This is a genomic window from Nocardia sp. FBN12 (assembly GCF_054031145.1).
Window position 1 is genome coordinate 3,878,788 of record NZ_CM132926.1, and the last position, 115,343, is coordinate 3,994,130.

General features: G+C 68.6%; 89 protein-coding genes (2 of these 89 only partly in view). 32 read left to right on the forward strand and 57 right to left on the reverse strand.

Annotated elements, in window-relative coordinates:
* Positions 1-530: the 5' portion of a 4-hydroxy-tetrahydrodipicolinate synthase gene (dapA, locus tag ACWZHB_RS18660; protein ID WP_427903147.1), read on the reverse strand. The gene continues 379 nt to the left of window position 1, outside the view; only the first 530 of its 909 coding nucleotides appear in the window; it begins with the start codon at positions 528-530; its stop codon lies beyond the left edge, outside the window.
* A gap of 114 nt (positions 531-644) precedes the next feature.
* Here dapA and ACWZHB_RS18665 point away from each other — a divergent pair, with 114 nt between their 5' ends.
* A complete protein-coding gene (locus ACWZHB_RS18665) occupies positions 645-1,091 on the forward strand; it encodes a hypothetical protein (RefSeq protein WP_427903148.1) in 447 nt (148 codons plus the stop codon).
* Between the two features lies 1 nt (position 1,092).
* Here the strand turns inward: ACWZHB_RS18665 and ACWZHB_RS18670 are convergent, their stop codons facing one another.
* The 8 genes from ACWZHB_RS18670 to ACWZHB_RS18705 all read right to left on the reverse strand — a co-directional run bounded on the left by ACWZHB_RS18670 (position 1,093) and on the right by ACWZHB_RS18705 (position 7,941).
* On the reverse strand, positions 1,093-2,292 hold the full coding sequence (locus ACWZHB_RS18670) for a winged helix-turn-helix domain-containing protein (protein WP_427903149.1): 1,200 nt from the start codon (positions 2,290-2,292) through the stop codon (positions 1,093-1,095).
* A 39-nt stretch (positions 2,293-2,331) separates the two neighbouring features.
* Positions 2,332-3,357, reverse strand: a complete 1,026-nt coding sequence (locus tag ACWZHB_RS18675; RefSeq protein WP_427903150.1) for a hypothetical protein — start codon at positions 3,355-3,357, stop codon at positions 2,332-2,334.
* Positions 3,357-4,571 (reverse strand): sensor histidine kinase, encoded by a 1,215-nt coding sequence (locus tag ACWZHB_RS18680; protein ID WP_427903151.1) that lies wholly within the window; start codon positions 4,569-4,571, stop codon positions 3,357-3,359. Before ACWZHB_RS18680 ends, ACWZHB_RS18675 begins: the two co-directional genes overlap by 1 nt.
* Positions 4,568-5,242, reverse strand: coding sequence for a response regulator (locus ACWZHB_RS18685; protein ID WP_427903152.1), 675 nt, complete (start codon positions 5,240-5,242; stop codon positions 4,568-4,570). The genes ACWZHB_RS18680 and ACWZHB_RS18685 overlap by 4 nt, the downstream gene beginning before the upstream one ends.
* Positions 5,243-5,357: 115 nt before the next feature.
* Positions 5,358-5,810: a flavodoxin family protein gene (locus ACWZHB_RS18690; protein WP_427903153.1), complete on the reverse strand. Its 453-nt coding sequence runs from the start codon at positions 5,808-5,810 to the stop codon at positions 5,358-5,360.
* A gap of 5 nt (positions 5,811-5,815) precedes the next feature.
* Positions 5,816-6,274, reverse strand: a complete 459-nt coding sequence (locus ACWZHB_RS18695) for a hypothetical protein (protein WP_427909215.1) — start codon at positions 6,272-6,274, stop codon at positions 5,816-5,818.
* Between the two features lie 35 nt (positions 6,275-6,309).
* Positions 6,310-7,056 (reverse strand): 4-hydroxy-tetrahydrodipicolinate reductase, encoded by a 747-nt coding sequence (gene dapB / locus ACWZHB_RS18700; protein ID WP_427903154.1) that lies wholly within the window; start codon positions 7,054-7,056, stop codon positions 6,310-6,312.
* 141 nt (positions 7,057-7,197) lie between these two features.
* Complete coding sequence (locus ACWZHB_RS18705; RefSeq protein WP_427903155.1) at positions 7,198-7,941, reverse strand: helix-turn-helix transcriptional regulator; 744 nt, start codon at positions 7,939-7,941, stop codon at positions 7,198-7,200.
* Positions 7,942-7,996: 55 nt separating this feature from the next.
* Between ACWZHB_RS18705 and ACWZHB_RS18710 the strand changes: the two genes are divergently transcribed.
* Positions 7,997-9,211, forward strand: coding sequence for an MFS transporter (locus ACWZHB_RS18710; RefSeq protein ID WP_427903156.1), 1,215 nt, complete (start codon positions 7,997-7,999; stop codon positions 9,209-9,211).
* A 29-nt stretch (positions 9,212-9,240) separates the two neighbouring features.
* On the opposite strand, the gene ACWZHB_RS18715 is transcribed toward ACWZHB_RS18710, so the two are convergent.
* The gene (locus ACWZHB_RS18715) at positions 9,241-10,347 is read right to left on the reverse strand and encodes an alcohol dehydrogenase catalytic domain-containing protein (RefSeq protein ID WP_427903157.1); all 1,107 of its coding nucleotides are present in this window, start codon (positions 10,345-10,347) and stop codon (positions 9,241-9,243) included.
* Between the two features lie 134 nt (positions 10,348-10,481).
* Between ACWZHB_RS18715 and ACWZHB_RS18720 the strand changes: the two genes are divergently transcribed.
* The gene (locus ACWZHB_RS18720) at positions 10,482-10,877 is read left to right on the forward strand and encodes a VOC family protein (RefSeq protein WP_427909216.1); all 396 of its coding nucleotides are present in this window, start codon (positions 10,482-10,484) and stop codon (positions 10,875-10,877) included.
* Between the two features lie 40 nt (positions 10,878-10,917).
* Here the strand turns inward: ACWZHB_RS18720 and ACWZHB_RS18725 are convergent, their stop codons facing one another.
* Entirely contained in the window at positions 10,918-12,111 is a 1,194-nt protein-coding gene (locus ACWZHB_RS18725; protein WP_427909217.1) for an MFS transporter, read from the reverse strand.
* Positions 12,112-12,218: 107 nt separating this feature from the next.
* Between ACWZHB_RS18725 and ACWZHB_RS18730 the strand changes: the two genes are divergently transcribed.
* Positions 12,219-12,605: an ArsR/SmtB family transcription factor gene (locus tag ACWZHB_RS18730; RefSeq protein ID WP_427903158.1), complete on the forward strand. Its 387-nt coding sequence runs from the start codon at positions 12,219-12,221 to the stop codon at positions 12,603-12,605.
* Positions 12,606-12,633: 28 nt separating this feature from the next.
* Here ACWZHB_RS18730 and ACWZHB_RS18735 read toward each other — a convergent pair whose 3' ends face one another.
* From ACWZHB_RS18735 to ACWZHB_RS18755, 5 genes are all read right to left on the reverse strand, one after another.
* Entirely contained in the window at positions 12,634-13,965 is a 1,332-nt protein-coding gene (locus tag ACWZHB_RS18735; protein ID WP_427909218.1) for a M16 family metallopeptidase, read from the reverse strand.
* A 199-nt stretch (positions 13,966-14,164) separates the two neighbouring features.
* Positions 14,165-37,174, reverse strand: coding sequence for a non-ribosomal peptide synthase/polyketide synthase (locus ACWZHB_RS18740; protein ID WP_427903159.1), 23,010 nt, complete (start codon positions 37,172-37,174; stop codon positions 14,165-14,167).
* A 480-nt stretch (positions 37,175-37,654) separates the two neighbouring features.
* Positions 37,655-39,928: a polyribonucleotide nucleotidyltransferase gene (locus ACWZHB_RS18745; RefSeq protein WP_427903160.1), complete on the reverse strand. Its 2,274-nt coding sequence runs from the start codon at positions 39,926-39,928 to the stop codon at positions 37,655-37,657.
* A 429-nt stretch (positions 39,929-40,357) separates the two neighbouring features.
* Positions 40,358-40,627 carry a 30S ribosomal protein S15 gene (rpsO, locus tag ACWZHB_RS18750; protein ID WP_056811493.1) on the reverse strand — a complete coding sequence of 90 codons (270 nt, stop codon included), beginning with the start codon at positions 40,625-40,627 and terminating at the stop codon, positions 40,358-40,360.
* Positions 40,628-40,754: 127 nt separating this feature from the next.
* On the reverse strand, positions 40,755-41,723 hold the full coding sequence (locus tag ACWZHB_RS18755; protein ID WP_427903161.1) for a bifunctional riboflavin kinase/FAD synthetase: 969 nt from the start codon (positions 41,721-41,723) through the stop codon (positions 40,755-40,757).
* Positions 41,724-41,817: 94 nt separating this feature from the next.
* Here ACWZHB_RS18755 and ACWZHB_RS18760 point away from each other — a divergent pair, with 94 nt between their 5' ends.
* Entirely contained in the window at positions 41,818-42,579 is a 762-nt protein-coding gene (locus tag ACWZHB_RS18760) for a metal-dependent transcriptional regulator (protein WP_427903162.1), read from the forward strand.
* Between the two features lie 21 nt (positions 42,580-42,600).
* Here ACWZHB_RS18760 and ACWZHB_RS18765 read toward each other — a convergent pair whose 3' ends face one another.
* Together ACWZHB_RS18765 and ACWZHB_RS18770 are read right to left on the reverse strand one after the other, a co-directional pair.
* Entirely contained in the window at positions 42,601-43,443 is an 843-nt protein-coding gene (locus ACWZHB_RS18765) for a hypothetical protein (RefSeq protein ID WP_427903163.1), read from the reverse strand.
* Between the two features lie 198 nt (positions 43,444-43,641).
* On the reverse strand, positions 43,642-44,757 hold the full coding sequence (locus ACWZHB_RS18770; protein ID WP_427903164.1) for a LuxR C-terminal-related transcriptional regulator: 1,116 nt from the start codon (positions 44,755-44,757) through the stop codon (positions 43,642-43,644).
* 237 nt (positions 44,758-44,994) lie between these two features.
* Here ACWZHB_RS18770 and ACWZHB_RS18775 point away from each other — a divergent pair, with 237 nt between their 5' ends.
* Positions 44,995-46,452 (forward strand): FAD/NAD(P)-binding protein, encoded by a 1,458-nt coding sequence (locus ACWZHB_RS18775; protein ID WP_427903165.1) that lies wholly within the window; start codon positions 44,995-44,997, stop codon positions 46,450-46,452.
* Between the two features lie 41 nt (positions 46,453-46,493).
* Here ACWZHB_RS18775 and truB read toward each other — a convergent pair whose 3' ends face one another.
* From truB to ACWZHB_RS18790, 3 genes are all read right to left on the reverse strand, one after another.
* Positions 46,494-47,408, reverse strand: coding sequence for a tRNA pseudouridine(55) synthase TruB (gene truB, locus ACWZHB_RS18780; RefSeq protein ID WP_427903166.1), 915 nt, complete (start codon positions 47,406-47,408; stop codon positions 46,494-46,496).
* Positions 47,409-47,419: 11 nt separating this feature from the next.
* Complete coding sequence (gene npt / locus ACWZHB_RS18785) at positions 47,420-48,091, reverse strand: 4'-phosphopantetheinyl transferase Npt (protein WP_427903167.1); 672 nt, start codon at positions 48,089-48,091, stop codon at positions 47,420-47,422.
* A gap of 158 nt (positions 48,092-48,249) precedes the next feature.
* Positions 48,250-49,191, reverse strand: coding sequence for a metallophosphoesterase family protein (locus ACWZHB_RS18790; RefSeq protein WP_427909219.1), 942 nt, complete (start codon positions 49,189-49,191; stop codon positions 48,250-48,252).
* A 167-nt stretch (positions 49,192-49,358) separates the two neighbouring features.
* On the opposite strand from ACWZHB_RS18790, the gene ACWZHB_RS18795 reads away from it, so the two are divergent.
* Positions 49,359-50,210, forward strand: coding sequence for a TerD family protein (locus ACWZHB_RS18795; protein WP_427903168.1), 852 nt, complete (start codon positions 49,359-49,361; stop codon positions 50,208-50,210).
* Between the two features lie 57 nt (positions 50,211-50,267).
* Here ACWZHB_RS18795 and ACWZHB_RS18800 read toward each other — a convergent pair whose 3' ends face one another.
* Positions 50,268-51,479, reverse strand: coding sequence for an alpha/beta hydrolase family protein (locus tag ACWZHB_RS18800; protein WP_427903169.1), 1,212 nt, complete (start codon positions 51,477-51,479; stop codon positions 50,268-50,270).
* A 46-nt stretch (positions 51,480-51,525) separates the two neighbouring features.
* A complete protein-coding gene (locus ACWZHB_RS18805) occupies positions 51,526-52,878 on the reverse strand; it encodes an MATE family efflux transporter (RefSeq protein ID WP_427903170.1) in 1,353 nt (450 codons plus the stop codon).
* A gap of 46 nt (positions 52,879-52,924) precedes the next feature.
* On the opposite strand from ACWZHB_RS18805, the gene ACWZHB_RS18810 reads away from it, so the two are divergent.
* Both ACWZHB_RS18810 and ACWZHB_RS18815 read left to right on the forward strand, forming a co-directional pair.
* A complete protein-coding gene (locus ACWZHB_RS18810; RefSeq protein ID WP_427903171.1) occupies positions 52,925-53,200 on the forward strand; it encodes a hypothetical protein in 276 nt (91 codons plus the stop codon).
* Positions 53,197-53,406, forward strand: a complete 210-nt coding sequence (locus ACWZHB_RS18815) for a hypothetical protein (protein ID WP_427903172.1) — start codon at positions 53,197-53,199, stop codon at positions 53,404-53,406. Before ACWZHB_RS18810 ends, ACWZHB_RS18815 begins: the two co-directional genes overlap by 4 nt.
* A gap of 41 nt (positions 53,407-53,447) precedes the next feature.
* Here the strand turns inward: ACWZHB_RS18815 and ACWZHB_RS18820 are convergent, their stop codons facing one another.
* From ACWZHB_RS18820 to rimP, 7 genes are all read right to left on the reverse strand, one after another.
* Positions 53,448-54,446, reverse strand: a complete 999-nt coding sequence (locus tag ACWZHB_RS18820) for a DHH family phosphoesterase (protein ID WP_427903173.1) — start codon at positions 54,444-54,446, stop codon at positions 53,448-53,450.
* A gap of 101 nt (positions 54,447-54,547) precedes the next feature.
* On the reverse strand, positions 54,548-54,994 hold the full coding sequence (gene rbfA / locus ACWZHB_RS18825; protein ID WP_427903174.1) for a 30S ribosome-binding factor RbfA: 447 nt from the start codon (positions 54,992-54,994) through the stop codon (positions 54,548-54,550).
* A 62-nt stretch (positions 54,995-55,056) separates the two neighbouring features.
* Positions 55,057-55,350: a DUF503 domain-containing protein gene (locus ACWZHB_RS18830; protein WP_378628258.1), complete on the reverse strand. Its 294-nt coding sequence runs from the start codon at positions 55,348-55,350 to the stop codon at positions 55,057-55,059.
* Between the two features lie 95 nt (positions 55,351-55,445).
* On the reverse strand, positions 55,446-58,466 hold the full coding sequence (gene infB, locus ACWZHB_RS18835) for a translation initiation factor IF-2 (RefSeq protein WP_427903175.1): 3,021 nt from the start codon (positions 58,464-58,466) through the stop codon (positions 55,446-55,448).
* A 108-nt stretch (positions 58,467-58,574) separates the two neighbouring features.
* A complete protein-coding gene (locus ACWZHB_RS18840; protein ID WP_427903176.1) occupies positions 58,575-58,886 on the reverse strand; it encodes a YlxR family protein in 312 nt (103 codons plus the stop codon).
* Positions 58,887-58,971: 85 nt separating this feature from the next.
* Positions 58,972-59,985 (reverse strand): transcription termination factor NusA, encoded by a 1,014-nt coding sequence (gene nusA, locus ACWZHB_RS18845; RefSeq protein WP_427903177.1) that lies wholly within the window; start codon positions 59,983-59,985, stop codon positions 58,972-58,974.
* The gene (rimP, locus tag ACWZHB_RS18850; RefSeq protein ID WP_427903178.1) at positions 59,982-60,626 is read right to left on the reverse strand and encodes a ribosome maturation factor RimP; all 645 of its coding nucleotides are present in this window, start codon (positions 60,624-60,626) and stop codon (positions 59,982-59,984) included. Before rimP ends, nusA begins: the two co-directional genes overlap by 4 nt.
* Positions 60,627-60,809: 183 nt before the next feature.
* Between rimP and ACWZHB_RS18855 the strand changes: the two genes are divergently transcribed.
* Entirely contained in the window at positions 60,810-61,451 is a 642-nt protein-coding gene (locus ACWZHB_RS18855) for a hypothetical protein (RefSeq protein ID WP_427903179.1), read from the forward strand.
* On the forward strand, positions 61,448-61,879 hold the full coding sequence (locus tag ACWZHB_RS18860; RefSeq protein ID WP_427903180.1) for a ferritin-like domain-containing protein: 432 nt from the start codon (positions 61,448-61,450) through the stop codon (positions 61,877-61,879). Before ACWZHB_RS18855 ends, ACWZHB_RS18860 begins: the two co-directional genes overlap by 4 nt.
* 111 nt (positions 61,880-61,990) lie before the next feature.
* Here ACWZHB_RS18860 and ACWZHB_RS18865 read toward each other — a convergent pair whose 3' ends face one another.
* A complete protein-coding gene (locus tag ACWZHB_RS18865) occupies positions 61,991-63,742 on the reverse strand; it encodes an acyl-CoA dehydrogenase family protein (protein ID WP_427903181.1) in 1,752 nt (583 codons plus the stop codon).
* 177 nt (positions 63,743-63,919) lie between these two features.
* Positions 63,920-65,668 (reverse strand): proline--tRNA ligase, encoded by a 1,749-nt coding sequence (locus ACWZHB_RS18870; protein ID WP_427903182.1) that lies wholly within the window; start codon positions 65,666-65,668, stop codon positions 63,920-63,922.
* 257 nt (positions 65,669-65,925) lie between these two features.
* Here ACWZHB_RS18870 and ehuB point away from each other — a divergent pair, with 257 nt between their 5' ends.
* From ehuB to yaaA, 5 genes are all read left to right on the forward strand, one after another.
* Entirely contained in the window at positions 65,926-66,813 is an 888-nt protein-coding gene (ehuB, locus tag ACWZHB_RS18875; RefSeq protein WP_427903183.1) for an ectoine/hydroxyectoine ABC transporter substrate-binding protein EhuB, read from the forward strand.
* A 7-nt stretch (positions 66,814-66,820) separates the two neighbouring features.
* The gene (gene ehuC, locus ACWZHB_RS18880; RefSeq protein ID WP_427903184.1) at positions 66,821-67,537 is read left to right on the forward strand and encodes an ectoine/hydroxyectoine ABC transporter permease subunit EhuC; all 717 of its coding nucleotides are present in this window, start codon (positions 66,821-66,823) and stop codon (positions 67,535-67,537) included.
* The gene (ehuD, locus tag ACWZHB_RS18885; RefSeq protein ID WP_427903185.1) at positions 67,534-68,181 is read left to right on the forward strand and encodes an ectoine/hydroxyectoine ABC transporter permease subunit EhuD; all 648 of its coding nucleotides are present in this window, start codon (positions 67,534-67,536) and stop codon (positions 68,179-68,181) included. Before ehuC ends, ehuD begins: the two co-directional genes overlap by 4 nt.
* Positions 68,182-68,185: 4 nt before the next feature.
* Positions 68,186-68,941 (forward strand): ectoine/hydroxyectoine ABC transporter ATP-binding protein EhuA, encoded by a 756-nt coding sequence (ehuA, locus tag ACWZHB_RS18890; protein ID WP_427903186.1) that lies wholly within the window; start codon positions 68,186-68,188, stop codon positions 68,939-68,941.
* Between the two features lie 131 nt (positions 68,942-69,072).
* Entirely contained in the window at positions 69,073-69,819 is a 747-nt protein-coding gene (yaaA, locus tag ACWZHB_RS18895; RefSeq protein WP_427909220.1) for a peroxide stress protein YaaA, read from the forward strand.
* Here yaaA and ACWZHB_RS18900 read toward each other — a convergent pair.
* The 3 genes from ACWZHB_RS18900 to ACWZHB_RS18910 all read right to left on the reverse strand — a co-directional run bounded on the left by ACWZHB_RS18900 (position 69,809) and on the right by ACWZHB_RS18910 (position 71,505).
* Positions 69,809-70,201 (reverse strand): VOC family protein, encoded by a 393-nt coding sequence (locus ACWZHB_RS18900; protein WP_427909221.1) that lies wholly within the window; start codon positions 70,199-70,201, stop codon positions 69,809-69,811. The two genes, yaaA and ACWZHB_RS18900, sit on opposite strands and share 11 nt — an antisense overlap.
* Positions 70,201-70,482: an ArsR/SmtB family transcription factor gene (locus ACWZHB_RS18905; RefSeq protein WP_427903187.1), complete on the reverse strand. Its 282-nt coding sequence runs from the start codon at positions 70,480-70,482 to the stop codon at positions 70,201-70,203. The genes ACWZHB_RS18900 and ACWZHB_RS18905 overlap by 1 nt, the downstream gene beginning before the upstream one ends.
* A 78-nt stretch (positions 70,483-70,560) precedes the next feature.
* Positions 70,561-71,505, reverse strand: a complete 945-nt coding sequence (locus ACWZHB_RS18910) for a LysR family transcriptional regulator (protein WP_427903188.1) — start codon at positions 71,503-71,505, stop codon at positions 70,561-70,563.
* 104 nt (positions 71,506-71,609) lie between these two features.
* Between ACWZHB_RS18910 and ACWZHB_RS18915 the strand changes: the two genes are divergently transcribed.
* The gene (locus tag ACWZHB_RS18915) at positions 71,610-72,299 is read left to right on the forward strand and encodes a type 1 glutamine amidotransferase domain-containing protein (protein ID WP_427903189.1); all 690 of its coding nucleotides are present in this window, start codon (positions 71,610-71,612) and stop codon (positions 72,297-72,299) included.
* Between the two features lie 47 nt (positions 72,300-72,346).
* Here ACWZHB_RS18915 and ACWZHB_RS18920 read toward each other — a convergent pair whose 3' ends face one another.
* Together ACWZHB_RS18920 and ACWZHB_RS18925 are read right to left on the reverse strand one after the other, a co-directional pair.
* Positions 72,347-72,976 carry an HD domain-containing protein gene (locus tag ACWZHB_RS18920; protein WP_427903190.1) on the reverse strand — a complete coding sequence of 210 codons (630 nt, stop codon included), beginning with the start codon at positions 72,974-72,976 and terminating at the stop codon, positions 72,347-72,349.
* Between the two features lie 70 nt (positions 72,977-73,046).
* Positions 73,047-73,883: a CPBP family intramembrane glutamic endopeptidase gene (locus tag ACWZHB_RS18925; protein ID WP_427903191.1), complete on the reverse strand. Its 837-nt coding sequence runs from the start codon at positions 73,881-73,883 to the stop codon at positions 73,047-73,049.
* Between the two features lie 175 nt (positions 73,884-74,058).
* On the opposite strand from ACWZHB_RS18925, the gene ACWZHB_RS18930 reads away from it, so the two are divergent.
* Positions 74,059-74,703 (forward strand): LysE family translocator, encoded by a 645-nt coding sequence (locus ACWZHB_RS18930; protein WP_427903192.1) that lies wholly within the window; start codon positions 74,059-74,061, stop codon positions 74,701-74,703.
* 22 nt (positions 74,704-74,725) lie between these two features.
* A complete protein-coding gene (locus ACWZHB_RS18935) occupies positions 74,726-75,568 on the forward strand; it encodes an SGNH/GDSL hydrolase family protein (protein ID WP_427903193.1) in 843 nt (280 codons plus the stop codon).
* Positions 75,569-75,650: 82 nt separating this feature from the next.
* Here the strand turns inward: ACWZHB_RS18935 and ACWZHB_RS18940 are convergent, their stop codons facing one another.
* Positions 75,651-77,468 carry a PucR family transcriptional regulator gene (locus ACWZHB_RS18940; RefSeq protein ID WP_427903194.1) on the reverse strand — a complete coding sequence of 606 codons (1,818 nt, stop codon included), beginning with the start codon at positions 77,466-77,468 and terminating at the stop codon, positions 75,651-75,653.
* Positions 77,469-77,575: 107 nt separating this feature from the next.
* Here ACWZHB_RS18940 and ACWZHB_RS18945 point away from each other — a divergent pair, with 107 nt between their 5' ends.
* Genes ACWZHB_RS18945 through ACWZHB_RS18955 form a run of 3 tightly spaced genes read left to right on the forward strand, consistent with a single transcriptional unit; the run spans position 77,576 to position 80,888 of the window.
* Positions 77,576-79,066, forward strand: a complete 1,491-nt coding sequence (locus tag ACWZHB_RS18945; RefSeq protein ID WP_427903195.1) for a CoA-acylating methylmalonate-semialdehyde dehydrogenase — start codon at positions 77,576-77,578, stop codon at positions 79,064-79,066.
* A gap of 17 nt (positions 79,067-79,083) precedes the next feature.
* Entirely contained in the window at positions 79,084-80,421 is a 1,338-nt protein-coding gene (locus ACWZHB_RS18950; RefSeq protein WP_427903196.1) for an aspartate aminotransferase family protein, read from the forward strand.
* 53 nt (positions 80,422-80,474) lie between these two features.
* A complete protein-coding gene (locus tag ACWZHB_RS18955) occupies positions 80,475-80,888 on the forward strand; it encodes a PPOX class F420-dependent oxidoreductase (RefSeq protein WP_427903197.1) in 414 nt (137 codons plus the stop codon).
* A gap of 20 nt (positions 80,889-80,908) precedes the next feature.
* On the opposite strand, the gene ACWZHB_RS18960 is transcribed toward ACWZHB_RS18955, so the two are convergent.
* A complete protein-coding gene (locus ACWZHB_RS18960) occupies positions 80,909-82,369 on the reverse strand; it encodes an MFS transporter (protein WP_427909222.1) in 1,461 nt (486 codons plus the stop codon).
* 78 nt (positions 82,370-82,447) lie between these two features.
* Complete coding sequence (cobA, locus tag ACWZHB_RS18965; RefSeq protein ID WP_427903198.1) at positions 82,448-83,689, reverse strand: uroporphyrinogen-III C-methyltransferase; 1,242 nt, start codon at positions 83,687-83,689, stop codon at positions 82,448-82,450.
* Positions 83,690-83,808: 119 nt separating this feature from the next.
* Here cobA and ACWZHB_RS18970 point away from each other — a divergent pair, with 119 nt between their 5' ends.
* On the forward strand, positions 83,809-84,270 hold the full coding sequence (locus tag ACWZHB_RS18970) for a nucleoside deaminase (RefSeq protein WP_427903199.1): 462 nt from the start codon (positions 83,809-83,811) through the stop codon (positions 84,268-84,270).
* Here the strand turns inward: ACWZHB_RS18970 and ACWZHB_RS18975 are convergent.
* Positions 84,263-85,618: a DoxX family protein gene (locus ACWZHB_RS18975; protein ID WP_427903200.1), complete on the reverse strand. Its 1,356-nt coding sequence runs from the start codon at positions 85,616-85,618 to the stop codon at positions 84,263-84,265. The two genes, ACWZHB_RS18970 and ACWZHB_RS18975, sit on opposite strands and share 8 nt — an antisense overlap.
* Positions 85,619-85,813: 195 nt before the next feature.
* On the opposite strand from ACWZHB_RS18975, the gene ACWZHB_RS18980 reads away from it, so the two are divergent.
* Both ACWZHB_RS18980 and ACWZHB_RS18985 read left to right on the forward strand, forming a co-directional pair.
* Positions 85,814-86,938, forward strand: coding sequence for a phosphotransferase family protein (locus ACWZHB_RS18980; RefSeq protein WP_427903201.1), 1,125 nt, complete (start codon positions 85,814-85,816; stop codon positions 86,936-86,938).
* Between the two features lie 14 nt (positions 86,939-86,952).
* A complete protein-coding gene (locus ACWZHB_RS18985) occupies positions 86,953-88,044 on the forward strand; it encodes a hypothetical protein (protein WP_427903202.1) in 1,092 nt (363 codons plus the stop codon).
* A gap of 71 nt (positions 88,045-88,115) precedes the next feature.
* Here ACWZHB_RS18985 and ACWZHB_RS18990 read toward each other — a convergent pair whose 3' ends face one another.
* The 7 genes from ACWZHB_RS18990 to mqo all read right to left on the reverse strand — a co-directional run bounded on the left by ACWZHB_RS18990 (position 88,116) and on the right by mqo (position 97,085).
* On the reverse strand, positions 88,116-89,144 hold the full coding sequence (locus ACWZHB_RS18990; RefSeq protein ID WP_427909223.1) for a TROVE domain-containing protein: 1,029 nt from the start codon (positions 89,142-89,144) through the stop codon (positions 88,116-88,118).
* Between the two features lie 218 nt (positions 89,145-89,362).
* A complete protein-coding gene (locus tag ACWZHB_RS18995) occupies positions 89,363-89,779 on the reverse strand; it encodes a cobalamin biosynthesis protein (protein WP_427903203.1) in 417 nt (138 codons plus the stop codon).
* Positions 89,779-91,248 (reverse strand): cobyrinate a,c-diamide synthase, encoded by a 1,470-nt coding sequence (locus ACWZHB_RS19000; RefSeq protein ID WP_427903204.1) that lies wholly within the window; start codon positions 91,246-91,248, stop codon positions 89,779-89,781. The genes ACWZHB_RS18995 and ACWZHB_RS19000 overlap by 1 nt, the downstream gene beginning before the upstream one ends.
* Before the next feature lie 175 nt (positions 91,249-91,423).
* Positions 91,424-92,038: a cob(I)yrinic acid a,c-diamide adenosyltransferase gene (gene cobO / locus ACWZHB_RS19005; protein WP_427903205.1), complete on the reverse strand. Its 615-nt coding sequence runs from the start codon at positions 92,036-92,038 to the stop codon at positions 91,424-91,426.
* 296 nt (positions 92,039-92,334) lie between these two features.
* Entirely contained in the window at positions 92,335-94,482 is a 2,148-nt protein-coding gene (locus tag ACWZHB_RS19010; RefSeq protein ID WP_427909224.1) for a magnesium chelatase subunit D family protein, read from the reverse strand.
* A 552-nt stretch (positions 94,483-95,034) separates the two neighbouring features.
* Positions 95,035-95,478 (reverse strand): GNAT family N-acetyltransferase, encoded by a 444-nt coding sequence (locus ACWZHB_RS19015; RefSeq protein WP_427903206.1) that lies wholly within the window; start codon positions 95,476-95,478, stop codon positions 95,035-95,037.
* Entirely contained in the window at positions 95,475-97,085 is a 1,611-nt protein-coding gene (mqo, locus tag ACWZHB_RS19020) for a malate dehydrogenase (quinone) (RefSeq protein WP_427903207.1), read from the reverse strand. Before mqo ends, ACWZHB_RS19015 begins: the two co-directional genes overlap by 4 nt.
* Before the next feature lie 153 nt (positions 97,086-97,238).
* Here mqo and ACWZHB_RS19025 point away from each other — a divergent pair, with 153 nt between their 5' ends.
* Positions 97,239-98,252, forward strand: a complete 1,014-nt coding sequence (locus tag ACWZHB_RS19025; RefSeq protein WP_427903208.1) for an alpha/beta hydrolase — start codon at positions 97,239-97,241, stop codon at positions 98,250-98,252.
* 94 nt (positions 98,253-98,346) lie between these two features.
* On the opposite strand, the gene ACWZHB_RS19030 is transcribed toward ACWZHB_RS19025, so the two are convergent.
* The 3 genes from ACWZHB_RS19030 to map form a co-directional block, all read right to left on the reverse strand.
* Complete coding sequence (locus tag ACWZHB_RS19030; RefSeq protein WP_427903209.1) at positions 98,347-98,910, reverse strand: glycosyltransferase family protein; 564 nt, start codon at positions 98,908-98,910, stop codon at positions 98,347-98,349.
* A 262-nt stretch (positions 98,911-99,172) separates the two neighbouring features.
* Entirely contained in the window at positions 99,173-100,768 is a 1,596-nt protein-coding gene (locus ACWZHB_RS19035; protein WP_427903210.1) for a cobyric acid synthase, read from the reverse strand.
* Positions 100,765-101,628, reverse strand: coding sequence for a type I methionyl aminopeptidase (map, locus tag ACWZHB_RS19040; RefSeq protein ID WP_427903211.1), 864 nt, complete (start codon positions 101,626-101,628; stop codon positions 100,765-100,767). The genes ACWZHB_RS19035 and map overlap by 4 nt, the downstream gene beginning before the upstream one ends.
* Before the next feature lie 250 nt (positions 101,629-101,878).
* Here map and ACWZHB_RS19045 point away from each other — a divergent pair, with 250 nt between their 5' ends.
* Together ACWZHB_RS19045 and ACWZHB_RS19050 are read left to right on the forward strand one after the other, a co-directional pair.
* Positions 101,879-103,276, forward strand: a complete 1,398-nt coding sequence (locus ACWZHB_RS19045; protein WP_427903212.1) for an OFA family MFS transporter — start codon at positions 101,879-101,881, stop codon at positions 103,274-103,276.
* 33 nt (positions 103,277-103,309) lie between these two features.
* Entirely contained in the window at positions 103,310-103,450 is a 141-nt protein-coding gene (locus ACWZHB_RS19050) for an MFS transporter small subunit (protein ID WP_427903213.1), read from the forward strand.
* 101 nt (positions 103,451-103,551) lie between these two features.
* Here ACWZHB_RS19050 and ACWZHB_RS19055 read toward each other — a convergent pair whose 3' ends face one another.
* From ACWZHB_RS19055 to ACWZHB_RS19070, 4 genes are all read right to left on the reverse strand, one after another.
* A complete protein-coding gene (locus tag ACWZHB_RS19055; RefSeq protein ID WP_427903214.1) occupies positions 103,552-105,828 on the reverse strand; it encodes an FdhF/YdeP family oxidoreductase in 2,277 nt (758 codons plus the stop codon).
* Positions 105,829-105,979: 151 nt separating this feature from the next.
* Complete coding sequence (locus tag ACWZHB_RS19060) at positions 105,980-106,948, reverse strand: AAA family ATPase (RefSeq protein WP_427903215.1); 969 nt, start codon at positions 106,946-106,948, stop codon at positions 105,980-105,982.
* Positions 106,949-106,952: 4 nt separating this feature from the next.
* Positions 106,953-107,378 carry a ribulose bisphosphate carboxylase small subunit gene (locus tag ACWZHB_RS19065; protein WP_427903216.1) on the reverse strand — a complete coding sequence of 142 codons (426 nt, stop codon included), beginning with the start codon at positions 107,376-107,378 and terminating at the stop codon, positions 106,953-106,955.
* A gap of 13 nt (positions 107,379-107,391) precedes the next feature.
* A complete protein-coding gene (locus ACWZHB_RS19070; RefSeq protein ID WP_427903217.1) occupies positions 107,392-108,855 on the reverse strand; it encodes a form I ribulose bisphosphate carboxylase large subunit in 1,464 nt (487 codons plus the stop codon).
* A 107-nt stretch (positions 108,856-108,962) separates the two neighbouring features.
* On the opposite strand from ACWZHB_RS19070, the gene ACWZHB_RS19075 reads away from it, so the two are divergent.
* Both ACWZHB_RS19075 and ACWZHB_RS19080 read left to right on the forward strand, forming a co-directional pair.
* Positions 108,963-109,874: a LysR family transcriptional regulator gene (locus ACWZHB_RS19075; protein ID WP_427903218.1), complete on the forward strand. Its 912-nt coding sequence runs from the start codon at positions 108,963-108,965 to the stop codon at positions 109,872-109,874.
* A 35-nt stretch (positions 109,875-109,909) separates the two neighbouring features.
* Entirely contained in the window at positions 109,910-110,905 is a 996-nt protein-coding gene (locus ACWZHB_RS19080) for a class I fructose-bisphosphate aldolase (protein ID WP_427903219.1), read from the forward strand.
* A 79-nt stretch (positions 110,906-110,984) separates the two neighbouring features.
* Here ACWZHB_RS19080 and ACWZHB_RS19085 read toward each other — a convergent pair whose 3' ends face one another.
* Complete coding sequence (locus ACWZHB_RS19085) at positions 110,985-112,157, reverse strand: GAF domain-containing sensor histidine kinase (protein ID WP_427903220.1); 1,173 nt, start codon at positions 112,155-112,157, stop codon at positions 110,985-110,987.
* Positions 112,154-112,822 carry a response regulator gene (locus ACWZHB_RS19090; protein ID WP_427903221.1) on the reverse strand — a complete coding sequence of 223 codons (669 nt, stop codon included), beginning with the start codon at positions 112,820-112,822 and terminating at the stop codon, positions 112,154-112,156. The genes ACWZHB_RS19085 and ACWZHB_RS19090 overlap by 4 nt, the downstream gene beginning before the upstream one ends.
* Before the next feature lie 105 nt (positions 112,823-112,927).
* Here ACWZHB_RS19090 and tkt point away from each other — a divergent pair, with 105 nt between their 5' ends.
* Positions 112,928-114,892 carry a transketolase gene (gene tkt / locus ACWZHB_RS19095; protein WP_427903222.1) on the forward strand — a complete coding sequence of 655 codons (1,965 nt, stop codon included), beginning with the start codon at positions 112,928-112,930 and terminating at the stop codon, positions 114,890-114,892.
* A protein-coding gene (locus tag ACWZHB_RS19100) for an HAD family hydrolase (protein ID WP_427903223.1) crosses the window boundary here: on the forward strand, positions 114,889-115,343 show its 5' portion. Its footprint extends 235 nt past the window's final position; the window shows 455 of its 690 coding nt (coding positions 1-455); the start codon lies at positions 114,889-114,891; its stop codon lies off the right edge, out of view. The genes tkt and ACWZHB_RS19100 overlap by 4 nt, the downstream gene beginning before the upstream one ends.

Consider the following 115,343-nt stretch of genomic DNA (forward strand, 5'->3'; position numbering starts at 1 on the left):
CCCTTGGCATCCTTCACCGCGACGATGTTGGGATGCTCGGCAAGGCGCCGGATCGTGTCGATGGCGATAGGCACCACCGACCTCGGTGGAATGTCGTAGAGGGTGACCGGCAGCGCAGTGGCATCGGCGACCGCGGTGAAATGCGCGATCAGACCTTCCTGCGTGGGCCGCGAGTAGTACGGCGTCACGACGAGCAGACCCTGCGCGCCCGCGTTCTCCGCGGCACGCGCCAGTTCGATCGAGTGCGCGGTGTCGTAAGTACCCGCACCCGCGACCACCGTGGCCCGGTCACCGACACCGTCGACGACCGCGCGGAGCAGATCAGCCTTCTCGGTTTCGGTGGTGGTCGGCGATTCGCCGGTGGTGCCCGAGATGATCAGCAGGTCGACCCCACGGTCGACCAGGTGTGCCGCCAGTGCGACACCGGCATCGACGTCGAGCTTGCCCGCAGCGCTGAAGGGGGTCACCATCGCGACACCTACCGTGCCGGACGCGCGCAGCTCCGTTGGCGTCGATTCACCGTTCGTCATGGTCAGAAAGGCTACCCGGTCGCCGGACGCGCCTCGACACCCTAGCGTCCGAAGCGGCGGCCGGTGGGTGGCTTTCACCTTGCGTGATGTCATATATGACGTCACACTGATGTCATGGATCTGAATGCTCATACCGCGCGCTTGCGCGAGGAACTGATCGCCGCCGCAGCGCTCGGCGACGAGAAAACGCAGGCCACCGCCGCCGCCCTCGCCGCCGCGGTGGAGAGTTCGAGCCGGCTGGTGCTGCTCTCGGCGCTGTCGGAACTGGCCGCCGAGATCAGTACCGAACTCGGTGACCGCACCGTGCACGTCCGTCTGGAAGGCACCGACGCGAAGGCCGACGTGCGCAAGAACACCCCGCCGGGGGACGAGGAACCGCAGACTTTCGAGGAGATGACCGGCGATATCAGCCGGGTGACCCTCCGTCTGGTCGAGCAATTGAAGTCGAAGGCGGAAGAGGCCGCCCAGCAGAACGGCCAGTCGCTGAACTCCTGGCTCTCCGGTGCCGTCAGCGGGGCGCTGAAGGATCAGATGCGCGGATACGGCGGCAAGGGCTGGTAAATCACAGCAGCGGGGCGAGGTCGCCGCGTTCGCCGATAACGACTTCGTCGAGTTCGAGCCAGTCGGCCATTTCCCGCAGCGCCCCGTGTAATGCCCGCGCGGTCTCGACCGTCGCGTAGCCCGGTTCGGCGAACGCGCCGGGGGCGAGCAGTCGGCCGGTGGCGCGTTCGGCGCGCAGATCCACCCGGCCGACGAGCTTGCCGTCGACGAGCAGCGGGAAAACGTAATACCCGTGCACCCGTTTGGGTTCGGGGGTGTAGATCTCGATCCGGTAGTGGAAGTCGAAGACCCGCTGGGTGCGCGGGCGGAAGAAGATCAGCGGATCGAACGGGCACAGCAGTGCGGTGCCGGTGATCCGGCGCGGGGTGGCGGCCTCCGGGTGCAGGTAGGCGGGCGCGTCCCAGCCGTCGACGTCGACCGGGAGCAGTTCGCCCGCGTCGACCAGGTCGGCGATCGCCGGGGCACTCTGGCGCCGGGCCAGGCGGTAGTAATCGCGCAGGTCGGCCTCGGTGCCGATACCGAGGGCCCGGCTGGATCGGCGGATCAGCTCGCGCACGGCCTCGTCCTCGCCGATCTCGCGGTCGCGGACATCGGCCGGGATCACCCGTTCTGCGAGGTCGTAATGGCGCGTGAACCCGACCCGGCGGGCGGTGGACAGCTCACCCGCGGCGAAGAGCTGCTCGCAGATCATCTTGGTATCGCTCAGGTTCCACCAGGTGCCCTTCGGACGCGGCTTGTCCAGCTCGAGATGACGTTCGATCTCCCCCGCGCTCGCCGCCCCCACCTCGGTGACGACGTCGAGGATGTCCTTGCCCAGCGTGGGATTACGTTCGACGACCTTGCGCATCCCCGACCAGCGCCCGTGCCGGTACTCCGCCATCCGCCAGCGCATCAACGGCCAGTCGGCGACCGGGATCAGCGCGGCCTCGTGCGCCCAGTACTCCACCAGCCCCCGGCGCGCCTTCGCGCTGTCACTCCAGGCGGCGCCGTCGAGCAGGCCGCGATCGTAGGGACCGATCCGGCTGAACACCGGCGCGTAGTGCGCCCGCACCACCGCCGAGACCGAATCTATTTGCAGCAGACGGGTTCTGGCGACCACATCGAGCACGGCCCGACGCTTCGGGTTGGTGGGCCTTCGCTTGCCGAAGCCCTGCGCGGCCAGCGCCGTTCGACGGGCCTGCGCCGCATTCATCCGCTGCATTGCCTCAGCCTGGCACAGAGGTCCGACAAGAACTGGGCCTCAGGTGGAGACCCGGACCTCGCCCGCGGTGTCGATCTCGGTCCGCCGATCCCCGCCCGGCGCGGCGGCCAGCACGGTCGCCACCCAGCGCCTGCCGACCGGCAGCACACGCACGGTCACCGAACCTGCTCCGGCCATGTCGAGTTCGTCCACCGCCGCCTCGATCACGTTGTGGCGCACCCATTCCGGCACCCCGCGGAAGCCGCCGTCGTCGAGCAGAGTCACCTCGACCCCCCGCGCTCGGGCCCCGCGCGCAGCGGCGCTGAGCCGCTCGGTGACCAGCTGCGGCGCCCGCAGCCCGTCGCGCAGTTCCGCTTCGAGCAGCCTGCACTGTTCGCGTTCGGTGTCGGTGAGCTCGATCCCCGCCGCGATGCGCGCGAGCAGCGGCCCCGCCACCCGATCGAGCGCCCCCAGCTGACGATCCCGCTCGGCGTTGGCGGCGGCCAGCGCGGCCTCCGTCGCCGCCCGGCGATTGGCCTCGCTGCGCAGCTCGCGCAGCGAACGCTGAGTGGGCGCCACGATGGACATGAACACTGTCACCGCGCCGACCGTGGCCACCGGGGTCAGCGCGCGCACCACCGTCTCGGGCGACCAGCTGGTGAACGCACCCATCGTGACCAGCACCGTCGCGGCCGCCGCGACCCCCAGCCAGGCCGACATGATCCGCCCGCGCAGCACCAGCATCGCCAGCAGATACGAGGTCGGATAGGCGGTCCAGAGCTGGTGGGCGAACCCCGTCGAACTCTCGAGCCACGGCACCGTCATCGCCATCGCGGCCGGGCCGGCGCACGCCACGAAGATCGTGGCAGGCCACGGCAGGGGATCCACCGGGAACACCAGCACCACCAGCGCCGCCACGGTCATCAGCACCAGTGCGCCGAACGCGGCCACGGGGGGCGCGATATCGAAGTTCACCCGCAGATACATCACGATGGTGGCCTCGAAGATCACCACGAACAGCCATGCGGTGCCGTCGCTGAGCCCGAACAGATCGCGCATCGCGAACGGCAGATCACGATCGACCATCAACTACCCCACACCAGAGTCACCACGGTCCCCGCGCCGGGCGCCGATTCCACGAAGGCCGCGCCACCGGCGAGCGCGCGCATCCGCCCCAGGATGCTGCCCGCGATCCCCATCCGATCGGCCGAGACCCGCGCCGGATCGAACCCGGCACCGTCATCGGACAGCACCACCCGGATGCCGCCCGTCGCGATCGTGACCGACACACCGCGCCGCACCGTCCGACCCGCGACGTCGGCGTGGCGCAAGCTGTTGCGCACCGCCTCCGTCAGCGCGGCACCGAGCACCTGCGCGGCGTCTATCGGCAGGCACAGATCGGCCGCGCGCCGCGAGGACACCTGCACCGGGACCTCGGCCGCCACCTCGCGCACGGCTTCACGCAGGAATTCGATGGTCGCGGCGGCGTCGAGATGGTCGATCTCGGGCACGGTCCGCGATTGCTCGAGCTGTTCGAGGGTGCGCGCGGCCTGATTGCGCAGCACCGACGAGGACTCCTGCGCCCGCGAGGCCTCCAGCAGCGTGGAGAGCACCGCGTCGTGGATGAGCGCCGCGAACCGCGCGCCCTCGCGTTCCCTGGCCGAGGTCGCCGCGACCGCCGCCGCGCGGCTGCGCTGCCGGACCGCTTCCCGGTCGACCCGCTCGGCCGCGGCGCGCGCGTACACCACACACCACAGGAACAGCGCGGCGACGCCGAGTCCGCGGGTGATGTCACCGAACAGGGCCCACGTCGAACTGTCCGGCACCACAAGGGCATTCGAGACGCTGGTCGCCACGGCGAGCAACGCCCCGAAGACGGCCGCACCACGGCGTGACCAGGCCAGGCCCGCGGCCATCACGCCCACCGCCATCCCGCGGTAGGGCCAGGACGCGAAGGAACCGATGGTTACCACCGAATACACCAGCGGCGTCGCCAGGGTGGCCGCGAGGTAGCACAGGGCGGCCACCGCGGCGGTGCGCCGGATCGCGGCCACGGGACCGCGCGCCGACACGATCGCCAGCGCCGCGAACACCAGGTAGGCACCAAGCAGATGCGTTTCCGGCCATACCGACTGATTGACCGGCTGCACCAGGATCGCGGGCAGCTCCAGCACCATCACGATCATCGCGCCGGTCCCGATACACAGCCCGAGCCTGCGCAGGATCTGGTCGGTCGCCGCCCGCGAGAACTCCACGTCGCCGACCTGTGCGGGCGCCGTCGCGACCGCGAGATCACTCACGTGCGTTGCTGCCTCTCCGGCACGGGCAGCCACCCGTCCTCGACGGCCCGCTTGTACAGATCGGTCTTGGTCGGTGCTGGTCGGCCCGCATCGGCGTATTTCTGCCGGATGCGGCCCAGGTAGTCGTTCACGGTCTGTTCCGACAGCCCGGTGAGCCGGGCCACCCGCGACGCCTTCTCCCCCGAGGCGTACAGCATCAGCACTTCCTCCTGACGCGGGCTGAGCCCGACGTCGGAGAGCTTCGGATCGCCGTCGATGGCGGCGGCCCAGTCGGTGGTCACCACCTGCTCGCCCGACGCGGCCCGGCGCACCGCCGCGACCACCGTCGCCACGCTCTCGGACTTGCGCAGCACGCCCAGCACGCCTGCCTTGGCGGCGGAGCGGACCAGGAAGGCGTTGTCGGCGCCGGTGAACACCAGCACCTCGATCCCCCGGTCGCGCAGCGCGGTGACATTGTCCTCGGGCGATGATCCGTCGGGCAGCCGCAGATCGAGGACCACGAGATCGAGATCGGTCGTCTCGGCGAGCAGCCCGGCAACGGACTCCGCCACCGCCACCAATTCCAGATCGGGTTCGGGGCCGAGCATGGCCGCCAGCCCGATCGCCACTGACTCGTGGTCCTCGACCAGCCCGACCCGTCGCACCGCGTGCGTCTGCTCCAACTCGCTCACCGACCACTCCCCATCCTCGAACACCCACCGCGGCCAGCCCGCAACACTTCGGTCTCGAGTTCTACCGCATCCCGAGCCCCCATGTCAGCCCACCAATATTCGGGGCGGGGGCGCCTCAGTCCATCAGACCAGCGGCGACGGTCGCACCGAGTTCCCAGCATTTCTCCAGATCGGCCTTGCTGGGCGGTCCCGACACGACGACCGACTCGGCCGCGCGCTGCCACCCCAACCCGGTGGTGATCCGCTCCACGCCGGTCTCGGCGCCTTCGGTTCCCTCGTTCCCGTGCAGGTAGAGGCCGTAGGGGCGCCCACCGGTCGAGTCGAGGCAGGGGTAGTAGATCGTGTCGAAGGCGTGTTTGAGCGCACCGCTCATGTAGCCGAGGTTGGCCGGGGTGCCGAGCAGGTAGCCGTCGGCCTCGAGCACGTCGACGGCGGTCACCGCCAGCGCGGCCCTGCGGACCACCTCGACCCCTTCGATCTCCGGGTCGCTCGCCCCGGCGAGGACCGCTTCGAACATCGCCTGGGTGTGCGGCGACGGGGTGTGATGGATGATCAGCAACCGGGCCATGATCGCTATTCTCCCGGGTCGCGTTCCAGCTTTTCCAGGGCCACCGCGCGGCGCATGGTGTCGCGGGCGCGGCCCCGGTCACCGGCGTAGTCGTAGGCGCGGGCCAGCCGGTAGGAGGAGCGCCAGTTGTCGGGGTCGGCTTCCCATTCGGTCTTGATCTGTGCGAACAGCGCGTCGGCCGCGTCGCGTTCGATCCGGCCGGAGGGGCGACGCGGCAGGTCGGAGGTGTCGACCTCGAGGCCCTCCTCGTGGATCCGCCGGGCCAGGCGTTGATGAGCGAACGCCGCGCTCAATGTCGCCCACAGGATCCAGACCCCGACCACCGGCAGCAACAGCATGCCGATGCCGATCGTGATCCCCGCGAACCCGCCGTCGGCGATGTAGGCGATGGCAAGGCCGCCGAGCCGCACAAAGTAGTACAGCAGGGCGATCACCAGGAACACAACGACCGCAACGGTTTTCATCACCTGCCGGTCAGGTCGCTGCGTGTCGGAGTCGCTCACAGATCGAGGAACGGGTCGAGCCCGACGGTCAGACCCGGGCGTCCGGCGATCTCGCGGACACCGAGCAGCACGCCCGGCGCGAACGAGGACCGGTCGATGGAATCGTGGCGGATGGTGAGGGTCTCGCCCTGCGTGCCGAACAGCACCTCCTGGTGGGCGACCAGTCCGGCCAGCCGCACCGAATGCACCCGCACCCCGTCGACGTCGGCGCCGCGAGCACCCTCGAGTTCGGTGGTGGTGGCGTCGGGACTGATCCCGACTCCGGCCTCGGCGCGCGCGGCGGCGATCACCGCGGCGGTGCGGTAGGCGGTGCCAGAAGGCGCGTCGGCCTTGTTCGGGTGGTGCAGCTCGATCACCTCGACCGAGTCGAAGAACCGCGCCGCCTGCTCGGCGAACCGCATCGACAGCACGGCGCCGATGGCGAAGTTCGGCGCGATCAGCACCCCCACCTCGGGCCGCTGCGCCAGCTGCCCACGCACCTCGGCGAGGCGAACCTCGTCGAAACCGGTGGTGCCGACGACCGCGTGGATACCGTTCTCGATCAGGAACTTCAGGTTGCCCATCACCACATCCGGATGGGTGAAGTCGACAACCACCTGGGTCCCGGCCTCGGTGAACGTCTCGAGCGCGTCACCCTTGTCGACCTGCGCCACCAGCTCCAGCTCGGGCGCCGCCTCCACCGCCGCGCAGATCGCCTGCCCGACCTTGCCGCGTGCTCCGAGCACTCCGACCCGAATGGTCACCGCATCTCCTCGTCCTCGACTCGCATTGCCCCTCGAAGCCTATCGAGCACCCAACCCGACCGCGGCGCCGACCTCGATGCCCTGATCACCACGCCAGTCACGAGCGAGCAATCGTGGGCTCGAGCGAACGGCGGTCGGACACTAGCGAGCTCGCAACGTTCCGGGGGTGTGTCCGAAGGTGCGGCGGAAGACATCGATGAACGCACTGGCCGAGGACCAACCGCACAGGTGTGCCACGGTGGTTACCGGAGTGTCCTCGGCGAGCAGGACCAGGGCTCTGTACAGGCGCAGTTGGGTGCGCCATTGCGGAAAGCTCATGCCGAGATCGGCTTTGAAGAGGCGCGACAGGGTGCGGTCACTCGCACCGACGTGCCTGCCGAGAGCGGCCAGTGTTCGGTCGTCAGCCGGGTTCGCGTGCAGGATCTCGCACACTGCGCGCAGTTGAGGGGTGGTCGGCGTGGGCAGATGGAGAGGCTGTTGGGTCGAGGCTCGCAGTTGATCGAGCAGTACCGCGCGGAGTCGTCCACGTTCGGGGCTGTCGTCGTCTGGGTCGCGCGTGTAGGCGGGGATCAGTTCCCGTAGGAGGGGGCCGACTGTGAGCACGGTGGGCTCGTTCAAGCCGAGCGGATTGCCCGCGGTTGGAAGGCCGACCAGGTGCAGTTCGAGTTCGCCGTGCGCCTGATGCGCGTGCATGGTGCCCGCGGGAACCCAGATTGCGCGGGTGCTCGGTGCGATCCACGTACCAGCGCTGGTTGTCACGGCCAATACGCCGCGACCCGCGTACACGATTTGGTGGTCATCGTGCCGATGCGCGTCGATGGCGCCGCCGGGTACCAACCATTGGGCGCGGGTCGGCGCTCTCGGCACGTGGCGGATTTCCGTCATCAGATGGCAGTTTATCGGAAGCGCGACACGATGCTGCTGGATGAGCATGGTGGACGTGGCAAAGAATCGATCGATCATCCTGCTTTCGACCAGTCACGCTTGCGTGGACATCTACCAAGGTGCGGTCGCCGCACTCGTTCCGTTCTTCGTCGCCGAACACGCCTACAGCTACGCCGCGGTATCGGGCATCGTCCTCGCCGCGTCACTGCTGTCTTCAGTCGCCCAGCCGGTGTTCGGTCTGCTCACCGACCGCTGGGCCATGCCGTGGCTTCTTCCGGTCAGCACGATCCTGGCCGGACTCGGCATCGCGCTCAGCGGGCTGAGTGGCTCCTATGCCCTGACACTGGCGTTCGTGGCGGTGTCCGGGGTCGGCGTTGCCGCCTATCACCCGGAATCCGCTCGCGTCGCACGGCTCGTCAGCCGGGGAAGTCACAGCGCCATGGGCTGGTTCGCCCTCGGCGGCAACCTGGGATTCGCGGCAGCGCCACTCATGGTCACGGCCGTCGCCGTGCTCGGCGGTCTGCGCCTGTCGCCCCTGCTGATGGCGCCGGCGCTGGCAGGCAGTGTGCTGTGCTTGCCTGTCCTGCGCGCACTGCGCAAGCCGGCTCCCACGGCCTCGGGCATCGCCGTCGGTAGCGACGACAAGGCATCGTTTGTGAAACTGTCGCTGGCCGTTGCCTTCCGGTCCATCGCCTTCGTCGGCCTGAGCACTTTCATCGCGCTCTACGCACAGCAACGGCAAGACGGGAGCGCGGGCGCAGGCACCGCAGCCCTGTTCGTGCTCTACCTCGGCGGCGCAGTGGGTTCGGTGCTGGGCGGCAGGCTGGCGGACCGCTGGGATCGCGTCATCGTTGCCCGCTGGTCCTACCTGCTCACCATCGCTGCCATCGCCGGGATCGTGTTCGTCCCGGGCCCCGCGATGTTCCTGTTCGTCGCAGCTACCTCCGTGGGCATGTACGTTCCCTTCTCCCTGCAAGTCACCCTCGGTCAGGACTACCTTCCCACGCGCCCAGGCACCGCAAGCGGGATCACGCTCGGCCTGACCGTCAGCATCGGTGGCCTGGCCAGCCCTCTCATCGGCGGCATCGCTGACGCGACCTCCCTGCAAACCGCACTGATACCGCTGATCTCGATGCCCGCTCTGAGCTGGTTGTTGTTCCGCACCCTGCCCGAACCCGTCACGCCGACACCCATTTCGGCGGAGTCGACCGTCGATTTGCGCCGAAATACACACTCGGACGCGCGATCGTTCGTGAAGGACCCTGTCTGACCGCCACCAGCCTGCAGCCCCGCAGGCTGTCAGTCGAAGACGATGACCTGTCGTAGCGCCGCGCCCGCGGCAAGGTCGTCCATGGCCTGGTTCACCTGGTCGAGGCCGATGCGCGAGGAAACGAGCCGTTCGAGTGGCAGCTTGCCCTCGCGCCACATCCGCACGTACTCGGGGATGTCACGGGCGGGGACCGCCGAGCCCAGGTAGCTGCCGATGATGGTGCGACCCTGCGCGACCAGTGCCAGGGGGGAGACGGTGGCGGTGGCAGTGGGGGCGGGCAGGCCGACCGTCACGGTGACGCCACCGGGTGCCGTTGCGGCAACCGCGGTTTCGAACGCGCGTACGTTGCCCGCCGCCTCGACCACTACGTCGGCTATGACGCCCTGCTCGGCGATCTCGCCCGGCGTGCACGCTACCGTCGCACCGAATTCGCGGGCGAGCGCGAGCTTTTCGGGAACCGTGTCGACGGCGATCACGTCACCGAGGCCGAGCGAGACCGCGACCAGCACCGTCGCCATTCCCACTCCGCCGAGCCCGACCACCATGATCCGGTCTCCCGCACCGGGTTTCGCCGCGTTGAGCAGCGCGCCGCCGCCGGTGAGCACCGCGCAGCCGAGCACCGCCGCCAGCTCCGGCGGCACATCGTCGTCGACCGGCACGACCGAGCGCCGGTCCACCACCGCGTGCGTCGCGAACCCCGAAACGCCGAGGTGGTGCTGCACGACCTCACCGTCGCGGGTGAGCCGTCGCCCGCCGCCGAGCAGTTCGCCCGCGTTGTTGGCCACGCTGCCGGGTCCACACGGCGTGCGCCCGTTGCTCGCACAGCCCGCGCAGTCACCACAGCGCGGCAGGAACGTCATCACGACCCGCTGCCCTGGCGCCACATCGGTGACGCCGGCACCCACCGATTCGATGATTCCGGCGGCCTCGTGGCCGAGCAGCATCGGTACCGGACGCACCCGATTGCCGTCCACCACGGACAGATCCGAATGGCACAGCCCGGCCGCTTCGATCCGCACCAGCAGTTCACCGGGGCCCGGTTCGGCCAGCTCCAGGTCGCAGACGGTGATCGGCTGCGAATCGGCGAACGGCGCCGGGTCGGCGATCCGTTCCAGAACGGCTCCACGAATCTTCATGCTCGCGACGCTACCGCGAGAGCCCTTTACAGGTTCCGGGATCTGTCGCTAACCTCGATCTCGGTGATGGTGCTCCTGTCGGCCGCCTCGTACCGAGCCCAGGGTCGGTGCCATCACGAACAAGGAGAAATCCCCTGTCAGTGCAGTTCAATCACACCATTGTCGGATGTCACGATAATCGGGAAACCGCCGAGTTCTGGGCGGACATCCTCGGGTTGGACGTCGGAAAAGAGTGGGGGCCGTTCATTCCGATCGCCCTCGAACACGGTGCCGCCTTCGATTTCGCGAAGGTGCCGCCGTTCATTTCCGAGATCCAGCCCCAGCACTACGCGTTCCTGGTCTCGGAGGCCGAGTTCGACGCGGCCTACGCCAAGATCCAGCGCTACCGGCTGGACCACTGGGCCGACCCCCAGCAACACGGGGTCAACGAGATCAATCACAACGACGGCGGTCGCGGCGTCTACTTCCTCGACCCCAACGGCCACTTCCTGGAACTGATCACCGTTCCCTACGGCGGTTGGCCCGCGTAGTCACACAGGCCGGTCCCTGCCGGGACCGGCCTGTCCGCGATTACGCGAGTTCCGCGGCCGCGCGGGTCCCGCGCAGGCCGAGCAGCGCCGCACCCACACACGCCACCGCGACGGTCACGATGAACCAGGGGAACACCGTGGTGAGGCCCCAGGTCGTTGCCGCCCAACCCGCGGCCAAGGTCGGCAAAGCCATCGCCGAATAGGCCAGCAGGTAGAAGGCCGACATCGTCTCGCCACGGCGATGCGGCGGCACGACTTCGGAGAGGTGGCGCAGCGACCCACCGAAACCGAGCCCGAAGGTGGCGCCGAGGATCAGACCCGCGAGCACCACGACCGCGGGCTGCTTCGTGGCCAGCGCCGGAATCGTGGCGAGCAGGGACGCCGCCATGCCGAGATCGCCGATCATCGCGGCGCGACGGGCCGGAATACGGGTGGCCAGCAGCTGGACCAGGGCGGCCGACAGCGCGGTGCTCGCCACCACGACGCCACCGAACACCAGGTTGTGCATGCCGGTCTTCGCCGCGGCCAGCGACGGGTACAGCGACAGCAATACGCCCAGCACCGACCAGGCGGCCATCACACCGATCGCCGAGAACCAGAAGTCGGACCGGATCTCTTGCGGGACAGACGGTTTCGAAATGGTGATCCGGGACTTCACCCGAGCGGTGTGCGGTTCACGCAGCGCGAGAATGCCGGCGCCCGCGGCCAGGCACACGACAGTGATCACTACATACGGTGTACGCAGCGGCGACGGCGCGTACTGGGCCAGCACCGCGGTGCCGAGTACCGCGACGGCGATGCCGACGTTGAACGCGACACCACTGAGCTGCCCCGATCGCGCACCACGCTCGGGCCGCAGATCCAGCAGCGCCGCGGCACCCGCGACGACCGTGGCGCCGACGGCCGCGCCGTGTAATGCCCTGGCCAGCAACAACATCGGGACCGAATCGGCGAGCAGGAACACGACCAGCCCGAGGATCATGGTGGCGAAGGCGCCGATCATCACCGGCTTGCGGCCGACCACATCGGAGATCCGCCCGGATACCAGCACCGCGCCGAGCGCCGCGAAGGCGTACACGGCGAACACCATGGTCGTGGTCAGCGGCGACAGGTGCCACTCGGTCTCATAGATGCCATAGAGCGGCGCGGGCGCCCCGGAAACCCCGAGCGCCACCGCACTCGCCGCCAGGACGAGCCCGTACGCCCAGCGCTGCCCGGCCTCGACCGGCGCCATCGTTGTCGCTGCCACTTCCTGCCCCCATCAGCAGAGTTTGATAACCATCGAACGAGACTCAGGCTACGCCGAGTATGATGACTATCAAACCCCCAGTGAGGTAATTCATGACACAGGCTAAAGATATTGCGGCAGCGCCGACCATACCCGTCGCCGCGCTGCCGACCGTCCTTGGCGCCCTGCACGACCCCGTCCGGCTGGAAATGGTCCGCCGCCTGAGCAACGCCGCCGCCCCCATCCGCTGCGCGGCCCTCTACGACGCGATCAACAAATCCACCGCGACCCACCACTTCAAGATCCTGCGCGAAGCAGGCCTGATCGAACGCCTGACCATCGACGGTCAGACCTTCCAGAACCTGCGTGCCGACGCCATCGAGCGCGCCCTTCCCGGCCTACTCCCCTCGATCGTCGACGCCGCCAACCGCGCGGGCGCGTCCGAGGAGGCCGTCCACGCGCCCGACCGCCAAGACCCGGTTGCCCACGACGGCCAGTGAGCCGTACCGGCGCGGGTAGTCGTTCAGGTCAGCGCTCGACGAGCTTGCGCACCGAGGCCGGGAGGTCGCGGGTGCGCTGGTACGGGCCAGAGACCGCCGCACCGTAGGGACGGGCGAGCAGCGTGCGGGCGATCTCGCTGACTTCGTCGGTGGTGACGGCGTCGATGCGGGCCAGGGTCGCCGAGACACTGCGATGGTTGCCGTAGCTGAGTTCACTGCGCCCGATCCGGTTCATCCGGGAGGCCGAGTCCTCGAGACCCAGCACCAGCCCACCCCGCAAAGAGCCCTTGGCCCTGGCACATTCGGCGTCGGTGACACCGTTGACCGCGACATCCTCCAGCACGTCGCGCGCCAAAGTGGTGACCTGACCCAGATTTTCGGGTTGGCAGCCGAGCGAGACCGAGAAGGCCCCGGTGTCGGCGAAGGTGTCGACGCTCGAGTACACCGAGTACGCGAGGCCGCGCTCTTCCCGAATGCGTTGGAACAGACGGGAACTCAGGCCCCCACCGACGATCGTGTTGAGGATCGACAGTGGCCAGCGCTGCTGGCCCTCGTGCCTGCCGAAGGCCCGCACCCCGAATGCGAGGTGGGTCTGTTCGCTGTCCCGATCGATCCTGATCAGCCCCGGTGCGCCCTGCGCGCGGAACTTGCCTTCGCGACGCGGCGCGGGTTCGGCGGCGGTGTCGAGATGCGGTCCGAACGCGCGGTGCACCAGTTCCACGACCCGCTCGTGCTCCACATTGCCCGCGACCGCGACCACCATGCGTTCGGGCCGGTAGCGGCGCTGATGGAAGCCGCGCAACTGCGCTGCCTGCATGTTCTCGATCGATTCGACGCTGCCGATCACCGGGCGCCCGATCGGGTGGTCGCCGAACATGGCGGTCAGGAAGGAATCGGCGACCAGGTCCTCGGGGTCGTCGTCGCGCATCGCGATCTCTTCCATGACCACCTGGCGCTCCACGTCGACGTCGACCGCGCGGCACAGACCGTTGAGCACCACGTCGGAGACGAGGTCGACGGCCAGCGGCAGATCTTCGTCGATGACGTGGGCGTAATAGCAGGTCTGTTCTTTGGCGGTGAAGGCGTTGAGTTCGCCGCCGACCGCGTCCATGGCCTGGGCGATATCGAGGGCGGTTCGCGTCGGCGTCGCCTTGAACAGCAGGTGTTCGAGGAAGTGCGCGGCGCCGGCCACGGTCGGGCCTTCGTCGCGCGAACCGACGCCGACCCACACCCCGATGGACGCCGAGCGCACGCCGGGCACGTGTTCGGTGACCACGCGCAGGCCACCGGGTAGCACGGTGCGACGCACCCCACCGTTGGTGGAGACATCGTCAGCGGGTTCGGTACTCGACTCGGTCAACTTCGGTTTCGTCACCCGATCCCCAATTGCGGTGTCCTCATCAGAGTTGGTATCCGACCCGGTGTGCTTGGACCTCGTCACCCGATCCCACCGGACGGCTGTGCTGGCATGGTTCCTCAACCTCTCGAAACGGGTACTGGCGACGTGCGCGTCATGCCTCGTTGTGCCGGCAGCGGGCACGACGGCCAGCTCCGCGATTCTATGCTCCCACCGCCCCCGCCCGCGCATCGGCCCTCGTCGTCGGGCCCTCGCTCGCCAACCCGGGTGCGTCGGATTCGGTCCCGTCGAGGACGTCCGCGATCCGGGCCAGCGCCGCCTCGCCCGCCATCGCCCAGTGCGTGGCGTCGATGCCGTGCCGGTGCACGGTGCCGCCGATCGCGCCTGCCCAGCTCGCCGCTCCGCGCGATCCCGTCGGGTCGTCGACGGTGGCCGCGAAGTAGACGAGGTCGCCGTCGAAGGTGCGCGGCCGGTAGTCGTCGACCATCCGCATCGAGGCCGTGGCGGCTTCGATGATGCGGGCGATGCGGGCACGGTCGAGTGCGGCCAGTGGTCCGCCGATGCCCGCGGCCGCGGCGGCGAGACCGTCGGCGTCGAACGCGAGATCGTCACCGGCGAGGCCGCCGAGCAGGTCGCCGACGGTGGGCATCGGGGTGTGTCCGGGTCCGTCGCCGAGCCAGCTGTCCATCATGGCCAGCCGCGCGACCTGCGCGCCGTCGGCCTGCAGGGCGGTGGCGACGGCGTGGGCCAGCAGCCCACCCAGCGACCAGCCGAGCAGGTGATACGGCCCTTCCGGTTGTACTTCGCGGATGGCCGCGAGGTAGCGCCGTGCCCAGGCGTCGATGGTGGCGGGCAGCGGTTCATGGGCGGTGAGGGCCGGCGACTGCAACCCGTAGATCGGGCGCTGCGGGTCGAGGTGGCGGGTCAGCCCGGCGAACGACCAGGACACCCCGCCCACCGGGTGGATGCAGAACAGCGGTGCGCCGGTGCCGCTCGCGCGCAGCGGTAGCAGGACCGCGAACGCGTCGTCAGCCGTGTTGTCCTCGGCCCGAATGCGTTCCACGACGACAGCCGGCGTGGGGTCGGTGAAGAACCACGCCACCGGCACCGTGCCGCCCAGCGCCTCGCTCAGTCGCGAGGACAGCTGGACCGCGGTGAGCGAGTTCCCGCCGAGGTCGAAGAAGTTGTCGTCCATGCCGATTCGCTCGAGGCCGAGCACCCGAGCGAACGCACCCGCCACGAGCTGCTCGGTCTCGGTGATCGGCGCCCGGTAGGTAGCTTGGCGCAGTTCCGGTCTCGGGAGTGCGCCTCGGTCGAGTTTGCCGGAGGTGTTGACCGGCAACGCATCCAGCTCGAGCACCACCGCGGGCACCAGATAACCGGGCAGGTCCGCCGCCAAGGCCACCCGCAGGGCGGCGGCATCGAAGCGCGAACCACCCTGCTGCGCAGTTGCGTCAGCAACGCTGTCGGCGCCGGCCGCACCGGGATCGAACTCCTGGTCACGCGCGGCGACGACGTAGGCGACCAGCCGATCCGCGCCCACCCCGGACATCACGGCGGCCGCAGCCTGCGCGACCCCCGGCCTGCGCTGCAGCGCGGCTTCGACTTCGCCCAGTTCGATGCGCTGACCGTTGAGCTTCGCCTGCAAATCGCCACGACCGACGTATTCCAGTGCGGGAGTGCCACTTCCACGCATCCGAACGAGGTCGCCGGTGCGATACATCCGCGCACCGGACGCACCGAACGGATCCGGCACGAACCGCTGCGCGGTCAGCGCGGCCGAGCCCACGTACCCGTGTGCGAGTTGCGCACCACCGACGTACAGTTCGCCGGTCGCCCCGGGGATCACCGGCCGCAACCGGGCATCGAGCACATAGAGCCCCGTATTCGACACCGGCGCACCGATCGGCACTGTCACGACGTCGTCCGCTGTCACCACGTGCGAGCTCACCTGCACCGCGGTCTCGGTCGGCCCGTACAGGTTCACCACCTGCGCACCGGTCAGCACGCGCACCTGCTGTGCCAGCGCGGCGGGCAAGGCTTCGCCGCCCGCGAACACCCGCCGCGGCGACCCGCCCGCGACGCCGTTGCCATCAGCGGCCGACTCCCGCAGGTGCGCCACGTAGGCCGCGAGCAGCGTGGGTGCGAATTGCACTGTGTCGATGTGATGTTCGGCGATCAGCGCGGCGAGGTAGGCGGGGTCCCCGTGTCCACCGGGCCTGGCGATGACCGTGCGGGCGCCCACCCGTTGCGGCAGCAGCAATTCCCAGATCGAGGCGTCGAAGGTCGTCGGTGTCTTGTGCAGCACGGTGTCACCGGGGGCGAACTCGAAACACTGTGCCAGCCAGTCGAGTTGGTTGACGATCGCGCGATGCGCAACACCGACGCCCTTGGGTAGGCCGGTCGAACCGGACGTGAAGATCACATACGCGGTGTGCTCCGGCGACAACGGCGACACCCGCTCGGCGTCGGCGATCGGCCCGACCGGGAAGCGCTCGAGATCGACCGTGTCGAGCGTGATCACATCATGGCCGCGCAGCACGAGATCGGGGGCGTCGCGGCTGGTGGTGAGCACGCAGACCGGTTGCGCGATCCGCAGGATGCGGGTGATCCGCTCGGCCGGATGATCGGGATCGATCGGCACGTAGGTGCCACCCGCCGCCAGCACCGCGTACACGCCGACCAGCAGGTCGGCCGAGCGCCGGACTCCCACCGCCACCGCATGATCCGGCCCGACACCGTGTTCGATCAGCTGCCGGGCGAGCCGGTTCACCCGTGCCGCGAACTCGGCGTAGGTGAGGACGGTGTGACCGTCGATGAGCGCGACGGCGTCCGGTGTCGCCGCGACCTGGCGGTCGAACGCCTCGGAGATACCCGCTCCGCCGAGCGGAGAGGCAGTGTCACCCCAACTGCCGAGCAGTCGACGGTCGGCGTCGGTCAGCAGGTCGACATCGCCGACCGCGTTCGCCGGATCGGCAGTGACCGCGTCGAGCATGCGAACGTAGCCGTCGGCGATGCGGGCCGCCGTCGCGGCGTCGAACAGGTCGGTGGCGTAGGTCAGGCTCACCGCGCAACCACCGTCGGCGGTGCCGGCGAGAACCAGGTCCAAATCGAACTTGGCGACGGCCGCGTCGGCGTCGAGTCCGGTCACCGTGAGATCGGGCAGCACCACCTGGACCGGGCTCGTGGCCAGGTTCTGGAAGGCCAGCATCACCTGGAACAGCGGGCTGTGCGCGGTCGAACGGGTCGGGTCGAGCACGTCGACGAGCCGCTCGAAGGGCACCTCCGCGTTCTCGAAAGCGTCCAGGTCCACTCGCCTGGTCTCCCGCAGCAGCGCGGTGAACGAGGCGGCGGGGTCGACGCCGGTGCGCAGCACCAGCGTGTTGACGAACATGCCGACGAGATCGTCGAGGGCCCGCTCACCGCGACCGGCCACCGGGGTGCCGATCGCGATGTCGCCGGTGCCACTGAGCCGTGCGAGCAATGCCGCCAGCGCGGCGTGGGCGACCATGAACTCGCTGACGTCGGCGCGCCGTGCCAGCTGACCGGCCCGTTGCCATACCGACTGCGGCACAACCCTTTCGATACTCGCACCGCGATGCGAGGCGACGGCCGGACGTGGCCGGTCGGCGGGCAGTTCGAGCAGCCCGGGCAGCCCGGCCAGTTCGCTACGCCAGAATCGCAGTTGCCGTGCGGCGACCGCCTCGGCGTCGTCCTCGCTGCCGAGCACCGCCCGCTGCCACAGCGTGTAGTCGGCGTACTGGACTTCCAGTGGCGCCCAACCGGGTTCGCCCCCCTGGCGGCGGGCGAGATAGGCGGCGGTGGTGTCGCGCAGCAGCGGCCCGGCGGAGAACCCGTCGGCACCGATGTGATGGATCACCACCACCAACACGACTTCGTCAGCCGCACAGCGCAATACGCGTACCCGCACGGGCGGTGCGACGGTGACGTCGAATCCGCGCCCGATCTCGGCCGCGACGATCGCCGGTACCGCGATCGGATCGACAGTCTCCACCACCGGCGTAGGCACGAATTCCCACACCGCCTGGTGCCCGATCCCGTCGATCGCCGGATAGGCCGTGCGCAGCACCTCGTGCCGGTCGAGCACATCGGTGACCGCGGCGGCCAGCGCTGCCGCATCGATATCGCCGGTGAGCCGCACCGCGATCGGGATGTTGTAGGCGGCGGACGCGGGATCGAGGCGGTTGAGCAGCCACATGCGCTGCTGGGCCGCCGACAGCGGAATCCGTGCCGGTCGTTCGCCTGCTGTCAGCGCGATCCCCGCACCACTGCCCGCCCGCACCGCGAGCACGGCCGCCAGGTCGGCCACGGTGGTCGCTTCGAACAAGGTCCGTACCGGCACCCGGGTCGACAATGCCGCGCCGAGGCGGGCGGCGACCCGGGTGGCGATGAGCGAGTTGCCGCCGAGTTCGAAGAAGTCGTCGTCGAGGCCGACCCGCTCGCGCCCGAGCACGTCGCCGAACACCTCGGCCACCGCCCGCTGCGCCGCACTGATCGGCGCCCGGAACGGTCGCGCCACGAATTCCGGTGTGGGCAGGGCTTTTCGGTCGAGCTTGCCCGAGGTGTTGAGCGGGAACGCGTCGAGCACCACGATCGCCGACGGCACCATGTACGACGGCAACACCGCGCCCACAGCCGACCGCAGCGCCGCCGGATCCAGCTCGGCGCCCGGTGTGGGCACCGCGTAGCCGACGAGCCGATCGCCGGTCGCGCTCGCCGAGACGACTACCGCCGCCTGACTGACGCCATCCACCCCCTGCAACGTGGTTTCGATCTCACCGAGCTCGATGCGCTGGCCACGGAACTTCACCTGGAAGTCGATGCGCGCCAGATAGACCAGCACGCCGTCGCGAGTCCACTTCACCAGGTCCCCGGTGCGATACATGCGCCCACCCCGGCGACCGTTGTCGCCGCCGGCACCGACGGAACGCGCGCCGCCCAGGCACGAGTCCGCGCCGGCCCGTGCCAGATCGAGACCCGAGTCCGCACCGGCGAACGGATCCGCGACGAACCTGTCCGCCGTGAGGTCGGCGCGGCCGAGGTACCCGCGCGCGAGCTGTTCACCCGCCAGGTACAACTCACCGGCGACGCCCGGTGCGACCGGGCGCAGCCGCTCGTCGAGCACATACACGCGCGAATTCCACGCGGGCACACCGATCGGCACCGTCTGGCCCGTCGCACCTTCGGCGGGCCACGCCGTCACCGACACGGCGGCCTCGGTCGGCCCGTACAGGTTGTGCACCGCCGCCGACGATTTCGCACGCAGCGCGCCGACCGTCTCCGGAGTGAGCGCCTCACCGATCGCGAGGACCAGCCGCAGACTCGTCAACTGCTGAGCGTCGGCGTGCGCGGCGAAGATCGCCAGCATCGACGGCACGAAGTCGACGACGGTGATCCGGTGCGCGGCAACAAGTTCGGCGAGATACAGCGGGTCACGGTGCCCATCAGGTGTGGCGAGCACCAGTGTCGACCCCGCCGCGAGCGGAGCGAAGTACCCCCATACCGACAGGTCGAATCCGGCCCCCGACTTCTGCAGGTACACGTCGTCGCCGTCGAGTTCGTAGTGCTCGATCAGCCACGCGATCTGGTTGCGCACCGCGGCACGGCTCACCGCCACACCCTTGGGCTTGCCGGTCGAGCCGGACGTGAACAGGACGTAGGCGAGGTTCGAATCCCGCAGGGGGGTGCGGAGTTCGGTCTCCAGGACCGGATGACCCGGGTAGCGAGCGAGGTCCACGCTGTCGAGCACGATGATTCTGCTCGGCGAAGCATCCGTCGTGGCGTTGTCGGCGGCACCCGGAGCCGACGATCCCCCATTACTCCCGGTCGCGCGCAACGATGTCCCAGCGGTTGCGGCGGCAAACGACGCATCGGATTCGGCGCCGGCCGTCGATGCCGATCCGGCGAGCGAGGTGCCGGTCGGCGCCGACCCGTCGTAGCGGTCCCTTGCGGTGGTGAGGACCAGGTGCGGGCGCGCGGTGTCGAGGACCTGGGCGATGCGGTCGGCTGGGTGGTCCGGGTCGATCGGCACGTAGGCACCACCCGCGGTGAGTACGGCGTACATGGCGACGACCAAGTCGATCGAGCGCCGGATGGCCAGCGCCACCAGCACGTCGGGCCCGACGCCTTCGGCGATCAGGTGCCTGGCCAGGCGATTGACCCGGATGTCGAGTTCCGCGTAGGTCGGTGCGGCGTGCTCGAACACGACCGCTGTCGCATCGGGATTCGCCCGGACCCGCGCACGGAACGGAGTGAGCAGTGTTGTTCCGCTGCCGGTTTCGTGGGAGGTGGCATTCCACTCGGTGAGGATGCGGGTCCGCTCCGCGGGTTCGAGTACATCCACGGCGTCCAGCGGTGTGTGCGGCGACGCGGCTACCGCGGTGAGCAGCCGTTCCAGCCGTCGGGCGATCGACAGCGCGGTCTCGGTGTCGAACACGTCGTGGGCGTAGGTGAGTACGCCGGTGACGCCCGCGGCCGTACCGTCGGCGTACTCGTCGCTGACGATGAGGTGCAGATCGAACTGCGACAGCGTGTTCTCGGTGTCCAGTCCCGACACGGTGATCCCGGGCAGCGCCAGTTCGGCACGCTCGAAGTTCTGGAACGAGAAGCCGACCTGGAACAGCGGATGCCGTGCGGTGGAGCGCGTCGGATCGAGCACCTCGACGAGGCGTTCGAACGGCACCTCGGCATTGGCGTACACGGCCAGATCAGTGGTGCGCTGACGAATCAGCAACTGCTGGAACGACTCCCCCGCACGCAGGCGGGTCCGGAACACCAGCGTGTTGACGAACATGCCGATCAGGTCTTCGAGTGCGGCCTCACCGCGCCCGGCGACCGGCGTACCGACGGTGATGTCAGCACTGCCGGAGAGGCGACCGAGCAACGCCGCGAACGCGGTGTGCACGACCATGAACAGTGTGGCACCGGACTCCCTGGCCAGCGCGCTGAGTCGGGCGTGCGTGCCGGCGTCCAGGCGCACCGGCACGGTGCCACCGGCGAGGGTCCGCACCGCCGGACGCGGCCGGTCCAGCGGCAACGCGAGTTCATCGGGCAGGTCGGCGAGTTCGCCGCGCCAGAAGTCGAGCTGGCGGGCGGCCACCGAATCGGGATCGGCTTCGTCACCGAGCACCGCCCGCTGCCACAGCGCGTAGTCGGCGTACTGGATCGGCAGTGGCGCCCACGGTGGTGCGGCACCGTCGCGGCGGGCGAGGTAGGCCGTCATCAGGTCACGCACCAGTGGCGGCATCGACGACCCGTCGGCGCTGATGTGGTGTACGACCATGGCCAGCACAGCGTCGTCGGCGCTGATCCGATACAGCACCACCTGCCACGGCACACCCGCCGTGGCATCGAAGGTCGTGGCGGCCAGCGCCGTCACCACATCGACGATCTCCTCGGCGGCGATGTCCTGGATCCGCAGTGCCACACCGGCTTCGGCGACGGGCAGGATCCGCTGTACCGGACCGTCGGCGGTCTCGGGGTAGTAGGTACGCAGCACTTCGTGCCGACCGACGAGGTCGTCCACCGCGGCGGTGAGCGCGTCGAGATCGAGCACGCCGCTGAGCCGCACCGCGATCGGCACGTTGTACCCGGCCGAATCCGGATCGAACCGATTGAGGAACCACATCCGCTGCTGCGCGGGCGACAGCGGAATCGAAGCAGGCCGCTCCCCCGCCACCAGCGCCACGCGCGCCACACCACCCTCGGCATCGAGCCCGGCGGCCAACGCGGACACCACCGGTGTCTCGAAGATCCGCGCCACCGGCACCTGCCGGTTCAACGCCGCCCCGAGCCGCGCGGCGACCCTGGTCGCGATCAGCGAGTTCCCACCCAGATCGAAGAAGTCGTCATCGGCACCCACCAGTTCGGCACCGAGCACCTCGGCGACGATCCCCGCCACCAACTGCTCCGACGGCGTCGCCGGGGTACGGAATTCACGGGCGACCAGCTCCGGCGCGGGGAGTGCCCGCCGATCGAGCTTGCCGGAGGCATTGACCGGGAACTCACCGAGAACTACGAACGCGCTCGGCACCATGTAGGCCGGAAGCGCCTGCTGTAGCGCAGCTTTCACGACATCGAGGTCGAGCGCAGCGCCGACCGCGGGGACGAGGTAGGCGGCGAGATAGGCGCCGACGCCGTCGTCGCGGACGGTGACCACCGCTCGGTCGATGGTGTCGAGACCGCTGAGGACCGCTTCGATTTCGCCCAGTTCGATGCGCAGGCCGCGCAGCTTCACCTGGAAGTCGGTACGGCCCAGGTATTCCAGTTCGCCCGAGCGGGTGCGGACCACGAGGTCGCCGGTGCGGTACATGCGCTCACCCGGGGCACCGAGCGGGTTGGCGACGAAGCGGTCGGCGGACAGGTCGGGCCGGGCGAGGTAACCGCGCGCCAGTTGGACACCGGCCAGATACAGCTCACCCGGTGTGCCGACGGGAACGGGACGCAGCCGGGCGTCGAGCACGTGCAGGGCGGTGTTGGCGACCGGGGCGCCGATCGGCACCGTGACCGTGTCGGCGTCGGTGACCTCGTGGAAGCTCACGTCGACCGCGGCCTCGGTCGGCCCGTACAGGTTGTGCACGGCGACACCGGGAATGAGCGCGCGCAGGCGCTGAGCATCGGCCGCGGGCAGCGCCTCACCGGAAGCGAACACCTGCCGCAGCGAAACACAGCCGGCGGCAGCCGGTTCGGCGAGAAAGGCCGCCAGCATCGACGGCACGAAGTGCGCCACGCCGACACCCGTGCGGGTGATGACCTCGGCCAGGTAGGCCGGGTCACGGTGCCCGTCGGGGCGCGCGATCACCAGGGTCGCGCCGATCTGCAAGGGCCAGAACAGCTCCCACACCGACACGTCGAAGGTGATCGGCGTCTTCTGCAGCACGGTGTCAGCGTTACCGAGCCGGTAGGCGTCCTGCATCCAGACCAACCGGTTGACGATCGCGGTGTGGGTAACCGCGACCCCCTTGGGCTTACCGGTAGAGCCGGAGGTGAACAGCACATACGCCAAGTCCGCGCCACGCAACGGCCGGATCCGGTCGGCATCGGTCACCGGGTCAGGAGCGAACCCGGACAGGTCGAGCGTGCCGGGTTCGACAATGCGCGTGCCGGGCTCGGTATCGGGGAAGTCGGCGGCGGCCAGCACGTAGACCGGGGCCGCGGTCGCCAGGATGTCGGCGATTCGGTCCGCCGGGTGGTCGGGGTCCAGCGGTAGATAGGCGGCGCCTGCCGCCTGGACCGCGTAGACGGCAACCAGCAGCTCGATGCCGCGCCGCAGCCCGATACCGACGACGGCGCCGGGACCGACCTGCTCGGCGATCAGCCATCGCGCCAGGCGGGCGACACGAACCGCGAACTCGCCGTAAGTAACCCGCTCTCCCTCGAACTCGAGGGCACTCGCGTCGGGGGTGCGCGCGGCCTGCGCGGCGAACAGCGAGACCAGGGTCGCGTCGGTGTCGAGCGGGGCGGCGGTGTCATTCCACGCCACGAGCTGGGCGGTCTGCGCGGCATCCATGAGATCGATCTCGCCGACCGCGATGGCGTCATCGGCGACAACAGCGCTCAGCACCCGCACGAACCGCGCACCGAACGCAGCCACGGTGTCGGCGTCGAACAGATCGGTGGCGTAGCGCAGCCAGCCGCGCATCCCGGGTTCCCCTGCGGCATCGACGATCTCGTCGATCGCCAGCGACAGGTCGAATTGGGTTGTCGCCGCGGGCAGAGCGAACTCGTCGATCCGCAGCCCCGGCAGCTCGATGATGGTGTCGTCGCGATGCTCGAATGCCAGCATCACCTGCACGATCGGCGAATACGACGTGGAGCGAACCGGATTCAGCTCGTCGACGAGCCGCTCGAAGGGCAGATCCGCATGCGCGAAAGCCCGCAGATCGGCGGCCCGTACCTCGGCGAGCAGCTCACCGAATCCGGCGCCGCCGTCGACCGCGGTCCGCAACACGAGAGTGTTGACGAACATGCCGACCAGATCGTCGAGCGCCGCGTCGGCCCGCCCGGCAACCGGAGTGCCGACCAGAACATCCGCACCAGCACCGTGACGGGACAGCAACACCGCGAACGCCGCGTGCACCACCATGAAGGTGGACACCCCATGGCGACGAGCCAGCGCCTCGATCCCCGCCACCACCTCGGCGGGCACATCGAACCCGACGGCCCCACCCACACCCGTGCGCACGGCGGACCGAGGCCGGTCCGTCGCCAGGTCGAGAACCGGTGCGGCCCCGGCCAATTCGTCACGCCAGTGCGCCAGCTGCCGCGCCAGCGGCGACTCCGGATCGGCCGCATCGCCGAGCACGGCGTGCTGCCACAGGGTGAAGTCCGGATACTGCACCGGCAACGGCTCCCACACCGGAGCGAGTCCCGCCGCGCGCGCGGCGTAGGCGCCGATCAGGTCGCGCGCCAGCGGCGTGGTCGACACACCATCGGCGGCGATGTGATGCACCGCGAGCACCAGAACATGCTCGACCTCGCCCGCCATGGCACCACGCCCGGGTGCGGCGATAGCCGTAGCGATGACTTCGGCCCCACCGGTCACCCGGCTCCCCATTGCGAGCTCATCGCGCAGGTCGGACCCGGATTCCGACCGGTCCTTCGGCTCTCGACGGAGCAGCGCGGCGCGCAGCGGCGGCTGGGCCGTGAGGTCGAAACCCGCGCCGACGACGGCGCGCACGGCCTCTGCCAGATCGGTCTCGGCGACAGTAGCGACGATGGGTTCGGGCGTCATCTGGTCGGCCGGGAGCACGATCTGGGTCGGGCCGTCGGCGTCTTCCGGGAAGATGGTGCGTAGCGATTCGTGTCGGTCGAGCACATCGGCGAGCGCCGCCCACAGGGCGTCGGTGTCGAGGTCGCCGGTCAGGCGCAACGCGATCGGCAGCGTGTAGACGGCGGATTCGGGATCGATGCGATTCAGCAACCACAGCCGAGTCTGGGCCAGTGACAACGGGATTCGTTCCGGGCGCGGGCGCACGGCGGTCAGCGGCGGCAACTGTTCGCGGCCGGTGCCCGCGCGCTCGGCAAGTCCGGCGACGGTCGGGGCGTCGAACACATCGCGCACGTCCAGCGCACTGCCGAGGGCCGCGTTGACGCGGGCGACCAGACGCATCGCGAGCAGCGAATTGCCACCGACCGCGAAGAAGTCGTCGTTGGCGCCGATGCGCCCCACCCCGAGTAGCTCGCCGATCACACCGGCGAGCGCGGTCTGCGCACCCGGTCGCGGCGCCACGTACTCGGTGGTGGTGGACAGGTCGGCGGCAGGCAGCGCGGTCCGGTCGAGTTTGCCCGCCGAGTTGAGCGGCACGGTATCGAGCACGACCAGGTGCGTGGGGACCATGTACGCGGGCACCCGGCCCGCGACATGCGCACGCACAGCCACGGTGTCGACAGCGCCGGCGACGTAGCCGACCAGGCACTGACGTCCGGCGTCGTCGGTGGCAGGAAGTACGGTCGCGTGGGTGACGCCGCGTGCGTCGCCGAGCGCGGCCTCGATCTCGCCCAGCTCGATTCGCAGCCCGCGGATCTTAACCTGGAAGTCGTTGCGGCCCAGGTAGATCAGCGCTCCCGCGCGATCGCGCCGAACGAGGTCGCCGGTGCGGTACATTCGCCCGCCGTCGGCACCGTACGGATCGGCGACGAAGCGGTCGGCCGTCAGATCGGGCCTGCCGAGGTAGCCCCGGGCCAGCTGCGCACCCGCGAGGTACAGCTCTCCCGCGACGCCACTGGGCACCGGGTGCAAACGCTCGTCGAGCACATACGCGCGCACGTTCCAGGTCGGCCTGCCGATGGGCAGCTCGGTCTGCTCGACCGGTGCCGTGATCTGCTGAAAAGTACTGGTGATAGCCACTTCGGTCGGGCCGTAGGTGTTGTGCAGCTCGCCGGGAATCGCGGCGAGCACAGCGGCCGCCAGCGGGGCGGGCAGTTCCTCGCCGCCCACGTGCAGCATCCGCAGCCCGCTCAGCGCCTCGCCGAGCCCTTCGGCGAGCATCGCGGCCAGCACCGACGGCACGATCTCCATGATGGTGACGCCCTGCTCACGTACCGTTCGCGCCTGATAGGCCAGGTCGAGATGGCCGCCGGGACGCAACAGCACCAGCGGGGCACCGAGCAGCGCGGGAGCCAGGAGTTCCCAGAGCGAGACGTCGAAGGTGAGCGGCGCGCGCTGCAGAAAGCGATCCGCTGCGGTCATCGCGTATTCGCCACGCAGCCAAGCGATTTCGTTGACAACGGCGCGATGCGAGATCAGCACACCCTTCGGCGTGCCGGTGGAGCCGGAGGTGAACAGCACATAAGCCGGGTGCTCCGGGTGCAGCGGCGCGAGACGTTCGGCATCGGTGAGCGGGCCACCCGCGACGGTCTCCTGCGTCGGGTCCTCGAGCTGTGCGACGGTGAGCACCGGGAATCCGGAACGCGACGCGGCGGCGAAATGCACTGAGGCCGTAGCGGATCGGATACCGCTGTCCACATGATCGAGATCACCGGCCGACGCGACCACGACGAGGCGTGGCGTGGCAGTCGCCAGCACCTGCCCGATGCGTTCGGCCGGCTGGGCCGCGTCGATCGGCACGTACACACCACCGGCCGCGAGCACGCCGTGCAGCACCACCAGCAGTTCGATGCTGCGCGGAACCGCGACGGCCACCGGCGTTTCCGGCCCGACGCCGCAGTCGATCAATCTGCGCGCGAGCCGGTTGGCCCTGGCCGCGAGCGCACCGTAGGTGATCTCGGCACCTTCGAAGATCGCCGCCGCTGCCCGCGGATCGCGTGCGGCCGCGGCGTCGAGCAGGTGAGCGGCGAGTGGGGCGCGCACGCCCAGTTCGGCCAGTGCGCTGTCGAGTGGAACCACCGCACCGTGCGGGCCCGCCAGCAGCGTGGCCTCGTCGGCAGCGGCGAGCAACCGCAGGTCGCCGACCGCGGTCTCGGGGGCGGTGACCGCGTCCCGCAACACCCGCTCGAGCATTGCGACCATCGCCGCCACGGTGTCGGCATCGAAAAGGTCGGTGGCGTAGCGCAGTTCGAGGTCGAGACCGGCGGGCGCGCCGTCGGGCGCGAAACGGTCGACGAAGGTGAAGTCCAGATCCACTTCGATCGGCGCGTCGGGCAGGGGCAGCCCCGACAGCGTGAGGCCGGGCAGTTCGAACGCGGTCCTGCGCTGGTTCTGCAATGCCAGGGAGATCTGGTACAGCGGTGAATATCCTTGGGAGCGCGCCGGATTCAGCGCGTCGACCAGGCTCTCGAACGGCACGTCGGCATTGTCGAAGGCATCGAGATCACCCGCGCGAACCTCGTCGAGCAGATCGGCGAAGCGAACATCGGGGTGGACCCGCGCCCGCAACACGAGGGTGTTGACGAACATGCCGACGATGTCGTCGAGCTCGCGATGACCGCGCCCGGCCACAGGTGTACCGACGACGATGTCGGCACCGGCCGAGAGCCGCGCAAGCAACACCGAGAGCCCCGCGTGCAGGACCATGAACGGGGTGGCGCGGTGCGCGCGAGCCAGCTCCTCGATCCCGCGATGCAGATCGGCGCCGAGGGTGGAGGTGAAGGTGGCGCCCCGGTTGGTGGCGATCAGCGGCCTGCGCCGGTCGGCGGGCAACGTCAAGACGTCGGGCAAGCCAGCGAGTCGATCCGTCCAGTAGCCGAGCTGGCGGGCCAGTGGCGCGTCCGGGTCGTCGGCACGGCCGAGCCCCTCGGTCTGCCACAGCGCATAGTCGGCGTAATGCACGGCCAACGCGGGCAGCCGCGGCTGCGCCCCCGCCGCGCGAGCGGCATAGGCCGCCACCAGATCCCGGGTCAGCGGGCCCATCGACCAGCCGTCGGCCGCGATGTGATGCACGACGAGCACCAGCACATGTTCGGTCGCCGCGACCCGAAGCAGCGCGGCGCGCACCGGCACCTCGGTCGTGATGTCGAAACCGCCGGCCAGCACCGCGACCACCGCCGCCGCCACATCATCGACATCGGTGACGGCGAGGCCGGGCACGAACGCCGGGCCGACGAGTTGCGTTGCCTGCCCGTCGAATTCGGGATAGGTGGTGCGCAATGTCTCGTGCCGGGCGATCAGGTCACCCAGCGCACCACGCAGCGCTCGCGCGTCGAGCTCGCCGCTGAGCCGGATCGCGACCGGAATGTGGTACGCGGCGGAGTCCGGGTCGAAGCGGTGCAGGAACCACATCCGCTGCTGCGCAGGCGAGAGCGGAATCCGTCGCGGGCGTCGACCCGCCACCGGCCCGCGCCTGCTACCGGTGCCACGCAGCGCATCCAGCCGCCGCGCGAGTCCGTCGACGGTGCTCGCCTCGAACAGTTCCCGCACCGGCACCCGAGCATCGAGCGCGGCACCGAGTCGCGCCGCCACCTGGGTGGCCAGCAGGGAGTTGCCGCCGAGCGCGAAGAAGTCGTCACCCGCGCCGACCCGGTCGAGATCGAGCACCCCGGCAAAGGTCGCGGCGACGATCCGCTCGGTGACGGTGGCGGGCTCCCGGTAGTCGAGCTGCCGCGATCGCGGCGCGGGCAGTGCCCGGCGATCGAGCTTGCCGGAGGCGTTGACGGGCAACTCGTCGAGGAATACATAGGCGCCCGGGACCATGTAGGAGGGCAGCGCCGCGGCGATCGCGGCATCCAGGTCGGCGGATACAGCACTGCCCGTTCCCGCGACCGGGGACGCACCGGCAGCACGGACCACGTAGGCGACGAGCTGATCGGGTCGGCCTTCGTCCGAGCGGACCATGACGGCGACGCGACGCACACCGGGAACAGCGGCGATCGCGGCTTCGATTTCGGCCGGTTCGATGCGCAGGCCGCGCAGCTTCACCTGGAAGTCGGTGCGGCCGAGGTACTGCAGGGCGGGGCCGTCGGCGCCGGTCCGCCAGGTGACGAGGTCGCCGGTGCGGTACAGGCGTTCGCCGGTGGCGAAGGGGTTGGCGACGAAACGTTCGGCGGTGAGGTCGGCGCGGCCGTGATAGCCGTCGGCGAGCTGCGCGCCCGCCACATACAACTCACCCGGGACACCGGCCGGAACCGGGTGCAGGCGCGAATCCAGCACGTATACGCGGGAATCGGCAACGGGTACACCGATCGGCACCGATGCTCCCCGCTCGTCGCCTACCTGGTGCGTCGTGACCTGGATGGCGGTCTCGGTGGGGCCGTACAGGTTCACCACCGTCGCGCCGGTGCTCGCACGGACGCGACGTGCCAGGTCGGTCGTCAGCGCTTCACCGCCCGCGAAAACCAATCGCAGCGAATCCGCCTGCGCTGACACCGGTTCAGCGAGCACGGCGGCGAGCACCGACGGCACGTACTGGACAACGCTCACCCGATGACGCACGGTGGCCGCCGCCAGGTATGCCGGGTCACGATGCCCGTCGGCGGTGGCGAGCACCAGCCGCGCACCGACCTGCAAGGGCCACAGCAGTTCCCACACGGACGCGTCGAAGGTGAACGGCGTCTTCTGCAGCACCACGTCGTCGGCGCCGAGCCGGTATTGCCGCTGCAGCCACTGCAGCTGGTTCACCGCGGCCTTGTGCGGCACGGCCACGCCCTTGGGCCGGCCGGTCGAGCCCGAGGTGAACAGCACGTACGCGAGATGCTCGGGACGCAGCGGTGCCGTCCGCTCGTCATCGGTGATCGGGTCGCCGGACAGTTCCGACAGGTCGAGCGCATCGATCTTCAGCACCGGCTTCCCCACCGCCGCAACGCTTCCGGTGACGGTCAGTACGCAGGCCGGTGCCGTCTGCGCCAGCACGAAGGCGGTCCGCTCGGCTGGGTGATCCGGATCCACCGGCACATACGCGGCACCGGCCGCCAGCACCGCGTGGACAGCGACCAACTGCTCCACACCACGGCGCATCGCCACCGCGACCAGCGAGCCAGGACCGGTCCCGAGCCCGATCAGATGGCGGGCCAGCCGTGCGACTCGCCCACCGAACTCCTCGTACGAAAGCTCCACCGCTGCCGAGGAATCGACAGCGCCACCGCCGGGCACCTCGTGCGCCGCGGACCCGACGCGGTGCGCGGCGATCGCATCGGCTGCCGCGAGTTCGAGCCGGGAAATCGCGCTCGACGAATCCGTGTCGACGACCACCGCGATCGCCTGCGGTGCGGCGGCCACCCGGTCGGCGAAGAGGGAGGCGAGCGTCGCGGTGTGGTCGCGGTCGGCGGTGGTGTCGTTCCAGGTGGTCAGCAACTGGGTCTGCTCGGTGTGGTCGAGGATTTCGATGTCGCCCACGGGGCGGTTCGGGTCGGCCAGGACCGCGGCGAGCAGGCGCTCGAGGCGGGTGGCGAAATCGGCGACGGTGGCGGCATCGAACAGGTCGGTAGCGTAGAGGAACGCACCGGACATGCCTGTGGGAGTGCCGTTGCCGTCGTGATGTTCGGTGAGGGTCAGTTCGAGGTCGAACTTCGCGACGCCGGTGGGCAGGTCGAAGCCCGCGACCGTGAGGCCGGGGAGGACGAGGTTGCCCGGGGTGTCCTCGTTGAGGGACAGCATCACCTGGAACAGGGGGTTGCGGGCGGTGGAGCGGACCGGATCGAGGATCTCGACCAGGCGCTCGAACGGCACGTCGGCGTGCCCGAATGCCGCGAGGTCGGTGTCGCGGACCTGGGCGATCAGTGTGCTGAACGGGGTCGCGGGCCTCACCTCGGTGCGCAGGACGAGGGTGTTGACGAACATGCCGACGAGATCGTCGAGTGCGCGTTCACCACGGCCCGACACCGGTGTGCCGATCGCGATATCGGTGGTCGCCGACAGTCGTGCCAGGAGCACCGCGAACACCGCGTGCGCCGCCATGAACACCGTGATGCCGTGCGCACGAGCGAATTCCGTCAGCGCGTGGTGTGTTTGGGCATCGATCTCGATCCCGTGCGTCGCACCACGCCGCGAAGCGACCGCAGGCCGGACCCGATCGGTCGGCAGCTCCAACTGCTCGGGCACCCCGGTCAGGGCGTCGCGCCAATACGAGAGCTGCTTCGCCGCCATCGATTCCGGATCGGCCGCATCGCCGAGCACCGCGTGCTGCCAGACGGCGTAGTCGGCGTACTGCACGTCCAACGGCGCCCACTGCGGCGCCACCCCAGCGGCCCGCGACCCGTACGCGGTGAGCACGTCCCGGATCAACGGCCCGAACGAGAACCCGTCAGCCGCGATGTGATGCAACACGATGACCAGCACGTATTCCGCAGCGGACCCGGTCGGGTCCGTCGCGTCGACTTGTTCCACGGCACCGAGGGCTGTCGCCGGCCGACCGTGGCTCGCACGGTCGATGCCGGGTCCGGCCGACCCATCATGTGCCGCATCGGTATTCGCGGCAACGCGGAACAAGGCCGCACGGATCGGAACGTCGACGGTGAGATCGAAACCGGTGGCGGCGAAGGTGCGAACGGCGTCGGACAGGTCGGCCGTCTCCGTGATGCGCGGGTGCACGTCGGGAAGCAGGCCGGTCGCCGGAAGGATCTCGGCGACGGCGTTGCCGTCGAGTTCCGGGTAGCGGGTGCGCAAGACTTCGTGGCGGCCGAGTACGTCGACGATCGCCGCCTGGAGTGCGGTGATGTCGAGGTCGCCGGTGAGGTGGACGGCCATCGGGATGTTGTCGGTGGCCGAACCGGGGTCGAAACGGTTGAGGAACCACATGCGCTGCTGGGCCGGTGAGAGCGGGACCGGATCGGGCCGCGGACCGGCCACCAGCGCGGGGCCGGCGCCCGTGCCACGCAGACGGCCGGCGGCCGCCGCCAGCGTCAGCACCGTGGTGGTGTCGAAGAGTTGGCGGACGGGAATGCGGATATCGAGGTCGGTGCCGATGCGCGCCATCAACCGGGTGGCCAGCAGCGAGTTTCCGCCCAGATCGAAGAAGTCGTCGTCGCGGCCGACCCGGTCCAGGCCGAGGACCTCGACGAAGGCCGCGGCAACCACCTGCTCGGCAGCGGTTTCGGGCGCCCGGTAGGCGGCGGCTTCGAAGACGGGCACGGGCAGTGCGGTCCGGTCGAGCTTGCCGACGGGGGTCAGCGGCACGGCGTCGAGGGTGACGACCGCGGCGGGCACCATGTGCGAGGGCAGATGCGCGGCCGTGTGCGCGATGAGTGTCGCGGTGTCGATCACGGCACCCGAGACGGGCACCACATAGGAGACCAACAGGGTCGCACCGGCATCGGTGCGGTGCCCGATGGTGGCGGCAAAATCCACCGTCCGATGACGGGCGAGGACCGCGTCGATCTCGCCGAGTTCGATCCGGAACCCGCGCACCTTCACCTGGAAGTCGTTGCGGCCCAGGTACTCCAGATCGAACGAGCCGTCACGCCGGACCCAGCGCACGGTGTCGCCGGTGCGGTACATCCGTTCGCCGGGTGCGCCGTAGGGATTGGTGACGAACCGTCCCGCCGTCAGCGCGGGCCTGCGGTGGTAGCCGCGCGCCAGCTGCGCACCGGCGATGTACAGCTCGCCGACGACCCCGGCGGGCACCGGCCGCAGCCGCTCGTCGAGCACCAGTTCGGTCGTGCCCTCCACCGGTGCGCCGAGGGTGACAGCTGTTGTCGCACCGAGCGGTTCGCTGATATTGGTGACGATGGTGGTCTCCGTCGGCCCGTAACCGTTACGGAAGACCAGCCCCGGAATCGCGGCAGTCCACCGCGCCACCAGTTCCGGCGGGCACGCCTCGCCACCGACCACCACCACCCGCAACTCGTCTAGCCCCCGCGGGTTCACGGTCGCCAACGCCGACGGCGTGATGACCACATGGGTCACCCGCTCCACCCGCAGCAACTCGCCCAGCTCGGCCCCACCGAACACCCCGGCGGGCGCGACAACCATCGTCGCCCCCTCGGTCACGGTCAGCAGCAGCTCGGCCACCGAGATATCGAACGAGGGCGATGCCACATGCAGCACCCGCGCATCCGCCGACGCCAGGTACCGCCCCGCCTGCACCGGCAGATACGCCGCTACCGCACCGTGCGGAATCACCACGCCCTTGGGCAGCCCGGTGGTGCCGGAGGTGTAGATGACGTACGCGGGATCCAGCGGATCCACCGCCCGCCCACCCGCCGCGCGGCCACGTGCTGCGCCGCCCGTACGGGAATCCGCTACGTCGGCATGTGGAGGGGTGCCGGCGCTGTTGCCACCACCGGTACCGACGGCGCTGTCACCGGGACGTGCGGAGGCACCGAGGCGCGCCTGCGCCGCATCACCTACCGTGGGTGCTGTGTGGTCGAGCAGGAGCCAATTCACCGAGGTAGGCAGATCCGCCGACACAGCCTCCGTCGTAATACCCGCTGCCGCACCGGAATCGGAGAGCATGTGGGCGATACGGTCGGCGGGGTAGTTCGGGTCGACCGGGAGGAATCCCGCGCCGGACTTCACGACCGCCCAGATCGCGGTGATCGAGTCGGCCGAACGCGGAATACTCACGGCGACAAGGTCACCCGCGCCGATACCGAGATCGGCGAGCCGCGCGGCCAAGTGCGTGGACGTGGCGTCGAGCTCGCCGTAGGTCAGCGTGCGGGCGCCGTCGCGGATCGCGATCGCGGTGAGGTCGGCGGCGGCACGGGAAAGCACCTGCGGCAGGAGCGGGGCGGGGTTCGACGGGCCGCCGGTGCGGGCGGTCAGCTCGGCGAGTTCGGTGTCGATCAGCAGCGGCAGATCCGCGACCGGGGTCTGCGGAGCGGCGGCGATCGCGGCGAGCAGCCCGGTGAAACGGGCCACCATGCGCGTGACGGTCTGCTCGTCGAACAGATCTGTGGCGTAGGAGAATTCGCCGGACAAGCCCGTGGCAGCGGAATCACGCAGGGTCAGTGAGAGATCGAACTTCTCGATGTCATAGGGCAGGTCGACGGCGGCAGCGCGCAGACCGGGCAGTTCGAAGCTCGTCGGCGGCAGGTTCTGCAGTGACAGCGCCACTTGGAACAGCGGGTGGCGACCGGCCGAACGCGGCGGCGCGAGCACCTCGACGAGCCGCTCGAACGGCAGCGTGGTGTGGTCGAAGGCGGCCAGATCCGCGGTGCGGACGCGGCCGAGCAGGTCGGTGAACGGCTCGGCGCCGCGCACCTGGGTACGCAGGACCGCGGTGTTGACGAACATGCCGATGACATCGTCGAGTTCCGCGGCGCCACGGCCGGCGACCGGACTGCCGATCGCCACATCGGTATTGCCCGACAGCCGCGCGATCAGCACCGACAGCGCCGCGTGCAACACCATGAACAGCGTCGCACCCTGTTCCGCGGCAACAGTATTCAGCGCCGCGACGATATCCGGTTCGAGCTCGAACTCGACCCTGCGGCCGTGCATCGACGCGGTGGCCGGGCGCGGTCGGTCGGTCGGCAGGCTCGACTCATCCGGCAGCCCGGCCAAAGCCGCACGCCAGAACGCGATCTCACGCCCGGCCTGCGAAGTGACGTCGCCTTCCGCGCCGAGGACCGCCCGCTGCCACAGGGTGTAGTCGGCGTACTGCACCGGCAGCGGAGTCCACTGCGGCGCAACCCCTTCGGTGCGCGCGTAGTAGGCGGCCATCGTGTCGCGCACCAGCGGCCCCGCCGACCAACCGTCGGAGGCGATGTGATGCACCACCAGCACCAGCACGTGATCGCCGTCGACCTCGAACAGTCTCGCGCGCACCGGTGGAGCTGCAGTGACATCGAACCCACGCAGGATCACGGCGGCCACAGCGTCCGGAAGTTCCTGGGCACCAACGCGGATGGGTTCGAGCAGCATCGACGCCCTCGGCGGATTCGAGTCGCTCACCCCGCTGTGGCCCTGCCGACGCGCGTCAGCCGTACCGATCCCGACGCCCGCACTCCCAGCCGCGAGAGAACCATCGACGCCGACCGACCGACCGATGCCATCGGCACCACCGGCGATGGCCTCCGAGTCCGATTCGGCAACAAGCCATTCGAGTGCTTCGGCAGGCGTGAGCACCCGCTGCGTCCCCACCCCGTCGACCTCGGGGTACATCGTACGCAGCACCTCGTGCCGCGCGATGAGGTCACTGACCGCCACCCGCAACGCCGCATGATCCAGCGCGCCGGACAACCGCACCGCGATCGGAATGTTGTACGCCCCGGTCGCCGGATCGAACCGGTTCAGGAACCACATCCGCTGCTGCGCCGGCGACAACGGCACCACTGCCGGGCGCGGCCCCGCGACGAGTGCGGGCCGATCATCGACCACCCCACCCTCGACGAGCTTCGCGAGCACCGCGACAGTAGGGCTGTCGAAGAAGTCACGAACATCGACCCGCACACCGAAATTCGCCTGCAGGCGGCCGATGGCACGGGTGGCGATCAGCGAGTTGCCGCCGAGCCGGAAGAAGTCGTCGTCCAGGCCGACGGCATCCACCTCGAGCAGCTCGGCGAACAACGCGGCGACAGCACGCTCGGTCGCCGTGCGCGGCTCCCGGTACTCGACGGTGGAGACCCGGAAGTCGGGCTCCGGCAATGCTTTCCGATCCAGCTTGCCACTGGCATTGATCGGCATCGCGTCCAGCTGCGTCAGCAGCGAAGGCACCATGTACTCCGGCATCGACGCCTTGACGTGCTCGACCAACTCGGCTTCGTCGAGCACCGCACCGTCGACGCTCACCACATAACCGACCAGCGCCTCGCCGGCGGCATGCCGATGCAGCACCACCGCCGCGTTACCCACCCGAGGATGCGCGGCCAGCACGGCCTCGATCTCCCCCAGCTCGATCCGCAGCCCGCGCAGCTTCACCTGAAAGTCGGTGCGCCCCAAATATTCCAGCTCACCGCGCGATTCCCGCACCAGATCACCGGTGCGATACATGCGCTCACCGGCCACGCCGTAGGGATTGGCGACGAACCGGTCAGCGGTCAACCCTGGCCGCGCCACATAGCCGCGCGCCAACTGGACACCCGACAGGTACAGCTCGCCGACAACCCCCACGGGCACCTGATCGAGATTCTCGTCGAGCACCAACAGCCCGGTGTCGTCGGCCGGGCCACCGATCGGCACCGACACCTCGTCCGCCGCGGTCACCTCGTGCGCGGTGACATCGACAGCCGCCTCGGTGGGCCCGTACAGGTTGTGCAACGCGGTCGACGACAACGCCCGCAGCCGCGCGGCGGTGGCGCCGGGCAGCGCCTCACCCGAAGCGAACACCATCCGCAGCGACGACAGATCCACGTCGGGACCCAGTTCACCGACGAACGCGGCCAGCATCGACGGCACGAAGTGCGTCACGGTGACCCGATGCCGCGCGATCAACGCCGCCAGATACCCGGGATCACCGTGGCGTCCCGGTTCGGCCACAACGAGCCGAGCCCCGATCTGCAAGGGCCAGAACAGTTCCCACACCGACACATCGAAGGTGAAGGGCGTCTTCTGCACCACCACATCGGCATCGGTCATGCCGTACCTACGCTGCCGCCAATCCAGGTTCGCCACGATCGCCCCGTGGGTCACCGCCACACCCTTCGGCCGGCCCGTGGAACCGGAGGTGAAGATGACGTAGGCCGTATTACCCGCCCGCACCCCCGAATCCACCTCGCCGGACGCCGCCGACCAATCGAGGTCATCGGTACGCAGCACCGGCACATCGCCGAGATCGGGCTCATCACACGCACGCGTCACGACCACCACCGGCCGCGCCACCTCGAGCACATAGCGCAACCGCTCCACCGGATGATCCGGATCCAGCGGCACATACGCGCCACCCGCGCGCACGATCGCGTGCACCGCGACGATCAACTCCACACCGCGCCGCACGGCCAACCCGACCAATGCCTCGGGCCCGACGCCCAACTCGACCAACCGCGCCGCCAGCACCCGCACCCTGGCATCGAACTCCGCGTAGGTCAGCACCACGTCACCGAACTGCACCGCGACAGCATCCGGCGTCCGCGCCACCTGCGCGGCCAACCGGTCGACCAGCGTCGCTGCCGCCACCTCCTCCATCCCCAGCGCCGCCATCGCATCACCCGCGAGCGAATCCAGCAGCACCCCGAAGGTCCCCTCGGCCGCATCGACCACGCCGGGGAACAACTCGGCGAGCACCACCTGTACGAGCGAGTCCGCGTCCAGCGCCCCACCGGTGAGCTCGGCCATCAGCGTGAGCTGGGCATCGAGCTCGGCATAGGACACCGCGGCACCGTCGAACTCGACCGCGATCCGCGCCGGATCCATCGCCGCGACCGTCGCCACCAGCGCTGCCAGCTGTTCTGTTTCGGCGCGCGCCGGAGTGGGGTTGGTCATCGCACACTGCCTTCCATTACCGGCCGCGGGTAACGCCACGCGACCGCACATACACTCGGAACTCCCCGGCTCGCGACCGGGGTGGGGTGGATCGGCGCGGGGTGGCCAACCTCGGGCACCCTGCCCGAAATCCACCCGCTCACACCGGATTCAGCGCGATCGGCTATGACACGATCGCGGCAATCCGGCTCGCCGCCACGCAACCAGCAATGACTCGGTTATCTCCCGACCTCCATCGTCAACCCCGACACCAAACGCGTCCGTAGACGATGAGAAGCGTATTCGTTTCGATAATAAACCGGACCAGATTCAGTCAAAATCTCGATACCGGCGAGTATTTACTGTGTCCGACCACACTATGTGAAATAACGTTGCACCAACGTTGCATCAACGTGACCCAGGTCACGAGAAGTCCGGAGACGACGAAGCCCCCGCCGTGCGAACGGCGGGGGCTTCGGCAGTCAGGTGGAGCGGCGACGCTTACTCGGCGTCGGGGGTGGTCTCCTCGACGGCAGCCGGCTCGGCGGCGGCCTCGTCTTCGACCGGGACGAGCGAGATCTTGCCGCGGTTGTCGATATCGGCGATCTCCACGCGCAGCTTGTCGCCGACGTTGACCACGTCTTCGACCTTGGCCACGCGCTTGCCGTTGCCCAGCTTGGAGATGTGCACCAGACCGTCGCGGCCCGGCAGGAGCGACACGAACGCACCGAAGGCGGTGGTCTTGACGACCGTGCCGAGGAAGCGCTCGCCGACCTTGGGCAGCTGCGGGTTGGCGATGGCGTTGATCATGTCGATCGCGGCCTGGGCCGAGGGCCCATCGGTCGCACCGACGAACACAGTGCCGTCATCTTCGATGGAGATGTTGGCGCCGGTTTCCTCGGTGATCTGGTTGATCATCTTGCCCTTGGGCCCGATGACCTCACCGATCTTGTCGACCGGGATCTTGATGGCCGTCACGCGCGGGGCGTAGGGGCTCATCTCGTCGGGATCGGTGATGGCCTCGGCCATCACGTCCAGGATGGTGGTGCGGGCGTCGTGCGCCTGGTTCAGCGCACCGGCGAGCACCTGCGAGGGGATGCCGTCGAGCTTGGTGTCCAGCTGCAGGGCGGTGACGAAGTCACGGGTGCCGGCAACCTTGAAGTCCATGTCGCCGAAGGCATCCTCGGCGCCGAGGATGTCGGTGAGCGCGACGTAGCGGACCTCGTCCTCACCCTTGTCGTTGGTGATGGTGTCGGAGACCAGGCCCATGGCGATACCCGCGACCGGCGCCTTCAGCGGCACACCGGCGTTGAGCAGCGACAGCGTCGAGGCACAGACCGAACCCATCGAGGTGGAGCCGTTGGAGGACAGCGCCTCCGAGACCTGACGGATGGCGTAGGGGAACTCCTCCTGCGAGGGCAGCACCGGCATCAGCGCACGCTCGGCGAGCGCGCCGTGGCCGATCTCGCGACGCTTCGGCGAACCGACGCGACCGGTCTCGCCGGTGGAGAACGGCGGGAAGTTGTAGTGGTGCATGTAGCGCTTGGAGGTCTCCGGGCCGAGCGAGTCGACCTGCTGCGCCATCTTCACCATGTCGAGGGTGGTGACGCCCATGATCTGGGTCTCGCCGCGCTCGAAGATCGCCGAACCGTGGGCGCGCGGGATCACGTCGACCTCGGCCGACAGCTGGCGGATATCGGCCAGGCCGCGACCGTCGATGCGGAAACCGTCGGTGAGGATGCGCTGGCGAACCAGCTTCTTGGTGACCGAGCGGAACGCGGCACCCAGCTCCTTCTCGCGACCGGTGAAGTCCTCACCCAGACGGGAGAGCACCTCGGCCTTGATCTCGTCGATCTTGGTTTCGCGGGCCTGCTTGTCGGCGATGCTCAGCGCCTGGTTCAGCTCGACCTTCGAGGTGCCCTCGACAGCCTCGAACACGTCGGGACCGTACGGCGGGAAGAGCGGGAACTCCTGGGTCGGCTTCGCGGCCAGCGCGGCCAGGTCGGCCTGGGCGCGGACCAGGCGCGCGATGAACGGCTTGGCGGCTTCCAGACCCTCGGCCACCACGGCCTCGGTCGGGGCCTGCGCACCGTCTTCGATCAGCGCGATGACCTTGTCGGTGGCCTCGGCCTCGACCATCATGATGGCGACGTCGCCGGTGTCGGTGACGCGGCCCGCGACGACCATGTCGAACACGGCGCCTTCGAGCTGCTCGACGGTCGGGAACGCGACCCACTGGCCACCGATGAGGGCGACGCGGACGCCACCGATCGGGCCGGAGAACGGGATGCCCGAGAGCTGAGTCGACGCCGAGGCGGCGTTGATGGCCACCACGTCGTAGAGGTCGGCCGGATTCAGGCTCAGGACCGTGACGACGACCTGGATCTCGTTGCGCAGACCGTCGATGAAGGTCGGGCGCAGCGGCCGGTCGATCAGGCGGCAGGTCAGGATCGCGTCGGTGGAGGGGCGGCCCTCGCGACGGAAGAACGAGCCGGGGATGCGGCCCGCGGCGTACATGCGCTCTTCGACGTCGACCGTCAGCGGGAAGAAGTCGAACTGGTCCTTGGGGTGCTTGCCCGCGGTGGTCGCCGACAGCAGCATGGTCTCGTCGTCCAGGTAGGCGGCCACGGAACCCGCGGCCTGCTTGGCCAGACGGCCGGTCTCGAAGCGGATGGTGCGGGTGCCGAAGCTACCGTTGTCGATCAGCGCGACCGATTCGAAAACTCCGGGCTCGACCTCGACCGCAGTCGAAGGGCGTTCAGTTGTCTGCGTCATATTTTCTTCTCTCGACCTCTCGTCTCGCTGGTCGCGCTGCCGTTTCCAGGCGTACTTTTCCCCTGGTGGGCGCGAACCCAGCTGTCGTCAGCCGTACCGGACACGGACACGTGGAAACCCTCCTGGCGTCCACGCGCAGCACCCGGCCGTGTCCCCTTGGCTGAAACATTCCACGCTGGAACATTCCACAAATAGGGCAACGCGGAGGCGATCATCGATCGAAGCCCGACGGCGGCGAGAACAACGCCTGCCGAAAGGCCACTACCGAAGACCGACGCCACGCGGACGGATGCATACGGCTGTCACATGTTGTAATGCAGCCGGGAACCCGATGGTCCCCGAATACACGAATAGCCAACGAGAAGAAGTGTACTTCTTCTCGTTGGCCAGGTGTCGACCGCCTCTACGAGGAGGCGTGTCTGATTCAGATCAGCGACGCAGACCCAAGCGCTCGATGAGCGAACGGTAGCGGTTGATGTCGTTGGCCTGCAGGTACTTCGACAGGCGACGACGACGACCGATCAGGGCCAGCAGGCCGTGGCGGGTGTGGTGATCGTGCTTGTGCTGCTTCAGGTGCTCGGTCAGGTCCGAGATCCGCTTCGACAGCAGCGCGATCTGCGCCTCCGGCGAGCCGGTGTCGGTGGGGTGCAGGCCGTACTCGGCGAGGATTGCCGACTTCTGCTCAGTGGTCAGCGCCATGTGGCTCGACTCCTATTTTTCAGTTCCGCGCTCGAAGGTCCGGTTACCCGGGATGGGCGCCACCGCGGACCGCAGCAAACCCGAGGAGCCACTTTACCGGACGCTCGAACGCGCTACCGAATCGGCCTTAGGCATCGGCGGCGGTGAGTACCTTGCGCGCGGCCTCGACATCGCGGCCCATCGCCTCGACCAGATCGTCGATGGTGTCGAATTTGCGCATCCCGCGCAGTTGTTCGACGAAATCGACACCGACGTGCTGGCCGTAGAGGTCGGCCTCGCCGTCGAGGACGAACGCTTCGACGGTCCGTGAGCGACCGGAGAACGTGGGGTTGGTGCCGACCGAGATCGCGGCCATCGCGCGCTCGCCGGGGGCGGCCTGACCGATCGTCGGGCCCGCGCCGAGCACGGTGAACCACCCCGCGTACACCCCGTCGGCCGGGATCGCGGCGTGCATCGGCGGGGCGACGTTGGCGGTCGGGAAACCGAGCCCGCGACCACGCCCGTCACCGTGCACGACGACACCTTCGACGCGATGGGGGCGCCCGAGCGCCTCGGCGGCGGCGGCCATATCCCCCGCGTCGACACAGGCGCGGATATAGGTGGAGGAGAAAGTGACGGCGTGTTCGCCGAGCAGGGTCACCCCGTCGACCTCGAAGCCGAACCGCTCGCCGAGGTCGCGCATCGTGTCGACGGTGCCTGCGGCCTTCTTGCCGAAGGTGAAGTTGTCGCCGACCACGACCTCGGTGACGTGCAGGCGCTCGACCAGCAGGTTGTGGACGTATTCGCCCGGGGTGAGCTTCATGAATTCCTGGGTGAACGGCATCACGCAGAAGACGTCGATCCCGAGTTCCTCGGCCAGCTCCGCGCGGCGGGTCAGGGTGGTCAGCTGTGCGGGATGCGAACCGGGTCGCACCACTTCCATGGGGTGCGGATCGAAGGTCATCAGGACCGAGGGAACGCCACGCTTGTCCGCCGCGGCGACCGCGCGGCTGATCAGCTGCGCGTGCCCCCGATGTACCCCGTCGAACACGCCGATCGTGAGAACGCAACGCCCCCAGTCCGCGGGCACGTCGTCGAGACTTCGCCATCTCTGCACAGAGCGAAGCCTACGCAAAGCGGTGCGCGAACAGAATTCCGGTGTGAGGCGGATCGCCGGTGCGCCGTTCGTCGATGTGTCATTCGGGCCAGGGATGCCTAACATTGGTGATGTGCCAGCCAAACGAGATGTCGCGACCCGTAGCGCGCTGACGCAGCCCGCCGAGCAGGCCGAACTCAGCCCCACGATCGCCCCGGAACTGTCGGCGGTGGCACAGGATTATCTGAAGGTCATCTGGACCGCCCAGGAGTGGTCGCAGGAGAAGGTGTCGACGAAACTGCTGGCCGAGCGGATCGGCGTGTCGGCGTCGACGGTGTCGGAAGCGGTCCGCAAGCTCACCGACCAGGGGCTGGTCGAGCACGCCCGCTACGGCGCGATCACCCTGACCGAACACGGCCGGCGCGCCGCGGTCGCGATGGTGCGCCGCCACCGGCTGATCGAGACGTTCCTGGTGAACGAACTCGGCTACGGCTGGGACGAGGTCCACGACGAGGCAGAGGTCCTCGAACACGCCGTCTCGGACCTGCTCATGTCCCGCATCGACGCGAAACTCGGCCATCCCGACCGCGACCCCCACGGCGATCCCATCCCGTCGGTCGACGGTGCCGTTCCCACTCCGCCCGCCCGCCAGCTCAGCGACTTCGCCGCGGGCGAATCCGGCCGGGTGGCCCGCATCTCCGACTCCGACCCCGCCATGCTGCGCTATTTCGACTCCGTCGGGATCGCCCTCGACACCGCCATCGCCGTCGAGGAGCGCCGCGATTTCGCCGGCACCATCGCCGTGCGCATCGCCTCGGCGGACTCCCCCACCGAACTCGGAACCCTTGCCGCCGAAGCTATTTGGCTCACCGCATAGCTCACGCGAGGTGGTTCCGGATCAGCAGTTGAAGTAGGCGCGGAGGCGGTCCGGTACGCCATCGGCGGAGGCACTCGACCAGCAGGTGTCGTGGGGAAACCGGACGTAGGTGGTCCAGGTTCCCGCTGTGCGGGTGATGACGCGCTGGTTGTCGCCCGGGGTGTCCCAGCGGATGACGGCCCATTGCCCGTCGCAGTCGGGGATGGTGGCGGCGGGTCCGGGATCGACGCCGAGTTCGGTTTCGATCGTGGATTCGGCGCAGGCGGGAGCCGGTTCGGGGGTGGTGTCCTGGAAGCGGAGTTGACCGGTAGCGGTGCCGCCCGGGGTGAGCAGGAACAACGTGTGCATCCCTTCGGGAACAGGATTCGTTCCCAAGGGCGCGCTCATCCCGAAGCGATAGCAACCGATTTCGGTGACGAAAGCCGCCCGGCCTTGCTCATCGGTGACACCGTCGCGACGCAGCGTTTCCACCGTCTCGCCGACGGGGATGTCGTTGCTCGCCGGATCACACGGCTGCTGCAGCGAAAGGTGTACCGGCACACCGGGAACGGGAATCCCGGACAGGGTCACGGTGTTCAGGACGACCGTACCGGTCGCGAGTTCCGGCGGCCGGGCGGTGGCCGCCGGAGTGGTGGAGGCAAGCGCGGAATTCGACTGGCCGCCGGCAGAAGTACCGGACGGCGGACCGCCGGGTACAACGGCCGGAGCCGCGCTGGGAGTGGCGACCGATATCGGTGCGGAACTCGCGATCGTCGGGCGCACCGAACTCGGTGCCGACGTCTGCGGATCACCGCCCCCGCAGGCCGCGAGCAACAGCGTCGCACCGGCGACGACGCCGATCCAGGTCTTCCCGATCGCGGTCATGGTCTGCCCTCCGACGCGCAAGCTGTACAACCTCGCTATCGCCCGATCCGAGCAGGTCGTTAACTCTGCGTCCACCACCCCTGACACCCGGCCGGTTCCGCCACCGCAATCCGGTGACTCGGCATCTGGCAGGCCGGATGATGCCGGGTACCCCGACGTGGCGCCCTGTTCGATTCGGTGGGGTCCGACGCCAGGAGCTCAGCTCGCGCGGCCGTCGAGGACACGGAGCGTGACCGATTCGGCCGCCGGTTGCCGGTATTCGGTGAACAGGGCCGCGACGAGCTCGCCACGGCTGGTGACACCCGTTTTGTCGAAGATGGATTTCACGTGGTCGCGCACGGTGTGCGCGGAGACGAGCAGGTGCCCGGCGATGGCGGCGGTGGACAGCCCCGCCGCGATCAGTTCGGTGACCTCGAGTTCGCGGCGGGTCAGTTCATAGGCCGCGACCACGAGTGCGGCGACGTCCGACGGGGTCGCGTGTTCGATCACCAGCGCCGTCGTACTCGGTTCGCCGTTCGCGTCGCGCAGGCACGAGGCGTGGCAGACGAGCCACTGCCCGGTCAGGGTGCGGATGCGAATGCGGGCGCTGTCGCCGGTGAGGCGTGCGCGTCCGGCGGTACTGAGAATCCAGACAGGCAAGGGCAATGCGAGACCGGCGGCGGTGGTGGTGGACGGGCCAGGCGGCATCAGCGCGAGCAGCTCACGGGCCTCGTCGTTCACCGAGAGCAGTGTGCCATCGGCGCCGAACAGGAGCAGACCGGGTGCGTGGTTGCCCTCCGAGCTCGCGGTCGAAGGGCGGGCGAAACCGCGCAGGCGGCGGGCCATCGGGGCCGAGAGTGTTTGCAGCACAGCGATATCAGCCGCGGCGAACGCCGCCCTGCCGCGTTCCCGGAACAGACTGACCTGGCCCCAGCCCTGCCCGTCCACCCGCAGCACGGCCCGCAGCTCGTCACCGAAACCGCGCGGCCGCATGAAGTTGCGATACAGCGGGCTCAGTGTCGGCCGGTCACCTGTCACCGCGCGCAATCCGGCCACCGGCACCGGCGCCACCGCGAGATCGCGGAACAGGTTGACGTGCTCGGCGAACAGCTCCGACTCCCAATAGATTCCACATCCGCCCTCGTGCAGGTTCTCCACCCGCACCGGCGCGGTGGTCAGCCCGTTGACCGGATCGGTGGCCACCCACACCGCCGCGTCGAAATCCACCGCCCGGCGCAGTCGGGTGGAGGTCTGCGCGAACAACTCGTGCGCGTCCGGCGCGGCCGCGATCCCGGCGAGCAGAGCGGTCATCGAAGGTGCGGCCGGGGCGGTCATGCACCTCATTGTCGTCGTGTTCCACAGCCGAGGCCATCCCGCAATCGGGGGGTCGTGCCGCGCGGAGACCGCCGACGCAGGCCACACGCGGCGGTGGAGAAGCGGCGGCCCGCATCCCGCAAACGCGGGATTCCACTGCGGCCCGCACGCGAGCACGCTGATCACGGAGCGTGCACGACGCTGTGCACGCCATCGAATGAGATTGCGCGGCAATGCCGTCCGACGACAGGAGTCGACATGCGAATCGGGATCATCGGCGCGGGAGTGGCCGCGGTGGGACTGCTCGACGCGCTCGCTCGCGCCGAAGCAGCGCCGGGCACGATCACGGTATTCGAGGCAACCGCGGCAGTCTGGCGCGGTCGTGCCTACCAGCACGACGTGCCCGCGGTGCGGGTGAACGCCCCGCCCGGGTTGATGTCGGTGCGCGCGAACGATCTCCGACATTTCGAACGGTGGCTGACGCGGCAACCGGAGGCGATGCGCTTCCTCGACCCCGGATTGGGGCAGCCGATCGTGCCACGCGCGATGTACGGGGAGTACCTCGAACACGCGGCGCGGACGTCGATCGCCCGGCTGCGGCGCGACGGGTGGCAGGTCAGCGTCGTGAACGACCGAGTCACCGGGATCGCCGAGGGCAAGCTGCGCACCGAGGGCGGTGTGACGCATCCCGTCGATCGCGTGGTGCTCTGCGTCGGCAGCGGCCGACCCCGCGATCAGTACGGGCTGACCGGAGCACCCGGCTATATCGACGAGCCGTACCCGCTCGCGCACTCCCTCGCCGAGGTCGACCCCGAAGCTCGGGTCGCCGTGATCGGCAGCGGCCTGACCGCCGTCGACATCACCGCGGCACTGACCGCCAACGGCCATCGCGGGCCGATCACCCTGCTCTCGCGCAGCGGCATCCTGCCGTTCGTCCAACAGCGGCCACGACCACTGGCACCGCGGCACCTCACGCCGGCCGCCGCGCTGGATCTCGCCGCCGGCGGTGTGGTCTCGTTCACCGATGCGGTCGCGCTGCTGCGGGCCGAATTGGCTGAACTGGGTGAGAATTTCGAGGAGTTCGCCGCCGAGATCCGCGACACGGGCACCGAAGACCCGGCGCGACGGCTGCGCCGCCAGCTCACCGAGGTCGATTCCACCCTGCTCGGTCGACGCCTGCTCACGATGGCGATTCGTACGATGGGCCCGATCCTGTGGCCCGCACTGACCGACGCCGACCGGATAATGTTGCGTACCACCCATTTCCGCACGATCAGCAGCCTCAGCTCACCCATGGTCCCGCACAATGCGGAAATCCTGCTGCGCCTGCTGGATTCGGGTCAGGTCCGGTTGCGCACCGGAATCACCGCGATCACGGCGGCTGAGACGGAGTTCACGATGACCGGCGAATCCGCATGGAACGCCGATGTCGTGATCAACGCCGTCAACCCGCCCGCCTACGTCACCCCGCAGGACACGGAGTCACTGATCGCCGACCTACTCGATAGTGGCGCAGCGGAATTCGCGCCCACCGGCGGCCTGCTGACATCCGCAACGCCCGTCGGCGGCTGGCACGTTCTCGGCAACCTGGCCGCGGATTCGATGTTCATCGCCACCAACCCACCCGGGCTCGCCGCCGAAGCGGCAAGGCTGGCCGACCACCTGACGAAGGAGACCGGCCTACCTCAACCGGCAGCGCCGATGGTGAGCATCTGATCTCCGCGGCCGTGCGGGATGGCCGACACCGAGCACGCCGGTCAGTCGCCGATCCCCCTTGGCCGCACCACCATCACCGAGCCCGCACGCTTACCGCTCTCCTCGAGCAGCGCGATGGCCCGGCCGCGTGGGTCGATGGCGGCGTAGACGCCCTTGATACCGACGGGTTCCAGCCAGCGACCGGTGCGCAGGTCGGTGGCCTGGGATTCGTCGATGTCGCGCAGCGGGAACGCGGTTTTGACCGCCGCGTCGACGTCGAGACTGAGCAGGGGCTCGTCGGCTTCGGCGGCAGCCGCGAGTTCTTCGAGTGTCCGGGCGTGCTCGAGCGTGAAGGGGCCGACCCTGGTGCGGCGCAACGCGGTCAGGTGGCCACCCACGCCGAGCGCCGCACCGAGATCCCGGGCCAAGGCCCGGATGTAGGTGCCGGACGTGCACTCGACATCCACGTCGAGATCGACGAACTCCCCGACATCGCGGCGGGCGAGGACGTCGAACCGCGACACTGTGACCGGCCGGGCGGCCAACTGCACCTCTTCGCCGGCACGCACGCGCGCATAGGCCCGTTCGCCGTCGACCTTGATGGCGCTCACCGTGGCGGGCACCTGCTCGATATCGCCGGTCAGCGCCGCCACACCGGCCGCGATCTCGTCGTCGGTGACGTGCAGCGCGGGCGTCGTCGCGGTGACTTCCCCCTCGGCGTCGTCGGTGTTCGTGGCTTGGCCGAGCCGGATCGTCGCGGTGTAGGCCTTGGTGGTGAGCAGCAGCTGGCCGAGCAGTTTCGTGGCCCGCTCCACCCCGAGCACCAGCACACCGGTGGCCATCGGGTCGAGCGTGCCCGCATGCCCGACCTTCTTGGTCTGCAACAGCTTTCGGCCGCGCGCCACGACATCGTGGCTGGTGAGCCCGCTGTCCTTGTCGACGATCACGAGACCGCCCAGCTCGCCGACCCGCGACACGCGCGCCGCCATCAGCCGTGCGCGATCGCGGTCAGGATCAGCCCGTCGGCGATCAGCCAACTGCCGTCGAACTGCGTCAGCGGGGCGCCGCCGTCGTTCGTCAGACCCGGCACCAGCAGCTTCGTGTGAAAGGTTCCGGAACCGGAATCCGAGGTGCGGGAATCTATCTCGAACGTGATGTGGGCGTCCTCGAAACCGAGCCAGCGCAATGTCAGCGGGAACCAGGCCTTGAAGGTGGCTTCCTTGGCACAGAACAACAGGCGATCCAGGTGCAGGCCCTCGCCGTCCGTGTCGGACAGCCACTTGCGTTCGGCGGGCAGGCTGACCGAATCGAGCACGCCCTCGGGCAGCGCGCCGTGCGGTTCGGCATCGATGCCGACCGAACGAAAACGCAACGCGTGCGCCATCGCGGCGGCCCGGTAGCCGTCGCAATGGGTGAGGCTGCCGACGATGCCACGGGGGAACAGCGGCATGCCACGCTCACCCTTACCGATCGCGACGGGCTGCTCACCGAGCTCTTCGAGCGCGAGGCGAGCGCAGTGCCTGGCGCCGATGAAATCGCGGCGGCGCTTCTCGACGGACTTGGCGATGAGGTGCTCTTCGGCGGGATGCGCCGTCAAGTCCTCGGGAAACACCAACAACTCCGCCGAAGCCACACTCCGCGGCAAAATCCTCTCCAGCAAGTGCTTGTCCGCCTCTCCGCGTATTCAGGCCAGACTCAGGTGCCGGTTGGGTCAGCGTCGGCGTCTGGCGGTACCGGGTGGGCGGGGATTGCTCGTACCCGGTGAGTTACCGATGTGCTTACGAAATCAGGTGGTGGGATCTCGTGCAAATTCACTGGTCAGATACCTCGGCGGCGGTCGGATTTGGCTCGCATTTCGGCGGCTGCGGCTTCCATCTCCGGTGTCACCTTGAAGTGGCCGCCCCAGGCATTGAGGTCGCCCTCGGCGTATTCGGGGTCGGGGAGGATCTGTCGCAGTAGGGGGTCGGGCATGCCTCGGCGTTTCCATTCGCGGGGGTAGCCGAGGGAGACCTCTTCGAAGCGGACGCCGTCGTAGTAGGTGGTGCGGGGGATGTGCAGGTGGCCGTAGACCGAGCAGACCACGTTGTAGCTGGTGTGCCAGTCGGCGGTCAGGTCGGTGCCGCACCACAGCGAGAACTCCGGGTAGAACAGGATGTCGGTGGGCTGGCGGACCAGGGGGAAGTGGTTGATCATCACCAGCGGGGTTTCCGGCGGCAGGGCGTCGAGGCGGCGCTGGGTGTACTGGACGCGGGCGTGGCACCAGGCGTCGCGGGTGAGGTACGGGTCGGGGGTCAGCAGGAACTCGTCGGTCGCGACGACATTGCGTTCGCGCGCCAGCGCCAAACCCTCCGCCTTGGTCTTCGTGCCCGCCGGACGCCACGAGTAGTCGTACAGCAGGAACATCGGGGCGAGGGTGACCCCGCCGCCGTACTTCTCGGCACCCGAACCCGTCCACACCGGGAACGGGTCCTCCGGCGTCACGACATCGAGGTCACGGCACATCGCCACGAGATAGTCGTAGCGCGCGGCCCCGTGCATCTGCACCGGATCCTTCGGCGTCGTCCACAGCTCGTGATTGCCCGGCACCCAGATCACCTTGGCGAAGCGGCCGCGCAACAACTCCAGCGCCCACCGCACCTCCTCGGCCTTCTCCCCCACGTCCCCGGCCACGATCAGCCAGTCCTCGGGCGAATCGGGCACGATCTGCTCCACCACAGGCTTGTTCCCCTGATGTCCCACATGCACATCGCTGACCGCCATCAACTTCGGAATCACCTGTCCACAGTGGCACACCGACCGCCGAGCGGTGCGCGAGCACCCGCCACAGACCGCGCCCGCCTCCCCGTGAACGGTTAGGATTTCCCGGATAACGTTGTGTCACTGCAATTCTGGGGGATCTTGTGCTGTTGGCAAAAGGGGGCAACTGTGTGCTGCCCGAGGGACGGGTCGAGGTTGAGCCCGGCCTGTTGAACGGCTCGCTTCCGCAGCTGTTCGCGGTGTGTCTCGACGACACCGGTCGGCTACGCGCGGCAGGCGACCTGGTTGTCCCCGGTGGGGAACGCTCGACCGACGGTGCGGTCGAGGTCGAGGAGGGTGCGGTCCGGGTCGACCCGAATCTGGTCGACCCGGCGATCGCCCGGGTGGTGGTCGTCGTCAGCGCCGGCGAGCGCGGGTTCGCCGGCCGCGAGATTCGGACCGTCGTGCGGGCCGGCAGCACGGAGATCGTCGCGGTGAGCAGCGGATTCTCGGCGGAGAAGCTCGTCATGCCGGTCGAGCTGTATCGCCATCAGGGGCGATGGAAGGTTCGCCACCTCGGCGAGGGCTACGCGAACGGGATCGTCGGCCTCGCGCACGACATCGGACTAGCGCTGCCTGCGCAGCCCGACCTCGGCCCTCGATCCGCGAACGCGACGACAGGTTCAGGTCGATCGACGCCGGCCGCAGGCCCAGCCGTGGCGCCCGCGGCGCCCGGCGGCGAACCGCAGACACCGGGCGCACGGATCGCCGGTGTTCTGATGGGCCTCGCGATCTTGCTGTTCTTCGGCGCCCTCGCCTTCATCAGCCTGCCCGAGTCCGGCGATGCCGGCGTCAAGTGCGGCACCGAGGTGATGGATGCCGACGATGTGTGCGTCACCGACAACACCGTCCGCCACAACCGCGACGAACAGGAAGATATCAACCAGCGAGGCGATTTCCTCGGGCTCTTCTGCTTCGTCCCGCTCGCGCTGGTCGGCGCCGCCGTCATCTACGGCTCGGTGAAGAAGGACTCGCCCGGCTAGCCGCGCTGGAGCGCCCCGGCTCCGGCGACCGGACGACGTATCCGCCCGGTCCGCCCGTCAGGCGGCGAGCAAGCCGTCGACGAAAGCCAGCACCTTCTCCCGCGCTTCGACGCCGACCTCTTCGTGTCCGCCCGGGTACTGCGCGAACTCCACTCGGGTGCCCGCCGAACGCATCTGCGTGAGCAGCGCGAGCGTCATCGGCAGCGGAACCACGGTGTCGGCCGCGCCGTGGGCGATCAGGATCGGTTGTCGATAGCCGAGCGTCGGGACGACCATGTAGTCGTGCAGGGCGGCGCCGATACCGTTGGCGGACAGAGGTTTCGCGAGCAGTGAGCCGATCGACGCACCGCCGACGGCCCGGTCGAAATCGTCGACACAGCTGGTGGCTACGGCGTCGACCACCTCGCGCCCGCGGGCGCTGAGCAGGCCGTTCACATCCAGGTCCGGTCGGGTGGCGCGCAGCCCGGCGAGCATGCCCGCGAACGGGCCGACGAGCCGGTCCACGATCGGCAGGTTCGGGATGCTCGGGTCGAGCCGGGACAGGATCTGTTCGAAATTGGATTCCGGCGCCAGCGCCACGGTGCCGCGGAAATCGAGTTCGGGCGCGTAGTCGTCGGCGAGATTGCCGGTGCCCAGCGCGGCATGCCCGCCTTGGGAACCGCCGACCACGGCCCAGGTCTTCGCCAGGCTCGGCTCCGCGGCCCGTGCCGCACGCACCAGGTCGATCGTGGCCGTGGCCTCGGTGCGGGTGTGCAGATAAGGGTGCACGGTATCGGAGCCGGCCGACAGGCCGAGGTAATCCGGGGCGAGGACCGCCCAGCCGCGATCGAGGAATGCCTGCAGCAGCGGGCGCTCGTTGCGGGCCTGGTTGGTGGTGAGGCCGCAGTGGGGCGCGAGGCCGCTGGTCCCGTGATCCCACGCGACGACCGGATACCCGCCTGCCGGCGCGGGCGACTCCGGGAGCAGCAGCAGGCCGGCCGCCGCCGTGGTGCCGCGCGTCGCGCCCTCCGTGCGATATTCGACGATGGCCGCGCGCGACCATTCACCCCAGCCCGCGGGCAGCGCGGTGTGCGAGATCAATTGTCCGGGCGCGCTGGGCACCGCCTGCGCCGCGGGCAGCCCACCTACCGCACCGATCAGGACCAGCGCCGCGGACACGGCCACCCGGCTACCTCGGGAAATCACCTTGCGCACGGTCTCCGCCTCCATCGTCGGCACGTCGTCCCTTCGACGGTAGGCGATCGTCGGCGGGGAAGCGCGGTCATACATTGCATCGTCATCAATCCCCCTGCGCATCAACGGATTCCCCGCGCAGCTACGCGGCACCGTGCGGGAGTTCGGCACCTACCTTGGCCCACCGCCCCGATCGTGCGCGAGCGACGACAGCGAGCAACCGGCCCAGCATGAAGACGACCAGGCCGGTCCAGATGCCGGCGACGCCCCAGTCGAAGATCAATGACAGCCAGATCAGCGGGAGGAAGCCGATCAGGGCGGCAGCCAGGGTCGCCGTGCGCAGGAAGGCGGCGTCGCCCGCGCCGAGCAGGACACCGTCGAGGGCGAAGACCGCCCCGGCTACCGGGATCATCGCGACGAAGAACCACCAGATGACGTGGGTGCGGTCGAGGACCTGGAGGTCATCGGTGAACAGCAGCGGGATCACCGCCGCCCCCGCGGCGAAGGCGGCGGCCAGGAGCAGCGAGAAGGCGACCGACCATGCGGTGACTCGGCGCGCGATTGCCTTGGCGCCGTCGGCACTACCCGCGCCGAGCGCCGCGCCGACCAGCGTCTGGGCGGCGATGGCGAGTGAATCCAGGGTCAGGGCCAGGAAGTTCCAGAGTTGCAGGACGACCTGATGGGCCGCGACGGAGGCGGCGCCGAAACGGGCGGCCACCGCGGCGGCGGACACGAAACAGATCTGGAAGGACAGGCTGCGGACGATGAGGTCGCGGCCGAGGACGAGTTGCGCGCGCATCACCGCGAGTTGTGGACGCAACGAAACACGTTCGCGCAGCAAGGCATAGGCGAACAGGACGCCCGAAACCGACTGCCCGACGAGATTGGCCACCGCCGAACCGGCCAGCTCCATCCGCGGCGCGCCGAGTAGTCCGTACACCAGCACCGGACACAGCACCGCCGAAAGTGCCAGGCCCACAATCACATAGGTCAGTGGCCGTCGCACGTCCTGCACACCGCGCATCCAGCCGTTGCCCGCCATCGCCAGCAGGATCAGCGGCACGCCGAACAGCGCGATCCGCACCCAGATCAGTGCTTCGCCGGCGATCTCCCCACCGCCGGAGAGCACCGAACACAGCGGCACCGCGAACAATTGGATCACCGCGACGATCACGAAGCCCACCGCCAGCCCCACCCAACTGGCTTGGACGCCTTCCTCGACCGCGCCGACCCGGTCCCCCGCACCGTGTCTGCGGGCCGCGCGCGCGGTGGTTCCGTAGGACAGGAACGTCAGCTGGGTGCTCACCGTCCCGAGAATCACCGCGCCGACGGCCAGCCCGGCCAGCGCCAGCGCGCCGAGTCGGCCGACCACCGCGATGTCGAAAAGCAGATACAGCGGCTCGGCGACCAGCACTCCGAGGGTGGGCACCGCGATACCCAGGATGCGTCGGGGCCCCGCCCGGTCGACCTCGTCGCCGGTCACGGCCTCGTCCATCGGTTCAGCGGACCCCACACCGACCTCCCACCCTTGTCATGGACCCATGGCCCGGAACGCGCTGTCGACCTGCCGATGGTGGCACACCCCACCGACACCGCCGCCCAGCGCGCGAATCGACGCACCAGGCCGGGGGCCGGCGGCGAGCACCTCGACCTCGCTCGCCGCCCTCCGAGCAACCCTCGGCGACCGGTACGTGCGCCGCCTCTGCGTCGCCGTGTTCTTCCCGTTCGGCACCTTCGTCGCACTGGCCACCTTCGGCCAGGCCCTGCTGGAACCGTCCGGCGTCAGCGCCGACGCGGCAAGCATCGTGCGCTGGTGAACGTCCTCGCCGGGGTGGTCGGCTGCGCGGTGATACCGGTCGCGGTCCTACGCCGCGGCGTCGAACTCCCCGCGGTCATGATCGGCCTCGTCGCCCTCGCCCCCGGCCTGGCAACTGGCTTCCTGGCCTTCACGTTCTGCGACACCACCACGATCCCCGGCGTCCCCCTCGCCCTACGGCTGCGCCGCGACTCCGCCGTCATCTGACCAAGCCACCGGACGCACTGGCGCGGTCCGGTGACATCACCTCATCCCAGCGCGGTGATCAGCGCGCGCACAACATCGTCGGGGTTGCCGTAGGTGGTGTAGCCGGCGGCGAAGCGGTGGCCGCCGCCGCCGAAAACGCCGGCTACCGCGGCGACGTCGATGCCGTCGGTGCGGCCGGGGGCGGAGTCGCGGGAACGCAGCGAGACCGTCCAGCGGTCGTTCTGGCCGCGAGCTTCCTTGAAGACGGCGGCGATCCCTGCTTCGGCAGTGGTGCGAATGACGTCGATGACGCTTTCGACCTCTTCGGGGCCCACGTCGTGGGTGTCGGCGGCGCGAACGAGCGCGTAGACCAGACCGACACCGGCGGCGGAGGGCACGACCACCGCGGTGGACAGCACCTTCGACAGCATCGGCAGCCAGGTATAGGGGTGGGTATCGAGCAGAACTCGGGTGATCTCGGTGCCGTCGATGCCGGTGGCGAGCAGGCGCTCGGCCATGGCGTGGCTGCCGGGACGGGCCCAGCGGAACGAGCCGGTGTCGGTGACCAGGCCCGCGAACAGGCAGTGCGCGATGGGGGCATCGATCTCCACACGCCAGGCGTCGAGCAGGCGGGTAACGAGTTCGGTGGTCGAGGCCGCGGATTCGTCGATCAGATCGACGGTGCCGAAGCCGTCGTTGGCGCGGTGGTGATCGATCACCAATGTCATGGTGGCACCGGGTAATCGGTCGGCCAACGAACCGAGTCGACTGCGCGCCCCGCAGTCGACGACGATCAACAGATCGACCACCTCGGGTACCTGCGCGGGCGGTACCACAAGCTCCACCCCCGGCAGCGTGCGTAACGACGCGGGCAGATCAGCGGGCTCGGCGAAGGACACGCACACCGGCACATCGCGCCGGCGCAGCGCCAAAGCCAGTGCCAGCCCGCTACCGACGGTGTCGGCATCTGGCTGCACGTGGCACAGGATCGTCACCGAGCGCGCCGCCGCCAGTGCGGCGACGGCCGCGCCCAGTTCGGTCCCGTCGCGGACGCTGGTCATCCGGCCACCGGTCGCCGGCCCGACAAGGCGGTGCCCACCGGGCAGGACGCGGCGTCCTGCGTGGTCACTCGAGCTACCGGGCGCTGACCGGACATGCCTGCCTACTCGTCTTCGTCGTCGCGATCGACCTTGTACGGGTCGGCCTCGCCCGCGTGCTTGGCGTTGGCGGCGACCTTGGCCACCTCGTCGTCGATGGCGCGAGCCCTGGCGAGCAACTCTTCCATCTCGCGGGCCACCTCGGGCACCTTATCGAGTGTGAAAGACAGGATCGGGGTGAACTTCACTCCGGTCCCCGCGCCCACCTTCGACCGCAACACACCCTTGGCCGCATCCAACCCGGCGGCGGCTTCGGCGTAGTCGGGTTCGGCGTCGATGGTCTCGCCCATGACCGTGTAATAGATATTCGCCTCGCGCAGATCGCCGGACACCTTGGCATCGGTGACGGTGACGAACCGCAGCCGCGGATCCTTGATCTCGTATTCGATCGCGGTGGCCACGATCGCGGAAATCCGCTTGGCGAGCCGGCGTGCCCTGGCTTGATCCACCATGGCGGTGCTCCTTTCTATGGCGGCGTGGGTGAGGCCAGGGCCTTGACACCCATGCCGCAGCCTCAGTCTTCGGGTCCGAAGATCCGGCGGCGTACTGCCAGCAACTCTATCTCCGGACGCGCGGCAACGTGCCGCTCACATTTGTCGAGCACCTCGTTCAGGTGTCCCGTTTCCGCACTGACCATGGCCACACCGAGCAGTGCCCGGCGGTGCAGGTCCTGATCTCCGGCTTCGGCGGCATTCACGCCGAAGCGCTTTCCCAGCTCGGCGAGGATCGGCCGGATCACCGACCGCTTCTCCTTGAGCGAATGCACGTCACCGAGCAGTAGATCGAATTCGAGCGCACCGATGAACAGCGGTGCTCACCTCCTGATAGATGGGGTAGCCGCAAGACCCCACGCCGCACCCGACGAATCGGATGCGGCGTGGGTCGAACGGTTATTGCGTTTGATCAGTCGCGCGGCTTTTCACGAAGCTCGTAAGCCTCGATGATGTCGCCGTCCTTGATGTCGCTGTAGGTGACGGTCATACCGCACTCGAAACCTTCGCGCACCTCAGGAGCGTCGTCCTTCTCCCGCTTGAGCGAGGAGATGGTCATCGTCTCCGCGATCACTCGGCCGTCACGGATCAGGCGCGCCTTGGCGTTGCGCTTGACCGAGCCCGAGGTGACCATGCAACCGGCGATGTTGCCGATCTTGGACGAACGGAAGATCGCGCGGATCTCGGCGCGGCCCAGCTCGACCTCTTCGTAGATCGGCTTGAGCATGCCCTTGAGGGCCTTCTCGATCTCGTCGATCGCCTGGTAGATGACCGAGTAGTACCGGATGTCGACGCCTTCGCGGTTGGCCAGCTCAGTGGCCTTGCCCTCCGCGCGAACGTTGAAGCCGATGATGATCGCGTTGGAGGCCGACGCCAGGTTGACGTTGGTCTCGGTGACGCCACCGACACCGCGGTCGATGACGCGCAGACGCACCTCGTCGTCGATCTCGATGCCGAGCAGGGCCTCTTCGAGGGCCTCGACGGTACCGGAGTTGTCGCCCTTGAGGATCAGGTTGAGCTCCGAAGTCTCCTTCAGTGCGGCATCCAGATCTTCCAGGCTGATCCGCTTGCGGCTGCGAGCGGCCAGTGCGTTGCGCTTGCGCGCATTGCGGCGATCGGCGATCTGACGGGCGATGCGGTCTTCCTCGACCACGATCAGGTTGTCACCAGCGCCGGGGACGGAGGTGAAACCGATGACCTGGACCGGGCGCGACGGGGTCGCCGCGTGGACGTCCGCGCCGTGCTCGTCGACCATGCGACGGACGCGACCGTAGGCGTCGCCCGCCACGATCGAGTCACCGACGTGCAGGGTGCCGCGCTGGATGAGCACGGTGGCAACGGGGCCACGGCCGCGGTCGAGGTGCGCCTCGATGGCGACACCCTGGGCGTCCATGTCCGGGTTGGCCCGCAGGTCGAGCGAGGCATCCGCGGTCAGCAGCACTGCTTCGAGCAGCGCGTCGATGTTGGTGCCCTGCTTGGCCGAGATGTTGACGAACATGGTGTCGCCGCCGTACTCCTCGGTGACCAGGCCGTACTCGGTGAGCTGCTGCTTGATCTTGTCCGGGTTCGCACCCTCTTTGTCGATCTTGTTGATCGCGACAACGATCGGCACATCAGCGGCCTGCGCGTGGTTGATCGCTTCCACCGTCTGCGGCATGACGCCGTCGTCGGCCGCGACCACGAGGATCGCGATATCGGTGGCCTTCGCACCACGCGCACGCATGGCGGTGAACGCCTCGTGACCCGGGGTGTCGATGAAGGTGATCAGACGCTCTTCGTCGTTGAGGTTGGTGAGCACCTGGTAGGCACCGATGTGCTGGGTGATGCCACCGGCCTCGCCCTCGGCGACGTTGGCCTTACGGATCGTGTCGAGCAGTCGGGTCTTACCGTGGTCGACGTGACCCATGACGGTCACGACCGGCGGACGGTGCTCGAGGTCGTCCTCGCCGCCGGCGTCTTCGCCGTAGGTGAGGTCGAACGACTGCAGCAGTTCGCGATCTTCGTCCTCGGGGCTGACCACGTGGACGACGTAGTTCATCTCGCCGCCGAGCAGCTCGAGGGTCTCGTCGTTCACCGACTGGGTCGCGGTGACCATCTCGCCGAGGTTGAACAGTGCCTGCACCAGAGCTGCGGGGTTCGCGTCGATCTTCTCGGCGAAGTCCGACAGCGAGGCGCCACGAGCGAGGCGGATGACCTCACCGTTGCCACGGGGCAGACGCACGCCACCGACGGCGGGAGCCTGCATGTTCTCGTACTCGGCGCGCTTGGCCCGCTTCGACTTGCGGCCACGGCGAACCGCGCCACCGGGACGACCGAACGCACCGGCTGCGCCACCACGGCCACCGGGACCACCGGGACGACCGCCGCCGCCACCGGGACGACCACGGAAACCACCGGCCGCGGGAGCACCGGCACCGGGAGCGCCTGGGGCACCGCCACCGCCACCGCGGTAACCGCCACCGCCGCCGCCACCACCGGGACGGCCTGCGCCGCCACCGCCGGGAGCGCCACCGGGACGACCCGGACGGCCACCGGCCGCGGGGCCGGGACGTGCGGAGCGGGCCGGCATGGCACCGGGGTTCGGACGCGGAGGCATCGAACCCGGGTTGGGACGGGGACCACCGGGACGCGGGGCACCGCCCTGCGCGGCGGCCGGACGCTGACCCTGACCACCCTGACCGGGGCGGGGACCGCCCTGACCGGGAGCCGGACGCGGGCCACCCTGACCGGGAGCCGGACGGGGACCGCCCTGACCCGGAGTCGGGCGAGGACCGCCCTGACCCTGACCGGCCGGACGCGGCGCGGGACGCTCACGATCGGGGGCGGAGCTGAACGGGTTGTTGCCGACGCGCGGAGCCTTGGGCCCCGGCTTCGGGCCGGGACCGGCCGGACGCGGGCCCGGTGCGGCCGCACCGGGAGTGGCCTGGCCCGGACGGGTCTGACCCGCGGCCGGAGCCTGGGTCGGACGCGGCGCGGGAGCCGGGCGCGGGCCGGGCGCCGGAGCGCCTGCGGGCTTGGTAGCCGGAGCCGACTGCGCGGCGGCCGGAGCGGGGCTCGCGGGTGCCGGGGTAGCGGGCTTCGCCTCGACCGGGGCGGCCTGTTCGGGCTTCGGCGCGGCCGGCGCGGCAGCGGCTGCCGGGGCGGGAGCGGCCGGAGCCGGACGCGGACCGGGGCGGGGGCCACCGGGGGTGGGCTTGGCAGCCGGACGGGCTGCTGCTGCCGACGACGGGCCGGGACGGGCCGCCGACTTGGCATCGGCCGCCGGAGCGGACTTCGACGCCAGAGATTCGCGCAGACGACGTGCGACGGGTGCTTCCACCGTCGAGGACGCCGACTTCACGAACTCGCCTTGCTCCTTGAGCTTCGCGAGTAGTTCCTTGCTTGTGACACCGAGTTCCTTAGCCAACTCGTGCACGCGGGCCTTGCCTGCCACTGCTCTCCTCACTGAGAGGCCGAGCAGTGACGCCGCCTAGGTAAGGCGGGCCCGCACGACCTCGGGTTATCTCCGACGGACGTTCATCGTTGGTGCTTCACGGTGTGCTCATGAGTGCTCGTGCCTGTTCTCGAGGTACTGCTCCAGGGCTGAGATATCCAGATTTCCGGACACTCGTAGGGCTCTGCCGAATGCTCGGCGCCGCTCTGCGGAACGCAAACAAGCTGAAACGGGGTGCAGCCAGGCACCCCGTCCGGGAAGTCTGCGCCGCGGATCGGGAACAATCGCGACATCGGTGTCCCGATGCTGCGCCACGATCCGCAACAGGTCGGCAGACGACTCGCGCTGACGGCATCCGATACAGGTGCGAACGGATTGCGCGGGCCGGTCCTGTACCCACTCTACCGGTGACCCGGTCATAACGACGAACCCCTCCCCTCCGGAAGTTACGAACATGTCATCCGCAGGCAGGAATTCGACGTTCTCGAATCAACTACGGTGCGCGCTACGGCCGGGCGGACTCGTCCGGTATCGGAGCCGCGTCGCTGCGGATATCGATCCGCCAGCCCGTCAGACGGGCCGCCAGGCGGGCATTCTGGCCCTCCTTGCCGATGGCGAGGGAGAGCTGGAAGTCGGGCACGACCACGCGGGCCGCCCTGGCGTCCGGATCGACGACAGTGACCGACACCACCTTCGACGGCGAGAGTGCGTTGCCGACAAAGGTCGCCGGATCCTCGTCGTAGTCGATGATATCGATCTTCTCGCCGGCCAGTTCGCTCATCACGTTGCGCACGCGCTGACCCATCGGGCCGATGCACGCGCCCTTGGCGTTCACGCCCTGCACGGTGGACTGCACGGCGATCTTGGAACGGTGTCCCGACTCGCGCGCCACCGCGACGATCTCGACGGACCCGTCGGCGATCTCGGGCACCTCGAGCGAGAACAGCCGACGCACCAGGTTCGGGTGCGTGCGCGAGAGCTGGATCTGCGGGCCACGGGGGCCACGCGAGACGCCGTAGACGTAGCATTTGATCCGATCGCCGTGCTCGTAGGTCTCCCCCGGCACCTGTTCGGCGGGCGGGATCAGCCCCTCGGCGCCGTTGGCCTCGCTACCGATACGGACCACCACGATGCCGCGGGCGTTGGCCCTGGCGTCGCGCTGGACCACGCCACCGACGATCTCGCCCTCATGGGTGGCGAAGTCGCCGAAGGACTTCTCGTTCTCGGCGTCACGCAGCCGCTGCAGCACCACCTGACGGGCGGTTGTCGCGGCGATGCGGCCGAAACCCTCAGGGGTGTCGTCCCATTCGGAGATCACGTTGCCGTCGGCGTCGAGTTCGCGCGCCATCACCCGCACCACACCGGTCTTCTGGTTGATGTCGATGCGCGCGTTGGCCTCGTGGCCGTCGGTGTGCCGGTAGGCGGTGAGCAGTGCCGACTCGATCGCCGAGATCACGGTCTCGATCGAGATACCTTTGTCGGCGACGATCGCCCGCAAGGCTTCGATTTCAATATTCATTCCGCAACCCCTTCGGTGGGAGTGTCACTGTGTTGTCCTGGTGCGGCGAGGTCGGCGGGTTCTTCGCCCGGTACGGGGCGACCCGGCGCGATGCCGCCCGCGAGTTCGAGTTCGGCCGCACCCGGTGCGTTGAACTCGACCTGGACGACAGCCTCGGCGATATCGGTGAGCGGAACATGAACGCGATGGGGCTTGACCTTGCCGCCGATCACGAGCGCGATGGCGGGGTTCTCGGTGGCGGCGTCGTCGGCGAGGCGGCCGACGCGCGCGTCGAAACGGGCCTTGCCCTCGATCCGCTCGGCACCGTCGGCCAGCTTGACGCGGACCTTGCGGCCCTGTGCGCGCCGCCAGTGCCGTTCGGTGGTGAGCGGGCGCTCCACGCCGGGTGTCGTCACTTCGAGCAGGTAGGCGGCTTCACCGAAATCGCCTGCGGCATCGAGAAGTTCGGACATCTCACGGCTGAGCGCGGCGATGGCGTCCAGATCGGCGGGGCCGTCGCTGTCGACGGTGACCTTCACCCGGACCGGAGCCAGCTCGCCATTGCCCGCGGCGGCGATCGCGACGCCCTCGAGGTCGAATCCCCGGCGTGCGACGAGCTCAGCGACTAGCTGGCTCACCCTTTCCTCGGTGGGCATCGGCATATGGGCAGCTCCTGGTTCAGTTGTGACGCGATCGGAAATATCTACGCCGAAGGTCTAGCGTAACGCGCTCAGAGAGTGTAAAGGACCAGGCGCTGAGCACCACGCACCGGTCCAGCTCGGCGTGCCAGACGCGTGTCACCACGCGCGCGAACTACCCGCGCGGGATCTGGCACGATGGTGCACGTGCCCCACCGCCATACCGCCCCGCCGAACGCCGGGCGACCTTCCGGCATGCGCTCCGACCGGCACGAACCCCTTCCGCTGCGGGTCGAGCCTGCCATCGCGTCCACCCAGCCGACCTGGCGCCGCCGTACTCTGCTCCGACTCGCCGGCGCGAGCGCGATCGGCATTCCGGCGGTAGCCACCCTGACCGCCTGCGCCGAGGACGATACCGTGCACGCGCCGGATCCCCTTGCCGCACAAGAAGTTCTGGCCCGCGCCGATGCCGCCGCCGCGACGGCCGCCATCGCCATGGCGCCCCAATCGAACGCCGCGTTGAGCACGATCGCCGCCGAGCGCACCGCGCACGCCGACGCGCTACGCACCGAGATCGACCGGGTGATCGGCGTTTACGGCGACGGCACCACCCCCGTGCATCGCACCGGCGCGCTGACCGTCCCCGGACCCGACGGTTCTCCGGTACCCGCCACGGAGGTCGAGACCGCCGCCGCGCAGCCGGCTACTGTGGCCCAGCTGCGGGATCAGCTGGTGCGCTCCCAACAGTCCGCCGCCGCGCTGGCTCGCACCGAATCCGGTTATCGCGCAGGGCTTCTCGCGTCGATCAGTGCGGCCTGCGCCACCGAGGCAGGAGTTCTGCTGACATGACCGACCAACGCAAGTCCTTGCAGAACGCGCTCGATGCCGAGTATGCCGCCGTCTACTCCTACGGCCTGATCGCCGCGTACGCCAACGCCGACCGGGCCCGCCTGGTCGCCGAGTTCAGCGCCGCGCATCGAGCACGCCGCGACGCCACGATCGAGTTGCTCGAAACCGGTGGCACCGCACCCGAACCGCCTGCCGCGGCGTACAACCCACCCGCGCCCGTCGACGACCCGATCCCGGCCGCGCACCTCGCGGTGAGCGTCGAATCCGATTGTGCCGCGGAGTGGTACGCCGTCGTCGAGAACGCCACCGACGAATCGGTACGCGCCGTCGCGACGGAGGCGCTCACCGAAGCCGCCCTCCGCCGGGCCCGCTGGCAATCGATCCTGGGCACCGGCCCGTGGACCGTGGCCTTCCCGGGCCGGGCGTAGCCGCAGCCGTCGTCGAACATCCACGCCTCCGGCGTGATCGTGCCTACCCCGTCGCTCCAGTTTTCCGACCGGAGCGACGGCGGTTTGCCCGACTACGCAGGCGACACCCAGCTACGGACGCATCGCGTACGCGCCGTCGTAGGCCTCCACCTGCTGCCACACCCGATCGAAGCGTTCCTTGTCGGCGACCGGGCTGCGCAGTGCACCGATCGCCCACGCACGCTGCGCCTCGGTGACCGACGGCTTGCCGAGCAGCGCCGAGGCCTGGGTGTTGAAGTCGCGGATCTGGAAGTCGAAGATCTGGTCGAGCACATCGCGGTCGAGCCCGGTGAGCTCGGCCTGCTCGAGGATCAGCTGGCCGTAGACCACCGTGGAGAACAGGTGGCCGATGGTCAGCATGAAGTCCAGGTCCTTCTGCTGGGCGGCATCGGGCGCGGCGGTGAGCAGCAGGGTACGCAGCGCCTGGGCCTGCTCGTAGAAGCGCGCCACGTTGGGCACCTCGGTGGCCCGCTCGTAGGCCGGGGTCCAGTCGGCGAACTGCACCTTGCCCGCACCGCGGGCGGGACCCTGCTTCCAGAAGAACTCCTGGTCGCCCGGCGCGAGGTCGGTGCCGATCTCCGGGTACTCGGCGGGGTTGAGCAGGTAGTTCGGCATGAACTTCAGGATCTGGCCCACGTTCACGTGCACGGTGCCCTCGAGGCGCGGCAGGTGGTTGATGTAGCGCGAGGCCTGCGCGAAGTAAGTGGCCTTCTCGAAACCCTTGGCCGCCAGCACATCCAGCAGCAGGGTCATCGCGACCTCGCCCTCGGAGGTGACCTTGGACTTGGTCATCGGGTTGAACAGCAGGTAGCGACGGTCCTCGAGCGAGGCGCTGCGGAAGTAGTCGACGGCGCGATCACTGAACAGCTTCATCGCGATCAACCGCGCGTAGGCGTCGACGAAGTTGCCGCGCACGTGACCGAAGTCCGTGACCGGGTTGCCGTAGAGGATGCGGTTGTTGGCGTGGGTGATCGCCTCGAAGAACGAGTGCTCCACCATGCCGATGCTGCCGTGGCAGAGATTGAACTTGCCCACGTTGACGGTGTTGAGCGCGGCCGAGAAGCCTTCCGGCCCTTCGTGCAGCACGTCGGCGGCGGTCACCGGGTAGTTCTCCAGCCGGAAGTGGCTGACGTACATCTGCCCGTGGATGACGCTCTCGACCAGGTGGTAGTCGTCGTGACGGCTGTCGGCGGCGAACCAGATGTAGCCCTCCGGGCCCTCGACGTCACCGCGCCGGGAGAACACCGACACCATCGAGGCGACGTTGCCGTTGCCGATGTAGTACTTCTCCCCGTTGGCGCGGAACAGGATGCCGGCCTCGGCGTCGGCGCTGCCCGGCTCGCTCGGGGTGAGCACCAGGTCGGTGTTGTAGATATCGGCGCCGTGGTCACGCTCGGACAGCGCGAACGCCATCACCTGACCGTCGTCGAGGTCGGCGGCGGCCTTGCGCTTGGCGATCTCGTTGTCGCTCTGCCAGATCGGGCCGAGGCCCAGGATGGTGACCTGCTCGGCGTACCAGTACGCGAGTCCGTAGAACCCGAAGATCTCCGCCAGCGCCGCGTTGCGCGCCGCGTCCCAGCGCTTGTTCGGGTCACCGTCGGCGTAGGCGGCCGGGGTCAAGAACGTCGCGAACAGCTTTTCCTTACCGACGAACTCGAGGAACTCCGAGGTCCACACCGCGTCGCGATCCTCGGCCAGCAGCTGCGCCTTGCCCTTGGACTCGAACCACTCGATGGTGGCCTTCAGCAGCCGCCGCGTCTCGGCGTCGAAGTGCTGCGGGTCGTAGGTGGCCGGGTTGAACAGCAGGCTGGGCGAACTCGTCATGCCCGCTAACTTATCAGCGCCACCGACTCGCCCCACCCAGCGCCGATCCCTCTACCTGCACTTTCTCCTACGTAACCGTAGGTTCACCGGCGAACACCGTCGTCGCGCCGACCGCGGCCGGACACAGCAATCGCGCTGCCCCACCTCGAGTGGGACAGCGCGATTCGTAGTACGAACTCAGCCGCGGATCTTGGCGGTGACCGCGCTGACGGCGTCTTCGGCCGGGATCTCCTCGGCTTCGCCGGTGAAGCGGTTGCGCAGCTCCACCTTGCCCTCGGACCAGCCACGGCCGATGACGAGAATCCACGGCATGCCGAGCAATTCGGCGTCCTTGAACTTCACGCCGGGGGACGCGGTGCGGTCGTCGAAGAGGACATCGAGGCCCTCGGCGTCCAGACCGGCGACGACGTGTTCGGCGCCGTCGCGGGCGGCGGCGTCCTTGTTGGCGATCACCACGTGCACGTCGAAGGGAGCCACTTCGGCGGGCCAGCGCAGGCCCTTCTCGTCGTGCTGCTGTTCGGCGATGACCGCGACCATGCGGGAGACGCCGATGCCGTAGGAGCCCATGGTGAGGCGGACGGGCTTGCCGTTCTCGCCGAGGACGTCGACGTCGAAGGCGTCGGTGTACTTGCGGCCGAGCTGGAAGATGTGGCCGATCTCGATGCCGCGGGCGGACACCAGCGGGCCCGCGCCGTCGGGCGAGGGATCGCCGTCGCGGACCTCGGCGGCCTCGATGGTGCCGTCGGGGGTGAAGTCGCGCCCGGCGACGAGCCCGACCACGTGCTTGCCCTGAACGTCGGCGCCGGTGATCCAGGCGGTGCCCTCGACGACGCGGGGGTCGACGAGATAGCGAACGCCGTTGGCCTGCAGACCCTTCGGGCCGATGTAGCCCTTCACCAGGAACGAATTGGCGGCGAAGTCGGCCTCGGTGAGCAGTTCCACCTCGGCGGGTTCGACGGCGGCACCGAGGCGCTTGTCGTCGACCTCGCGGTCACCGGGTACACCGATGCCGAGGATCTCGGTCTTGCCGTCCGGGTGGCGCAGCTTCACCATCACGTTCTTCAACGTGTCGGCGGCGGTCACCGTGCGGCCCAGCACGTCCGCGGAGTTGGCCCAGTCGACCAGCGTCGCGATGGTGGGGGTGTTCGGGGTGTCGTACTCGACCGCGGCGGCCTGGCCCTCGATGGGCAGCGGCGCGGGCGCGGGCGTGACCACGGCTTCCACGTTGGCCGCGTACCCGGACTCGGCGCAGGCCACGTAGGTGTCCTCACCGACGGGGCTGACGGCGAGGAATTCCTCGGACGCACTGCCGCCCATGGCACCGGAGGTGGCGGCCACGATCACGTACTCGACGCCGAGCCGGGCGAAGATCGTCTGGTAGGCCTTGCGGTGGGTGGCGTAGCTGTTGGTGAGACCGTCGTCGTCGATGTCGAAGGAATAGGAATCCTTCATCACGAACTCGCGGCCGCGCAGGATGCCCGCGCGGGGGCGTTCCTCGTCGCGGTACTTGGTCTGGATCTGGTAGAGCGTGACGGGCAGATCCTTGTAGGAGTTGTACTCACCCTTCACGGTGAGCGCGAACAGCTCCTCATGGGTGGGCCCGAGCAGGTAGTCGCCACCCTTGCGGTCCTTGAGCCGGAACAGGCTGTCGCCGTATTCGGTCCACCGGTTGGTGGTCTCGTAGGGCTCGCGCGGCAGCAGCGCGGGCAGGGCGATCTCCTGGGCGCCGGTGGCGTCCATCTCCTGGCGCACCACGTCGGAGACCTTGCGCAGCGTGCGCAGTCCGAGCGGCAACCACGAGTACACGCCCGGGGCGACGCGGCGGACGTAGCCGGCGCGAACGAGCAGTTTGTGGCTTGGCACCTCGGCGTCGGCGGGATCGTCTCGCAGGGTGCGCAGGAACAGGCGGGAGAGGCGGGTGATCACGGATGCACAGGGTAGTCCCTGGTCCGGGCACGGCGACAGCCGATTACCACCTGGGCGCGATCGGGCGCCCGAGAACCGGCCAGAACAGAAACGCGCCTATCAGGTTACCCATTACAATTCCGTTTGAATCATCAGATAACAACCTGATAACGTACCGCACCTGACAATTATGAGATGACTAGATTTTCTCGATAGGTCAATTACTCACTTACAACAGAAAATTGGCGGCGGACACGCTGCCCTTGCGAGAGGTCACAATGGCTGAGACGAAATCTATGTCGAAGCGCTGTACAGCAGTGTTCGCCGGTGCCGCGATGGTGGCCGCGGCCCTCGCCGGATGCACCAAGACCGAGACCACCGAGAGCGGCCAGCTGCTGCAGTCGCTGAAGGACAAGGGCACCGTCACCGTGGGTTTCGCCGGTGAGGCGCCCTACTCGTTCGAAGAAGGCGGCCAGCTCACCGGTGCCACCGTGGCCCTGCACAAGGAGATCTTCGCCAATCTCGGCATCAAGACCGTCGACGGCGTGCAGACCGAGTTCGGCGCGCTGATCCCCGGCCTGCAGGCCAATCGATTCGACGCGGTCAGCGCCGGAATGTCGATCTTGCCGAAACGCTGTGAACAGGCCTCTTTCAGCGAACCGGAATTCATGTACACCACCGCGCTGATGGTCAAACCGGGTAATCCGATGAATTTGACGGATATGCAGTCGATCAAGTCGAGCGGCGCGAAGATGGCCTCGATGACCGGTGCCATCGAATCCGACTACGCCAGCTCGCTCGGTATCGACGCCACCCAGGTGGGCACCCCACAGGACGGGATGGACGCGGTCACCTCCGGGCGCGCCGACGTGTTCGCGCTCACCGCGATCTCGCTGAACTGGCTCAAGAGCCACACCCCCAACGCCGCGGTCGACGTGACGCCGTCGTTCGTCGCCGTCATCGACGGCAAGCCGCAGGTCGGCGCGGGTGGCACGGTGTTCCGCACCAGCGATCCCGATCTGCTGGCCGCCTATAACGCCGAGCTGGCCAAGATCACCGGCGACAAGGACAAGTACCTGTCGATCGTCGGCAAGTTCGGATTCACCGAGCGCGAGCTGCCCGATCCGAAGTACACGACGGACGAGCTGTGCAAGGGCGAAATCTGATCCACGCATGAGCAATTTCGACGCGGTCCGCGATGCCTTGCCTTCGTTGTGGCAGGGCATCGCGGTCACGCTGGAGCTGACCATCGGCGGCGCGTTACTCGCGTTCGTCCTCGCCCTCGCCCTCGGCACCACCGCCCGCGTGCGCAATCTCGTGGCGCGCGGCAGTGCCCGGGTCATGATCGAGTTCTTCCGTGGCACTTCACTTCTGGTGCAGATCTTCTGGCTGTTCTATGTCTTGCCGCTGCTCGGCTACAAGCTCGACCCGCTGTTCTGCGGCATCCTCGCGCTCGGGCTGAATTACGGCGCCTACGGTGCCGAGGTGGTGCGTGGCGCGCTCAACGCGGTGCCGCGCGCGCAGTTCGAGGCGGCGGTGGCGCTGAACTTCAGTCCGTGGCAGCGGATGCGCCGAGTGCTGTTTCCGCAGGCCTGGGCGCTGATGCTGCCCTCGTTGACCAATCTGCTGGTCCACCTGCTCAAAGGCACCGCGGTGGCGTCCTACATCACCCTGCACGACCTGACCTACGAGATCGGTGACCTGCGCAAGACCACCAGCGACACGCTGTTCTCCTTCGGTGTCGGCCTGGTCATCTACTTCGTCCTCGGCTATGTACTCACCCTGGGCATGAACCTCCTGGAAACCCGCGCGAAGACCAAGCTCGGCCGCGGGGCGTCGCTCAAGGACGTCCTCAGCCTGGCGCCCGACGACACGAAGGTGGCCTCATGACCGCCGAATGGAGTTGGGAGCGCGCCCGTGAGGCGCTGCCGGTGCTGTGGGAGGGCTTCCAGATCACCCTGCTGGCGACGCTGCTCGGCTTCGCGCTTGCCGCGGTGCTCGGGCTGGTGATCGCGGTGATCCGGCGGACGACGCCGCGCGCGATCGCCGCGCCGGTGCACGCGGTGAGCGAGTTCATCCGGCTCACCCCGCTGGTTGTGCAGTTGCTGTTCGCCTACACGCTGCTCACGCAGTTCTCGGCGCTGCAGATCGGCATCGTGGTGCTCGGCATCCACTATTCGAGTTACCTGGCCGAGGTGTATCGCGCCGGGATCGAGTCGGTGCCGACGGGGCAGTGGGAGGCGGCGCGCGCGCTGTCGTTGCCGCCGCTGCGCACCTGGGGTGCGGTGGTGCTGCCGCAGGCGATCCGGGCGAGCCTGCCCGCGCTGGGCACCAACGCCGTCTCGATGTTCAAGGACACACCGTTCCTGTTCGCCATCTCGGTCGTCGAATTGGTGACCGCCGCACAGCAATTCGGGGCGCGCAACTTCGCCTACCTGGAGTCGATCACGCTGGCGGGCGTGTTCTTCCTCGTCGCCAGCTACCCGACGTCTGTGCTGATCAGAAGACTGGAGAAGCGACTTGCCTACTACTGACGAAATGATTCGATTCGATCAGGTGGTCAAACGCTTCGGCGACCTCACCGTGCTCGACCACCTCGATTTCAGCGTCGAGCGCGGTGAGAAGGTGACGCTGATCGGGCCATCCGGGTCGGGCAAGACCACCATCCTGCGACTGCTGATGACGCTGGAGACGATCAGCGACGGCGTGATCTGGGTCGACGGTGAACCGCTCACCCACACCCAGCGCAACGGAAAACTGGTGCCCGCCAAGGAGAAACACCTACGCGCGGTGCGGACCAAGATCGGGATGGTGTTCCAGCAGTTCAACCTGTTCCCGAACATGACAGTGATGGAGAACATCACCGAGGCGCCGATCCACGTGCTCGGCAAGTCGAAAGACGAAGCGCGCGAACGTGCTCGGCATCTGCTCGAGGTGGTCGGCCTGTCGGACAAAGCGAATGCGCATCCCTCGCAACTGTCGGGCGGCCAGCAGCAACGGGTGGCGATCGCGCGCTGTTGCGCGATGGATCCGAAGGTGATGCTCCTGGACGAGGTGACCTCGGCGTTGGACCCGGAACTCGTCGGCGACGTTCTCGACGTGTTGCGCACCATCGCCGAGACCACCGACATCACCATGCTGATCGTCACGCACGAGATGCGTTTCGCGCGCGAGGTGTCCGATCGGGTGCTGATGTTCGACTCCGGTCGCATCATCGAACAGGGTCCGCCGGAGCAGATCTTCGAAGCACCGACCAACGAGCGCACACGCAAGTTCCTGGAAGCGGTGCGCTGAACTCGGCGAGACGGGGCCGCTGACAGCAACGGCTCGGCCTGCGGCGGGGTGAGCGCTGGGCCCTGCCGCTGACACGGTCCGCGGCAGGGCGGGGCGGGGTGGTAGTTCCAGCACGATTACCGTTGACGATCGTGCTGGTGCTGCTACCTCCCTCCGAAACCAAATCCGACGGCGGATCGGGCGCGCCGCTGAACCTCGACGATCTCGCGATGCCGCAGCTCAGCCCGGTCCGCGACAAGTTGATCACCGAGGTGGTGCAGCTGGCGGCCGACCCCGCGCAGTCGGCGGCCGTGCTCGGCTTGGGCAAGGGCGCCGATGCCGAGGTCGCCCGCAACGCGAGCCTGCGCACCTCGGCGACGCGCCCCGCCTTGGAGCGCTACACCGGCGTGCTCTACGACGCGCTCGACGCGAAGTCGTTCACCAAGGTGCAGCGAGCCAAGGCCTACGCGCGCCTCGGTATCGGCTCGGCCCTGTTCGGCGCCGTCCGCGCCGCCGACCCCATCCCCGCCTACCGCCTCTCCGGCGGCACCAAACTCCCAGGGCTGGCGACCCTGTCTGCCGTCTGGCGCGATGTGCTGCCCGACGCCCTCTACGCCGAAGCTGGGGGCGAGCTCGTCATCGACCTGCGCTCGGGCACCTACCAGCAACTCGGCCGCGTCCCTGGCGCCATCACCGCCAACGTCCTCACCGAACATCCCGACGGTTCACGCACCGTCGTCAGCCACTTCAACAAACATCACAAGGGACTGCTGGCCCGCGCCCTTGTCCTCACCCGCGCCGACCCCACCGACATCCGTGCCGTGGCACGAGTCGCGACGACAGCGGGCCTGCGGGCCGAAATCGCCTCCCCCACCGAACTGCTGATCATCACTCGGTAACGGTAGCCATCAGCTGGATGAGGTTGCCGCAGGTGTCGTCGAAGACCGCGGTGCTGACCGGGCCCATCGGCGCGGGTGCCTGGGTGAAGAAGACGCCGCGTTCGACGAGGCGGGCGTACTCGGCATCGAGGTCGTCGACGGTGAAGACGATGACGGGGATACCTTCGGCGCTCAGTGCCGTTTTGTAGGCCTTGGCCGCGGGGTGCTGGTCGGGCTCGAGCAGCAGCTGGATGCCGTCGACGTCGGCGGGTGAGACGAGGGTGAGCCAGTCGAATTCACCGACGGGGACCTTGTCTTTGACCTGGAAGCCGAGCACGTCGGTGTAGAAGGCCTCGGCCTTGGCCTGGTCGTCGACGAAGACGCTGGTCACTCCGATGCGGATCATGAATCCTCCTTGGGGATGGGCCATCGCGTCGAAACAGCCCGTAGGGGCGCGAAATCGGCGTGATGGAACTTGTATCGACCTTGTCTGCGGGTGTGGACGAGACCGGATTCCTCGAGCACGCCCAGGTGCTGGGTGATCGCCTGGCGTGACGAGCTGATGTCGTGCTTGCTCACGAGTCTGGCGCACAGTTCGAACAGGGTCTGCCCGTCGCGATCGGCCAGTTCGTCGAGAAGTGCGCGTCGTGTCGAATCCGCCAGTGCGGTGAAAATGTCGGTCACGCTGCGCCCTCTCTGTCTCCCCTCGAGACCATAGGCAAGTGCGTGATTGCCTGTCAAGCGCAAGTAACTGCTTGCTTGTCAGGCGCCGCAACCCGCGCGCCACCCCTGAGCCGCCACCACCAGCCTCGCGCGCACCAGGTCGACGTGCGGTCGCGACGGCGCACCGACCCGCCGAGCCAGGAAGCCGGTGTTGATCGGCGGATCCGCGGGGTCGAGGAGGGTGACCAAGGTGCCGTCGGCCAGCTCCCGCCCGCACAGGTAGTGCGGAAGCACACTGATTCCCGCCCCTGCCGTGACTGCCGCGAGCACCGCGCGCAGATCGCCGACGATCAGGGCCGGTTCGGTTTCCAGACGGGTGCCGAATACGTGGCGCCAATAGCGCCGCAGAATCGGCAGGTCGGGGGCGTAGCTCACCAGCGGGATGCCGTCGAGCGCGATCGGGCCGTCGGCGAGCAGCCCGACGGTGTCGATGCGATCAGCGATCGACGGGGCGGCCACCAGCAGGAATTCCTCGTCGACGAGCGGTTCGGCCAGCACCGTCCGCCCACGCGGGCGAGTGGTGGCGAACACCAGATCCAGTGCGCCCGAATGTAATCGGGCGAGCAGATCGTCGGTGAGCCCGGTCGTGACGGTGAGCCGCACGCCGTCGGCGACCAGCGGCGCGAGCGCAGGCACCACCTTGGCGGCGAGCATTTCCGCGGGTCCGCCGAGGAGCACCGGCGGTTCGGGCGGCAACGCGCGGTCGCTCGACGCACCGGCGACGACCGTTTCCAGTGCGTCGAGCGGCCCGCTCACCCGCGCGGCGAGTTCGTGTCCGGCCGCGGTGGGTGTCACCCCGCGGGGCAACCGTTCGAACAGGGGTCGGCCGAGGTGCCGTTCGAGTGCCTGGATCTGCGTGGTCACGGTCGGCTGAGACAGCCCGACCTGGGCCGCGCCTGCCGTGAGCGAACCCGTGCGGAAGACGGCCAGGAAGGTCCGCAACTGCACCAGATCCATCGACCCATCGGCTGACCTATGTCTCATATAGGCGAGTCTATTGGTCAGGAGATGCCATCGACCCTAGCGTGGACGATGCGACCCGACGTCGACGCTCACCCCCGAGATCCGTTGAATGGAGAAGGAATCCGATGGCACACATCCTGTTCGTCCTGACCGGCGCCGACCACTGGACTCTGGCGGACGGCACCGAGCACCCCACCGGGTACTGGGCCGAGGAGTTCGCGGCGCCCTATGCGGCGTTCACCGGCGCGGGCCACACCGTCACCGTGGCGACCCCCGCGGGGGTGATCGCGCCGGTCGATCGCGGCAGCCTGGCCGCCGAGGTCAACGGTGGCCCCGAAGGCGCGGCCGCGGTGGCCGAACTCCTCGCGGGCGCGACAGAACTGCAGAACCCGATCCCGCTCGACAAGGTCGACCTCGCCGACTACGACGCCGTCTTCTACCCCGGTGGACACGGCCCGATGCAGGACCTCGCCGTCGACCCCGTCTCCGGCGCCCTGCTCGGCGCCGCCCTCGCCTCCGGCAAGCCGCTCGGCATCGTCTGCCACGCCCCCGCCGCGCTCCTCGCCACCGGCGACGCGGGCATCTCCCCCTTCGCCGGCTACCGCCTCACCGCCTTCAGCAATGCCGAGGAGACCCAGGCGGGCTTCGCCGACAAGGCGAAGTGGCTGCTCCAGGACCGCCTGGTATCCCTGGGCGTGGACTATCGCGAAGGCGACCCGTGGGCTCCCCACATCGAGGTGGACCGCAACCTCTACACCGGCCAGAACCCCGCCTCGTCGGCCCCGTTGGCCGCGGAAATGCTCAGGGCCCTCTGAGCCACACCTCGCGAGCCGTCAGTGTCGGGCCGGGCGGAAGCCGGGCATCAGCCGATCACCGCGGTGAGTTCGGCGAGTTCGGCAGCGAGGTTGGCGCGGGCGACGGCCTCGTAGCGATCGTGCGCGAGGTCGGTGCGGAACAGGCGGGGCTGGTCGGCCAGGTTGCGCAGTACCGAGGCGCGACCGGCCCGGAACAGATCGTCGGGCACGTGAGCGTATTCAGCCCGGATCGCGGTGGTGTAGGCGGCGTATTCCTCGGGCGTACCGCCGAGCACCACCAGGTCGGCATCACAGAGGACAGCGCCGTTCGCATCGCCCGGTTGCGGTTTGTGCCCACGGGTCAACACGACCAGCCGCACCACTTCCTCGACCAACGCCGGTGCGGCACCGAGCGATTCGAGAATGTCGCGGCCCAGATCGGCGCTGCGCTCCTCGTTGTCGGCGCGTGCGACGGCGTAGATCGCATCGTGGAAGAACGCCGCGTACCGCACGGCATCGATATCGGCTGCGGCATCGGCCAATTCGTCGATGGCCGCGAGCATCACCGCCAGGTGGGTACCGGTGTGGTAGCGCCGGTGCGGTTCGTTGTAGCGCCCCACCACACCGGCCCCGATTTGTTCGGCCTCGACGCCTGCCAACGCGATCCACCGGTCCATCAGGTTCTGTGACGCACTCATACAACAAGTTTCGTCGTCGGCACCGGCACCCACAACCCCCGATCCTTACTGTCATCCACCCCGAACAGTCCTATCGGGCGGCTCGGGGTCGCCGGGCGACGAGCTTCGCATCGCGCAGGAGCCACACCGCCGGGACCAGACAGCACAGCAGCGCGAACAGGCTCGCCTCCGGCCCGAACGTCGCACCGGTCAGCAGGTCCGGCCCGGAAAGGACGGTGCGCAGCAGGCCGGGTTCGACGTCAGCGCCGGACACCGCAGTGCCGAATACGCCGGACTCGGTGAAGTTCCAGGCGAAATGCAGGCCTATCGGCAGCCACAGCGACCGTGTGACGGTGTAGGCGATGGCCAGCAGCGCGCCGCCTTCGACCGCGATGGTCAAGGAGCCCCACAGCGTGGCGCCGGGGTTGAGCAAGTGGATCAGACCGAAGATCAGTGACGAGACCGCGATCGCGACGATGCTGCCGGTTCGTTCCTCCAGAATGCGGTGCACGACACCGCGGAACAGCAGTTCCTCGGTGACGGCCACCGAGGCCATCGAGCCCGCCACGCCCAGGCAAGCCCCGAACGAGCCACTGGTGACGTCGATGTCGGTGCACAGGGCCGCGAGCAGCATCGTCGCGAGGAAGGCCCCCGCGCCGAGAAGTGCGCCGCGCCCGAGCCCGCTCCACCGCCCAGCGGCGGCCAACTCCGTGACCTCCACCCGGTTCTCCACCTGCCGGGAAAGCCACGTGTAGGCGAAGATCGCCCCGATGGCCGCGCCGAGCCCGATCGAGAAACGCAGCACCGGCACGCCCGAAACGAGCGCGTCCAGTCCCCGGGCGATGATCAGCAAGGCGGCGGTACCGACGAGCAGGACCGGCAGCCGCAATCGCCGCAGCGGTGCTTTCCGCTCGGTGGGGATGGCCATCGAAATCCTCTCGCCGGTCGTGCAGTAGGGCGAGACTACGAACGAGCCGAGCCGAACCACATCACTCCGTGGGAGAGTTCCTCAGTAGTACTCGAGAGGGAGCCCGGCGCCCGCCGGAGGCCGGTCGCGAACATCTGGCGTGGCGCGCTCGGGGCGCGCCAGATAGCGTGGGGCGATGGTTTCCTCGGCCCATCTGGTTTCGTTCGCGGGTTTGGCGTTTCTGCTGGTCATCGTGCCCGGGCCCAGTGTCTTGTTCACCATCGGGCGCGCGCTCACCGTGGGGCGGCGGGCGGCACTGCTGACTGTGCTCGGCAATTCGGTCGGGGTGTACGGGCAGGTTGTCGCCGTGGCCTTCGGGTTGGGTGCGGTGGTGGCCGCGTCGGCGGCGGTGTTCACGGCGATCAAGCTTGTCGGCGCCGCCTATCTGGTCTACCTGGGTGTGCAGGCGTTTCGGCATCGTGGCGCGCTGCAGACGGCATTTCATGCCGAACAGGACGTGAGTTCGCACAGTCCGGCGGCGGCGTTGCGGGACGGTTTCGTGGTCGGGGCCGCGAACCCGAAAACGATCGTCTTCCTGGCGGCGCTACTGCCGCAGTTCGTGGACACCGCGCGTGGTTCTGTGCCACAACAGATGCTGATCCTCGGGCTCTGCATCCCGGTGTTCGGGCTGATCTTCGACTCGCTGTGGGCGCTCGTGGCAGGATCGGCACGGTCCTGGTTCGCGCGGTCACCGCGTCGGCTCGCCGCCGTCGGCGGTACCGGTGGCCTGGTGATGATCGGGCTCGGCGCGTCACTGGCTCTCACCGGCCGCAAAGACTGAACTACGACAGTCAGGATGTTCGATGAAGAGCTTGCTGCTCAGTGGCGCTGTGGCACTGATGTTTTCGATGCTCGTGCCCGCCACCGCGCAGGCCGGACCCGGGGCCACCTATGTCGCGCTCGGTGATTCCGGCGCGGCAACGACGGGTGCGGTCGATCTCGACGTCGCCGCTCCGCTGCGGTGCGTGCGTTCCACGTCCAATGCGCCCAAGCTGGTCGCCGAGAAGCTCGGACTGGCGCTGGACGACCGGACGTGCAGCTCGGCGAAGATTCCCGATCTGTACAACGCACAGGGCGCGGGTATCGCCCCGCAGTTCGACGCGCTCGGTCCCGCCACCCAGATCGTCACGCTGCACATGGGCGCCAACGATGCCGACATGACCGAGTACATCCTCGGCCACTGCCATGCGGGGGCGGTCAGCGGAGGGTGTGCCGCCGAGGCGGATCCGGAGTGGGACAACAAGATAGACGCGATCGCACCCGCCTACGCCGCCGCACTGGCCGAGATCACCCGGCTCGCACCGAATGCCACCATCTTCGTCGACGGCTGGCCGACCTACCTCACCAACACCAGCTGCCCGGCCATGCTCGGCCTGCTCCCCGCCGACGCCGCCTACATCCAGTCCAAGTTCGAACGCCTCAACACCGTCGTCGCCCGAGCTGCCGCCGACCACGGCGCGGTATACATCGATACCGTCACCGCCTCGCGCGAGTTCGGGATGTGCGCCGACCCGTCGGTCCGCTGGTTCGACCCCGTCCTGGCCGATCAGACCCTGCTCCCCTATCACCCCACCCTCGCCGGGCAGCGTGGCGTCGCCGACCTGATCGTCACCGCGATCGAAGCGAGCGGAGTTCTCGCCCGCTGACCCGCCGCGAGCGAGTCCGCCGCGGGATCGACGTCGACCATGGCAGTGCCATCACACCGAGCAGCCGAAGTGGGTGCGCCACTTACAGTTTGTCGCCCCCAGCCGTGAGCTCGCGAACCAGCAGGGCGGTGTGCAGGGAGGTGCGGGATTCGCCGTCGTCGAGGTCGACGGCGAGAATTCGTTCGATCCGGGCGAGCCGGTCGTAGAGGGTCGGCCTGCTGATGTTGAGCGCCTTGGCCAGCTCGGTCTTGTTGCCCGCCAGGTCGAGGAAACGGCGCAGCGTGCCGGTGAGGTCGGCGCCGTGTCGGATGTCGTAGCGCAACAGCGCGCTGAGCTCGGTCTCGGCGAAACTCTGCACGCCGGGCTCGTCGCGGATCAGCGAGAGCAGGCCGCGCAGCCGAATATCAGCGCTGCGGAAGAAGATTCGCGTGGTCGCACCGCGCATCGAGAGCGCCACCGCGGCCACCGCCGCCGCGTGTGCGAGCTGACCTGAGGTGTCGAGCAGCGACGTCGAGTCCGCGCCGACGCCGACGACCGCCCGCTCGACCCCGTCCACCCGGCGCACCTCGGTGAGCACAGCCGCGCACACCGCCGTCAGCGTCTCCTCGACGGCACCACCCTGCGAGACCGCGACGATCATCGCGACCCGCTCGACGCCACCTGCCCCCGGATTCCCCGCAGCTCCACCCCGCACGCCCGTCTCGAGACCACCACGCACACCGCCATCCCGCGCGGCAGGCCCGGGCTCACCCCGAACACCAGGCGCACCGCTACCCCGCGCGGCAGTCGCAGCGTCACTCCGTTCGGCGATCACGGGCCGGTCGGCGCCGGGCGAATCCACCGTGAACGGCTCACTGCGCCGCCCGGTCGCCCGGTGCTCGATGGCACTCAGCGCCGACACGCCGGTGAGCCCCAGACCGTGGGTCACCGCCTCGAGCAGGGCGGCACTGCGCCGCTGCCGGGCAACCGGATCCGGCTCGGCTGTCACCGCGATCTCGACGGCCGTCGGCACATAGCGGGCCCGCCGGGTCAACCCGAGCGCGGACGCACGGGCCTGAGCATCGCGTTCGTCGGTGACGCGTCCTTCGACCAGATCGTCGATGAGCCCGGTCTGAGCCTGCCGGTGCAGCCCGAAGCGGTCCTTGTCGATCATGCGGTGCAGGGTGAGCGTCTGCGCGGCGCGTTCGAGGACCATGGTGGCGCGGGGGGTCTGCACCTGCTCCGAGCGCAGGATCAGCCTGCCCCAGCGCTGGGTGTGCGGGCCGACCGCGACCACACCGGGCCCGGCGGGCAGCATCCGGGAGATCGATTCCCAGTTGTCCAGCAGCGCAGCCGAACTCGTGTGCCGTGCGGTGGCGGCCAACACCCGGTGGGCCAGGTCCTCCAGCACCACCGAGGCGTCGAGCATGCTCGCGGCCGTCTGCACGATCTCGGCCAGCGCGGCCCGGCGCACACTCAGCTCGGTGAAGGTCTCGTGCACGGTGCGCGCGAATTCGAGCTCGGCGTACTGGTCGGCGACGATGGCGCGGTGCACCGCCTCGGTGATCTCCACGAAGCGGGTCACCCGGTGCAGCGCGATCACCGGGAGGCCGAGTTCGGCGGCGGTGGCGGCGACGACAGGACCGAGCTCACTCACGTAGCTGCCGAGTTCGACGACCAGACCGGCGACACCGGCGTCGGCCAGTGATCGCAGGTAGGTGATCCTGGCTTGCTCCGGCGCGGCCAGCGCTTGGCCGGTGGTCAGGATCAGCTCCGATCCCATGAGGAGGCCGGCGACCGCGGCCTGGTCGCTGACGTGGACCCAGCGCACCGGCCGATCGAGGTTCGCGGCACAGATGACCTCCGGTTGCCCGGCCTGCACCACCGGCGTCGCGAGCACATCGGCCACAGTCAACAGCACCTACGAATCGTAATATGAAACCCGGAATCCCATACAGATCGTCGGCCGAGCAGAGGCTCTGGATAGGCCAGGGTGGAAGCACCACACCCCGGCGAAACGAGGCATTCATGCAGTCCATCGGCCATTGGATCGACGGCAAATCGGTCAGCGGCACCAGCGAGACCACCGCGCCGGTGACCAATCCCGCCACCGGCGTCGTCACCGGGGAACTGGCGCTGGCGAATGTGGCCGATACCCGCGCCGCGATCGACGCCGCGACGATGGCCTTCGCATCCTGGCGTGACACCTCGCTCACCCGGCGCACCCAGGTGCTGTTCCGCTTCCGCGAGCTCCTTTCCGAGCGCAAGACCGAACTCGCCGCAGTGATCACCGCCGAACACGGCAAGGTGGCCGCCGACGCGCTCGGCGAGGTGACCCGCGGTCTCGAGGTCGTCGAATTCGCCTGTGGCATCCCGCATCTGCTCAAGGGCGGGTTCACCGAGAACGCCTCGACCGAGGTGGATATCTATTCGATCCGTCAGCCGCTTGGCCCGGTCGCGATCATCTCGCCCTTCAATTTCCCCGCCATGGTGCCGATGTGGTTCTTCCCCCTGGCCATCGGCGCGGGCAATACCGTGGTGCTCAAGCCGAGCGAGAAGGATCCGTCGGCGGCGCTGTGGCTGGCGAGGCTGTGGCAGGAGGCCGGGCTGCCCGACGGCGTATTCAATGTCGTGCAGGGTGACAAGGTCGCCGTCGACGAACTCCTGGACAACCCCGAAATCAAGGCGGTGTCGTTCGTCGGCTCGACCCCGATCGCCAAGTACGTCTACCAGCGCGGCACCGTGGCGGGTAAGCGGGTGCAGGCACTCGGCGGCGCGAAGAACCACATGGTAGTGCTGCCCGACGCCGATCTGGACCTGGCCGCCGACGCCGCCGTGAACGCCGGTTTCGGGTCGGCGGGTGAGCGGTGCATGGCGATCAGCGTGGTCGTCGCCGTGGGCGGGGTGGCCGACGACCTGGTCGCCAAGATCAGTGCGCGGGCCGCGAGCATCGTCACCGGTGACGGCGCCAGCGGCGCCGAGATGGGCCCGCTGATCACCCGCGCGCACCGCGACCGGGTGGCCGAGTACATCGATGCGGGCGAAACCGCCGGTGCCCGGGTGGTTCTCGACGGCCGCGACCTCACCGTCGACGGCGCACCGGACGGATTCTGGCTCGGGCCGACGATTCTCGACGGCGTCACCCCCACCATGAGCGTCTACACCGACGAGATCTTCGGTCCCGTGCTGTCGGTGGTGCGGGTCGGCACCTACGAGGAGGCGGTGGCGCTGATCAACGCGAACCGCTACGGCAACGGCACCGCCATCTTCACCAACGACGGCGGCGCGGGACGTCGATTCCAGCACGAGGTGGAGGTGGGTATGGTCGGCATCAACGTCCCGATCCCGGTTCCGATGGCCTACTTCAGCTTCGGTGGCTGGAAGAACTCCCTGTTCGGCGACTCGCACGCGCACGGCACCGACGGAGTGCACTTCTTCACCCGCACCAAAGCGGTCACCAGTCGCTGGCTCGACCCCAGCCACGGCGGGCTGGAACTCGGCTTCCCGCAGAACAAGTGAATTCAGGAGACCCAGCCATGACGCTTTCCGATGAAGCCGCTCGCGCCTACGAGCTCGATCGCCGCCATGTCTTCCATTCCTGGTCCGCCCAAGCGACTCTCACGCCGACGGTGCTCACCGCCGCCGAGGGCTGTTATGTGTGGGACGGCGAGGGCAACCGCCTGCTCGACTTCTCCTCGATGATGGTGAACACCAATATCGGCCACCAGCATCCGAAGGTGGTCGCCGCGATCCAGCGGCAGGCGGCCGAACTCTGCACTGTCGCACCGTCGTTCGTCAACGATGCCCGCTCGGAGGCGGCCCGTCTGATCAGCGAACGTACGCCGGGCGACCTCGACAAGATCTTCTTCACCAACGGCGGCGCCGACGCTGTCGAGCACGCGGTCCGGATGGCGCGACTGCACACCGGCCGCTACAAGGTGCTCTCGCGCTACCGGTCCTATCACGGCGGCACCGAGACCGCGGTGAATCTCACCGGCGACCCGCGCCGCTGGCCCAACGACCACGGCAATACCGGCACCGTGCATTTCTTCGGCCCGTTCCTGTACCGCTCGGAGTTCCACGCCACCGACGAGGCGCAGGAAACCGAACGCGCGCTGGCGCACCTCGAGCGCACCATCGAGATGGAGGGACCGGCCACCATCGCCGCGATCGTCCTGGAGTCGGTGCCGGGCACCGCGGGCATCATGGTGCCGACCACCGAGTACATGCGTGGGGTCCGCGCACTCTGCGACAAGCACGGCATCGTGTTCATCGCCGATGAGGTGATGGCCGGCTTCGGCCGGACCGGAAAGTGGTTCGCCATCGACAATTTCGATGTCGTGCCCGATCTGATCACCTTCGCCAAGGGCGTGAACTCCGGTTATGTCCCGCTCGGCGGGGTGGCGATCAACGCGGCCATCGCGGCGACCTTCGACCACCGCCCGTATCCCGGCGGACTCACCTACTCCGGCCATCCGCTCGCCACCGCCGCCGCCGTCGCGACGATGAACGCGATGGCCGAGGAGCGGATCGTCGAGAACGCCGCGGACATCGGCGCGAAGGTCATCGGACCCGGCCTTCGTGAACTGGCGCAACGGCATCCGAGTATCGGTGAAGTGCGTGGGCTCGGCGTGTTCTGGGCGATCGAGCTGGTTCGCGACCGGGCCACCCGCGAACCACTCGCCCCGTACGGCGGCACCAGCCCCGCGATGAACGAACTGGTCGCCGCCTGCCGCACAGGCGGGCTGCTGCCGTTCGTCAATTTCAACCGCCTGCATGTGGTTCCGCCGTGCGTGATCACCGAGGCCGAGGCCAAGGAAGGACTGGCCATCCTCGACCAGGCACTCACCGTCGCCGACGCGCACACCGTCTGAGGCGACACGCGGCGGGCGGAATGCGCTCGCCGCGTTCAGCGTTCCACCGGAGCGTGACCGATACCGCCGTGCTTTCCGATGAGCTGAAAACCTATCTCGACGAGGAGAAGGTCTACGCGACCGTCGCCACCGTCGGGCCGAACGGGCATCCGCATCTGACCGTGGTCTGGATCAAGCGCGAGGGCGATGACCTGGTGTTCTCCACCACCGTCGCACGACAGCAGGCCAAGAACCTGGTGCGTGATCCGCGGATCACCGTGATGGTGAATCCGCCGGAGCGGCCGTTCCTCTACGCCGAGGTGCGCGGAACCGCCACCACCACACCGGATCCCGAACGGGCGCTGCCCGACGAGATGTCACTCAAGTACACCGGCAAGCCGTACCGGGAGTTCAACCCGGCATCGGTGGACGACGCGGAACGGGTCGTCGTCCGCGTCACGCCGACCAAGGTCACCGGACGTCTCTGAGACGCGGGCCCGGCGGAGCCTCAGCTCCGCTGGGCCTCTTCTTGCGCGTGCTGTGCCTGCGCCAGCTGCTGCGGGGTGTAGCGCACGGTCAGCGCGACCAGGGCGGCGGCAGCGGCGATGATCGCGCAGATGAACAGCACCAGGGTGTAGCCGCTGTTGAGAGCATCGATCTGGGCGGGTGTCCTGTTCGCGCTGGGGGCGTCGCTGCCCCCGAGGGACAGCGTGCGTGACGCCGCGATCGGGCTGAGCAGGCCGATTGCGATCGGTGTCGCCAAGCTCAGGAACATCTGGCCCACCGCCGAGAGCGGGCCGATGTTCGACGGCGGAACCCCGACCAGCACGCAGAGTGGCGCGAGCACGATCGCCATCCCGACGCCGAAGCCGATCACCAGCAGCAGCGCCAACAGTGTCGGCAGGTACTGCACGTGCCGGTCCAGCGTCGACCCGAACAGCAGGCCGACGGCGAGCACCACCCCCGCGGTGGCCAGCAACCAGCGCGGCGCGATCACCAGCGCGGCCTTGGACGCCACCGCACCGCCGACGCCGATGCCGATGGTGAACGGGATCGAGGCGATACCGGCCCACAGCGGGCTGTAGCCGAGCACGTTCTGCAGTAGTTGGGCGACGAAGAACGTCATCGCGCCGAGCACCGCACCGGCCAGGAAGATCAGGACGAAAGTGGCGACCCGGTCACGGCTGTCGAACAGCGACCACGGCAGCAGCGGATCGGATTCGCGTCGCTCGGCGAGGACGAAGACCACCAGCAGCACGAAACCGCCGATCAGCGATCCGAGGATCAGCGGGCTCGTCCAGCCCATGGCCGGCCCCTCGGTGGCGCCGAACACGATCGTCGCGCAGGCCAGGGTGCCCAGGATCGCGCCCTTGATGTCGAGCGGAGTGCGGTGGTGTTCGGTGTCGGTGAGCTTGTAGATCGCGCCGAGCACGATGAGCGCGCCGATCGGAACGTTGATCAGGAAGATCCAGCGCCACCCGACCTCGGTCAGCGCACCGCCGACGATGAGACCACCGACCGAACCGATGCCTGCCATCGAGCCGACGATCGCGATCGCCTGATTTCGGGCCGGTCCCGGTGCGAATGTCGTCGCGACCAGCGCGAACGCGGTCGGTGCCGCGATCGCGGCGCCCGCGCCCTGGAAGGCGCGCGAGATCAGCAACATCGCCTCGCCGGTGGCCAGACCACACGCCAGCGAGGCCGCGGTGAACAGGCCGACGCCCCAGATCAGCATGCGTTTGCGGCCGAACGCGTCGCCGAGCCTGCCGCCGAGCAGCATCAACCCCGCGAAAGTGAGGCCGTAGGCGGTCACCGTCCAGGCGCTGCCCGAACTGGACAGCCCCATGTCCTGCTGCAGGCGCGGCAGGGCGAAGATCACGACGGTGCCGTCGAGCACCACCATGAACTGCAGACCGCTCAGCACGAGAATGGCCAGGCCGAACGCCCGCTGCTTCACCGGATACTGCATCGTCGCAGCGGGTTTATCGAGCACAGTCAGGCAGTGTAATTGGCGCACCGGCACCGAGTGGGCGCGCCGTCGGTGAAGCTAGTCGAGGCCGAAGCCCGCCGTGGGGCCGATGACGATGATCGCGGGCGGGCGGATGCCCTCTTCCTTGACCCGATCGGCGACCGTGGCGAGGTCGGCCCGCACCACCCGCTGAGTACGCAGGGTGCCCTCCTGAATGACCGCGGCCGGGGTATCGCTCGGGCGACCACCGGCGAGCAGGGCGGCGGCGAACTTGTCGATCCGCTCGACCGCCATCATCAGCACGATGGTGCCGCGCAGCTTGGCCAGCGCCGACCAGTCGACGAGCGAATCGGGGTGATCGGGGGCGACGTGTCCACTCACGACGACGAACTCGTGCGTCACCCCGCGATGGGTCACCGGGATACCGGCCGCGCCGGGCACCGAGATCGGACTCGTCACACCGGGCACCACGGTCACCGGGATACCGGCCTCGGTGCACGCCTCGAGTTCCTCGTAGCCGCGGCCGAACACGTACGGGTCGCCGCCTTTGAGCCGGACCACGAACTTGCCTGCCTTGAAGCCCTCGACCAGCGCGAGGTTGATCGCCTCCTGCGCCATCGACCGGCCGTACGGGATCTTCGCGGCGTCGATCACCTCGACGTGCGGGCCGAGTTCGGCGAGCAGTTCCGGCGGGGCGAGCCGGTCGGCGACGACCAGATCGGCGCGGGCAAGGAGCCTGCGCCCACGCACGGTGATCAGGTCTGGATCGCCGGGGCCGCCGCCGACCAGCGCGACGCCCGGGGTCACCGGCTCCGAATCATCGGTCACCACACCGGATTGCAGCGCTTCGAGCAGGCCGTTGCGCACGGCGGCCGAGCGGCGGTGCGCGCCACCGGCGAGCACGCCGAGTGAAAGTCCGTCGTAGCGGGCGGTCGCCGGGGTGACCGCGGTGCCGTCCCTGGCGATGTCGGCGCGGACGCAGAAGATGCGCCGGGCCGTGGCTTCGGCGACCACCGCGGCGTTGGTCTCGGGTTCGTCGGTGCAGGCCATCGCGTACCAGGCGCCGTCGAGATCACCGTCGGCGTAGGCGCGCAGTTCGATACTCAGCTGTCCCGCCGTCCCCATGCCTTCGACGGCCGGAGTGACGGCCCGGCTGATCACGTGCACATCAGCACCGGCGGCGACAAGTAGTCCCAGCCTGCGCTGGGCGACCGTTCCACCACCGACCACGACCACTCTGCGTCCCCGCAGATCGAGCCCGACCAGGTAGTTCGGGTCGCCTGCGGGCGGGGTCGATGCGGTGTCAGCGGTGTTCGGCACAGTATCCCAGCCTAGTTCCTGGTTCGATGCGGCCCGAACGCACCCGCCGACAGACGGGATCTGATCGTCGAGCGTGTCCCGCGTTGCCAACCCGCCCGGCAGGCGGGACAGTGGAATCCATGACCCAGCCGGACGCACTCCTCGAGGTGGCCTACGACGAAGCGCGCCGAGGTCTGGCCGAGGGTGGCATCCCGATCGGCGCCGCCCTGTTCGATGCCGACGGCACCCTGCTCGGGCGCGGGCACAACCGTCGCGTCCAGAACGACGATCCGAGCGTGCACGCCGAAACCGACGCCTTCCGTGCGGCGGGGCGGCGCCGCGACTACCGCCCGACGATCATGGTCACCACGCTGTCGCCGTGCTGGTATTGCAGCGGCTTGGTGCGCCAGTTCGGGATCGGCACCGTGATCATCGGCGAGGCGCGGACCTTCCACGGCGGACACGACTGGCTGGCCGAACACGGGGTGCGGGTGGTCGTGCTCGACGATCCACGGTGTGTGTCGATGATGAGCGAGTTCATCGCCGACCACCCCGACCTCTGGTTCGAGGACATCGGCGGCACCCGGCCCGATCTCAGCTGAAATGCGGCTGGTTCTGGACCCAGCGGAAGTCCGTGCTGCGCAGAGGGAAACTGTCGAGGTCGGCGCGTTCGACAGTGATCGTCGCGGGGCGGCCGTCGAGTTCTCCGCGCAGGGTCAGCGTGTCCGCCGAGGTCTTGTCGATGGTGAATGTCGCGTAGGGTTTGGGGCTTTCGGCCGGGCCGGTTGGTGCGGCGGACAGTGTCATCGTGTTCGCCGCCGGGTCGGTCGTGGCCAGCACCGGCACGATCGTGTCGTCCATTCGCTGGTAGCCCGCGGATTCCACATCGATGACGAGGCGCTGCCAGCGCGTCGGGTCGGTGGTGAGCGGTGGGATCGGGGTTCCGTCGACGGTGAACTCGCCGACTTCCCAGATGCCGTACAGCTCGGGTTTCGGTGCGCCGCCGCCGTATTCGCGCCAGCTCTCCATGCCGGCATAGACCATTCCCACCGTGATCCACAGCCCGACCGCGACTTGCGCCACGGTCGCCCACCGGTTCGCCCGCGGCGACGCGAACAGCGGTGGTTGCACCGCCGGTCCCGAATCTCGTTCCAGCACGAGGATATTCGCCAGCCTGCGGGCCTGGGGAGCGAGCAGCACCAACCCCATCAGCAGCAGATGCCCGGCCAGCATCTTCACCGGGACGTCGAAGGTCAGGTTCAGCAGGAACACCTGCGCCATACTGACCACGCTCAGCATGGCGCCCAGCGTCGCGGTGCGCGGCCAGAACAGCAGCAGCCCGGCGACCACTTCGGCCGCACCCAACGCGATCTCGTAGGCGGGCGAGGATCCGACCTGCGTCCACAGCATCGCCATCGGGGTCAGGTCGCCGACGCGAGTGAGCAGAGCGATCAGTGCGGGTTCCGGCATCTGGGTCGGGATCAGCTTCGCGAACCCGTAGAACAGCATCTGCCCGCCGGCGAACAACCTCAGCGCGGTGAGAAACCAGCTCAGCAGCCGTGGATAGGCGCGCCTGCGCCGGTCGAGGACCGACCACACGACCGTGATCAGCACCGCGGCCACCAGGACCAGTCCACACTGGATCCAGATCGCGGCCTGATCACCGCTGCCGTTCATCGCCAGCCGCGCATCCACCCCGAACACGTGCTCGCCGACCCACTCGCTCACCGGCTCGAGCGCGATCATCTGCCAGAGCATCGCCTCCTCCGGCAGCCGCAAGGCGAGGACGCCGAGAAAGACGAAGGTGATCTGAGCCATCCACAAACAGAAAAGCCCCAGGTACGCGACACTGAACCGGAACGCGAGCCGGGTGAGCGGATGCCAGGTCGGTGGTGGTGACGGCGGGCTCGCGATAGCATCGTGCGCACGTTCAGCGGTCGCTGTGGTCACCCACGCCTCCTCATCGAGTTCGGTTGTTACCGAAGCTAATCGAAGGAAACGGCCGGGCGCGTCCGGGAAAACCCCGATCTTTGCGGCTGTCAACCCTGAGTCCCGCTGACCGATGCCGCCCTTACATTCCGGTCGGCCGTCCGGTACTCAGAAGTGACACACGTTACAGGTTTTTGTGATAGGGGTACCCCGTAGATGTCCGAAGATCAGGATCCGGCCGCTCAGATGTCGCTCACGGTCAGTGAGCGCGATCTGGACGAGCTCGCGGGGAAGTTGGCGCGCTGGCTGACCGGCAAGGTCGGCGCCGAGGCGATGGTCAGCAATCTGGACAAGCCGTCCACCGGCGGCATGTCGAGCACCACCATTCTGTTCGACGCCGAGTGGCAGGCGGACGGGGGCAGCGAGCAGGGGTCCTTCGTCATCCGGATGGCGCCGGAGGACAGCTCGTTCCCGGTGTTCGAGTCCTATGACCTGGCGATGCAGTACCAGGTGATGGCCGGTGTAGCCGCGGCGTCCGAAGTCGCCGTCCCGCCGCTGCGCTGGCTCGAACTCGACGATTCCGTGTTCGGCTCGCCGTTCATCGTGATGGAGCGGGTCGAGGGTAGGGCGCCGTCGGACAATCCGCCGTACGTGTTCTTCGGCTGGCTGTTCGACGCGACCGCCGCCGAACGCGAACTGGTGGCGGACGCGACGGTCGAGGTGATCGCCCAGGTGCACGCCATCGACAAGGTGGCAGAGCGCTTTCCGCTGCTCGACGGTGCGGGCACCGGGCTGCGCAGGCATTTCGAGGCCCAGCGCGCCTGGTACAAGTGGGCGCTGACCGACCACGGCGTCGAAGTACCGCTGATCGAGCGAACTTTCGACTGGCTCGAGGCCAACTGGCCCGCCGATCCCGGTCCCGAGGTGCTGAACTGGGGCGACGCCCGACCCGGCAACATCCTGTTCGAGGGGTTCACCCCGGCGGCGGTGCTGGACTGGGAGATGGCGACGTTCGCGCCGCGCGAACTGGACCTGGGCTGGACCATTTTCATCCACCGGTTCTTCCAGGACATCGCCACCCGCTTCGACCAGCCCGGTCTCGCGGACTTCCTGCGCCGCGACGCGGTGGTGGCGAAATATGAAGAGATCACCGGACATTCGGTCCAGAACCTGGACTTCTACATCGTCTACGCCGCCCTGCGGCATGCGATCGTGATGGCCAGGATCAAGTGCCGGATGATCCACTTCGGCGAGGACACCGTGCCCGCCGAACTCGACGACTACGTGATGCACCGCCTCAGCCTCGAGGCGCTGCTCGACGGCACCTACGAATGGGACTGATTATGAGCGCTGTCATGCCCGTCCCCCTGGACGAATACCCGGTCCATCAGACACCGCTGTCGCTGGCGCGAGCGGCCACCAGCGACCGGAACTTTTACGACCGCTACTACTTCAATGCCTTCGACCCCGCCGGCGACGCGATGCTGGTCACCGGGTTCGGTGTGTACCCGAACCTCGGCGTAGTCGACGCGTTCGCGACCGTGCGCCACGGTGAGGTCCAGCGCAGCGTGCGGTTCTCCGACGCGCTCCGCTCGCGCGACCTGAACACCGCCGTCGGTGGCTACCGGATCGAGGTGATCGAGCCGCTGCAGAAGCTTCGGGTCGTGTGCGAACACGACGATCTCGGTTTCGACCTGACCTGGACCGGCGCGCAGCCCGCCGTGCAGGAGCAGCCGCACCTGATCCTGTCCGGCACCCGGCCCATCATCGAGGCCTCGCGCTTCGCCCAATCAGGTTCGTGGGAGGGCACTCTCGCCGTCGACGGCATCGACTACACCGTGGATCCGGCGGTCTGGACCGGCAGCCGCGACCGCTCGTGGGGCATCCGGCCCTCCGGTGAGCCGGAACCAGCCGGTCGACCCACCGGCATGGACGGCTTCTGGTGGCTCTACGCGCCGCTGCGGTTCCAGGATTTCTCGATCGTGGTGATCGTGCAGGAGGAACCCGACGGCACCCGCACGCTCAACAACGCGGTGCGGATCTGGAACGACGGCCGCAAGGAACAACTCGGCTGGCCCCGCATGCACTGGACCTACGAGTCCGGCACCCGGCACCCGAAGTCGGTGCGCCTCGACATGACCACCCCCGATGGAAAGCCGCTCGAGGTGGAGGTCGAATCGCGCCCCGGGATCGCGCTGCATGTCGGCTGCGGTTACGGCGCCGACCCCGACTGGACCCACGGTCGCTGGATGGGCGAGAACTGGTCGTTGTCGAGCAGTTACGACCTCACCGACCCCGCGATCAAGGCCCGCACCCCCTACGGCGTGATCGACCACATCGGCTACGCCCGCTGCGGTGACGCCGAAGGGTGGGGCCTGTTCGAACACGCCTCCATGGGCCGCCACGACCCCACAGGTTTCGCCGATTGGTCCTCCGTCGCCCCTTGACGGAACTCTCGCGCGAGAAGAAAAGGCGCCGCCGCGACAACGAGGTCGCGGCGGCTCCGATTTCTTACCTCTTATGCGCCCGTAGCGAAGTCGGCCAGTAGCGACGGCACCGCGGCGTCGAAGCCCGCGACGTCGAGCATGCCCGCGTCGTCGGGATCGGCGATGCTGAACTTCGTCGCGGTCATGCCGACCACCACGAGCTTGGCCCGCGGGTTCACCTCACGGCGGTACCGGGCCAGCGCCTGGTGCGGGTGCACCGTTCCCGCCCATGTCTCGCTGTCGGTGTAGATCGAAAACACATCGACCTCGATGCCCTTGTCCAGCGCGTGCAGGATGGGCAGTGAGCAGTCGGTGCCGCCGAACGGCAGATTCGACACCGCCCGCACCGCATCGTCGAGCCGCTGACGCGGCGAGATCGCCAGCTCGGACAGGCCGCGTGCCCCCTGCCACCCCCGACCGCCCGAGGTGAACCCGACGATCTGGTGCTGCGGCTCGGTGCGTGCGGTGACCAGAACGAGCGCGGCCGAGGCCTCGCGCGCCGAGATCGGCAGCCCACCGTCCAGCTCCGGTGCGCGGCCACAGATCCAGTCGAACAGCCTGCGCCGGTCGTCGTCGATGGTGGCCGGGTGCGACAGACGCAGCAGGTCGCGATTCGACCAGCCCTCGCGCTGCCGGTACTTGACCACCTGAAACGCCAGGTCCTCGACCGGCTTGTCCAGGTACCAGTACGCGACGGCACGCCGCAGCCCACGACCCCAGCCACGGAACTGCTCGGCATAGCCAGCGAACAGGAACAGGTGCGTACCCGTGCGCGCGACCAGCGGCAGCGCGGCGAACGCGGCTCGACGACCGTCGACATCACCGAGTGATGCGGCGGCGGCCAGCGCGAACAGGGCCGGGTGCTGGCCCGGCGCGCGCCCGGAGGTGGAGATCTCGACGATCTCGCGAACCAGGACGGCGGTGTGCTCGGCGGCGTATTCGATGATGAATTCAGCGTTGTCCGCCGTCAAAGTCTTGGCATTGACGTAGTACGTCCCGGATTCCGTGCCGAGCGTGATGAAGCGGTGGACCCTAAGGTCGTGCCAGATAACCGACCGAATCCGGTCCGTCCTGCTCGTTCACGGTGGACAGTTGCTCGGCGGACGTGTGTGTCCCGACCGGTACAGGTGCTCTACCAGCTGAGCTACCGCCGTCTTCCGACGACGGGCAGGAGTCGAACCTGCGACATCCCCATCCCGAGTGGTAACCGATCAGATCCGGTCCGCCTCGCAACTGCTGAAATGAATTTACTGCGCGCGATCGAGCTTGCCCAGCGAATTTATTTCGGCGTCGGCGATCGCCGCGAAGTCGACGCGGCGGCGACCACTATTCCGTCGACAATTGTTCTGCCGCAGACAAGTTCACCATCACCCGCGAGCAGTGCCGCGGCCTCCGCGACACTGGGCGTTCCGACGGCAACCGACGTGCGGTCCGAGGCATACTGCACATCGACCCCGGCCAACTCACCGGCCGTGTACGCGACCACAGGGACGCCGAGCATCGCGGCGGCTGCGCGAACGCCCGCCTCGGCGGACCGGCTGTCGAGAGTCGCCAGGCAGGCGACGTGGAGGTCCCCGACCACCGACTCGACCGCACGCACGATCCGCTCGGCATCGGCACCCGGTCGCAGACCGATTCCCACCGCGACAGCGAGCACCCCGGTTACCCGGCCCCCACCGTCGGCAGGCGGCACCATCAGTGGTCGAATCGGCTTGCGACAGCGACGAACCCCGCGATCGCGCTGGGGTTTCCCGCCGGGTGGGTGTGTAGGTAGGAGGCGTGTACCTGGCGGACCACGGCGCCTTCGACGACGGAACCCGTTGTCCGCCAGCCCCAGGCGGCGTTCTCGGCGCCGGTGCGGGCCAGGCGCGTGCGATGGAATTCGTGACCGCGCACTCGGGCCCCCGCCCGCCAAAGGGCGGAGTCGTGCAGGGCGACGGCGTCGCGATAGCCCAGCGTCAGGCGCGGGCCGAATTCGGCGTCGGCGTCGATGACCCCCGCCATCGGATGGCCGTCGAGGGAACGGGTGAGGTAGAGCAGACCCGCGCATTCGGCGTGGATCGGCAGACCTTTCGCCGCGCCGTCAGCGACTGCGGCGCGTAGTCGCTCGTTGGCGGAAAGCTCGCCCGCGTGCTCCTCCGGAAACCCGCCCGGCAGCACCAATCCCGCTGTGCCGAGCGGGAGTTCGTCGGACAGTGGATCGAAGACGACCACCCGCGCTCCCGCTGCGTCCAGCAGTTCCCGATGCTCGGCGTACCCGAAGGTGAACGCGGGACCACCCGCCATCGCGATCAATGGACCTTTGCCTGATCGAGTCGATGAGGTCGCCGCAGGCTGATCGAAGGACGTCGATGGTGCGTCGGTCGTCGCGGGAGCGCTGCCCTCATCGAGTTCGGTCGAGGTTGCATGTTCAGCGGCAGCGGCCAGTTCTGCGCGCGGGTCCCATGCGGGCCCCTGGGCCGAGCCTCCGGCCAGCGCGACTATCGCGCGCAGATCGATGTGTGCCGCAACGAGTTCGGTCATCGCATCGACGGCGGCGGTGGCGGCCGTGCCGTGTTCGACGGCGGGGATGAGGCCCAAATGTCGTGAGGGAACTTCCAATTCGGCCATGCGGGGCAGGGCGCCGAGAACCGGGAGCCCGGCGCGATCGCAGGCTGCGCGCAGGACTTGTTCGTGGCGCTCGCTGCCGACGCGATTGAGGATCACCCCGCCGAGGCGGACCGAGGAGTCGTAGGTGGCGAAGCCGTGCAGGAGCGCGGCGAGGCTTTGGGAATGTCCGCGAGCGTCGACCACCAGGACCACCGGTGCCCCGAGCAGTCCGGCCACCTGCGCGGTGGATCCCTCGGCGATCGCATCGGTGCGGTTCTCGTCGATCCGGCCGTCGAACAGGCCCATCACGCCCTCGACGATCGCGATATCGCAGCCCTGCGCGCCGTGCCTATACAGCGGCACCACCCGATCCTCGCCCACCAGAACGGGATCCAGGTTGCGCCCCGGTCGCCCGGCCGCGAGCCCGTGATAGCCGGGGTCGATGTAGTCGGGTCCCACCTTGAACGGCGCCACCCGATGCCCGGCCCGGCGCAGCGCACCGATCAGCCCGGTCGCCAGCGTGGTTTTCCCGCTACCCGAGGCAGGCGCGGCGATCACCACGGCGGGCGCGCTCATCACCCTGTACCTCGATCTCGCAGCACGATTCGCTCTGCGGCGATTCCCGCATCGATCGCAGCGCCTCTCGAACCACCCCGAGAACGACACATCGCGTGGGGCCCGCGGCCCGATGCGCGCCGGATGGCCGCACCGTTGACCACGGCGCGCGCGGCCGGCCCGGTCGCGGACTCGATCACCATTCGATGCCGCGCTGCCCCTTGCGGCCCGCGTCCATCGGGTGCTTGACCTTCGTCATCTCGGTGACCAGGTCGGCCGCCTCGATCAGGGCCTGTGGTGCGTCGCGGCCGGTGATGACGACGTGCTGGTTGCCGGGGCGGTGGGTGAGGGTGTCGACGACTTCGTCGATGTCGACCCAGCCCCATTTGAGCGGGTAGGTGAACTCGTCGAGGACGTAGAAGCGGTGCTGTTCGGCGGCGAGGCGGCGGGCGATCTCCTGCCAGCCGGACAGGGCGGCGGCCGCGTGGTCTTCCTCGGTGCCGTGTTTGCGCGTCCAGGACCAGCCTTCGCCCATCTTGTGCCACTCGACCGCGCCACCCGCGCCGGTCTGCTCGTGCAGGGTGCCGAGGGTGCGGAAGGCGGCTTCTTCGCCGACCTTCCACTTTGCGCTCTTCACGAACTGGAAGACCGCCACGTCGAAGCCCTGATTCCAGGCCCGCAACGCCATCCCGAACGCCGCGGTGGACTTGCCTTTGCCCGGCCCGGTGTGCACGGCGAGCACCGGCTGGTTACGCCGCTGCCGAGTGGTCAGACCGTCCTCGGGGACGCTCTCCGGAACACCTTTGGGCACAGAAACTCCTCTTCTCGACGCACTCGCTGTGCGGGTTCTTCGCGACCTCGCGGTGGACGTCGGTCGCACGCCCGGCTCTGCCACCATTGCGTCCGTCGGCCGTGCGTGCCGGTTCGTCACCATTTCTATCAGGGTGCGGCCGCGGCACTCACAGGGCTGGGCACCTGCATCGCCGTACGCCGCGATCCGCCTGACTGCCGTCAGCGGGTGATGCCGGACGGCATCGCACTTCATCCGCGTCAGCTGATCCGGTCGACGATCGCCTGAGTCTCGCTTGCCGTTCGCGTGGCGGCGGCTTACGCCGCGCGAGCGGGCCCGGCGGTGGCGCGGACGACGTCAGCCACCGTCTCGCCGGTCAGTTCGTTCAAGCGCAGGTATCGGGCGCGCAGGTCGCGGGCCAGTTCGGCGGCCAAGCCGAGGCGGATCATGCCGCGTTCGCAGTCGATCACCATCGCGGTGTGACCCTCGGCGGCGATCAGCTTGGCGGCGGTGCGGGCGCGCGGGAGTGGGTCGGTGCCGCCGGTGGCACGGCCGTCGGTGAGCAGCACCAGCATCGGGCGACGGCGGGGGTCGCGGACGTGTTCGCGAGCGATCACCTCGCGGGCCTTCAGCAAGCCTGCGGCGAGGGGGGTTTTGCCGCCGGTACGCATTCCGGCCAACCGGCGGACGGCGATGTCGACCGAAGAGGTGGGCGGTAGGACCAGTTCGGCTTCGCTACCGCGGACGCTGATCACGGCCACCTTGTCGCGGCGCTGGTAGGCATCGCGCAGCAGGGTGACGATGGCGCCGGTCACCGCGGTGAGGCGGTCGCGCGCGGCCATCGAACCGGACGCGTCGACGACGAACACGACCAGATTGCCTTCTCGACCTTCGCGATACGCGCCGCGCAGATCTTCGGTCGCCAGGGCGAGTGGGCCACTGAGCCTGCCGCGCTCGAATTGTTTCGGTGCGGCGGCGAAGATCGTGCCGAGCAGGTGCAGGCCGGTGGACGGGTCGGTGTCGGGTCGGACCGTGCGACCGGTCCGGGTCCGGGCGCGCGAACGTCGGCCGGGGGCACCTTCGCCGATACCGGGGACCTCCCAGCGCGGGGCCGGCTTTGCCGCCGAAGTCGGTGTGCCCGAAACCCTTTCGTGGCCGGGACGCGAACCGTTGCCGTCGGAGCTGGAGTTGTCCGCCCGATCACCTTCGCCACCGGTGCCGTTCGGTCCGCCCCTGCCCGGTCTACCACCGTCCGGCCCCTGGTCGTCCGGGCCATCATCGTCGGGACCACCGGCCGGACCGCCACCATCAGGCCCCTCGTCGTCCGGGCCCTGGCCGTCACCGTCGGTTGCATCCTGACCACGGCCTCGCGACCGCTCATCGCCCAGGTCACCCGGGTCGAAATCCGCCGCGCGATCGCTACCGTCGACACGGCTTTCATCCTGGTCCAGGCGACCGTTCCCGCCCTCACCTGATCCGTGCGGACCGTCGAATTCCTCATCCCCCGAAGCCTTGTCGACCTCAGCCGCCGCCTCCTCCATCGCCTCGTCGAGCTGCTGCTCACTGATTCCCGGCTCGTCGAACGGATCCCGCCGACGCCGATGCGGCAGCGCGAGTTCCGCCGCGATCCGCACATCGTCCTCGGTGACCCGATCCCGCCCGCGCCACGCCGCGTGCGCGGTCGCGGTCCTGGCGACGACCAGGTCGGCGCGCATCCCGTCCACATCGAACGACGCGCACAGCGCCGCGATCCGGCGCAGCTCCGCATTGTCCAGCGCGACATCGGGCAGCCGGTCCCGCGCGGTCAGAATACGTTCGGCCACCCTCTGATCGGCGTCGACATAGCGGGCAGCGAACGCGGCCGGGTCGGCCTCGTAGTCGAGGCGACGGCGCACCACCGCCATCCGCACATCGACCTCACGCGAGGCCGCCACATCGACGGTGAGCCCGAACCGGTCCAGCAGCTGCGGCCGCAACTCCCCCTCTTCGGGGTTCATCGTCCCCACCAGCACGAACCGCGCCGGATGCGAGTGCGAGACACCATCACGCTCGACGTGCACGCGCCCCATCGCCGCCGCGTCGAGCAGCACATCCACCAGGTGGTCGTGCAGCAGGTTCACTTCGTCCACGTACAGCACCCCGTGGTGGGCCGCGGCGAGCAACCCCGGCCGGAACGCCTGTTCCCCGTCGCGCAGCACCCGCTCGAGATCCAGCGAGCCGACCACGCGATCCTCAGTGGCACCAACCGGCAACTCCACCAACCGAGCGGGCCGTGCCCCCGTCTCGTCGACCACCGGCGGCAGCAACTGCGCAAGCGCCCGCACCACGGTCGACTTCGCCGTCCCCTTCTCGCCCCGGACCAGCACCCCACCGATCCCGGGATGCACGGCCGACAAGATCAACGCCAACTGCAGCCGCTCCTGCCCCACCACAGCCGAGAACGGAAACCCCGCCTCACCCCCCACACGCGCGGCGGTGTGCGGACCAGCGGCAACATCAGCAAAACCAGGCACACCCCAACTCTATGCGCGCCGCAAACCCACCCACCCCTCGGGCACCGACGACGCAAATGCCCGCAACCGCACTCCCCCACCACCACACCGCACACGCAGCCTTTCCCCGTCTTCCACAACCCACCCAACCCAACCACCACACTCCCGACCACCACACCGTGCACACCGGCCTGTCCCCGTCTTCCACAACCCACCCAACCCAACCACCACACTCCCGACCACCACACCGTGCACACCGGCCTGTCCCCGTCTTCCACAACCCACCCAACCCAACCACCGCACTCCCGACCCCTAGGAAGGGACGGCCACGAAGTGGCCGGTCGCGGCCGGGTCGCCGGTTAGGCGCCGGTGCGTAGGCGACGAAGGAGCAAGCACCGGTGCCTAACCGGCGGCCCCTCGGGGCCGCGACTCGAGCGCGCCAGCGCTCCAATAAACACAGCGTCAAACCATCTGGGACTACTCAAACCCCGGTCACCCCCACCCACCGGCGCGACAGCGAACGAACTAACCCCGCCGCATCGGCACGTGCATGATCCCGTCGTCATCGTATTCCGCCCCATCGACGACAAACCCGAACTTCGCGTACATCCCGACCAGATGCGACTGAGCATCCAATCGCACAGTGACCGAACCGATTTCAGCGAGCGCGGCCCGCATCAGCCGGGTCGTGTACCCGTGCTTACGGGCGTTCACCGCTACGCACACCCGCCCGATCCGGCAACTCGTCACACCGTCGACAACCTCTTCGAGCAGCCGCAACGTACCGACGATCTCACCGCCGTCGTCGAGCCAGAAATGCCGCGTCGCCGCGAGCAGATCACGCCCGTCCAACTCGGGATAGGCGCATTCCTGCTCGACGACGAACACCTCGACACGCAGTCGCAACAGCCGGTAGAGGGTGGCGGTATCGAGATCCGCCGCCCACGACCGCCTCAGTTCGGCACTCACACCTGCGCGAGGCTCGAGACCTGCTCGCGTGCAGGCGCGTTGTCGCGGTCCAGCTTCAGCGACTTGCTGGTCCAGTCCCACACTTCCTGGAACAGGGCCTGGTTCTCCGACAGCTTCTGCCCCAGCGAGGGGATCATCGTCTGCAGCTGCGGCGTCCAGCCCGCGTACTGCTGCGGGAAACACCGCTGCATCACGTCGAGCATGGCGGTGACACAGGTCGAGGCACCCGGCGACGCACCGAGCAGACCGGCGATCGAGCCGTCCTCGGCGGAGATGACCGCGGTGCCGAACTCGAGCACCCCACCGGCGCCCTTACGACGGATGACCTGCACGCGCTGACCGGCGGTGATCAGCTCCCAGTCGCGGCCCTGCGCACGCGGCAGGAACTCGCCGAGCACGCCCACCTTGCCGTTCTGCGACTTGAGCAGCTCTTCGACCAGGTACTTGGTCAGGCCCATCTCGGTGAGACCGACGCCGACGAGCGAAGCGATGTTGTTCGGCTTGATCGACTTGAACAGGTCGGTGTTGGAACCGTCCTTGAGGAACTTGGGGGTCCAGCCGGCGTAGGGGCCGAACAGCAGGCCCTTGCGGCCGTTGATCACGCGGGTGTCGAGGTGCGGCACCGACATGGGCGGCGCGCCGACGGCGGCCTTGCCGTAGACCTTGGCCTCGTGCGCGGCGATCAGCTCAGGGTTGGTGGAGCGCAGGAACTGGCCGCTGATCGGGAAGCCACCGAAGCCCTTGGCCTCGGAGATACCGGCCTTCTGCAGCAGCGGCAGCGCGCCACCACCGGCGCCGACGAAGACGAACTTCGCGTTGATGGTGCGCGACCGGTAGGTGCGCAGGTTGCGCACGGTGACGTTCCAGGAACCGTCGGACTGCTTGTCGAGGTTGCGGACCTCGGTACCGAAGCCGATCTCGCCGCCGGAGTAGCCGATGTAGGCGAGCAGCTGCTTGGTGAGCGCGCCGAAGTCGATATCGGTGCCGCCGTCGGACCAGTTCAGCGCGATCGGGTCGCTGAAGTCGCGGCCCTTGGCCATCAGCGGCAGGCGCGCGGCGAACTCGTCGGGGGTGTCGATGTACTCCATGCCGCGAAACAGCGGGTGCGGGGCGAGTGCCTCGTAGCGCTTGCGCAGGTAGTCGACGTTGTCGGCGCCGTGCACGAAGCTGACGTGCGGGATGGGGTTGATGAAGCCCGAGGGGTCGTCCAGGACGCCGGTGTCGACAGCCGAGGCCCAGAACTGGCGCGAGACCTGGAAGCGCTCGTTGATGTCGACGGCCTTGCTCACGTCGACCGAGCCGTCGGCGTTCTGCGGGCTGTAGTTGAGCTCGCACAGCGCCGAGTGGCCGGTACCCGCGTTGTTCCACGGGTCGCTGCTCTCCGCGGCGGCGGCGTCGAGCCGCTCGAACACCGAGATCGTCCAGTCCGGCTGCAGCTGCCGCAGCAGCGCGCCCAGCGTGGCACTCATGATGCCTGCGCCGATGAGAACTACATCGGTCTTTTCACTCTTCGCAGCGTTCGGCACGGGTAGATCGACTTCCTTGTCCTTCTCAGCTACCCACCGGCGGGTGAGTTCGCTTGGCGCGGGCGCTTTGGCGGTGTTCATGCGACTCTCGGTGAATCGCCGGGAGGTAGGTTACCCGTCGTTCACCTGACCCCAATTGTGCACCTGCGCTGATCGGACTTCTGCAACGGAGGTCCCTAATGTGACGCAAACCAACACTGCACGTCGCTACGACCGCGAGATAGATTGAGCAGTGTGACGAACGAAACCCTCGCCGCGGCGCAGTGGCAGCCCGATGTCCTCGGCACCGCCTATCAGCAGCGGACTCTGCCACTCGGTGTCGACCCCGACGGCGAGGGCGACGTCGTGGCCACGCTGGTGCGCTATCTGCCCGACGCCGCGGCACCGGCGGTCGAACCGACCGTGCTCTACGTGCACGGGTTCACCGACTACTTCTTCCAGGAGCACCTGGCCGAGCACTTCGCGGCGCGCGGCCACCGGTTCTATGCTCTCGACCTGCGCAAATGCGGTCGTTCGCGGCGCGATGGGCAGAGCGCGCACTACGTCAGCGACCTGGCTTTCTACGACGACGAACTGAACGAGGCGCTGCGGATCGCGCGCGCCGAGACCGGCAACGATGTGCTGATCGTCGCGCATTCGACCGGTGGGCTGATCGTGCCGCTGTGGCTGGACCGGCTAGAGGCAGCCGGGGGCAGCGCGGCGGCGGGTGTGGTCGGGGTCGTGCTCAACAGCCCCTGGTTCGACCTGCAGGGACCGTCGTTCTACCGCACCATCGGCACCCCCGTCATCCACGCGGTCGGCAGGTTCCGCGCCTTCGCCCAGCTGCCCGCCGGTGTCAGTACCGCTTACGGCGACAGCCTGCACACCAGCCGCGCGGGTGAGTGGGATTACAACCTCGACTGGAAGCCGCTCAGCGGTGAACCGGTCCGCCTGGGTTGGCTGCGCGCCATCCGCCGGGGACACGCCCGCCTGCACCAGGGGCTGACCATCGGCGTGCCCGCGCTGATCCTGCGCTCACGGATCACCAAGTTTGCCCGCGAGCACTCCCCCGCCGTCGACGTGGCCGATGCCGTGCTCGACGTCAAGCAGATCCAGCGCTGGGCGGGCTGTCTGGGCGAGCGCACCTCGATCGTCCCGATCGACGGCGCCCGTCACGACATTTTCCTGTCGTCAGAGGCGGTGCGCGCCAACGCATTCCAGGAAACCGACAACTGGCTCGACTGGCTGGCGGCCTACCGCAAGTCCTGATCGGACAGACGCCACCAGGCCTCGGCGTGGGTATCGCTCGACGCCAAGGCCTGGTGATCTCGGCCTGCGCCGGGCTGATCGGCCTGTCGAGTGGCTACCAGAGACTGGTGCGCAGGACGATTTCGGTGGCGAGTTCGTGGCCTGCTTCGGTGGCGATGTTGTCGACTTCCAAAGGGACCACCCGGAATTCGCCGTAGACGTAGCGACCGGACGCGTCGGCGGTGGCGCGGGGCAGGCTCTTGGTGACCAGCATGGTGACGGGCAGCTCGAGCGGCGGGCAGGAGGCATCGGGAACTGTGCCATCGGCGTCGGGAACGGCAGGATGCCCGTGGTCGGCGACGACCAGGCTCATGAACCGCCCGAACCGGCCCGCGCACACCCGCCACGCCAACGCCGCACCCGACCCACGCCCGGCGACATTCACGTAGGGCAGTTCGAGCTCGTCGAGAATCGCGAGCACCCCCGCGGGCTCGAGCCCCCCGACAGACTCCACGACAACGGTCTGCAGGTCGGATTCGTGCAGCCGCGCGCACACCTCGTCGAACACGTCGGCAGGGTCGTCCGCATCGGGAAGCAGCAGCACATTGTGCCGCGAAGAAGGTCCGTCGACCCGCACCGTCCAGGCCTGGTCACCGACCGTGATCTGCCGAGATTTCATGCCGGGTTACGGTACACGTCCAGCCTGAACAACGAGGCCTGTTCCGACGCGCCCCGCCGATCTCCACACCCCCGTGTACTGGGCTTTCACTGCCCATACCGGCGAAATTGCCAAACCTGTCACAACGCCGCGCACCGAGCTGTGAGGCGAGACGGGCCGCACACCACCGCACGCTCAGCGATCGACGCCACGCATCGGCCCCGATCTCCCGGCCCGCCACCGTCGGCCCACCAACACTGCCGGGTTCCGCGCGGCGGGCAGGTCACGGGGCAGCGCGGATCCCGGTCCGGATCAGCGGGATGTCGGCCGGGGCGCCTGTGCAGATCAGGTGGTCCAGCGCTGCGAGGTCGACGTGTTTCTCGATGAGGTCGGCGAGCAGGTCGAGTTGGGCGGATCTGACGGCGGTGACCGAGGTGCCGGGGGCGACGGTGAAGCCGGTGCGACCGGCTCGGGCGGCGACCTCGGTGAGCCAGCTGCGGCGGAACTCGTCGGATTCGAGGAGGCCGTGGACATGGGTGCCCCAGATCGATGCTCGCGCACTGCCTTCGGGGTCGTCGTCGATGGTCAGCCAGGAGGGATCGGCGGTGCGGGTGACTCTGCCGTGGTGGATCTCGTAGCCGTGCAGGGTGTTCGAGCCCGCGGTGCCGGTCACCTGACGGGCGATCTTCGGGTCCGCGAACTCGATGTCGAGGTCGAACAGGCCGAGACCGTCCACCACGCTGGGGCGCGGCGCCGCGGCGCTTTCCGCTGCCGAAGTAGGCGCTGGTGATGCCTCGGACGTCACGTGCTCGACACCGTCAGTGATTCGGCGGCCGAGCATTTGGTAACCGCCGCAGATGCCGAGGATGGGGCGCCCTGCCGCGGCGCGATCTCGGAGAGCATCGGCTATCCCGTTGGCGCGCAACCAGTTCAGGTCGGAGACGGTCGCCTTGCTGCCGGGGATGACCACGAGATCGGCGGCGGTCAGCTGGTGGGGACTGTCGGCCCAGCGGACCGAGACGCCGGGTTCGCAGGCCAGGGCTTCGATGTCGGTGGAGTTGGAGATTCGAGGCAGGCGGACGGCGGCCACGGTGAGCCAGTCGGTGCCGTGGGGTGGGCCGGGGCGGCCGACGGGAGCGCCGGAGATGGTGCCGAGGGAGTCCTCGGCGTCGAGCCAGAGGTCTTCGGCGAAGGGCAGGACACCGAAGGTGGGGCGGCCGGTCAGCGTGGTGAGTTGATCGAGGCCGGGTTGCAGCAGGGAGACGTCGCCGCGGAATTTGTTGATGAGGAATCCCGAGATGAGTTGCTGGTCTTCGGGTTCCAGCACCGCCACGGTGCCGAACAGGTGCGCGAGGACACCGCCCCGGTCGATGTCGCCGACCACCAGGACAGGAATGTCAGCGGCACGCGCCAGCCCCATATTCGCGAGATCGGTGGCGCGCAGGTTGATTTCGGCGGGCGAGCCCGCGCCTTCACAGATCACGACGTCGAATTCGTCACGCAACGAAGCCAATTCGGCCGCGACGACTTCACGCAACTCCTGCCGGCGAGTGAAATAGTCACGCGCACCGACCGTCCCGACGGCTTTGCCGCGAACCACCAACTGCGAGCGGCGATCACTACCGGGCTTCAACAGCACCGGATTGAAACGCACGCTGGGCTCGAGCCCACACGCGCGCGCCTGCAAGGCCTGCGCGCGCCCGATCTCCCCGCCGTCGAGCGTGACGACCGAGTTGTTGGACATGTTCTGCGCTTTGAACGGCGCCACCCGCACCCCACGCCGCGCCAGCATCCGGCAGATACCCGCCACCACAACGCTTTTCCCGGCATCGGAGGTGGTACCCGCGATCAACAGCGCGCCGCGCAGGGACGCGCTCACGGCAGGGTCAGGATTTCCGCGCCCGTCTCGGTGACAACGAGGGTGTGTTCGAACTGCGCCGTCCACTTGCGATCCTGGGTGACCACGGTCCAGCCGTCGTCCCAGATGTCGTAGTCGATGCCGCCGAGGTTGATCATCGGCTCGATCGTGAAGGTCATGCCGGGCTCGATGACCGATTCGATGCTGGGCTGGTCGTAGTGCAGCACCACCAGACCGCTGTGGAAGGTGGGGCCGACGCCGTGGCCGGTGAAGTCGCGCACCACGCCGTAGCCGAAGCGGTTGGCATAGGCCTCGATCACACGGCCGACCACATTCAGGGCCCGACCCGGCTTCACTGCCTTGATGGCCCGGTTGGTGGCCTCTTCGGTGCGCTCGACCAGCAGGCGCACCTCTTCGTCGACATCGCCGGCGAGGAAGGTCCGGTTGGTGTCGCCGTGCACGCCGTGGATGAACGCGGTGACGTCGATATTGACGATGTCACCGTCTTCGACCACCGTCGAGTCGGGGATGCCGTGGCAGATGACCTCGTTGAGCGAGGTGCAGCAGGACTTGGGGAAGCCTTTGTATCCCAGCGTGGAGGGATAGGCGCCGTGGTCGCACATGTACTCGTGGGCGATGCGGTCGAGCTCGTCGGTGGTGACACCGGGCACCACGGCCTTGCCCGCTTCGTCGAGTGCCCGCGCGGCGATCTTGCCCGCGATCCGCATCTTCTCGATGGTCTCGGCGGTCTGCACCCAGGGCTCGTTGCCCTCGTTCGCGGTCTTCTTCCACACATATTCGGGACGCTCGATGGAGCGGGGAACTTCCCGGATCGGCGACTGGGTGCCGGGAACTAGTGGCTGACGGGTGCGCACGGACATAAGGGGAGTGTATCTATGACCCCCGGCCTGCGCGTCAGACGGAGGCCTTGGTCGCGTCGGCACCCGAACAACACTTCGGTCGGGCGGCGGCCACCGCGGGGTTCTGATAGATCGCGCTTATCAATTCATCGAAATCTCGACTTTGACGTTGATCACACAGCGGCCTTACTTTTCTCGGCACGAGAAGACGTAGCGCGATCAGCGACGCGGCGTGACCCACTCGTCAAGCAACACCTCGAGGAGGTGCGCAGTGCCTGCGCTGTCTTTCCTGGACCGGGAGCACACCATCGCTCCCCCCGGCTACAGCCGGTGGCTGATCCCACCTGCCGCGCTGGCCATCCATCTGTGCATCGGTCAGGCCTACGCCACGAGCGTCTACAAGGACGCGCTGGTCAAGCACTTCGATTCGAGCCTCACCGCGATCGGGTTGATCTTCTCGATCGCGATCGTGATGCTCGGGTTGTCGGCCGCGATCTTCGGCACCTGGGTGGACCGCGTCGGCCCGCGCAAGACGATGTTCACCGCGGCCTGTTGCTGGTCGTCGGGATTCCTGGTGGCCGCGGCCGGTATCGCCACCGATCAGCTGTGGCTGGTCTATCTCGGCTACGGCGTCATCGGCGGTATCGGGCTCGGCCTCGGCTATATCTCGCCGGTGTCGACGCTGATCAAATGGTTCCCGGATCGGCCGGGTCTGGCAACCGGCATGGCCATCATGGGCTTCGGCGGTGGCGCCATGGTGGCCGCGCCGCTCTCGCGGGAGCTGCTGGCCCGTTTCGGCGGCGCCGAGGCCGGTGGCGACGCGGTGATGAAGCTGTTCATCACCCTCGGTATCGCCTACTTCATCGTGATGATGCTCGGTGTGTTCACCGTGCGAGTGCCCGCGCCCGGCTGGAAGCCCGCGAATTTCGATCCGACGACCGTCGCCGTCAAGCCGATGGTGACCACCGCGAATGTCTCGGCCGCCAATGCGATCAAGACCCCGCAGTTCTGGCTGCTGTGGATTGTGTTGCTGTGCAACGTGACCGCGGGCATCGGCATTCTCGAGCAGGCCGCGGACATGATCCAGGACTTCTTCCGCGATGCCGACGGAGTGTCCACGGTGAGCACCGCGGTGGCGGCCGGGTTCGTCGGTCTGCTGTCGGTGGCGAATATGAGTGGCCGGTTCGTCTGGTCGACGACCTCGGACTATCTGGGCCGCAAGCCCACCTACACGATGTATCTGGGCGTCGGCATGGCGGCGTATCTGGCGCTGGCGCTGATCGGGTCGAACGCCACCGCGCTGTTCGTCATCCTGTGCGTGATCATCATTTCCTTCTACGGCGGCGGTTTCGCCACGGTGCCTGCGTATCTGCGCGACCTGTTCGGCACCTTCCAGGTCGGCGCGATCCACGGGCGGCTGCTCACGGCGTGGTCGACGGCGGGCGTGCTCGGGCCGCTGATCGTCAACGGGGTGCTCGACGCCCAGGGCGAGCCGGGCCAGCTCGTGGCCCGCGACTACCGGCCCGCGCTGTTCATCATGGTCGGTGTGCTGGCCATCGGGTTCGTCGCGAACCTGCTCGTGCGCCCGGTCTCGGCGCGCTGGCACGAGAAGCAGCCGGTCACCGACGCCGCCGACGGCGCGGCCGTACCGGCCCCCGTCCGTACCTGAAATCCCTTGGCGCGCTGGTAAGGAGCTCACCACATGACCGGAATCGAAGCCGAACATCCCGCACCGCACAGCTACCGGGCGCAGCTCGTGATCTCCTGGCTGGTCGTCGGACTACCGCTGGGCTACGGGATCTTCAACGCCGTCAAAGCCGCACTCAAGCTCTTCAGCGGATAGCGGCGACCCGAGGTCGTGGGGTTGGTCGCCGCCGAGCTGAATCTCTCGCGCGCCGATGTGCCCGGGGTGGTCAGCTTCTACAAGGACTTCCCGCGCCCTTGTCAGACCGTGGGTTCGAGCCGCACGATGATGCCCTTCGATGTCGGGGTATTGCTGACGTCGGCCACGCTGTCGAGCGGAACAAGCACATTGGTCTCCGGGTAGTACGCGGCCGCCGAACCACGGCTGGCCGGATACCCGACGGCGACGAACTTCTCCGCTCGCCGCTCGGTGCCGTCGTGCCAGATGCTGACGATGTCGACCACATCCCCGTCGGCGATCCCTCGCTCGGCGAGGTCGTCAGGATTCACCATCACCACCCGCCGAGCATTGTGGATGCCACGGTAGCGATCATTGCCCGCGTACGGGATCGTGTTCCACTGATCGTGGGACCGAAGTGACTGCAGCACAAGGTATCCCGGTGGCGCGTCGATCATGTCGAAGTCGTTGCGGGTGAACTCCGCCTTGCCGCTCGCGGTGCGGTAGATGCCCTCGTTGACCGGGTTGACCAGCAGCATCCCGCCCGGTTTGCCGATACGGGCGTTGAAGTCCTCGAACCCCGGCACGACCCGGGAGATGCGGTCGCGCACGGTGCCGTAGTCGGCGACGAACTCCTCCCACGGAATCGTGGACTCCGCCCCCAGCGTGGCACGGGCCAGCCGGGAGATGATCGCCACCTCGCTCAGCAGGTCGGGTGAGGCCGGGTCGAGGCGCCCCCGCGACGTGCGGACCTGACTCATCGAATCCTCGACGGTGTAGAACTGCTCGCCGGTGGCCTGGATATCGCGATCGCTGCGGCCCAGTGTCGGCAGGATCAGTGCCGTCTCGCCGCAGATCGTGTGCGAGCGGTTGAGTTTGGTGGAGATCTGCACCGTCAGCGAGCATCGCCGAAGGGCCGTCTCGGTCACCTCGCTGTCGGGTGTCGCCCGCGCGAAATTGCCTGCGACACCGACGAATACCTTCGCCTTGCCGTCGCGCATGGCACGGATGGAGCCGACGGCGTCGAGGCCGTGCGCGGCGGGCGGGGTGAAGTCGAATTCCTTGCCGAGCGCGTCCATGAACGACTGTGGCATCCGCTCCCAGATGCCCATGGTGCGGTCGCCCTGGACATTGCTGTGTCCGCGCACCGGACACACCCCGGCGCCGGGACGGCCGAGGTTGCCGCGCAGCAACAGGAAGTCGACGATCTCGCGGATGGTCGGCACGCCGTGCCTGTGCTGGGTCAATCCCATCGCCCAGCACACGATGACCTTCTCGCTGGCGAGCACCTGCTGATGAACGGCCTCGATCTCCGCGCGGGTCAGCCCGGTCGCGGTGAGCGCGTGGTCCCAGCTCACCGTCGCGGCGTGCGCGGCGAACTCGTCGAAGCCGGTGGTGTGCGCGGCGATGAATTCGTGGTCGAGCACCGTGCCCGGCGCCGCGTCCTCGGCGTCGAGGAGCAGTTTGTTCAGCATCTGGAACAGGGCGAGGTCACCACCGGGGCGGATCTTGAGGAAGATATCCGCGATTTCGGTGCCGCGCCCGATTACGCCGCGTGCCTTCTGCGGATTCTTGAACCGGATCAGCCCCGCCTCTGGCAGCGGGTTCACCGCCACGATCTTGCCGCCGTTGCGTTTGGTCTCCTCGAGCGCCGACAGCATGCGCGGATGGTTCGTGCCGGGGTTCTGGCCGACGACGAAGATCAGGTCTGCTTCGTAGATGTCCTCGAGGGACACACTGCCTTTGCCGACACCGATGGTCTGCGTCAGCGCGGAACCGCTCGACTCATGGCACAGGTTCGAGCAGTCGGGCAGGTTGTTGGTGCCGTAGGCGCGGGCGAACAGTTGCAGCAGGAACGCGGCCTCGTTGTTGAGCCGCCCCGAGGTGTAGAACAGCGCTTCGTCGGGACTGTCGAGCCCGCGCAGTTCGTCGGCCAGCAAGCCGAACGCGTCGTCCCAGCCGATGGGCTCGTAGTGCGTGGCGCCGGGCCGCTTCACCATCGGCTCGGTGAGCCTGCCCTGCTGGTTGAGCCAGTAGTCCGACCTGGTGTCGAGCTCGGCGACGGGATGCTCGGCGAAGAACTGCCTGGTGACGCGGCGGGTGGTCGCCTCGTCGTTGATGTGCTTGGCGCCGTTTTCGCAGTACTCGTTCAGGTGCCGATTCTTGGGCTCGGGCCACGCGCAGCCCGGGCAGTCGAACCCCTTGGTCTGATTGATGTTGAGCAAGGTGAGCGCGGTGCGGGCCGGGGAGTTCTGCGAGAGCGAGTACTCGATCGCGTGCCTCACCGCGGGAACGCCGACCGCCCAGGTCTTGGGCGGGGTCACGCTCAGATCATCTTCTGGGTCCTCGATCGAGGTCATGTGTCAGCTTCTTTTCAGTTCTGCGGCACCGCGCGTTCGGCATATCTGACAAAAGGCTTCTCACATTGTCCACCCTTGTCAAAGCGGAAAGCCCGATCACCTCATAGATGTCGGTTATCGGGCTTCCCGCTCCGCGCGTGACCCAGTCCTGTTATGTCTCGAAGACGCTGCTGCCGTAGACGTCCTCGGCGGTGAGGGTGATGAGGTCGGACTTGCCCAGTGGCCGGTCGAGCGCGACCAACCGGCGGGCCTGCCGCAACCGGCACCGTTCGATGGCATTGCGCACGCTGCGCGCATTGGAGAACCTGGGCTGCTCCATGCGCAGCGTGAGGTACTCGGCGAAGGCCTTGTGGGCGTCGTCGTCGAACGCGAACCCTTCCGACTCCACCATCAGACCCGCGATCTGGGTCAGCTCCGCGTGGTCGTAGTCGTCGAAGGTGAGATGGTGCGGCACACGGGAACTCAGGCCCGGATTGGCGGCGAAGAAGGTCGCCATCCGGTCGGGATAGCCGGCGAAGATCACCACCAGATCGCCACGCTCGTTCTCCATCTCGGTCAGCAGGATCTCGATGACCTCCTGCCCGTAGTCCCGCTCGTTCTCCGGCCGGAACAGGTAATAGGCCTCGTCGATGAACAGCACGCCCCCGGCCGCACGGGCGATCGCCTCCTTGGTCTTGGGCGCGGTGTGGCCGATGAACTGACCGACCAGGTCGTCACGGGTAACGGTGTGCACGCGCGGCGCCCTGATGTAGTCGAGCGCGTGCAGGATCGCCGCCATCCGCAGCGCGACCGTGGTCTTGCCGGTGCCGGGGCCGCCGGTGAAACTCATGTGCAATGTGGGGCGCGTGGTGGTGAGCCCGAAGCGACGCCGCGCCCGGTCGACCTGGAGCAGCGAGGCGATCTCGCGCACCCGGCGCTTGACCGAGGCCAAGCCGACCAGCTCGGCGTCGAGTGCGGCCAGCGTGTCACCCACCCTGGCCGCGGCCTCGTCGGCCGAGAGATCGAGCACCTCGTCGTCGCCGAGAATCGCCGGCTCCCGCGTTTCCTCCTCGACCGCCGCGATCTGCGCCGAGCCGCCCGCCGACGGCCGGTGGAACCCGAATCCCTTTGGTGTGTCCATCAGTTCACCCGCCCACGTACCGATCGCCGGTCGGACGGGCGGTGGCGTAGGACTTCACCGAGTACCGCTGGGTGCGGTCGGGGCCCTCGACGCGTTCGAGCAGGAAGCCGGGCTCGTGCGCGGGTCGCTGGACGAGGAACGACATCGCGGTGGACTGCCTGCCCAGGGTCGCGTCGTAGGCCAGCAGCCGGATGTAGTGCTGGGGGAAGGTGGCCCGGCAGTCCGCGAGCTGGGCGAGCACGCCGTCCGGTTCGACCAGGTCGAACATCGGCAGCCCCCACATCTCCCAGTAGACGTTGCGTGGGTGCGGGTCGTCGGTGTACTCCAGCGAGACCGGCCAGCCGTGCTCGAGGGCGTACTTCACCTGGGCCGCGATCTCGTCGTCGGTGAGGTCGGGCAGGTAGGAGAAGGTTCCGTAGCGCAGTTTCATCGGATGCTCCTGGTCAGATCGAGGGCACCGGAGTCGCCACCACATCGGGGGCGTCGGTGCTGGTGTAGTCGAAGGTGATGTCGCCCCAGGTGTCCAGCGCCGCCTGCAGCGGTGTGCAGTGCTTGGCGGCCCGACGCAGCACGTCGGGTCCTTCGAGCAGCAGCTCGCGACCTTCGTTGCGCGCCTTGACTATCGCCTCGAGCGCCACCCGGTTGGCCTCGGCGCCCGCGGCGATGCCGTACGGGTGCCCGATGGTGCCGCCACCGAACTGCAGGATCACGTCGTCGCCGAAAAGGTCGAGGAGCTGGTGCATCTGGCCCGCGTGGATACCGCCGGAAGCCACCGGCATGACGCCGGGCATCGAGATCCAGTCCTGATCGAAGAAGATGCCGTTGCCGAGATTGCGGGGAACGTTGTTGTCGCGCAACGTGTCGTAGAAGCCACGGGTGGTGGCCGGGTCGCCCTCGAGCTTGCCGACGACGGTGCCCGCGTGGACGTGGTCGACACCCATCAGCCGCGACCACTTCCCGATCACCCGGAAGCTCACGCCGTGTGTCTTCTGCCGCGTGTAGGTGGAGTGCCCGGCCCGGTGCAGGTGCAGCAGGACGCCGTTCTCGCGGGCCCAGTGCGCCATCGACTGGATCGCGGTATAGCCGATGGTGAGGTCGATCATCACCACCACGCTGCCGAGTTCCTTGGCGAAGCTCGCCCGCCGGTACATCTCCTCCATCGTTCCCGCGGTGACATTGAGGTAATGGCCCTTGATCTCGCCGGTTTCGGCCATCGCCCGGTTCACCCCCTCCATCGCGTAGAGGAAGCGGTCGCGCCAGCGCATGAAGGGCTGGGAGTTGATGTTCTCGTCGTCCTTGGTGAAGTCGAGCCCGCCGCGACAGGCCTCGTAGACCACGCGCCCGTAGTTGCGGGCCGACAGGCCGAGCTTGGGCTTGATCGTGGCGCCGAGCAGCGGGCGGCCGTATTTGTTGAGCATCTCCCGTTCCATGACGATGCCGTGGGCGGGGCCCTGGAAGGTCTTGGTGTAGGCGACGGGGATGCGCATGTCCTCCAGGCGCAGGGCCTTGAGCGGCTTGAAGCCGAAGACGTTGCCGATGATCGAGGAGGTCAGGTTCGCGATGGAACCTTCCTCGAAGAGGTCGATGTCGTAGGCGATGTAGGCGAAGTACTCGCCGGGCCTGCCGGGAACCTCGTCGACCCGGTACGCCTTGGCCTGGTAGTGGCTGTTGGCGGTGAGGCGGTCGGTCCATACGACAGTCCAAGTGGCGGTGGACGATTCGCCCGCGACGGCGGCCGCTGCCTCGATGGGGTCGACGCCGTCTTGGGGGGTGACCCGGAAGACGGCGAGGACATCGGTGTCCTTGGGGAGGTAGTCGGGGTTCCAGTAACCCATTCCGGCGTAGCTCTGCACGCCCGGATCCCATCGCTGTTTCATCGCCGCGCCGTCGTTGTCGATCGTCGTCATCGCCGTTCCTTTCGCGTCACGCCTGGAGAGGCATTTCCAGTGTGTGGGCGCGGACTGTTCATCGACAATGGAATCTTTCCTGACAATTGTTAAGGCATAGTTGAATAATGTTCGCCAGCCCGGATCTGCCCGCCGCTGCTACCTGGGGTCGGCTTCGCACCTTTCTCGCCGTGTACGAGACGGGCAGCGTGCGGGCTGCGGCCGCGACGTTGCACGTGACACCGCCTGCGGTGTCGGCGGCCGTCACGGCACTCGAAGAAGCGTTGGGTACCACGCTGTTCGGCAAATCCGGGCGCGGCATCGTGGCGACGGATTCGGGGGAGATCTTCGCCGGATACGTGCGCAGACTGCTCGGGCTGCTCGCCGAAGCGGCCGGGGCGGTGCACGACGCCGACCGTGGGCGGGTGCGGATCGGGGCGGTCGCGACGGCCAGTGAATACGTGCTGCCGGTCCTGATGGCCACGTTCGCGCAGGCCCATCCGCATGTCGAACTGTCGCTGTCGGTGCTCACGCGCGGCGAGCTGTTCGCCCGCGCCGCCGACCATGTCTTCGATATCGCCATGGCCGGTCGGCCGCCGCGTGGGTCCGGGCTGGTCACCGCGGCCCGGCGGGCCAACCGGTTACTGCTGGTCGGGCGGCCCGGGCTGGTCGGCGATCCGCTCACCACACCCTGGCTGCTCACCGGGATCGGCTCCGGCACCCGCGATACCGCGCTGTCGTTGCTGAGCCGGTTGCAGGCCGCGCCGCCACTGCTCACCCTCGGCACCTCGGGTGCCGCCGTGGCCGCCGCACGGGAAGGACTCGGCGTCACACTGGTGCACGAGGAAGCGGCGCGCGAGCAACTCGCCTCGGGCGAACTGGTGTCCTACGGCGTACCGGGAACACCTCTCGACCGGCCGTGGCATGTCTGCACCACCCCGGAACCGACCTCGGCGACCCGGTTGTTCCTGGCCCACCTGTGCGATCCCGAGCAGGTGGGCGCGGCCGCGTTTCACACCCGGTCTCGCCCGAAGGGGTGAGGACGGCGGCGGCGGATGCTCGCATGCTGGTCGTCATGACGACACTCCCCGCCACCGCCCTCGCCGACGTCGCCCAGCAGCTGACCAGCGGCGGCCGCGGCATTCTCGCCGCCGACGAGTCGATCAAGACCATGTCATCGCGCCTGGAACAGCGAGGGGTGCCCGCGAGCGCCACGGCCCGCCGCGACTACCGCGAATTGCTGCTCACCGCCGACGGCCTGGCGGAGTGGATCAGCGGAATCATCCTGTGCGACGAGACATTCGGCCAGGATCTCGCCGACGGACGCCCGTTCCCGATCGCGGCGCGCGAACTCGGCATCCTGCCCGGCATCAAGGTCGACACCGGCACCACCGCACTACCGGGCCAGGGTGGTGCGCTGGTCACCGAGGGGCTCGACGGCCTCGGCGCCCGGTTGGCTTCCTACGCCGATCGCGGGGCCGCGTTCGCCAAGTGGCGGGCCGTGTTCGACGTGCACACGATCACTCCCTACTCCGCCGGCGCCAACGCGCACGCGCTGGCCCGCTACGCCGCGCTGTGTCAACAGCACGGCATCGTGCCGATCGTCGAACCCGAGGTGCTGTGCACCGGCGACCACGCCCTGGCTGCCTCGGAACGGGCGACGCGCGTCGCGCTGAGCGCGGTGTGCACCGAGCTGGTCGATGCCGGGGTCGACCTGTCCGGCATCGTGCTCAAGCCGAACTTCGTCACCCCTGGCCTGGACGCCGCGCCGATCCCGCCCGCCGAGGTCGCGGCCGCCACCTTCGCCGTGCTGGGTGAGTTCGTGCCCGCCGAGGTGGCGGGGATCGCGTTCCTGTCGGGTGGGCATCCCACGTCGCGGGCGTGCGCGTTCCTGAGCGAGCTCGCCCGCCTCGACGAGCGGCCGTGGCCTGTGACGTTCTCCTTCGGACGCGCACTCGTGAGTGCGGCCCTGCATACTTGGGGTGGATCCGACTCCGAAGTCTCTGCGGCACAGCACGTTCTGCTCGCGAACTGCCGCAATGCCTCCGATGCCACCGATCACGCCGAGTAGGGGCGGCGCCCCTGACTGAGCGCGGCGGCAACGCGCAGCAGCGGCGCTACCCCTCGGGCACCGCTGCTGCGTTCGTTGGCTACTTCAGCGGTAGTTCCACCAGCAACGTGGTGCCGCGCCCCCGCATCGACTCCACCCGCAACGAGGCTTCGATGAGGGCGCAGCGTTCGGCGATCGAGCTCAGCCCGAAATGCTGTTCGCCGTCGGTGTCGGCGGCGCGGTTCGCACGGCGCGAGGCTGGGTCGAAACCCTCACCGTCGTCGGAACAACCGAGGATGACCGAATCCCCGACTCGGCGCAGTGACAGCACGATCCGTTGCGCCCCAGCGTGTTTCACGGCGTTGGCGAGCGCTTCCTGGGCAATTCGGTACAGGGTGGCGGCGGCGTGGTCGGGGACGTCGTCGATGGCGGCGGCGTGGTCGACCAGGAACTCGATGGCCGGCGGGCCGTCGCCGCTCACCGTGCGCACCAGCGATTCGATCGCGGCGACGAGGCCGAGGTCGTCGAGGACGAGGCTGTGCAGACCCGAGATGGCCGCTCTGGTTTCGTTGTAGGCGAAATCGGCCAGTTCGCGGGCGCTGACGAGTTCGGCGCGGGCCCTGGCGAGATCACGCAGGCTGGCCTCGTCGGCGACGTCGACGTGGGCGACGAGTTCGGAGACGGTGAGGTCGGCGGCGGACAGGTGAAACGACATCGAGGCCAGCGCGGTGGTGACGCCGTCGTGCAGGTCGAAGGCGATCCGCCTGCGTTCGGCTTCCTGCGCGGTGATCGCCTGCTCGACCAGGCGGTCCCGTTCGGTGCGCTGGCGGTTGACGGTGCGGAACAGGCGCTGCGCGTGCAGCCACAGCCCGAGCACGGCGGCGTACTGTTGCGCACCCTCGAGGTCCTGCTGCCCGAACGGCTCCCGCGGGTCACGGTGCACCGCCAGCACGCCGACCACGTCACCTTCCAGTCCGGGGAGCGGTAGGCACATCCGGGCGACGGTCTGTTGCGGCTCCAGCCGTAAGAGCCTGCGGTGCAGGGCATTACGTGGAGAATCATTGTCGAGCAGCACCGGCTTGCGGGTACGGGCCACCAAACCCGTCACCCCGAATCCGACCTGCAGCCGCAACGAACCCGCCGAGGGATGCGGGGGCCACATGTCGACGATGCTCAGGTCCTGGCCGTCGATGGCGTAGAGCAGCACACCGTCGGCGCCGAGCACCGGTGCGAGCTCCGCTGCCGTGGGGACCGCGCCGCCGGCATTGCTCACTTGAACAGACCCTCCCGCAACGCGACCGCGATCGCCCCGCTGCGATCCGACACTCCCAGCTTGCGATACAGCCCGCGAATATGGGTCTTCACGGTGTCCTCGCTGACCACCAGCTTGCTCGCGACCGCCCGATTGGAATGACCGGAGACCAACAGCCCCAGCACTTCCGACTCACGCTGGGTCAATCCGAGATGCGCCCCTGACCAGAACTGGCCTGCGCTGAGCCGGGCCGCGGCCAGTGCCACCCGGCCTGCCAGCGCGGCGTCGACCACCGTCTCCCCCTCGCGGACGCGGCGCAGCTGAGCGACCAGTTCGCGCCCGTCCACCCGCTTGAGGATGTAGCCCGACGCCCCGACGCGCAACGCCTGGTAGAGGTAGTGCTCGTCGTCGTAGACGGTCAGCAGCACGACCTTGGTCTCGGGATATTGCAGGGTGATCTGGCGGCACAGATCCAGGCCGCTGGCCTTGCCGATGCGCACGTCGCACAGGACGATATCGGGCCGATGTTCGGCGACCATCCGCAACGCGGCGGTCTCGGTGGTGGACTGGCCGACGATCACGACCTCGTCGGGAAAATGTCCGAGCATGGCGTCGAGCCCGTGCAGCACCATCTCGTGATCGTCGACGAGGACAAGCTTCAACGGGGTCGGAGGTAACTCCGGCATGCCTTCACCCTACGGCGGGCTGCACCCGCGTTACGGGCATTGACGAGATCTCACCCGGACCCCCACCCCCGAGGGGGAGTACGGCGGATACGCCGGTGCGGTCCGATGAACGGACCCGATCAGAAAGGCCGCGCCATGACCCTGATGACCGACGTCGCGCAACCGACCTTCGTACCGTCCGTGACGACCGACCTGCTCGCCGTCGACACCCTGCGTTTCCTCGCCGCCGACATGGTGGAGGCCGCGCAGTCGGGCCACCCCGGCATGCCGATGGGGGCGGCGCCGATGGCGTGGACGCTGTGGAGCCGGCATCTGCGCCATGACCCGGCAGATCCGGATTGGGCCGACCGGGACCGGTTCGTGCTCTCGGCCGGGCACGGGTCGGCACTGCTGTACGGGCTGCTGCACCTGTTCGGATACGACCTGCCCGTCGAAGAATTGCGGCGGTTCCGTCAGTTGGGGTCGCGGACACCGGGTCATCCCGAGTTCGGTGACACACCCGGCGTGGAGTGCACCACCGGGCCGTTGGGTCAGGGGCTGGCGATGGCGGTGGGGATGGCTCTCGCCGAGCGGATGACCGCCGCCCGATATCCGGAGATCACCGGGCATCGCACCTATGCGATCGTCGGCGACGGCTGCCTGATGGAAGGTGTCAGTCACGAAGTCGCCTCATTCGCAGGGCATTTGGGGCTCGGTGGGTTGATCGTGCTCTGGGACGACAACGAGATCACGATCGACGGTGCGGTCGGGCGCTCGTGTAGCGACGATCAGGTGGCGCGGTTCGCGGCCTACGGGTGGCATACCGAGGTGGTCGCCGACGGAACCGATATCGAGGCGATCGACGCCGCGCTGACCCGGGCGAAGGATGATCCGCGCCCGAGCTTTCTCGCGGTGCGCACGGTGATCGGTCATGGTGCGCCCGATGTCGCCGGAACCGCGAAGGCGCATGGCTCGCCGCTGGGTGCCGAACGACTCGCACAGGCCAAAGAACTCGCGGGATGGACTCTTCCACCGTTCGCGGTGCCCGAACAGGTCGCGGCGACGTGTGCGGTCCTTGCGGCGATCGGTGGTGAGGAGCACGCGACCTGGCTCGAGGAGGTCGCGGCGTTCGACGCGGTCGCGCCCGCGCGTGCCGCCGAGTTCCGGCGCGCCCGTGCGCGATTGCTGCCCGCTGGTCTACTGCCCGCGCTGGAAGCCGTCGCGGCACCGGCACCTCGTGCCACACGACAGTCGTCGCAGGCGTGTTTGGCCGCGGCGTTGTCGACGATGCCGGAATTGGTCGGCGGATCGGCCGACCTCGCCGGCTCGACCGGCACCGTGTGCGGCGACGTTGTCAGTCGTGCTGATTTCGCCTCCAGCGCTATCGCTTTCGGCGTCCGCGAGTTCGGGATGGCGGCCATTCTGAACGGGATGAGCCTGCACGGTGGGTTGCGGGTGTTCGGCAGTACGTTCCTGGTGTTCGCCGACTATCTGCGCCCCGCGCTGCGGTTGTCGGCGTTGATGGGGCAGCCGGTGATCTATGTGCTCACCCACGATTCGATCGCGGTCGGGGAGGACGGGCCGACGCATCAGCCGGTCGAGCACCTCGAATCACTGCGGGTGATTCCCGGATTGCAGGTGTTGCGCCCGGCGAACGATGTGGAGACCGCGCTCGCGTGGGAACTCGCGCTGAGCCGTGTCGATGGGCCGACCGCGCTGATCCTGTCGCGCCAGTCACTCCCCCAGCTGGACCCGGCGGGCGAATCATCCGCGTCGCCCGCGATCGACATCGTCGCCACCGGTTCGGAAGTCGCGCTGGCGACCGCCGCCGCGGCGCAGCTACGGGCGGAGGGGTTCGACGTGCGGGTGGTGCCGGTGCTGGATCGTTGCCGCTTCACGCCGGGCGCCGCGGCGCACACCGTCAGCATCGAGGCGGGTAGTACCGCGGGCTGGGCGGGGCTGGTCGACCTGGCGATCGGCATCGACGAGTTCGGGCACAGTGGCCCCGGCGACGAGGTGCTGGCTCATCATGGGTTCACCGTGGCGGCCGTGCTCGACCGGATTCGCGAATACCTCGACGGTGCACCGTGACGCCGCTGCGGGCAGTGATCTTCGACGTCGACGGCACCCTTGTCGACAGCGAGCGAGACGGTCATCGGGTGGCCTTCAACGCGGCCTTCGCCGAGGCAGGGCTCCCCGATCGCTGGGCGGTCGAGGAGTACGGGAAGCTGCTGAAGGTCGCCGGTGGTGCCCAGCGACTGGCGTTCTGGTTCGAACAGCATGGCAGGCCGGTCGAGCAAGCGCGTGAGCTCGCACAGCGGTTACACCGCAGCAAGACCCGCATCATGCGGCAGATGGCCTCGGACGGGCGCATTCAGGCCCGTCCGGGGGCACGGGAGCTCATCGAACTGCTCCAGTCGCGTGATGTCCGGTTGCACGTGGCGACTACCGGCACTCGCGCGTGGGTCGAGCCGCTGCTGAAGCACGCGTTCGGTGAACCGTTCGACACGGTGACCACCGGGACCGAAGTGCCCGTGCTGAA

Coding starts and splice junctions, on each gene's coding strand:
- ACWZHB_RS18665 (WP_427903148.1), top strand. CDS start 645: ATGGATCTGAATGCTCATACCGCGCGCTTGCGCGAGGAACTGATCGCC.
- ACWZHB_RS18670 (WP_427903149.1), bottom strand. CDS start 2,292: ATGCAGCGGATGAATGCGGCGCAGGCCCGTCGAACGGCGCTGGCCGCG.
- ACWZHB_RS18675 (WP_427903150.1), bottom strand. CDS start 3,357: ATGGTCGATCGTGATCTGCCGTTCGCGATGCGCGATCTGTTCGGGCTC.
- ACWZHB_RS18690 (WP_427903153.1), bottom strand. CDS start 5,810: ATGGCCCGGTTGCTGATCATCCATCACACCCCGTCGCCGCACACCCAG.
- ACWZHB_RS18695 (WP_427909215.1), bottom strand. CDS start 6,274: ATGAAAACCGTTGCGGTCGTTGTGTTCCTGGTGATCGCCCTGCTGTAC.
- ACWZHB_RS18705 (WP_427903155.1), bottom strand. CDS start 7,941: ATGACGGAAATCCGCCACGTGCCGAGAGCGCCGACCCGCGCCCAATGG.
- ACWZHB_RS18715 (WP_427903157.1), bottom strand. CDS start 10,347: ATGAAGATTCGTGGAGCCGTTCTGGAACGGATCGCCGACCCGGCGCCG.
- ACWZHB_RS18725 (WP_427909217.1), bottom strand. CDS start 12,111: ATGGCGCCGGTCGAGGCCGGGCAGCGCTGGGCGTACGGGCTCGTCCTG.
- ACWZHB_RS18730 (WP_427903158.1), top strand. CDS start 12,219: ATGACACAGGCTAAAGATATTGCGGCAGCGCCGACCATACCCGTCGCC.
- ACWZHB_RS18740 (WP_427903159.1), bottom strand. CDS start 37,174: ATGACCAACCCCACTCCGGCGCGCGCCGAAACAGAACAGCTGGCAGCG.
- ACWZHB_RS18745 (WP_427903160.1), bottom strand. CDS start 39,928: ATGACGCAGACAACTGAACGCCCTTCGACTGCGGTCGAGGTCGAGCCC.
- rpsO (WP_056811493.1), bottom strand. CDS start 40,627: ATGGCGCTGACCACTGAGCAGAAGTCGGCAATCCTCGCCGAGTACGGC.
- ACWZHB_RS18760 (WP_427903162.1), top strand. CDS start 41,818: ATGCCTAACATTGGTGATGTGCCAGCCAAACGAGATGTCGCGACCCGT.
- ACWZHB_RS18765 (WP_427903163.1), bottom strand. CDS start 43,443: ATGACCGCGATCGGGAAGACCTGGATCGGCGTCGTCGCCGGTGCGACG.
- ACWZHB_RS18770 (WP_427903164.1), bottom strand. CDS start 44,757: ATGACCGCCCCGGCCGCACCTTCGATGACCGCTCTGCTCGCCGGGATC.
- ACWZHB_RS18775 (WP_427903165.1), top strand. CDS start 44,995: ATGCGAATCGGGATCATCGGCGCGGGAGTGGCCGCGGTGGGACTGCTC.
- ACWZHB_RS18790 (WP_427909219.1), bottom strand. CDS start 49,191: ATGGCGGTCAGCGATGTGCATGTGGGACATCAGGGGAACAAGCCTGTG.
- ACWZHB_RS18800 (WP_427903169.1), bottom strand. CDS start 51,479: ATGTATGACCGCGCTTCCCCGCCGACGATCGCCTACCGTCGAAGGGAC.
- ACWZHB_RS18805 (WP_427903170.1), bottom strand. CDS start 52,878: ATGGACGAGGCCGTGACCGGCGACGAGGTCGACCGGGCGGGGCCCCGA.
- ACWZHB_RS18810 (WP_427903171.1), top strand. CDS start 52,925: ATGGCCCGGAACGCGCTGTCGACCTGCCGATGGTGGCACACCCCACCG.
- ACWZHB_RS18820 (WP_427903173.1), bottom strand. CDS start 54,446: ATGACCAGCGTCCGCGACGGGACCGAACTGGGCGCGGCCGTCGCCGCA.
- rbfA (WP_427903174.1), bottom strand. CDS start 54,994: ATGGTGGATCAAGCCAGGGCACGCCGGCTCGCCAAGCGGATTTCCGCG.
- ACWZHB_RS18840 (WP_427903176.1), bottom strand. CDS start 58,886: ATGACCGGGTCACCGGTAGAGTGGGTACAGGACCGGCCCGCGCAATCC.
- nusA (WP_427903177.1), bottom strand. CDS start 59,985: ATGAATATTGAAATCGAAGCCTTGCGGGCGATCGTCGCCGACAAAGGT.
- rimP (WP_427903178.1), bottom strand. CDS start 60,626: ATGCCGATGCCCACCGAGGAAAGGGTGAGCCAGCTAGTCGCTGAGCTC.
- ACWZHB_RS18860 (WP_427903180.1), top strand. CDS start 61,448: ATGACCGACCAACGCAAGTCCTTGCAGAACGCGCTCGATGCCGAGTAT.
- ACWZHB_RS18865 (WP_427903181.1), bottom strand. CDS start 63,742: ATGACGAGTTCGCCCAGCCTGCTGTTCAACCCGGCCACCTACGACCCG.
- ehuB (WP_427903183.1), top strand. CDS start 65,926: ATGGCTGAGACGAAATCTATGTCGAAGCGCTGTACAGCAGTGTTCGCC.
- ehuC (WP_427903184.1), top strand. CDS start 66,821: ATGAGCAATTTCGACGCGGTCCGCGATGCCTTGCCTTCGTTGTGGCAG.
- ehuD (WP_427903185.1), top strand. CDS start 67,534: ATGACCGCCGAATGGAGTTGGGAGCGCGCCCGTGAGGCGCTGCCGGTG.
- ehuA (WP_427903186.1), top strand. CDS start 68,186: ATGATTCGATTCGATCAGGTGGTCAAACGCTTCGGCGACCTCACCGTG.
- ACWZHB_RS18910 (WP_427903188.1), bottom strand. CDS start 71,505: ATGAGACATAGGTCAGCCGATGGGTCGATGGATCTGGTGCAGTTGCGG.
- ACWZHB_RS18915 (WP_427903189.1), top strand. CDS start 71,610: ATGGCACACATCCTGTTCGTCCTGACCGGCGCCGACCACTGGACTCTG.
- ACWZHB_RS18920 (WP_427903190.1), bottom strand. CDS start 72,976: ATGAGTGCGTCACAGAACCTGATGGACCGGTGGATCGCGTTGGCAGGC.
- ACWZHB_RS18925 (WP_427903191.1), bottom strand. CDS start 73,883: ATGGCCATCCCCACCGAGCGGAAAGCACCGCTGCGGCGATTGCGGCTG.
- ACWZHB_RS18930 (WP_427903192.1), top strand. CDS start 74,059: ATGGTTTCCTCGGCCCATCTGGTTTCGTTCGCGGGTTTGGCGTTTCTG.
- ACWZHB_RS18935 (WP_427903193.1), top strand. CDS start 74,726: ATGAAGAGCTTGCTGCTCAGTGGCGCTGTGGCACTGATGTTTTCGATG.
- ACWZHB_RS18945 (WP_427903195.1), top strand. CDS start 77,576: ATGCAGTCCATCGGCCATTGGATCGACGGCAAATCGGTCAGCGGCACC.
- ACWZHB_RS18950 (WP_427903196.1), top strand. CDS start 79,084: ATGACGCTTTCCGATGAAGCCGCTCGCGCCTACGAGCTCGATCGCCGC.
- ACWZHB_RS18960 (WP_427909222.1), bottom strand. CDS start 82,369: ATGCAGTATCCGGTGAAGCAGCGGGCGTTCGGCCTGGCCATTCTCGTG.
- ACWZHB_RS18970 (WP_427903199.1), top strand. CDS start 83,809: ATGACCCAGCCGGACGCACTCCTCGAGGTGGCCTACGACGAAGCGCGC.
- ACWZHB_RS18980 (WP_427903201.1), top strand. CDS start 85,814: ATGTCCGAAGATCAGGATCCGGCCGCTCAGATGTCGCTCACGGTCAGT.
- ACWZHB_RS18985 (WP_427903202.1), top strand. CDS start 86,953: ATGCCCGTCCCCCTGGACGAATACCCGGTCCATCAGACACCGCTGTCG.
- ACWZHB_RS18995 (WP_427903203.1), bottom strand. CDS start 89,779: ATGGTGCCGCCTGCCGACGGTGGGGGCCGGGTAACCGGGGTGCTCGCT.
- ACWZHB_RS19000 (WP_427903204.1), bottom strand. CDS start 91,248: ATGAGCGCGCCCGCCGTGGTGATCGCCGCGCCTGCCTCGGGTAGCGGG.
- mqo (WP_427903207.1), bottom strand. CDS start 97,085: ATGAACACCGCCAAAGCGCCCGCGCCAAGCGAACTCACCCGCCGGTGG.
- ACWZHB_RS19030 (WP_427903209.1), bottom strand. CDS start 98,910: ATGAAATCTCGGCAGATCACGGTCGGTGACCAGGCCTGGACGGTGCGG.
- map (WP_427903211.1), bottom strand. CDS start 101,628: ATGTCCGTGCGCACCCGTCAGCCACTAGTTCCCGGCACCCAGTCGCCG.
- ACWZHB_RS19050 (WP_427903213.1), top strand. CDS start 103,310: ATGACCGGAATCGAAGCCGAACATCCCGCACCGCACAGCTACCGGGCG.
- ACWZHB_RS19055 (WP_427903214.1), bottom strand. CDS start 105,828: ATGACCTCGATCGAGGACCCAGAAGATGATCTGAGCGTGACCCCGCCC.
- ACWZHB_RS19060 (WP_427903215.1), bottom strand. CDS start 106,948: ATGGACACACCAAAGGGATTCGGGTTCCACCGGCCGTCGGCGGGCGGC.
- ACWZHB_RS19065 (WP_427903216.1), bottom strand. CDS start 107,378: ATGAAACTGCGCTACGGAACCTTCTCCTACCTGCCCGACCTCACCGAC.
- ACWZHB_RS19070 (WP_427903217.1), bottom strand. CDS start 108,855: ATGACGACGATCGACAACGACGGCGCGGCGATGAAACAGCGATGGGAT.
- ACWZHB_RS19075 (WP_427903218.1), top strand. CDS start 108,963: ATGTTCGCCAGCCCGGATCTGCCCGCCGCTGCTACCTGGGGTCGGCTT.
- ACWZHB_RS19080 (WP_427903219.1), top strand. CDS start 109,910: ATGACGACACTCCCCGCCACCGCCCTCGCCGACGTCGCCCAGCAGCTG.
- ACWZHB_RS19090 (WP_427903221.1), bottom strand. CDS start 112,822: ATGCCGGAGTTACCTCCGACCCCGTTGAAGCTTGTCCTCGTCGACGAT.
- tkt (WP_427903222.1), top strand. CDS start 112,928: ATGAACGGACCCGATCAGAAAGGCCGCGCCATGACCCTGATGACCGAC.